Source organism: Kribbella sp. NPDC050820, assembly GCF_040653975.1.
Lineage (GTDB): Bacteria > Actinomycetota > Actinomycetes > Propionibacteriales > Kribbellaceae > Kribbella.
On sequence record NZ_JBFAHB010000019.1, the window covers coordinates 1 to 111598 of the forward strand.

Consider the following 111598-nt stretch of genomic DNA (forward strand, 5'->3'; position numbering starts at 1 on the left):
GTGAGCGTGAGCCCACGCGGACGGCCCGCGTTGTGATGGCCTGGCGGTCCGCCCGTCAGCTCCCGGACACGGTCACCTTCGCGAACAACGGCCGCCCACTCGGCGGCATCTGGAAGTTCTGGACTCGGGGGCGGACGGCGGAGTTGGAGGCCAGGTCGGCGGGGAAGATGCCGACCGCGTCGGTCCAGAGGATCTGGGCGGCTTGTTCGTACAGCTTGGGGCGGTCGGACTGGTTGACCGACGAGCGGGCGTCGAGGAGGAGTTTGTCGAGAGCGGGGTTGCAGTAGCCGTTGCGCTTCGCGGCGCAGACGTAGAGGCGGGCGAGGGTGTAGTCCGCGTCGCCGGTGCCGGTGACGTTGGTCTGCAGGTTCATGTCCCAGTTGAGCTTGCCGAAGTCCTCCAGCCACTGGGCGCGTTCCTTCTCCAGCGGCTTCACGGTGACGCCGATCTTGGCCCAGTCCGAGATCATCGCCTGCGCCAGCGCCCGGATGTTCGGGCCACCTTCCAGCGGCCACTGCATAGACGTGCTGAACCCGTTCGGGTACCCCGCCTCGGTCAGCAACTGCTTCGCCTTCGCCGGGTCATACGGGTACGGCGTCAGCTTCGGCGCACCGATCACACCCTGCGCGAGCGGAGCCTGCGCGACCGAGGCCAGGTCGCCGAACAGATCTTTGATCGTGCCGTCCAGGTTCAGCGCGTGCCACATCGCCTGCCGGACCCGCTTGTCGTCGAACGGCTTCCTGTTCGCGTTGAACCAGTCGAAGTAGTACGTCCAGCTCGGCGTGGTCGAGTAGCTGATCCCGTCACCGCCCTTGACCGACCCGACCTGGTCCGGCGGGATCTGAGTCAGGACGTCGACCTCGCCGTTCTCCAGCGCCGTGATCCGCCCGGCCACCTCCGGGATGTTCACGAACTCCAGCTTGCTCAGCTGCGGAGCCCCGTCCCAGTACGACGCGTTCGCGGCCAGCTCGAGCTTCTCGTCGGGCTGGAACGACGTCACCTGGAACGGCCCGGTCCCGATCGGCTTGCCGAAGAACCCGTCCGCGTTGAGCTTGTCCGCCGGCCCGATGAACAGCAGCGTCAGCGAGCTGAGCAACGTGCCGAGCGGCTTGCTCGTCTTCACCGTCACGGTCTGGTCGTCGCTCGCGGCGAACGACGTCACCGTCGCGTAGAGCGGGACCAGCGGCCCGTCGAGCTTCTTGTGCCGTTCGTACGACGCCACCACGTCCTTCGCGGTGAACGGCGTACCGTCGGAGAACTTCACGCCGGAGCGCAGCTTGAACACCCACGTGGTCGGGTCCGGGTTCTCCCAGGAGGTGGCGAGCACCGGGACGATCTTGCCGTCGTCGACCCGGACCAGCGGCTCCATGATCTGCTGGATCGCGGTCTGCACGGCCTCCTCGCCGGCGAACTTGTGGGTGTCGAGCGACACCGGGAACATCGCCGGCGCGTACCGCAGGACCTGTTCCCCACTGCTCGGTTCACTGGCCGGCGAGCAGGCGCTCAGCCCGGCCGCCACCGTGGTCAGGACGGCCAGCGCCCCGACGATTCGCTTCCTCAACACAGGGGTTCTCCTTAACAGGGCAGTGCTCAGCTGAAGGTGTAGGTGGCGACGACGGGGTGGTGGTCGGAAGGCGCCCGGCCGTCGTGGAAGAAGTCGACGACCTCGCTGGTCCGCGCGGCGAGCGGGCCGCGGGCGAAGATCCAGTCGATCGCCTTCGGTGGCGAGGCGAGCGGCGACAGCCGGGTCCCGATCGGGCCGGTCGCCACCGTCGGCACCACCGGATGGGTCACCGGTGAGTGCCGGCCGAGTGCGGTGAAACTGTCCAGGAACCCGGCGTTGCCGAGCTCCCACTGCGGTGGGCCGATGTCGTTGATGTCGACGGTGAACAGGCACGGACCGTCGCCGGCCAGCCGTTCCAGCGCCTCCCCGATCACCCGCGCCTGACCGACGCGACGGTTGCCGAGGTCCGCTCGCTCGTCCGGATGCCCGGGCCAGGTCAGGTGCGCCGTACTGAAGACAAGCTCGTGCCCGTCAGCTGAACGCAAACGGACCCAGAAGAGCCGGGCGTCGGGAGACAGGATGCCGACGTCCTCGGCCCCCGACTCGATCGCGGTGAACAGGTCGCGCCGCCACCACAGGTTGCTCTGCGTCTCCCACCCGGCCGTACCGTCGACCCGATCGTGATCAGGCAGTACGTCGTCCAGCAGCTTGCGGGTCGCCGGACGCAACTCCTGTACGGCGAGAATGTCCGGCGGACGGGTCGTGAACAGCGCCGTCAGGGCCTCCCGCCGCTCGTCCAGGTGGAAGTCGGCCCACAGGTTGTAGGTCATCGCCACGAACGTGAGGCTGCTCATTGGTCACCGGTCCAGGTCGGGACGTTGTAGGAGGCGAGCGTGGTCACCGCGAGCAGGTCGTCGACCCGTACCGTGGTCAGCGAGCAGTTCGCGGGCGGGTCCAGCGTCACTTCGCCACCCGGCGAGAGCCGCAGCGTCGACGCGGTCGCGACCCGGATCGGTCCGCCGTGCGTCACCACCAGCACTCGGTCGGCGCCGGAGATCGCGATGTCGCGGATCGCGTCCCAGACCCGTTCTCTCAACTGGGCAAAGGTTTCGCCGCCACCCCGCGCGATGTCCTCGCCGCGGGCGAAAGCGTCGACGACTTCCGGCTCCTCGTCGTACACCTCGGCGAAGGTCCGGCCGCCCCAGGCGCCGACGTCGATCTCCCGCCAGCGTTTGTCGATCCGGACCGTCGGGTGGTCGCAGGTGTCGAGGTACGGCTGGAGGGTCTCCGCGACGCGCTGCAGGTCGCTCGCGACGATCTGGTCGAAGGGTCGATCCTGCAGCAACAAGGCCGCCTGTTTCGCTTGTTGGTGACCGAGCGGGCTCAGACCGGTGCCTTGCTGGCCTTGGTACCTTTCCTCGGCGTTCCACAGCGATTCGCCGTGCCGAAGGAGGACGAGTTCGGTCATCGGCTCGCCCCCGCCAGCTCGGCGGCGAAGTGACAAGCGGCGGGGTGCAGGTCCAAGCGCGTGTCGAGCACCGGCTCTTCCCGGGCGCAGATGTCCTCAACCTTCCAGCAGCGGGTTCGGAAGCGGCATCCCGACGGCGGGTCGGCCGGTGAGGGTACGTCGCCGCCGATGATGATCGGCTCCCGCGCCGGCTTGTCCCACGGCTTCGGGTCCGGTACGGCGGACAGCAACGCCTGCGTGTACGGGTGCAACGGCCGGTTGAACAGCTCGTCCTGGGTCGCCGTCTCCACCACGCGACCGAGGTACATCACCGCGACCTGATCGGAGATGTGGCGTACGACGGACAGGTCGTGGGCGATGAACAGGTACGCGAGGCCGAGGTCGCGGCGCAGGTCGGCGAGCAGGTTCAGCACCTGCGCCTGCACCGACACGTCGAGCGCGGAGACGGCCTCGTCGCAGATCACCAGCTTCGGGCGCAGCGCCAGCGCGCGGGCGATGCCGATCCGTTGGCGTTGGCCGCCGGAGAACTGGTGCGGGTAGCGCTGGGCGTGGTCCGGGTTGAGGCCGACGCGTTCGAGGAGCTCGCGGACCTCGGCGCGGAAACGGTTGCGGGGTACGACGTCCGGGTGGATCTCCCACGCTTCGGTGATGATCTGCTCGACGGTCGCGCGCGGGTTCAGGGACGCGTACGGGTCCTGGAAGATCATCTGCAGCTGGCGGCGGACCCGGCGCATGGATGCCCGGGGCAACGAGGTGAGCTCCTCGCCGTCGAACACGATGCTGCCGGACCGTGCCTTCTCCAGCCCGATGATCGTCCGCGCCACGGTCGACTTCCCCGACCCGGACTCCCCCACCAGCCCCAACGTCCCACCCACCGGAATCTCGAACGAAACCCCAGCCACCGCCTGCAACTGCCCCACGGTCCGCCGCAAAACCGCCGACCGCAACGGAAAGGAGGTCTGCAGATCCCGCACCGACAGCAATGGCGCCGGCCGGCCGTCGGCCGGCTGCACGGTCGTGCTGGGGGTGGCGGCCGGCGCCGAATCAGCGGGCATTGGTCAGGACTCCTTCGGCGTGGTGGCAGGCCGAGCTGTGGGTCGCTCGGCCGGTCAGGTCTCGCAGGGCGGGCTCCTGCTCTGCGCACAGTGCGTCGGCGTAGCGGCAGCGCGGGCGGAAGGAACAACCGGTGGGAAGGGCCAGCAAGTCGGGGGGTGCGCCCTGGATTGGGGTCAGGCGCTCGCGTGGGCCGTCCAACGTGGGGACCGAGTTCATCAGGCCGGTGGTGTAGGGGTGGGCGCTGTGTTCGTAGACCTCGCGGATCGGGCCGGTCTCGACGACTCGGCCGGCGTACATGAGGACTACGCGGTCGGCAACGTCGGCGACGACGCCCAGGTCGTGGGTGATCAGGACCAGGGACATGCCCTCCTCGGACTGCAGGCGGGCGAGGAGGTCCATGATCTGCGCCTGCACGGTGACGTCGAGTGCAGTGGTCGGCTCGTCCGCGATCAGCAGCCGCGGGGACAACGCCAGCGCCATCGCGATCATCACCCGCTGCCGCATCCCGCCGGAGAACTGGTGCGGGTAGTCGTCCAGCCGCTTCGACGCCGCCGGGATCCCGACCCGCTTCATCAGGTCCAGGGCGGCCGCCCGGGCCTCGCGCCGCGACGCACCCCGGTGCCGCCGGAACATCTCCCCGATCTGCGACCCGACCCGGAACACCGGGTTCAGCGAGCTCAACGGATCCTGGAACACCATCGCGATCTCGCGCCCCCGCAGGCCCTTCGCCGTACCAGGCTCGAGGAGATCGCGGCCGTCGTACGTGACACTCCCGCCGACCACCCGGCCCGCGGGGCGCGGCACGATCCCCATCACGGCCTGCGCGGTGACGCTCTTCCCACTCCCGGATTCACCCAGCAGCGCAACGGTTTCTCCCGCGGCGACCTCGAAGGACGCGCCGTCGACGGCCTTCACCACCCCACCGGACGTGGCGAACTCGACCCGCAGGTCGCGAACACTCAGCAGGCTCATCACAGACTCCTCAGCCGCGGGTCGTAGCGGTCGCGCAGCGCGTCACCGAGGACGCCGAGCGAGACCACGAGGAAGGCGAGCGCGATGCCGGGAATGGTCGAGATCCACCACGCGTCGGCCAGGTAGTTGCGCCCGTTCGCGATCGTCACGCCCCAGCTCGGCGTGCTCGCCGGTGTGCCCAGCCCTAGGAAGCTCAACGACGCCTCGGCCAGGATCACGTGGCCGATCTCGACCGTCGCGACCACCAGCACCGGCGCGATGCAGGCGGGCAGCACGCACCGCGACATCAAACGCCAGGTCCCGGCCCCGAGCGTCCGCGACGCGTCGACGAACTCCCGCCGCCGGGTCGCCAGCGCCTGCCCCCGCGCCACCCGGGCGAATGTGACCCAGTTCGACACCGCGAGCACGATCACCACGTTCACGACCGAGGGACCGAGCAGCGCGGCGATGAAGATCGCCAGCAGGATCGAGGGGAACGCGAGCTGGATGTCCGCCAGCCGCATCAGCACCCCGTCCAGCCGGCCGCCGAAGTATCCGGCCGCCAGCCCGACCGTGACGCCGATGGCGCCGGCCAGCACCAGCGTCGCCAGCCCGACCGCGATCGAGATCCTTGCCCCCTGCAACATCTGGGCGAGCAGGTCCTGGCCGACCTGGTCGGTGCCGAAGATCGCGAACGACCCGTCGGACAGCCGGCTGAACGGCGGCCGCAGCCGGTCCGCGGTGCGGGTGTCGACCGGGTCGTACCGGACCAGCCACGGTCCGGCGACCGCGGCCACGACGTACACCGCGATCACCGCCAGGCCGAACCGGATCCGCGCCGAACCGGCCCGGGTACGGCGCCGGCTGCGCACGACCGGGAGCGTCGCTGTCGTCACGTCGACCGCCACTTCAGTCACCCGCCAGACGGACCCGCGGGTCCAGGAAGCCGTAGAGCAGGTCCACGAGCAGATTGATCACCACGAAGATGGTTGCCACCAGCAAGATCGAGGCCTGGACGACGCCGTAGTCGCGGCGCCCGATCGAGTCGATCAGCAGCCGCCCGACACCGGGCCAGGCGAACACGGTCTCGACGATCACGGTTCCGCCGAGCAAGGCGCCGAACTGCAGGCCGACCACGGTGACGATCGGGATCAGCGCGTTCCGCAGGGCGTGGACGAGGATCACGATCCCCTCACCGAGCCCCTTGGCCCGCGCGGTCTGCACGTAGCCCTCGTGGACGACCTCGAGCAGGCCGCTGCGGGTGAGCCGCACCAGGATCGCCAGGAACGGCAGTGCCAGCGTGATCGTCGGCAGGACGAGGTGCGACCACGTCCCCGAGCCCGCGCTCGGGAACATGTGCAGGCCACGTGCGAACACCAGGATCAGCACGATCCCGAGCCAGAACGACGGCGTCGACTGACCCATCAGCGAGAAGACGGAGATCGTTCGATCCACCCAACTGTGGGCCCGCAGCGCCGCGATCACACCGAGCGGCAGCCCGATCAGCAGCGACAGCAGCAGCGCGGTGGTGGCCAGCTGGATCGTGGCCGGAACCCGTTGCAGGACAAGGCTCATCGAGTCCGCGTTCAGCCGGAACGACTGCCCGAAGTCCAGGTGCACGACGTTCGCCAGGTACGTCGCGTACTGCTGGATCAGCGAGTGGTCGAGCCCGAGCTGTGCCCGCAGCGCGTCCACCTGGGCCTGGTCCGCGTCCGGCCCGAGCATGATGTACGCCGGGTCGCCGGGGACCAGCCGCAGGACGACGAAGATGATCGTCACCGCGCCCCACAGCACGAACAGCGAGAAGAACAACCGCCGGACGACGTACGCCCCCATCAGACGCCGCTCCGCAGTACCGACACCACGCGCCGTACCTCCTCGATCGAACCGGTCTGGATCAGCTCCGCGCCCAGCGCACCCGCGCACCGCCCGGCGTTGTCCAGCACGGGTACGGCGACCATCCGCGGCAGCGACGCCACCGGTCGGGCGTTGTGCGCGAAGCCGCTGACCCGGACCCGCTGCAACGTGTCGAGCAGGTCCGGCGTTCCGGTCACCTCGCCCGCCGGCAGGGCGGACAGGTAGGCACGGCCAAGCGCGCTGCGGCGGAGCGAGACCGCATGCCCTGGTTGAACCGAACCACCGCCGGCCACCGCAGCTACCTGAAGAACAGGCCCAGCGGTCTTCGGCAGCGGCTTCGCAAGGACGACGAGCCGCCCGAGCCGATCACCCAGATCGGCCAGCGACTGCGACGGCCCGGCTCGGCGTTCCGCCGTACGGCGGAGTGCGGCCAGCCCGTCGAGCGCGGTGTACCGGTGGTCGTCGACCCGGTCGGCCAGGCCGTGCTCGCAGAACGTCGCGAGGATCCGGTGCACGGTGCTCTTGTGCAGGCCCACGGTGACGGCCAACTCGGTCACGCCGTACGCCCGGTCCTCGCGGTTCAGCTCGGCCAGCACGGTCAAGGCGCGGCTCAGCGACTGCATGGCGACCTCGTTTCAGGCGGAAAGCAAGGAGCCACCGTGAACGTTAACGGTAGCGTTAATGCACGGTAGAAGCGTGATATTTGAGTGTCAATAGACCAGCGTTGCAGTCCGCGAAACGGCTCGTTGACGGTCAATTCCCGTGAACGTTAACTTCACATCACATCCACCTGACCCCGCCTTGGAGGCACTGCGTGACGACATCCGACGTCCGCGCCGCGCTGCTGGCCGCCGATCCCCGTCTGTCCAAGTTCTCGCCGCTGCCGCGCATCCTGGCGTTCGACGAGTTCGACAGCGGGACGCACGGCTGGTGCGAGTTGCTCGGCAACTACAACGGCCGCGGCGACCTCAGCACGGTCGACGACCACATGCGCGACTTCCGGCCGCCACAGCTGTCGGCCTGCAACTTCTTCGACATCGGCACCCACGGCGCGCTCAGCGGCACCTACGCCCTGAAGCTCGCGACCCGGCCGCACAAGGGCCACACCGCGGTCGCGATCCGCCGGCTCACCATGAGCGGCCGCGGCATGGTGCAGCTGGAGACGTACTTCGCCTTCAAGTCCGAGGCGACCCTCGGCGGCGGCGCCGAGCTCGACAGCTTCGGCGACGTGCAGTGGGACGGCAACACGCACCCGTCCGAGGCGCAGTTCGGCGCGTTCACCGTCGCGACCGACCTGTGCGGCGACGGCGGCCTGCGCTACCACACCGTCGCGCGGTACCAGAACACCGACATGGACAACCACTTCACCCGGCAGTGGGTGGCGCCGATGGTCCCGGAGCCGACGCCGCGCGAGCACTTCGAGGGCAAGGTGAAGCTCGAGTACGCCGCCGACTTCACCGCGCCGAACGCGGAGGACTGGAAGCCGTTCGGCGAGCCGCAGGAGCTCTGCTACAACGAGGTCCCGACCAAGGTGAACTGGCACTACCTGCGCTGGCTGGTCGACACCGACAAGCGCCGCAACGTGGAGCTGCAGGTCAACGACCGGGTGATGGACATGCGCGACGTGCCGGTGCCGCCGTACGAGGAGCGCTACGAGACGCTGGAGAACCTGCTGAACTTCTACTTCTCGGTGCGCACCCACTCCCAGGTCCGGAACTTCCTGTTCCTCGACTCCGTCCTCATCTCGGTTGATTGGTAGGCCCCATGCGACAGTCCATGACGGCGGTGCTGGAACGCGACACCACCTTCGAGAACCGGTTCGCCACCGAGCCGTACGAGGTCGCCTGGGCCGGCGAGGCCCGCTGGTTCGTCCAGCACGTCGGCGGCGAGGGTACGGCGACCTACATCACCCAGGTCTCACCGGACGGCATCACCTGGTGCGACCTCGACGACCTCGAGCACGTGGTCGAGCCCGGCAACCTGATCAGCTGGCCGGTCACCGGCTTCGGCCACTGGCTGCGGCTGAGCGCTAGGGTCGAGGGCTCCGTCCAGGTGCGCATCCACCTGGCCGTGAAGGCTTAAGCTGCTCGAGGGGGTAGTCGATGACTGAGGCGCGGCGGGCGACGTTGCGGGACATTGCGACGGCTCTCGGGCTGTCGGTGAACACGGTGTCGCGCGCGCTCGGCGACAAGGACAGCGTCAGCGCGAAGACGCGTGCGGCCGTGCAGGCCGAGGCGGCCCGGATCGGCTACGTGCCGAACACGCTGGCCCGGTCGCTCGTGCTCGGCTCGGCCATGACGCTCGGCCTCGTCATCACCAACCCCTCCAACCCGTTCTACGCGCAGCTCATCAGCAGCATCGAGCTCCGGGTCCGCGCTCAGGGGTACTCGCTGCTGCTGCTCGTCACCGACGAGTCCGCCGAGAACGAGCAGCGCGCCACCGAGGCGTTGCTGCGGTCCGCGGTCGACGGCGCCGTGGTCGTGCCGGTGCAAGCCGAGTGGGACCACTGGCGCCGGGTCCGCGACACCGGCATCCCGCTGGTGTTCGTCAACCGGGACGTGCCTGAGCTCGACTGCGACATGGTCGGAGTCGACAACGAGCGGGGCGCCTACGAGGCGACCAGCCACCTGATCGCGGGCGGCGCCCGCCGGCTGCTGGTGCTGGAGGAAGACCTGCCGATCACCACCACCGCCGACCGGGTGGCCGGGTTCCGCCGCGCGATGGCCGACGCCGGCCTGAAGGTCGCCGACGACCTGATCCGCGCCGTCCCGACCAAGCGCTACGACTCGCTCGCCCTCCCCTGGCAACCCGAAGAGGCCTACCGCTTCGCCCAGACCCTGCTCGACGACGGTCATCCGGACGCGATCGTGACCGGCAACGACTACTTCGCCCTCGGCCTCCTCCGCCTGCTGGCCGAGCACGGTCTCGCCGTCCCCGACGACGTCGCGATCACCGGGTACGGCGACCACCCGTACGCGGCCTACCTGCAAACACCCCTCACCACAGTCCGCCTGCCCGCCGCGGAGGTCGGCACCACAGCCGTCGATCTGCTCATGCAGCGGCTCAAGAGCAGTGGCTCCGAGCGGCCGCGGAAGACGCTGATCCGGCCGGAGCTCGTCGTACGGGCGTCTTCTAGTCTGACTCCAGCCAGGCTCTGACCGACTCGTTGTGCTCGCCCAGTCGCGGCGGCGGCAGGTTGGTCTCCCGGGCACCGGCGTACGGCTGGTCGTCGAAACGGAGCGGCGGGCCGGGCAGCCGGATCTTGCCGAGCGTCGGGTGCTCGACGTCGATCAGCAGGCCCTGGGACAGCGTCTGCTCCCACTCGTAGACCTGCTGGAAATCGCGGACCTTCCCGGCCGGAATCCCCTTGTCCGCAAGCCGTTCCAGCCACACGTCCGCCGGCTCGGTGGCGAAGGCAGCCTCGATCGCGGCCGTGAGCTCCGGCCGATGCGCGACTCTGGCAGCGTTGACCGCGAACCGCTCGTCCGCCGGGTCGAGCCCGACGATCGGCGCGAACGTCCGCCACTGGCCTTCGCTCCCGACCGCGACCTGGACGATGTCGTCCTTGGTCCGGTACAGCCCGTACGGCGCGATCTGGGCATGGTGGTTGCCGACCCGTTCGGGCAGCTCGCCCGCGACCGTCCACTTCGTCCCGTGGAACGCGTGCACCCCGACCACCGAGGCCAGCAGGCTGGTCCGGACGACGCGGCCCTTGCCCGTGATGGATCGCTCGTGCAACGCGGCCAGCGCACCGTAGGCGCCGTACATCCCGGCCAGCAGGTCCGCGATCGGGACACCGACCTTCGTCGGTTCGACCGCGCCGGTGATGCTCATCAGGCCGCCCTCGCCCTGCGCGATCTGGTCGTACCCGGCCCGGCCGCCGTCCGGCCCGTCGTGGCCGAACCCGGTGATCGACAGGATCACCAGGCCCGGGTTGAGCTCGTGCAGCCGCTCGGTCGAGAACCCGAGCCGGTCGAGCACGCCGGGCCGGAAGTTCTCGATCAGCACGTCGGCCCGCCGGACCAGCCTGGTCAGGAAGTCCTTGCCGTCGTCCGACTTCAGGTCGGCGGTCACCGACTCCTTGTTCCGGTTGGCCGACAGGTAGTACGTCGACTCGCCCTCGACGAACGGCGGTCCCCAGCCCCGGCTGTCGTCTCCGCCCTCCGGTGTCTCCACCTTGATCACCCGCGCGCCGAGATCACCCAGCATCATCGCGGCATGCGGCCCGGCCAGCGCCCGGGTCAGATCGACGACCACCACATCAGACAGCAGATTCTGCACCCCGTCACCCTAGGCGAGACGCCGGATTCCAGCCGTGACGCGCTTCTCACGACGATGAACCGTTCCGGGACTTCGTACGTGTAACGAAGTGAGGATCCACCTCACCGCCAGGAGGGGCACCATGTCAGCACGCACCGGTATCACCGCAGCCGCCGTCATGCTCGCGGCCGCCGCGTTCGGCCTATCGACCGCGACCGCGACGCCCGCGATCCCGCTGAACGGCGAGCAGGAAGCAGCCGCCGCCGATCCGGACGGTCACGGGTTCTTCACCTACACGCTCGAGGGCACCACCTTCTGCTGGACCCTCAGCTGGGAGAACATCGAGACCCCGACCGCCGCCCACGTCCACCTCGCCCCGCGCCACATCGCCGGCCCGGTCGTGATCCCGCTCACCGTGGCCACGAACCCATCATCCGGCTGCACCACAATCAGCACCGACCTCGCCACCGGCATCACCACCGACCCGAAGGCCTACTACGTCAACGTACACAACGCGCCCTTCCCAGGCGGCGCCATCCGAGGCCAGCTGAAGTAGGCCCACGGTCAGCGTCCCCGCCGGCGGGTGCCCTTGATGGTCAGGTCGTAGGTCGCCTGGACAGAGAAGCTGCCCTGGCGTCCTTTCAGTACCAATCGCTGCTGACCTGGCTCGAACGGCCCGGCGGTGAACCAGATCCCACAGCCGAACACCGTGTTCCGGCCCGCCGGGAACCCGGCTGGGTTCCCGGCGGCGGCGACGAACTCGAATCGCGTGGCGTCGACCGCCGTCACCTCTGGCGCCGGGTCGATCGACACCGTTCCGTCGGCCGAACTGACGAATCCGTCGCAGTCGTCCGCGTCGGTCGCGGCCAGGTTCACCAGCGGACCTGCGATCGGTACGCCCGCCGGGACGGTGCACCGCCGATGAACGGTCCCGCCGAAGCTCCCGGCCACCAGCCACACACCTCCGGCCTGCCCTCTCGCGCAGTGGGCGCCGGTCGAGTCTGTCACCGGATTGATCTCTTCCGGCAACGTCGCCCACGTCCACCACTTGGCTTGGAACTCCGGCGATCGAACATCGACAGCCTGACCTGAGGTGGAAGGCTTGGGCGTTGTCGAAGCCATCGATGGCGGCGGCGGTTCACTGCTGGTCGACTCACCACTCGTTGCCCGCCCCTGGGCGGCGCAGGCCGGCAGTGTCAGGACGAGGGCCAGTGTGACGATGGTCGTTCGCTTGAGCACAGCGCAGCGTAACCTGCGCCGAGTTGACTTCAGGCTCTGACCTTGCGGGCCAGGGAGGCGAGGCGGTGGGTCACGTCGCGGGGGCGTTCCTGCATGAGCATGTGGCCGGCGCCCGGGTACATCCAGAGGCGGGCGGTCGGGAGCTCGGCGGCCATCCGGTTGGCGTGGCGGGGTGGCAGGAGGCGGTCGCGGGTGCCGTGCATGATCTCGACCGGGAGCTGGTCGAGCACCTTCAGCGCGTGACCGCGATCGTGCTGCAGGATCGACTCGAAGAAGCCGCCGTACGACGGTCCCGGCACGACGGCGAGGTCCGCCAGGAAGAGGTCCACCTCGGCCGGGTCCACCTTCTTGCCGAACACCATCTGACGCAGCGCCGGACGCTGCAACCGCGCGGCGGTCAGCTCGACCGCCCGCCGGCCACGCGCCGCGGTGACCTGAGCCGCGCGGAGCGCCTTGCGCTCGACCCGCGCACCCACGAGATTCACCGCCCGTGGCGCGAAGGCCACCGCGGCCGTGTCGAACCGCTTCGGGATGCCCAACGCGCCCGAGCTGGCCTGGCCGGACGTCGTACTGACCAGCGCCGCGGCCTTGATCCGGGAGCCGAACACCTCGGGGCGCCGGTCCGCGAGCTCCATCAAGGTCATTCCGCCCATCGAGTGACCGGCGTACACGACCGGGCCGTCACCGACCACCGTGTCCAGCACGGTCATCAGGTCGTCGGCCAGCTGCTCGATCCGCGTCGACCCGGCCGGCGCCGCGTCCGACCGCCCGTGACCGCGGTGGTCGTAAGTGACAACACGTACGGCGTCCTGGCCCAGGACCTCTGGAAGCGCCTCGACCTGGTTGTGCCAGGACCGCGTCGAGCAGGTCCAGCCGTGGACGAGCAGGACCGTCACCGGCGCGTCGTGCGGTCCGGTCGTCTCCACGTTCAGTCTGAGCCCGTCGGTCGTGGTCACGTCCGACCGGTTCGCCTGGATCGTCACGCAGTCTCCCGTTCCCGAACGCCCGCCGCCAGGTGGGCGGCACGCAGGCGACCACCTCGGGCGCCGCGTCCGACCAGCCAGGCGATCCCGGCGATCTCCAGCAGGCCGACCACGCCGAGCAGGGCGTAGCCGCCGTTCCACATCCATCGTGGCACGTCCGTCCGTTCCTCGCGCCGCAACACCTGCTGCTCGTCGATGAACTCGACGGTCCGGCCGTCCGAGACCTGCACGGCCGGCTTCTCGATCGCGGCGTCCTCCGGCGCGTACACCCACATCGACACCAGGTCGCGCTGCCCCTGGTGCAGCCGGATCATCGACTTCCACTTGCCGAACATCGGCAACGCGTCCGCCGACTGGTAGGTGCCATCGGCAACCTTCTCCATCCGGTGCGTGACGAACCCGGCACCCTGCCACGCCATCGCCTGGAACCAGCGCGCGCCCTGGGCGGCGCCGGCCGGCTCCAGCTTGACCGTGACGTACGCCGTCGGCTCGGCCCCCGTGGCCACCCGCTCCAACGACACGGTCGCGGACACGCCCGGATCGGCCGAGCGCGGCACGCAGAAGAACACGGTCCCGAGGACGACGGCCAGCCCGACGGCGCCGAGTTGATGAGTACGGCGGACCACGGCCGGGCGCGCGTTCCGGATCCCCGTCGCGCGCTCCTCTCCGGCCACCTCGGCGTACCGGATGGCGAGCCAGGCTCCGACCATCCCGGCTCCGATGCCGGCCAGGACGCCGTACCCGATGGCGGACGGGAGCATCGACGACGGCCACGGGATCGGCATCCAGACGTGGCTCCAGGCGTACTCCGCGACCACGCCGACGGAACCGATCAGGGCGCCGGCGACGATGCCCAGGCGGAAGCGGTTCTTGTTGCCCAGGGCAAGCGCGACGGCCTCGACCAGGATCGCCTCGACGATCAGCAACGGGAAGTGGCCGAGGATCCCGCCGAGCGGCTGGTCGACGGCCCAGGCGATGCCGCCGCGGATGACCAGGTAGACCGCCAGCGCGGCGAACGTCGTACCGGGGCCGCGCCGGGCGCGTAGCACGGTGAAGGCGAGTGCGGCGCCGAACGCGATCAGGATCGGGTGCAGGACCAGCGGAAACTGCGGCACGCCGTAGTTGAACTCGGTGCTGAACAGGTCCCACGCGATCAGCAGCGCGCCGACCGAGACGAGCTCCTGGAACAGGCGGCGCTTGTTCGGGCCCATCAGCTGTTCGACCTCCGCGATCGCCAGCAGGCGGGCGAAGATCGAGAGCACGACGCCGCCGATCATCAGCAGGTGGGTCGGGCCCCACAGCGTGACGTCCTCGCCGAACAGCCGGTGCCAGACGTCGTCCATCGGGAAGCCGACGAGAGCGAACGTGCCGCACACGGCGACCAGCGCTGCGCTGCACGGGATCCGCCAGCCCTTGGTCAGCTTCAGCGTGCGAGCCGGCAGCGGCTTGCGGGCGAGCGCGATCGGGAGCACGCCGGACACGATCACGCCGAGGATGCCGAAGAAGATCGGGTAGTGCGCCGGCGTGCCGAACGGGCCGGTGTCCCGGCCGCGGGCGATGTGCACCGCGATGTCCCACCAGACCCCGAAGGCACAGGCGAGCAGCGAGATCGCGTGCAGGTACGGCGTCAGCGCGGCCCATCGGGGGACTCCGTCCAGCCTCCCGATGGTGTCCGCAAACCGTCCTACCAGCGTGACGCGTCCGGTCCGTTCCCGCCACAGGAGGACGGCGAGTGCGACGTACAGCAACGAGACGAGGCCGGTGACGATCGCGATCTGGTCGAACGTCGCCGTACCGGTGGTCGCCAGCGGGATCGCCATCAGGGGTGCTCCTTCACCTTGGCTCTACACCATCTATGCACCATGCGGAATGTTACATCATCTATGTAACGTGGAGTCTGGAACACTGTCAAGCGTGGAGACACGAGACGAGGAGCTCACCGTCGACCAGCTCGCCGCCAAGGTGGGCATGACGGTCCGCAACGTGCGGGCGTACGCCGGACGCGGCCTGATCCCGCCGCCCCGGCTGGTCGGCCGGACCGGGTACTACGGCGCCGACCACGTCGCGCGGTTGACGCTCGTCCGCGAGCTGCTCGGCAAGGGCTACACGCTGGCCGCCGTCGAGCGGATGATGAGCGAACTCCCGGACGGCGCGCTCGCGCTGGGCGTGTTCGAGACCCTCGTGAACCCGTGGACCCCGGCGGAGCCGGAAGTGCTGGACGAGCTCCAGCTGGCCGAGCGGGCCGGCGTACCGCACGACCCCGCGGTGATCGCGCGGCTGGTTGAGCTGGGGATCGCCGAGCGCCAGGAGGACGGCCGGCTCCGGATCCCGAACCCGGACCTGCTCCGCACCGGGCTCGAGGTGATCAAGCTCGGCGTCCCGATGCAGGCGATCTTCGACATGCTGCCGAAGCTGTTCACCCAGGCCGACGCGGTCGCCAAGATCTACGTCGAGCTATTCCGCAGCACCGTCTGGCGCGAGTTCGCCGACGCCGGTCTGCCGGCCGAGGGCTGGCCGGAGATCCAGCGCACCCTGGAGAACATCATCCCGCTGGCCGGCCAGGCCCTGGTCGCCGCCTTCCGCGAGGCGATGGCCCGCGAGATCGAGGTCGTCGCCTACGAAGAACTGGGCCTCGACCCCAAAACGGCCCTCCCCTCCACCGGGTAGCGCGAGTACGCTCGAAGTGCTTGAGGGGTGTGCGGTATGGGGGAACTTCGGGTAGCGGAGATCATGAATCGGGCCGTCGCAGCGGTGCGGCGCGAGACCGTGTTCAAGGACGTTGCCTGTGCGTTGCTGGCCAGTGACGCTGGGGCAGTGCCGGTGGTGGACGACGGCCGCCCTGTCGGTCTGGTGACCGGCGAGGCTCTGGTCGCCAAGCTCGAGTTCCACGGCGGCAACGACGCGCGGCCGATCCTGGGCGGCGCCAAGGCACGGGCCCGTTGGCATCAGGCGGCGGCCCGCACCGCAGGCGACCTGATGTCACCGCCCGCTCCGACGGTGTACGGCGACACGCCGATCGGCCGGGCAGCAGCGCAGTTGGCCGCATCCGGGCAGCCGTTGCTGTGTGTCGTCGAGAAGGACATGCGGCTGATCGGCGTACTGACCTCACGCGAGCTGCTCAGCGTCTACCAGCGATCCGACCAGAGCCTGGCGGCGGAGATCCAGGCGCTCCTCACCCCGCACGCCCAACGCCCCGCCCGGTCCCCCGCCCCGGTCAGCGTCCAGGTCGACCACGGCGTCGTCATCCTGGACGGCTCCCTAACCTTCCGCAGCCGCGCCGAACACGCCGGCTACACCGTCGCCCACATCCCCGGCGTAGTCGCCGTCCACAACAACCTCACCTACGACCTGGACGACCTAGCCATAACCGGCTTCTAACGCCACCACCTCCGCCACGAAAACGGACACCGCCTCCGGCGGCGCCAGTTCCCCTGAGCCGCAACCGCGCGACAAGCCCACGCAATCACCGCGGAACCAACCCGGCAGGTGCGTGAGAGCCCGGCCGCGGCACGCAAACGCCCAGGTCCGAGTCGCACCAGCCGACGCAAGGCGGTCGGATGGCCGGACCGGACACTGGCACTCTCGCCGGAGGCGTGTTCGGGCCGGTGGCGCGGACAGCGAGACAACCCCGCTCGAACTCTCCGTAGCTCCAGTGGATAACCACGCGTGTTGTGGGTTCTCTGCTCGTATGCGAGCCGAGAACCCACCATTCGAGTGGATAACCCCTCGAACGTCGGACGGCCGGACGAGCCACTGGCGCTCTGGCCGGAGGCGGAGTCGGGCCAGGGGCGCTAGGAGCGTACAAGCGGTGGGATGGTGGTGACGGCACCGTAACGGGGTGGACGACGTGAGCGACCCGGTCAGGTTCGAGACGAAGATTGCTCTGTACTGCGGGGGATTTGGCTGGGTTCCTTCGGGCGTCGGGAGCACCTCCCGGCGCCGATCACCGCCGACCGCAACCCGGCCCGGCGCGACGCCGAAGACGCCCATAGCACGACCACGGCCGAAGGCCTTGTCCCTCGCCGGGAGCACCTGCCCGCCGCCGATCGCTTCCGAGTACACCTTGGCTCGGCGCGCCGTCGATGGTTGCCGGCGTCAGCCTTCGGGAGCAGTGAGCGCTGATGCGAGATCGGTGTGGATGAAGTCCTTTCCCTTGAACAGCAACGGTTCGCCCGCCTCTTTGGCCAACGCGTACGCGAAGCAATCGCCGAAGTTGAGTCCAGCCGGATGACCGCTGCCCTTGCCGAAGTCGCGGTATGCCTCGCGCGCTGTACGGGCCTGCGCCTCGGTGACCGGCTCGACCAGAATCTCTGCGGCGGCGACGAGCTCGTCGAAGCGACGGCTCACCACCGGGTCGCAAGCGCTGTCCATCACCACTGCCGCTTCCAGGAAGTTGGCCGCCGAAATCCGCCGCGAGGGAGCAGCTTCGATCGCTTCGGCGAAGTCAGCCGCATCCGGCTCCGCCCGCAGGATCGCGATCAGTGCGGAAGTGTCGATGATCACCGAGGCAACCCGCTCTCGTCGTACAACAGGTCTCCATGCTCCGCGGTACGCAAGGAGTCGGGCAGGCGGTGGGCTGTGTCTGCACCGATCGCCAGCAACCGATCGGCGAGGCCGGCGCCACGAAGACGCCGCACCCGCGCAAGACGTTCCCGAACCGCGGTGTCCACCGCAGCCGTCTGGGATTGCCCCGTCAAGCGCGCCAGCTCACGCACCAGCTGATGCGTGTCCTCGTTCTTGATGTTCAGGCTCATTCATCCACCTTTCTACCCAGACAGACTACCATTCTACCCAATGAACAGGTTTCCGTGACCACCTCCCCGTCGCGGAGCACCTCCGACGACAACCCGGCTCGGCGCGCCGCCGAAGGCGGCCAGGGACAGCCGACCGAAGGGCCGTGTCCGTCCCCGGGACCACAGCCCCGTCGCCGAGCACCTCCGTCCACGACCAGGCTCGGCGCGCCGCCGAAGGCGGTCAATAGAACAGCCGCGGCCGCAGCCCGTGTCCTTTCCGGCCGTGCTCTTGATCGCCGTGCCCCGCCTGACCGCAAACGATTGCATTAGGATGGTTGTATGATTGCTGCCGCGTTGACGACGCCGTTTGGCCGGGCTGATCAGGTGGATCTCGGGGGTGTGCGGGCGCTGGTCGAGCATGCGGTCGGGGGTGGGGTGCCGGCGGTGTTCGTGGCGGGGACGAATGGCGAGTTTCCGGCGCTGGATGATGGTGAGCGGCTCGATGTGATCTCGGCTGCGCTGGAGGTGGCTGGTCCGGCGCGCGTGATCGCTCATGTCGGGGCGGCGACGACATGGCAGGCGGTTCGGTTGACGGCTGAGGCGCGGCGGCGGGGAGTCGAGCGGCTGGCGGTCATCACGCCGTACTTCGTTCCGGCTGGGCCAGAGCGGGTCGTCGAGCACTTCGAGCGTTGCGCCGCGGCGGCGGACAGGGCGGACGTTTATGTCTACGTGTTCACGGCGCTCGCCGGCACCGTCGTACCACCCTCGTTGCTGACCAGGATCGCCTCGATCGACGGCGTCGTCGGGGTGAAGGTCAGCGGCGCCGGGACGGATGTCGTACGGGCGTACTCGCAAGCGACCCCGCCCGGCTTCGAGGTCTGGTCCGGCAACGACGCCGAACTCCCCGAGGTCATAGTTGCCGGCGGCACCGGAATCGTCTCCGGCAACGCCGGTGCGCTCCCCGCCTTGTTCGCCCAGTTGCTCACCGGGTACGCCGCCCAGCCGGCCGTCCACTCAGCGGTGAAGACGGTCGACGGCAGCATCGCCAACATCAAGCACCTGCTGGATCTCCAGGGCCTTCCCGGCGGCCGCTGCCGGATGGCGATCGACCCACCAAACGCCGACCGCCGAGCGGCGCTGGCTCGGCTACTTGCGTGACACGTCCTGTGACTCGCGACGGTTGCGGAACAAGAAGAAGGTTCCGCCGGCGACGATCACCACGATGATCGCCGCGCCGATCACGACCCAGGTCGTGCCGGTGTAGTCGTCCGGGTCCGCGTCCTGGGCGCCCGGCGGGTTCGGGTTCGGCGACTCGGTCGAGCCGAGCGTGGGACTCGGCGTCGGGTCGGCGACCGGCTGAGCCGCCGCCGCGCTCACCGGCATCACCATCAGCAGGAGCCCCAGCAGAACCGTACTCAGCACTTTGGCTCTCATGCCCGCCCGGTGCCCATCGGCAAACCACTTCATGTAGTAAAATCATGCTGTCGGCCTTCGGATCACGCAGCGATCTGCGTGCGTTCGGAGGCTTTTTTCATGCCTTCCTACCGCTCATTGCTCCGCCATCGCGAGTTCACCGGGCTCTACCTCAGCTTCACGCTGCTGGTTGCCGCCAGCACGCTCTCGGGGTTCGCCCTGGCCACGCTGATCAACGCTCAGACCGGATCGCCGTTCCTGACCGCCATCAGCATGTACGGCGCGACGTTCGCGACCGTGATCGGCGCGCTCACCCTGATGTCGGTCGCCGACGGGCGCCGGCCGCGGCGGACCCTCGTCGTATTGCAAGGCGTATCTCTCCTGGGCGTCGCCGCACAGGCGCTTCCCGGGCTGCCGTTGACCGCGAGGTTCCTGCTGCTGCTCGTCGTCGGGTTCTTCCAGTCGCTCGGAACCGGCACGCGGCTGGGCTTACTCGCCGAGGTGGTCCCGGCCGAGTCCTATGCGCTGGCGCGTTCGCTAATGAACATCACGTCAGGCGGCATGGCGATCCTCGGGTACGCCGTCGGCGCCGTACTCCTGCAGTTGTTGGACCCGACCGGCGTGCTACTCGTCGCCACAGCGCTGACCGGGATCGGACTGCTCGTCGTAGCTGCGACCGTTCGCGAACACTCGATCCGGTTGACCCCGAGGCCCGGTCTGCGGCAGACGTGGTCGACGAACGTCGTACTGCTCTCGTCGCCCGGTCGCCGAGCGGTGCTGCTGAATCTGTGGGTGCCGAACGGGCTCATCGTCGGCTGCGTCGCGCTCTTCGTGTCCTACATCCCGGAACAGGCTGGAATCCTGCTGGCCGCGGGATCGGCCGGGATGCTTCTCGGCGACCTGACCGTCGGGCGCCTGCTCACCGGCGAGCAGCGGCGGCGCAGCGCGTTTGCACTGCGGCTGCTGCTGGCGGCGCCGTACCTGTTGTTCGTCCTCGAGCCGCCGATCGCGGTGACGGCGGCGGCCGTGTTCATCGCCAGCGCCGGGTACGCCGCCACGCTGCCGCTGCAGGAACAGTTGCTCGAGCTCACGCCCGACGCCGTCCGCGGACAGGTGCAGGGCGTCGAGTCGGCCGGGCGCATGACCTGGCAGGGCATCGGGGCCGCGATCGCCGGCGGTCTCGCACAGCAGTTGCCGACCGCGGTGACGATCACAGTGCTGGCCGCGATCTCGCTCGGGATCACGGTTCTCTCGCGGCCGTTCGTCGTTCGAGCTCGAGGAGGCGGTCAGCTCGTGCGCTGATGTCGGCCGCGGTGGTCAGGCCGTCGAGGTGGCGGCCGTACCAGTGCACCAAGCTCGTTGCCTCGCGCAACAGTTGGAGCTCGGGTACGGCGCGCCGCTCGGCCTCGGTCAGCGGGAGCCGGGCGAGGTAACCGCGCCGGAACGCATCGGCCGGGTCGAACGCCGCCATACCAACGGAGAGGTCCAACGCACGGTACATGGGTCCGGCGACCTCGAAGTCGAGGATCGCCGTGACCCGCGATCCGTCCATCAGCACGTTCGTCGGGAAGAAGTCCGCGTGGATGATGCTCCGCGGCAGGTCGGGCTGCTGTTGCACGGCTGCGAAGATCCACCGCACCTGCTCCCGCCGTACGGCGCCCTCCAGGCTCGCAATCAACTCCCCCGGATCGGGCACCCGCCGGTGCACCTTGGTGAGATCGCCGTCCCACTCGTCCCGCGGCGGGAGCGTCTGAGGGTCGAGGCGGGCGAGGGCCTCATCCAATTCCGCCAACGCCGCGCCACAAGCCTCAGCCTGTACGACGTCACCGCGCCGCGGATGCTCTCCCGGGATCCGCCGGCTCAGGCTGGCCGTGACCAGGTCGCCGTCGACCTCACGCCGTACGACGGTCGACCCGTCGTCAGCGGGGACCGGTACCGGCACCGCGAAGGACAGCCCGTCGAGCGCCCGCAGTACGGCGTGCTCGTAGTCCGGGACGGTCGTGTTGCGGTGGATCCGCAGGACGAACTCGTCCCCGACGAAGAAGGTCGTGTTGTTGGTCCCCTCCCCTGCCGCCCGGACATCGGACGCGCGGACGCCCCAGGCCTTCAGCAACTCCTCCACCGACCCATCCTCACCCCGATCTGCATAGCGGCGGGTACCGGGGTGCGGGACGGAACTGGGGGTTCCGAGGTCGCGGAGGGCAAGAGAGGACCTCGTCCGATGGCGGAGCTGGACACGTCCACACTGACACCGGAGCAACTGGCTCCGATGCTGCGCTGCTGGGCGGCCGGGATGGAGAACGTCGAGGCCGGGGTCGAGTTGCTGATCACCCACCGCTACTGGCTGGAGCGGGCGGACTTCCGGGCGACCTGCATCACCGCCGCCGACGACGGCTGGGGTCCGGACGGCACGATCTGCTCGATTGCCACGATCGACTGGGACGCGGTCACCGCGACGGCCAAGGACACCGACGCGCCGCCGGCCGCGGGCAGCGTGCTCCGGCTCGCGTGCGCGCTGGCGGACGGCGTCAAGCACGCCGTTGCGCTCGGTAAGGAGCTCCAGAACCTCGAGCCGGACGACGTACCGCTGATGCTCGAAGCCGTCGCTCACAGTACGGGGTGGCACCACACGGAGGGCGAACTCCGAGTCACCGGTCGTTTCGAGCAGTAGCCGCAGCGCCGCCGCTCTGTGCGGCGATTCTTTCCTCGCGGGACCGATCCGACGTACGTCCCTCTCCGAACCCTCAGTGAGCCCCGAGCGATGGCTAAGGGGTGGATAGGTACCGATATCGGTAATTTTCCGCATGTGCTCGAACCAAGGACTTGGGATGTTGGTCTAACCAGCCACAGAGTCCCCTCACAGTCAGGACCGGAACGATGAGCCGACAGATCCAGCTCCGCCGCAGACCACTGCGAACGCGCCGCACCACGAAGACGATCGACCTTCGTACGCCGTCAGGCCGGCCGCTTCCGTTCTGACTCCACCCGACCAGTCGCCCGAGAAACCCGTCCGATCATGAACCTCCGACTGCACGTCCACCGCACCTTCACCGGCGGCTGGTGCGCCGACATCGACGACGACAACGACCGCCAGCCCGACGACCCGTACTGGTGCGTCGACCAGTGGCCCACGCTGCACGCCGCGATCGCCGCCGGCTGCACCCAGCTGGCCGAGCTTGCCACCGGCACGCCGACCCGCGTCAGCGAGCAGTTCGTCCTGCAGGCCGCCTGACCTCCTGCTGTTCCTCCGCGGCGGCCTGCAGGTCGCCCAGGTCCGCGTCCCAGTCCTCGTACTCGTCGTCCGGCAACGTCGCCTCGTTGCGGCGGGCGATCCTGACGAACGCAAGGATCAGCAGGATCGGGCCCAGCACCATCGCGGTCTCGGGGATCCCTCCCATGTGCAGCGCGATCATGAGGCCGTCACCAACGCGATCCCGCCGGCGGTGAACGCGACCATCGCGGCCAGCATCGGGTACTGCGCCCGCCGCAGCTGCCGGCGCCGGAACAGTTCGGCAGCGCGATCATGCGCGGACACGACCCCAAGTATGTGTCCGAGCACGATCGCACCGATTTGGACCCCCGCAATCACCCCGGTCGACAGGAACGCGTAGTCGATCCGCGTCCCGCTCGTCCCGAGCAGGTCCCACCCGCGCCCGAACGGATCGGTCGCCAGCAGCACTCCCTCCTGCCCCTGGAACATCGCGAACGAGAAGTAGTGCGCGACCGCATACCCGATCGCGATCGGCACCAGCGAGTGCACGAACGCACCCGGCAGCCCCGCCCGTCCCACAGCACCGGGCCGGACGCGGACCGCCCCGGTCGTCCGCGCGGCCAGCACGAAGAGCACCGACACGATCGCCACCGAGACGATCAAACCCAGCGTGTGTACGGCGATGTGCTGCGGCCGGCCGAGATCGCCGGCCAGCTGGGTCCAGGCGGACCAACGAGAGATGCCGTCGAAGGCTGTCGATCCGAGCAGCAGGCACGACAGCCCGACGATGCCCGGTTGCTGCGGCATCGTGGCCAGGCCGGCCAGCGGGTTCCGTAGGGCGAGGCGGCCGTCTGCGCCGCGCCCGAGTGGGCTCAGTCGCGCCAGCACTTCGCCGTACACCTCGAAGGTGTCGCCGATGCGGAACCAGGCCGGTCCGTAGACGATGCCTGCGGCAACATTCAGGACGGCGTAGCCGGTGACGAAGATCGCGACGACGAGGGGGTTGGAGCCTTCCGGGCAGGCGAGCTCCAGCCAGAGGAAGCCGGCCAGCCCGGCGACCGCGGGCCAGTAGGCGATCCCTTCGGGAAGTCGCCAGTACGACGTACGCCGTACCAGGCCCGCGATCGTGCGGAACGGGTTCGCGAGTCGCCAGATCGGGCCGCAGACGAGGGAGAGCGGGATGATGCCGACCCAGCTCCAGACGTAGAGCCAGGTCGGCGCCGGATTGAGCGCCGGCGAACTGCTGCCGAACCACGCCGCCCCGAGCAGCAGTGCGAACGCGACCAGTCCGGCCAGCTTGAGCACGGCGCGGGTCTGTCGATTGTCGACAATCCGCGTCAGCGCGTTGAGCGGCCGACCGCCGGCGGTGTCGAACTTCGGCCGCGACCAGAAGGCCGCGAGGGCGAAGAAGGAGACGGCCACGGCCGCGCCGGCGGAGTAGACCGCCAGCCACAGCGGCACCGGCAGATCGCCGCGACCACCGATCCCGTGCATCGGAACCAGCAGTTCCACCACGGCACCGCCTCCGATCAGCCGGCTATCTGACTGATCGAATGTAACACGATCAATGTCACATAGTGAGAGTCTGATACTCGTTCGCGTCGAAGTGGCTCGTCAGCTGCCGGAACCGGAACGTGAACGACGGCCAGAGCGTGGTGTTGCGGCCCTCGGAGTCGAGATACCAGCTCGTGCAGCCGCCGAGGGTCCAGATCGTGTTGCGCATCGACGATCGAACGCCGTCGACGAACGCCCGCTGGACCTCTGGCCGGACGTCGACCTCGCGCAGTCCGTCGGCGTCCATCGTCTTCAGCGCGTCCAGGATGTAGGCGATCTGGGACTCGATCATGAACACCATCGAGCTGTGGCCGAGGCCGGTGTTCGGGCCGATCAGCATGAAGAAGTTCGGGAAGCCGGCGACCGCCGTACCGAGGTGGGCCGCCATGCCGTCGGACCAGGCCTTGCGCAGGGAGACGCCGTCGCGGCCGTGGACCATGTCCATCACCGGCAGGTCGGTGACCCGGAACCCGGTGCCGTAGATGATCGTGTCGACCTCGTGCTTCACGCCGTCCGCGGTGACGATCCCGGTCGGCGTCACCTCGGCGATGTGGTCGTTGACCACCTCGACGTTGGGCTGCGCGATCGCCGGGTAGTAGTCGTCGGAGATCAGGATCCGCTTGCAGCCGAGGGTGAAGTCCGGCGTCAGCTTGGCCCGCAGCAGCGGGTCGCGGATCTGGTGCTCGAGGTGCTTCTCGGCGACCTTCTGCGCCTGCCTCATGATCGCCGGCAGCTTGGCGAACCCGAGCACCAGCGACTCCCGGCCCCAGTAGGTACCGACCCGGATCGCCTTCTGGACAAGGGGAAACCGGCGGAACACCGCCTTCTCGGCCGCGGTGATCCTGCGATCCGGCCGCGGCATCACCCACGGCGGGGTGCGCTGGAACAGGTGCAGCTCCTCGACCTCGGGCTGGATCGCCGGCACGAACTGGATCGCCGACGCGCCGGTCCCGATCACCGCCACCTTGCGACCGCTGAGGTCCAGGTCGTGGTCCCACCGCGCCGAGTGGAAGACCGCACCCTCGAAGGACTCGATCCCCGGCAGCTTCGGGTACGACGGCTCAGCGAGCGAGCCCATCCCCGACAGCAGGAGCTGAGCGGTGAACTCGCCCTGGCTGGTGCGGATCCGCCACTGACCGTCCTCCCAGTGCGCCGACTCGACCGCATGGCCGAACCGGATGTGCGGACGGACGCCGAACCGGTCGGTGACGTCGCGGAGGTAGTCCTCGATCTCGGGTTGCGGGGAGAACGTCGACGACCACTCGGGATTCGGGGCGAAGGAGAACGAGTACAGGTGCGACGGGACGTCACACCGGCAGCCCGGGTAGGTGTTGTCCCGCCAGGTCCCGCCGACGTCGTCGGCCCGCTCCAGTACGACGAAATCGTCGTACCCGGCCTGCTTGAGGCGCACCGCCGTCCCGATCCCGGCGAATCCGGTCCCGACCACGACGATCCGGTGGTGAGAGCTCGCCTGCGCCATCGGGAACCTCCAGCCTGCGGAAAGAACTTACTCGGAGTAAGTTACTCGGAGTCAGTTAGACTGCGCAAGTGACCTCGACCACGCCCTCCACCCAGACCGACGAGCCGGCGGGTGGGGTGGTCAAGCGGCGGCGGGACCGGGCCGCGCGGGAGCGGGAGATCCTCGAGGCGGCCGAGCGGATCTTCGGCGAACGCGGCTACCAGGGCACGTCGATGGACGACGTCGCCGCCCAGGTCGGGGTGTCGAAGCCGCTGATCTACCAGTATTACGGCTCCAAGGACGGCCTGTTCCTCGCCTGCCTGGCGCGGTTGCGGACCCAGCTGCTGGACACCGTGTCCGACGCGGTGCTGGCGGCGCCCGATGCCGAGGACGCGCTGTACGCCGGGTTCGTCGCCTGGTTCGAATTCCTCGACGACCACCCGCAGGCATGGTCGGTGCTGATCGACGAGGGCATGCTCGGCATGAGCCCGGCCGCCGGCCCTGCCGCCCAAGCCACCGACGAGGTCCGCGCCGCCTTCATCGACCTGATCGCCACCATGGTCCGGATGAACCTCCCACCCGGCCGCACCCCCGACGAGGACGAGATCCAGATCGTCGCCCAGAGCATCTCCGGCGCCACCGAACGCCTGGCCATCTGGCGCAGCCGCACCCCCACCCCACCCAGCCCCCAAAAAGTAGCCCGAACCCTCCAAACCCTCCTCTGGCAAGGCCTAAACCCCCTCCGCACCCCCACCACGTAGAAGTCACGCAAAACGGACACCGCTCCGCGGCGACCGTCCTGTCAGCCGCCTCCGGCGGCACGCGCGAACTGCAATCACCGGCAACCCCATTGGCGCCGCGTGCCGTGGCGTGTCACAAGCGACCGCAGTCCAGCCAGCACGGTCCCAACCGACCGGGCGAGTCACACAAAGCGTCGGCGGCAGGATCTCCAGGCCGGCGCGGAGGCGATCATCGTCGGCGAAGTGGTCGAGCAACTGCAGTGCGCGGTCGTGGACGGGATGTCCACCAGCTGAGGCTGCCCGCTGGATCCCGGCGGCAGCGAAGCCGGTGAAGGTCGAGCGCAGGAAAGCGTCGTCGACCCGCGGAAGATCCGACGAGAGCTCGGCGACTGCTCCCAAGTGGCGCTGGTGCAGGCGAGCGAGGGCTGTGTAGACCGCAGGTGGTGGTTCGGCGGATCAGTCGAGCGGCGGGCCGGGATAGTACGGCGTGACGACCCACGGGCCGACCTCATCGTTGCCGGAGTCAAGCAACCGCGGGAACACCGGTTCGACCACAGTGCCCGCCACCGCGGCCCCGTCCGCCGTGTCCAGCAGCCGCATTGCCGCCAACTCCCCCGGCGTCGCACGCTTGGCGACCACGTCGACCGTCGTACCCGGGGTGATGAGCGTGAGGCGATCGACCGCCGGCGAGACGACGCCACCGGCCAGCGGCGTACGCCGTCGTACCCCGAGGATCCTGGGACCGAGCCGACTCTGGATCCGATCGAGGCGAAGCGGCACCGACCTGGTCACCCGATCGAGCATAGGTTCAGCGGAAGTGGTCGCCGGCGGACGGTAGTGAGAGCAGGACGATCACCGCGACCGAGCCGAGGGTCGCGACCAGCAATCGGCCCAGTTGCACCGCGCGGGTCCACGCGGGGAACTCGGTCCTGGCCGCCGCAACCACAGCGCGGCCGTCGAGCGACTGGACCGCGGGATCGGCCGACTTGCGGAAGGCCGCCTGGACCACCTGCTCGGCGAACACCTGACTCGTCATCACCAGTCCGCCGCCGACGATCGCCAGTCCAGCAAGCACGTACGACGCGATGCGGGCCGGGGCGTAGCCGACCAGCAGGAGTACGGCGACCAGGGTCAGGCATGCCGCGATTCCGTACGGAAACAAGGCTTCCCGGGCACTCTCCTTGAACTGAACGCGATGCGCGGCGAGCACGCCGACGGACTGCCCCTGCCGTACCACCTCCGCCTCGGCCGCCCGCTCGGCCGCGTCCCCGTCCCGGCGCGCCACCCAGGTCAGCACGACAAACCCGATCGCCAGCAGCACCTGCACCCCCGCCGCCACAACCACCGAAGCCGCTATCATGCTCACTCCCCAGATTGAACTAAGTTCAAGAACGGTACCAACCCACTTGAACAAAGTGCAAGAGAAGGCCTCGCGTTGGAAGGGACGGGTGACTCGAACGTCCCGGTGACGGCCGCTCCGCGCGGCGCCGGGCGGAGCCGGTGTGCTCAGAACCGCAGCGTGCACGCCACTGCGCGGTGGTCGGAGGGCGTGATGCCGTCGACGGCATCGCCTACCGTCGAGCAGTCGGCGACCGACACCGGACGGTTGAACATGCCCGGCCGGAAGAAGATGTGGTCGATCCGCTGACCGAGCAGCCCGGGCCCGGCCTCGGCAGGAGCTGTCACGGCTGCTGGATCGCCATCACCAGCCACCCAAGCGTCGGTGAGAAGGTCGGTCAGCGGACGCAGTAGCGGGCTCGACGGCGGCGCGTTCAGGTCGCCGGCGACCACGACCGGCAATGGGCCGTCCAGCGACGGATCGGTGGCCAAGGACGCCAGCAGGCCGGCCTGCGCCATTCGGTCGTCGTTGTACGCCGCGTCGTACTCCAGGCACCCCACCACGACGTGCAGCGGCGCGACAGGATGCGCAACCGTGGCGACCGCCGCCACCGGATCGAACGCCCGATGGCGGGCCGGCATCCGTACCACCCGCCAGCGCGTGATCTCCCATCGGCTCAGCAGCCCGATCCCCACCTCCACGCCGGCATCCCGCGGGTCGCGGGCCACGTCGGAGGCGGGCGGGTACGACGGTCCGCCGTACGCCGCGAACATCCCCAGCTCGGCGCCCAGCGCCACCACCTGGTTGGTTGCCCTGGTCCCCCAAACCTCCTGCAGCGCAACGACATCCGGCCCGTCCGCCCGCAGCGTCTGCGCGATCACCTCATGCCGCGCAACCCACACCGGCCCGAACCGCCACCACACGTTCCAGGTCAGCACTCGCACCTCACCCATACCCCCGCCGTGCCCACCTGCCGCGCCCCGCAACCCCAGAGCCCCCTCGGCCTTTAAAACCCGGCCGACGAATGTCACAGGCCGGTCTTGATCGCTCGTCGTGCCTGGGTCTCATCCTCGCCTCGTCCAGACCCGCCGGCTCCGGACCTACCGCTGGCTGCGGCTCGGCGGACCGTCGAGTTGCCGCCGAACGCCTGACCATCTGGCGCGGCAGCTGTCCGTTCAAGCCGCCCCTGGCGGCACACGCAATCCGAGCGCAGTTCACGGGTGTCATCCCGTCCTGGCGTCGGGGGCATGAACAGGAACCAGTCGGTGCGGACAGCAAATAACGGCTCTTGTGACGGATGTGTGGGCGAGGGCTGAGCGGGGCGCACACCGTTGGGTGGTCGGGTTTGTGAGCGGCGAGGGCGGACCGCCGGGCCATCACAATCGGCTGGCGTCGGCGGTGCCAGGCGGGGTGCCGGGTTGGAGGTGGTGATTGTGATGGCCTGGCGGTCCGTGGCATCGGGATCCCGTTCGCGGGTGGTCCGGGTGTCATGGGCGCGGCGCACTCGACCGCCCTGGGTGGCGAACTAGGGCACCAAGCTGACGCACACATCAGTCAGAAGAGCCCAAATAGCCTGTTCACGGCCCCCAGTCGGCGTGACCAGCCCCGTGAGTCGGCCGGAACCCCGGCCCAGACCGCCGCAAACTGACGCGATACCGACCCGATCCCACCGACTCACACACGCCACACCACTCCCCAGTCCTCACCTCACGAAGACCGACGGTAAACCAGCCCGTCCGCCCCATCCAGACCCACCCGGCGCCGACCACCTCGGCCCGCGACACCGGGACGCGCACCCCGCCGAAGGCGGCAAGAGGACAGCCGACGCGGAGCGTTGTCCTTTGTGGGTTGTCCTCTGGGCGTTGTTGGACTGACGGATGTCATGGGTGGGGCGTGACGGGCGGGCCAGGGGTGGAGCGGCGTACGCGGCGAAGGTTCTTGGTATGACGACAGAGACTGCGGTCAGCCTGAGGGGTGTGACCAAGAGGTATGGGGCGGTGCAGGCGGTCGCCGGGGTGGATCTGAGCATCCGGACCGGTGAGGTGGTGGCGTTGCTGGGTCCGAACGGGGCCGGGAAGTCGACCACGATCGAGATGTTGATCGGGCTGGTCCGGCCCGACCAGGGCAGCGTGCAGGTGTACGGCGGGACGCCGGTCGACGCGATCGCGCAGGGGCAGGTCGGGGTGATGTTGCAGAGCGGCGGGATCATCGAGGACGCGAAGGTCGGCGAACTGGTGAACCTGGTGGCGGGTCTGCACCGGGACCCGATGCCGGTCGGTGAGGCGCTCGACCGGGCCGGGATCGGCGATCTGGCCGGCCGGAAGATGAAGGGCCTGTCGGGAGGCCAGAAGCAGCGGGTGCGGTTCGCGATGGCGATCATCCCGCAGCCGGACCTGATCGTGCTGGACGAGCCGACGACCGGGATGGATGTCGAGGCCCGGCGGGACTTCTGGGCGTCGATGCACGCCGAGACCGCACGCGGCCGGACGGTGCTGTTCGCCACCCACTACCTGGAGGAGGCCGACGCGTACGCCGATCGCGTCGTGCTGATGCGCAACGGCAAGATCGTTGCCGACGGCACCGCTGCACAGATCAAGGCGAGCGTGTCCGGCCGGCGGATCCGGGCGACCGTGCCGGGCGCGGACCTCGCGGCGCTCGCGTCGCTGCCGGGCGTGCGCAACGTGGAGACGCGCGGCGACGTGGTCCTGATGCAGTGCGCCGACTCCGACGACACCTTGCGCTACCTGCTCGCGAACACGCGGGCCCACGACATCGAGGTGACCTCCGCCGACCTCGAGGACGCGGTCCTCGCCATCGGCGCCGAACAGGAGAGCCTGGCATGAACCGCGACTACCTGATCTTCGACATCCGCCGCACCCTCCGGAATCGCCGGGTGCTGATCTTCGCGATCCTGATGCCGCTGGTGCTGTTCGTCATCTTCGGCGTGACGCTGCCGAAGGATGCCAGCGAGGGCGGGATCTCCGCGGTCGCGTACGTGATGGTGAGTATGGCGATGTTCGGCTCGATGTCCGCCGCGATGAGCAGCGGCGGCGTGATCGCGGCCGAACGCGACGGCGGCTGGAACCGCACCCTGCGACTGACCCCGCTGAAGCCACAGGCTTATGTGGCCAGCAAGGTGATCCTGTCGCTGCTGCTGGCGCTGCCCCCGCTGCTCGTGGTGTTCCTGTCCGGGATGATCTTCGGCCACGTCCACCTGGACGCCGGCCAGTGGGCGACGGTCGCCCTGGTGTCCTGGCTCGGCGCGCTCCCGTTCGCCGCTCTCGGCCTGGTCATCGGGTACGTCGCCAAGCCGGACAGCGTGCAACCGATCACCGGACTGGCGACGATGCTGATCGCGGCCTTCGGCGGACTGTGGTTGCCGGTGGACCAGATGCCGTCGCTGATGAAGCACATCGCCCAGCTGACTCCGGCGTACTGGACCGGGCAGACCTCGCGGAGCGCGTTGACGCAGAGCGGTCTGGACACACACGCGCTGCTCGTCGTGCTGGCGTGGACCGTCGTACTGGGATTCGTCGGGCTGCGCCGGTTCCGGGCCGACACCGCACGTGCCTGAGGCTCGTGCATTAGCGTGACTGATGTGACGCGGACCCCAACCCTGGTCGAGGCCCTGGCCGAGCGTGGCAACACCCGGCCAGGACGCTGGGGCTGGATCGCTGCCGGGGTCTGGCTGTTCTACCTGTCCAGCCCGTTGAACGCGATCCTGGACCAGCAGGGCGCGACCCGGGTGTTCGGTCTGGTCACGCTGGGTCTGTTCGCCCTCTCGTACCTGGGCTTCTTCGGCTGGGTCCGCCGGATCGGTCTGACGGGCGGGCTGGCGACGTGGCAACGGTTCGCGTACCTGGGCGCGATGCTCGCGCTGACCTTGGCGCTGATCCCGTCGGCCGGCCAGAAGGCGCTGACCTGCTGCGTGTACATCGCCGCGGTCGCGATGATGGCGCTGGAGGTGCGGACCGGCGTCGCCGTCGTGCTCGTGCTCCTCGTCGGGGCCGAGCTGTCGATGCGGGTCGTGCCGGACTGGACCACGGACAACAGCTACGGGTTCGCGATCTTCCTCGGGGCGCTGGCCGTCTTCGGGATGCGGCGAGCGATCCAGCGCAGCATGGAGCTTGCCAAGACCCGGCAGGACATGGCCGAGCTCGCGGTCCAGGAGGAGCGGAACCGGTTCGCCCGCGATCTGCACGACATCCTCGGGCACTCGCTGACCGTCATCACGGTCAAGGCCGAGCTGGCGGGCCGGCTGATCGCGGCCAATCCCGAACGCGCGAGCGCCGAGGTCGCCGAGGTGGAAAGCCTCGCGCGGGCGGCGCTGGCCGACGTACGAGCGGCTGTCGCGGGGTACCGCGAGCTGAGCCTCGCCGGTGAGCTGGTGTCCGCGCGAGCGGCGTTGCGGGCGGCGGAGATCCGGGCCGAACTGCCGACCACGGTCGACGAGGTCCCGGAGGAGAACCGTGAGCTGTTCGCCTGGGTGGTGCGTGAGGGCGTGACGAACGTCGTACGGCACTCGGGCGCCAGGCGCTGCACGATCCGGCTGAATGCCAATCAGATCGAGGTTCTGGACGACGGTAAGGGGCCGACGCCTGGTGGTGGCGCGTCCGGTCACGGGTTGATCGGACTGCGGGAGCGAGCCGACCAGGCCGGCGCGAGCCTCCAGGTCGGCCAGGCGCCGGGCGGCGGCTTCCGGCTGGCTGTCAGGGTGGGCCCGTGACCATCCGACTGCTGATCGCGGACGACCAGGCCCTGGTTCGCGGAGCGCTGGCCGCGCTGCTGGATCTCGAAACCGATCTCGAGGTGGTGTCCGAGGTCGGGCGCGGCGACGAGGTGATCGAGGCCGCGCGGGCGACCAAGCCGGACGTCGCGCTCCTCGACGTCGAGATGCCCGGGCTGGACGGGATCGAGGCGGCCGCCGCGCTGCGGAGCGCCGTACCCGGGGTGCGGATCCTGATGGTCACGACCTTCGGGCGGCCCGGGTACCTGCGGCGGGCGATGGAGGCCGGTGCGGCCGGGTTCGTCGTCAAGGACACGCCTGCGGCCCAATTGGCCGACGCAGTACGGCGGGTGCACCTAGGCCTCCGCGTGGTCGACCCTTCGCTGGCCGCGGAGACGCTCGTCGCGGGCACGAGCCCGCTGACGGCAAGGGAGTCCGACGTACTGCGGGCCGCCCTGGAGGGTGGGACGGTCGCCGATATCGCCAAGGAGCTCCACCTGTCCGAGGGCACCGTCCGGAACCACCTCTCGGCGGCGATCGGCAAGACCGGCGCCCGCACCCGCGCGGAGGCGGCACGGATCGCGGTCGACAACGGCTGGCTCTGAACCTTCCGCCCAGCATAGGGTTGGGCAAGGGGAGGGGATCACGATGTCGATCGAGCAATTCAGCGTGCGGGGGCGGTTGGCGGACACCGGCGAGGGGATCACCGCGGACGAGCTGCAACTGGCGGCTCGGAATCACGGCATGCCACTCGAGGGCCTGCGGTACGACGTGACACCACCCGGACTGCACTACGTCCTGGTGCACTACGACATCCCGGCGACGAACGCGAGCACCTGGTCGCTCAGCATCGACGGATGCGTCGAGCAACCGTTGTCGTTGGGGCTGACCGCGCTGCGGGCGATGGGCCGCCGGACCGTGCGGGTCACTTTGGAGTGCGCGGGCAACGGGCGCGCGGCGCTGCAGCCGCGGCCGATCAGCCAGCCCTGGCTGAACGAAGCCGTCGGTACGGCGGAATGGACTGGCGTGCTGCTGTCCGACCTGTTGCGACTGGCCGGGATCCGCGAGGACGCCGTGGACGTCGTGTTCACCGGCGCGGACCACGGGGTCGAGCGCGGTGTCGAGCAGGACTACCAGCGCGGCCTGTCGGTCACCGAGGCGATCGACTCGGGCGCCCTCGTCGCCTGGGAGATGAACGGTCAGCCGTTGCCGCCGCAGCACGGTTACCCACTGCGCCTCGTCGTACCCGGGTGGTACGGGATGGCCAGCGTCAAGTGGTTGCGGTCGATCGAGCTGATCGACCACGAGTTCGACGGATTCCAGAACGCGGTGGCCTACCGGATCCGGCAGAGCGCCGACGACCCCGGTGAGCCGGTGACCCGGATCCAGCCGCGCGCCTTGCTGGTCCCGCCCGGCTTCCCGGACTTCATGAGCCGCCACCGTTTCGTTGCCGCTGGCACCGTTACGCTGCACGGCCGGGCCTGGTCGGGCTGGGCGCCGATCGAGCGGGTCGAGATCAGCGTGGACGCCGGGGTCAGCTGGGAGGCCGCGAAGTTGGATGCCGTCGGCAACGACGAGCTGGCCTGGCGCGGTTTCAGCCACGACTGGGAGGCCACTCCCGGCGAGCATGTCGTCACCGTCCGCGCCATCGACGCCAGCGGCCGCGAGCAACCGATCGAGGCGGACTGGAACCGCGGCGGCTTCGCCAACAACACCGCCCAGCGGATCACGGTTCTGGTCACCTGAAACGCGTGTCGTTCGGCGGTTCCGGGGCCGCGCAGTCACATCCTGGAGAGGTACACGGTCTCACTCTCGTAGGAGTGTTGCGGTGAACGATCTGGGTGTTGAGGTGCACTTGCACGCACGGGTGTTCCGTACGGCGGGCGAGTGGTACGCCGACGTCGACGACGAGCTCGACCCACAGCCGGACGACCCGTTCTGGTGTGGTTCCTACCAGTCCCAGCGCGCCGCGATCGACGCGGCCTGCGCGCGGATCGCGGCGATGCAACTGGCGAACACGACACGGCTCAGCCAACAGGCCTCCTGATCACTCCGGCTCGTTCTGCGCCGGGCCGCCGATCCGGTACGGCGTACTCACGCCTTCGTACATGAGGTGCGTCATCAGGCCCTCCGACGCGTGCGGAAGGTTGTGGCAGTGGTCCATCCAGACGCCCGGGTTGTCGGCCAGGAAGGCGATCTCGTACGTCTCGTCGTCACCGACCTCGAGCGTGTCCACCCACCACGGTGAACCGGTCGCCGCGACGCCGTTGCGCGACAGCACGACCGCGTGGTGCCCGTGGAGATGCATCGGATGCGCCTGGCCGCTGGTGTTCGAGATCGTCATCCGTACGACGTCACCCTCGGCCACCATGAACATCGGCACGTCCGGAAACTTGTGCCCGTTGATCGTCCACCACAACCCCGGCATCCCGTCGAGGAACCCGGGCCGCCGGCCGATCCGGTACTCGAACTTCCGGTCCGCCTTCGCCGGGTCGAGCCCCAGCGGCGCCGGCGTGCCGTAGGTCAGCAGGTCCACGGTCTCCCCCGGCAGCTCACCGGTCGGCGCATTGGCGCCGATCCCCAACGACAGCGTCGAGGATCCCGCCACCAACCGCATGCCCCCGGCAGGCACCACGGCCTCGAGATCCACTCGGGCCCCGGCCGCCAACGGGAAGGCAGCCGTGACCGGAGTCGGCCCGTGCACGTCCCGTCCGTCGACCGCGACCACCTTGTACGGCGTCCCGAGCAGCCCGACCCGCAGGATCGCGTTGTCGGTGTTGATCACCCGTACCCGAGCCTTCGTACCGGCGGGGAGGTCGACCTGCTGAGTCCCTGTCCGGCCGTTGATCGTCCGCTTCCCGTCGTACGTGTGAATCGCCGCGATCACCTCACCGGGCTGCTCGGGCGCGATCACGATCGTGCCGAACAGACCGCCCTTGACCTCCTCGCTGGACACCTGGTGCGAGTGGTACCAGTACGTCCCCGCCTCCTCGGCCGTGAAGCGGTACACATGCTTCTGCCCGATCGGTACGGCGTCCTGCGTCACGCCGGCCACGCCGTCCTCGGCGTTCGGTACGTCGATCCCGTGCCAGTGCAGTGTGGCGCCGTCCGCGATGTTGTCGTTCACCAGCGTCACCTGGACCAGGTCGCCGACCTTCGCCCGGATCAGCGGGCCGGGTGACGTCCCGTTGAGCGTGTAGCCGTCCATGGCTTCACCACTGGCCAGCTGGTACTTCGTCTTCCGGGCGGTCAGCGTGACGTCGACATCCGGGGTGCCTGTCTTCGGTCCGGTGAGGTCGACGACGCTCGTCCCGCCGTGGTGGTGCTCGTGTCCGCTCGACGCGGGTCCGCCGCCGTAGTCGGCGTACCCCATGTCCATGGCCGAGTAGTCGTTGGGGACCAGGCTGGTCGCCCAGAGGTACCCCAGCGGTGCGAGCACCGCCAGGGTCACTCCCAGGGCGATCAGCTGCCGTCTCCGGTTAGACATTGGCCGGCTGCTGCGCGGAGACCTCGGTCGAGCGACGGGCCGCCGCACCTGCGACACCGGCGATGGCCAGGCCGTTGATGCCGTGCAGGACGCCGAGCGCCGGGATGCCGAACGACACCACCGCGAGGACGAACTGCACCGCGACCAGAGCGACGATGATGCCGGCCAGCGACCGGCCGCGCGGGACGTCGGTCAGGAAGGACACGATCAGCAGCAGCAGCGCGACCAGGCCGATCGCCGTACCGGCGATGCTGTGGTAGCTCTGGCCGAAGTTGCTGTAGTCCGCCCCGATCACGACGCCGTCGCCGGCGTCCTTCGACACCGTGAATCCGGCCAGCGCGATGGCCGCGACCTGCAGGACGACGGCGATCGCGATGGCCAGGCTGAGGACCCGGTAGACCGTTCTCATGCCCGACGCTCCTGCCGGCGCTTCCGCACGATGACGACCGCAGCCACGATCGCCAGCAGCGGCAGAAGCGGCGGGTGCCCGCCACCCACCACGCAACCGATCGACGCGATCAACGCCAGCGCACCCAGCGCGATCAGCAACGGCAACGGGATCTTCCCGAGCGGGCCCCGAGCCGCCCAGGGCGGGCGACGTCCCGGCCCGGCGTTCGGTGCAGCACCCTCAGGTGCGGTCCACGGCGGCTTGGTCCAGCCCCACGGGCCGCCCCAGGCCTCGCCGCTCTCGGCACCAGCCCGGTGTTCGCCTGGAAGATCCGAGAAGAGGGCTGCCAGGTCGGCGTCCGTCTTGGCCTCGAGGGCCTGGCCGATGCGTTCGGTGTGCTCCTCGGCGGTCAGCCGGCCGGCTTCGTAGTGCTCGCCCAGACGCTTGACCGCGTCCTCGCGCTCCTTGTCGCCGATGCGGATCGGTCCGCCCGGCCTCTCGTCGTTCATCTCAGACTCTCCTCGGTGCTCGCAGTTGTTTCGACTGCACCAAGGTTGTCCTCGACAGCACCCTCACCGCGTCGCCTCGGCGGCGACACCTCACCTACCCCCGGAGGAGCACACTGCGCCCTCGGACGCAGTACGACGTACTCCCCCGGGCGTAGGCCCGACCCGGGAAAACCCTCAGGCGTTCGCGGAGAGGATCTTGTTCACCTCGTCGTTGGCCTTCGTGAGCGAGCTGGGTTCTGCCTCGAACGACATCACCGCGTCCATCGCCGGGGTCATCACCGCGGTGACGTCCGCCGCGTTCGGGTTGGCCGGGTACGGGAACACGTCGCCGGCCTCGACCGGCTCCAGGAACGGCGTCACGTCCCAGCCGTTCTTCGCGAACGCGTCCTTCGCGGCCGGCATACTCGCCGCCACCGCCGGGAACACCACGCCCGCCTTCGCGACGATGTCCTGCGCGGTCTTGGAGCCGAGGAACTTCACCCAGGCCCAGGACGCGTCCCGCCGGGTGGTCCCGGCCCAGATGGTGTCCGCGAGCCCGTTCATCATCGACATCCGCTTGCCGACCGGCCCGATCGGCAGCCGGGCCAGCTTGGTCTTGACCTGCTTCAGGCCGGCGTAGGTGGCGAGCATCCAGGACCCGTTCGGCGTCATCCCGTACTTCCCCGCACCGAAGCTCGTGGTGACATCGACCCCGGACTTCGCCTGCGCGTACGTCGGCATGTACCCCTTGGTGATGAGGCCGCGCCACCACCCGATCGTGTCGGTGAACTTCGGGTCGCCGTAGAAGAACTTCGTCCCCCACGGCTCGCCCTCGGAGTACTTCCACCCGTTGATCGCGGCGTACCAGCTCCAGCTGGTCTGCCCGTCGCCGCCACCGGCGTCGGCGTACCCGAGCCCGTAGACCTTGACGTCGTTCTTGTCGAACCCGGGCTGGTCGCCGCGGCGGCCCTTCGAGTCGACCGTCAGCCGGCGCACGATCTCCTCGAACGTGCCGCCGTCCTGCGGGTTCCAGGTCATCGAGTTCAGCTGCTCGGCACTGATCCCGGCCTGCTCGGTGAACGTGCTGTTGTAGAAGTAGACCTCGGTGTCCCAGTCCTTCGGCAGTCCGTACCGCTTGCCGTCGGCGCCGATCCAGCGGTCCGCCAGGCCCTTCTGGTAGATGCTCAGGTCCACGTTGTCCCGGGCGACGTAGTCGTCGATCGCCAGCACCTGGCCCTTGTCGGCGAACAGCGGGTACTTCGACGAGTGCCCGGTGAACACGTCCGGCGCGGTGTCGGAGATGAACCCGGTCACCAGCTTGGACCAGTAGTCGTTCCAGCCGTACTGCTCGATCTTCACTGAGTACTGCGGGTTCTGCTCGTGGAACACCTTCGCGCACTCGGTGTACATCGGCAGCTGAGCCGAGTCCCACAGCCAGTAGATGACCTCGCCCTCACCCCGGGCGGCGGCGCCGTTGTTGCACGCGGCAACCGCCGGGGCGACGAGGCCGGCCAGTCCGGCCTTCAGCAATGTCCGTCTCGACAGATTCATCGGTAGCCTCACTTGATCCCGGAGAAGCCGATGGAGTTGGTGATCTTCTTGGCGAACGCACAGAACAGCACGATCATCGGCAGCGCCGCGATCAGCGCGGCGGCCATCAGCCCGGCCCAGTCCGGCCCGCCCTGCGGGGTCTGCGACCGGAACACGCCGAGCGCGACCGTCAGCACCCGGACGTTCTCCTGCTGCCCGACCAGCAACGGCCAGAAGTAGTCGTTCCAGGAGTTGATGTAGGTCAGGATCGCCAGCGTGGCGATCGGCGCCCCACTCATCGGGATGATCAGGCTGAAGAAGATCCTGCGGTGCCCGGCGCCGTCGATCATCGCCGACTCCTCCAGCTCCCGGTTGATGCCGAGGAAGAACTGGCGCAGGAAGAAGATCGCGAACGGTGTCATGAACGCCCCGGGCAGGATGATGCCGGCGAAGCTGTTCAGCAGCCCGAGGCTCTTGATCAGCGCGAAGTTCGGCAGCGTGGTGAAGATCGGCGGCACCATCAGCGCGGCCAGGAACAGCGCGAACACCTTGTCCCGGCCGGGCCAGCGCAGCCGGGCGAACGCGTACGCCGCCATCGCGCTGAAGAACACCTGGCAGATCGTGGTGACCGTTGCCACGATCACCGAGTTGCGCAGGTACAGCCAGAAGTTCACCGAGGCGCCGGAACCGCCCTGCGCCTGGGCCTCCTCCAGCGTGGACAGCCCGAGCACCCGCTTGAAGGCGCCGAGCGTGGTCTCGACCGGGAGCAGCGAGTTCGGGTGCCCGGCGAGCTGGGTGTTGTCGGACAGCGCCGTACGCAGCATCCAGTAGAACGGGAAGAGCGTCACCAGCGTCAGCACGATCAGGCAGGCCCAGGCGACCGTGCGGCCGACGTTCAGTTGCTTGGTCATGCCAGGTCACTCTCCTTCGCCCGCAGCAGCCGCAACTGGACCAGCGAGATCACCGCGAGGATGGCGAACAGCACCATCGCCATCGCGGAGGCGTATCCGAAGTCGAACCGGGTGAACGCCCGCTCGTAGATGTAGTAGTAGATGACCCGGGTCGCGTTGATCGGGCCACCGGCCGTCGTCACCGCGACGGTGTCGAAGATCTGGAACGAGCCGATCATGGTGACCACCAGGACCATCACCAGGACCGGCCGCAGCAGCGGCAGCGTGATCCGCCAGAACGTCCGCCACTCGGTCGAGCCGTCCACCTCGGCGGCCTCGTAGACGTACTTCGGGATCATCTGCAGCCCGGCGAACACCAGCAGCGCGGTGTAGCCCATGTGCCGCCAGATGTTGATCCCGGCGATGGTCGGGATCGCCCACTGGGACTCGCCGAAGAAGGCGACCGGGTCGACGCCGATCCAGGTCAGGCCGCGGTTCACGATGCCGACCTGGAAGTCGAGCATCCAGTACCAGGCCAGCGCGACGACGACGTTCGCGACCAGGTACGGCAGCAGCACCACCGCCCGGACCGTGATCGACTGGGTCAGCCGGTACATCAGCATCGCGATCCCGACGGCCAGCACGGTCTGGATGCCGATGTTGAGCACGACGTACTCGACCGTGACCACCAGCGCGTTCCAGAACAGGCTGTCCTGCACCATCCGCTCGTAGTTGGCCAGGCCGTTGAAGTCCGGCGCGGACAGCAGGCTGTACTCGGTGAAGCTCAGGTACGCGCCGCGCAGCGTCGGCCAGATGTAGAAGACGACGAAGCCCAGCGATGCCGGGGCCAGGAAGATCATCGCGACCTTCAGGTCCCCCAGGCTGCGCCGTCTGGGCGGCGCAGCCTGCTCCCCGTGACTTCGTCTGCTGGTTCTCGGTGGTGCGTTGGTAGTCGCGGTCACGGGGATCTCCTTCTCGATCGGCGATCGCCTAGGCCCTGGACGGCTAGTCGATCGCAGTCACATCCAGCAACATCGCGTTCTCGGGCCACTGCGCCGGGATCTGCACCCCGACCGCGGCCAGTGCTGCACCGGTCAGCTCCACCGGTCCACCGTCGGTCCACCACGAGACCTGGCGCGGCTCCGGTCCGGGTGTCGCCGTCTTGCTCACGCGGTACGTCCGGTTCGGGTCGAGCCCGGGCAGCCGGACCCGTCCGACGGCCGAGGTGACCGATTGGGTCAGCTGTACGGCGGCGTAGACGGCCCGCGAGCCGTCCTGCGCCACCACTCCGTGCAGCAGGCAGTCGTCCGGACCGCGGTCGGCGCGGACCACGCGTCCGGTGTGCAGCAGCGGCCGCAGCTCCTTGTGGAGGGCGACCCAGCCGGCCAGTTCCTTGCGCTCCTCGGCGCTCGCGGAGGCGATGTCCCACTCGATGCCGAAGTGGCCGAACAGTGCGGTGATCGCGCGGAACGACAGCACCTGGGTGCGGCCGGTGGTGTGCGCCCGCGGCGGGCCGACGTGGCAGCCGATCAGCTCCGGCGGCAGCAGCAGCTGCGTGTAGCGCTGGATCTTCTGCCGCTCCAGCGCGTCGTTGCTGTCACTGCCCCAGACCCGGTCGGTGCGCTCGAGGATGCCGAGGTCGACGCGGGCGCCGCCGGACGAGCACGACTCGATCTCCAGGCCCGGGTGCCGCCGCTTCAGCTCGTCGATCAGCCGGTACACCGCGAGCGTCTGCGCGTGGATGCCGGCGGTGCCGGTCAGCTGGTTGCCGCCGTCGACGAAGTCCCGGTTGTGGTCCCACTTCAGGTACGCGATGTCGTACTCGGTCAGCAGCGCGTCGAGCCGCTCGAGGATGTAGTCGTAGGCCGCCGGCACGCCGAGGTTCAGGCCCTGCTGGTGCCGCGCGGTCGGCGGCATCCGGTTGCCGGTGGCAAGGATCCAGTCCGGGTGCTCACGGGCCAGGTCGGAGTCCGGGTTCACCATCTCCGGCTCGACCCAGAGCCCGAACTGCAGCCCGAGCCCCCGCACGTGGTCGACCAGCGGGTGCAGGCCCTTCGGCCAGATCCCCTCGTCGACGTACCAGTCGCCGAGCCCGGCGTGGTCGTCGCGCCGGCCGCGGAACCAGCCGTCGTCGAGCACGAACCGCTCGGCGCCGACCTCGGCGGCCGCGTCCGCGAGGGCCTTCAGCTTGTCCAGGTCGAGGTCGAAGTAGACCGCTTCCCAGGTGTTCAGTACGACGGGACGCTCGGTCTTCGGGTGGTTGTCCCGGGCCCGGAGGAACTCGTGGAAGCGCGCCGACAGCCGGTCGAGGCCGATGCCGTACGAGCCGTAGATCCACGGCGAGCTGTAGGTGCCCTCGGATTCCAGACGGCCCTCGCCGGGCAGCAGGAGCTCGCCGCCGCCGATGACGCCGTACCCACTCATTCCACGCTCGGCGTAGGACCGGTGGTTGCCGCTCCACGCGGTGTGGACGGACCAGATCTCGCCGGTGCCGAAGTCGAAGCCGGGGGTGCCGGCGATCAGCAGCAGGGTGGCGTCGGCGCCGGTGCGGCCGCGGCGGTTGTCGCGGATGTGCGCGCCCTGGGTGAACGCGTGCCGCTGCGGGTGCCGCTCGCCGATGTGCCGGCCGGTCATGTCGAGCAGCTCGGTCGCCTCGGTCGGGGCCGGCAGCGCGAGCACCAGCCCGTCCACCGTGTACGGCGTCGCACCGGTGTTGGTGAGATCCGCCTTCGCCCGGACCAGGCCGGAGTCGGTCAGCTCGATGGTCAGACGGATCGCCAGGCCGGCCTCGTCGTCCACGGCGTCGGCCTGCACGGTGTTGCCGGTCTGGGCGACGCTGGTCAGGCGGAAGGCTGCGGAGAAGTTCCGGCCGTCCCGGTGGCCGCTCAGGCCCGGCAGGCCGAACCAGCCGGTGGCGTACTCGGGCACGATCGCGACGGGCTGGTTGTCGTCCAGGCCGTTGCCGTCCTGGGCCGCGCCGGCCCCACGCCGCAGATCCAGCAGAGCCTGCCCGGTCAGCTCACCCAGGTCCGCGCCCCAGTGCAGGACGGACGGAAGGGCGGGACCAGAGCAGTCCAGCACCAGACTGACCCCGGCAGCCCGGAGCTGCAGTACCTCGATGTTCGACACTGTTGATTCACTCTGCTTTCTGATTGATTTCAGGACGGAACTATTTACCCCGCCAGCCCGGATGTCAATGCTTCACGAAGTTAAGTAAATAGCTTAGATGTGTCAGCGTTGTCAGCCCAGTGGCTGAGCAACCGCTATCCGGCCGGGAGTCAGGCTTCGGTCGCGCCCGACGCTCAGGCGGACAGGCGTACGCGCACCAGGAAGTCGTGTAGCGCGGGCTCGGCCGACGGGCGGTCCGGCAGTTGGCTGGCGGCCTCGGCCTCGTCGAGGGCCGCGTGCAGCCGGCTGACATCCTCGGCCAACCGCTCCCCCGGGATCCCTTCCAGCGATCCGTGCTCGGCCTCGGCCTTGGCGGCCATCAACTCCGGCAGGTACGCCGGAGCCTCGCTCAGCTCGGCCAGTTCGCGCAGATCCGCCTGGACGACTCCGGTCCGCATCAGATTGATGCCGGTGAGCAGCACCCGAAAGGTGTAGAGCAGCGGCTTGAGCTCACCCTTCTTCTCGAAGAAGTCCCACTGCGTGTTCGCGAACCCGCGGTAGTGGTGAGCGTGCCACTTCGTCACGCAGTCGGCAGCGAGCGCCTTGAGCTCGTCGTACTCGGGTGTGTTCACGACGACGAGTGGGGAGAGCACCTGCTCGAGCACGTAACCGGTGCGGCGCAGCATCAGCCGGGCGAACTTCGCCAGGTCGTGGGTGACGAGATCGACCTCGGCCTCGTTCTCGAACCAGGTCCGGTCGAGGGTCTCCGGGCCGGTCCGCAGCCCGACCACCTCCGCGGCCGGGAGGACGTGGACGCCGCGCAGGTCGACGTCGGAGTCGCGCGACGGGAAGCCGTACAGGTGTGCGCCGGAGACCGTTGCGAACAGCAAGCGGTACGGCTGCTCGCCCATGATGGTCCGCAGCTCGGCGTAGTCGAGCTGCCGCATGTCACGCGTCACCGAGACTCCTCTTCCGGACCGACCGCAGCCAGGCGTCCACTCGTACGACATCGGGTGTCGCCGGCAGAACTGTTCGCTGCAAGGCGTTGTCGAGCTCCTCGTGCAGCCCGAGCCGCCAGCGCTCGACCTCGTCCCAGGACAGTTCACCACGCTTGACCGCGAGCAGTCGCTCCCGGTCCGGGCCGACGTCCACGACCAGCTTTGCCTCCAGCAACAGAGCGCGGGCCGCGAGCAACAACCGGAGGAGGTGCATCACGTGCTTCCACTTCGGCGCACCGTCGCGGCGGAAGTCCGCCTCCAGCTTCTTGAACTGGCTGAGCACGTAGCCGGAGTACGTCTGGTAGGCCAGCTGCGAGAGGAAGGCCTCGCGCAGCTCGATCAGCTCTGCGCCGAGTGGCGTCTGCCGGACCACGAGCGGCGAGTGCAGCACCTCGAGCAGGTTCGGGTTGGCCTTCAGCGCGAGCTCACAGAACCGCTCGACCTCCCACGAGAACCACTCCGGCTCCGGGCCGTCGACATGGGTCGGCGGCTTGGCGAGCGACCAGAAGGACTCGGTTGGGGCGACATACACGCCGCGGGTGTCCGTGTCCGACGCGTCGGTGTCCAGACCGAACGCCCGGGACCCGACGACCGCCGCGTAGATGGTGTGGTCGAGCACCAACCGGTCGCCGTCGGGCTGGTCCAACTCGATCGCTTCGGCCTGGTACGCCGTACGCAGGCTGAGCTGGTCGCGACGGGCAACGGTCTCCCGGCCGTCGGCGAGCCGCACGGTGTAGCGGCCGTCGGGGGTGACTCCGGCGACCCGCCCGGTCGCTCCGCGTTGCGCCGTTCCGCCGTGGTAGTCGGGTGCGGCGACCCGGATCACCACCTGAGTCCCCACCGGCAACTGCGGTCCCACCAACGCCATGCCCGCATGCTGTCACGCCGGACGTCCAGGCCATCACAATCGCACCGCCCGGTTCGCGCTGAGCGTGCCCGCGCCGGCGAGCCGTATTTGTGATGGGCTGGCGGTCCGCCATTGACAAATTTTCCTGTCAAGTGGAATCTGGAGGCGTGCTGGGATACGTGGAGGAGCCGGAGAAGGTCCGGTTGGCGTTGTCGCCGATCCGGCGGCAGCTGCTCGACCTGCTCCGCGAGCCGGCGTCGGCGACCCAGCTCGCGGGCGCGCTCGACCTGCCCCGGCAGCGGGTCAACTACCACCTGCGCGAGCTGGAGAAGGCCGGCCTGGTCGAGCTCGTCGAGGAGCGCCGGCGGCGCGGGTTCACCGAGCGGATCCTGCGGGCGTCCGCGACCCTGGTCGTCGACCCGGGGGTGATGGGCCGCGCGTTCAGCACCATCCAGGACCAGTACGCCGCCGAGCACCTGGTGGAAGTCGCCGCCGGCGCCGTGCGGGACGTGGCCAAGATGCAGAGCGCGGCCGATGCCGAGGGCAAGCGACTGCTGACGTTCACGCTCGAGACCGAGGTGCGGTTCGCGGCGCCCGGCGACGTGCACCGTTTCACCGACGCGCTGACCGAGGCGATCCGGCGGACGGTCGAGGAGTTCGACAGCGAGGGCGGTCGCCCGTACCGGCTGATCGCGGGCGGCCATCCGGCGTCCCGTCGTACCGAAGGAGAGAAGGCATGAGTGAGGAACGACCCCGGATCGTCGTGACCGTGGCCGCGCCGGTCGAGGCGGTGTGGGACGCGCTGCGGGACAAGGAGAAGATCCGGCACTGGCACGGCTGGGAGTACGAGGGGCCCCAGGGCGGGCTCGAGGAGGAGATCGACCTGATCTACTTCACCCAGGAAACGGCCGACCCGGCGAATGCGGTCCTGACGCTCGGCAGCGGCGACGAGTTCGTGGTCGAGCCGGTGGAGGGCGGGTCGCGGATCACCCTGACCAGGGCGGCGCACGGCGACAACCCCGAGTGGGAGGCGTACTACGACGACGTCACCGAGGGCTGGATCACCTTCCTGAACCAGCTGCGGTTCGCGGTCGAGAGCCACCCGGGCGAGCCGCGGCGGACGCTGTTCTACTCCGGCGCCGGCGCTCGGTCGCCGATCGCTGAGCTGGGGATCGACGTGCAGCCGGGCGGCACGCCGTACGAGCTGGACCTGGTCGGCGAGCAGGCCAAGGGGCAGGTGTGGTTCACCTCCGAGCACCAGGTCGGCCTGACCGTCGACGGTTGGGGCAACGGGTTGCTGGTCCTCAGCCACATCCCGCCCGGCTCGGCGAAGCCGGACGGCGCATCGATGGCGGTCCTCAGCTTGTACGGCGACGTGGACCGCGACGCGCTCGACGCCCGCTGGAAGGCGTGGTGGGAGGAGCGCTACCCGGTGCCGCTCGACCTGGGTGGGTGACGATCGCGCGAGAGTGCTGACACCGCCGTGACAGTGCGCAAAGGTGCCAGCACTCTCGGTCTTCTTTTCGGGGTTACCCGGGAGTACATTCTCGCCACGGTGGCCGGCACGGGGGTCCGGGCGGTCACCGACCTCCGGCGAGAGAGGCCCTCCGGTGAAGATTCCGCCCCGCTCTTTTTCGGTGCCCGCAGTTCTCGTGCTCTCCATGGCCGGCCTTGGCCTGGTCGCAACCCCCGCGCAGGCCGACGGCCCCGGGTCCGGCACGCCGTACGTCGTGACCGTCGGCGACTCGTACATCTCGGGTGAGGCCGGCCGCTGGGCCGGCAGCTCGAACAACTCCGAAGCACCCGCGGATGCCCTCGGCACGCACGCGTACCACGACAACGCGAGCGGCACCGCCGAGGTGATCCCCCGCTGCCACCGCAGCCGGTCGGCCGAGGCGTACATCGGCGGCGGGGTCGGCGGGCTGAACCTCGCGTGCTCCGGCGCCCGCACGACCACCAGCACCGGCGACTACTTCAAACCAGGGCTCGACTTCTACGACAACGGTGCCGGGCGCCTCGGCCAGGCGAAAATGCTCCAGCAGTTCGCCGCGACCCACAACGTGAAGCAGGTGGTCGTGTCGATCGGCGGCAACGACTTCAACTTCGCGTCGATCGTGACCCAGTGCGTGACGGACTTCCTGCTGTCGCCGTCCTGGAACCCGGACTACTGCAAGGACGACTCCTCGGTGGTCGCGAACTTCACGTCTGCCAACGTGACCGCCGTACGCGGTCGGATCGCCGGCGCGTTCCAGAACGTCCGGACCGCGATGCGGAATGCCGGGTACGCCGACAACGGGTGGACGTTGCTCGTGCAGACGTACCCGTCGCCGATTCCGGCCGGGAGCGGGTTCCGGTACGTGCAGAGCGGCTACACGCGGCAGAGCGTGGGCGGCTGCGGCTTCTGGAACGCGGACGCGGACTGGGCGAACAGCACCGCCCTCGTCACCATCAACGGCACGGTCCGTGCGGCGATCAGCCAGTCGGGGTTGAGCAACACCCGACTGCTCGAACTGCAGTCGGCGTTCAACGGGCGGCGGCTGTGCGAGAAGACGGTCGGACTGTACGAGGAGGTCGGCCTGAACTCGTGGACCCAGGCGACCGCCGTCGACAAGACCGAGTGGATCAACCAGATCCGCACCGTCACGACGGTCGGCTCCAACTACTACCTCCAGGAATCCCTCCACCCCAACTACTGGGCCCAACTGGCGACCCGCTCCTGCGTCCGCCAGGCCTACAACCAGAACCGCGGCGGCACCTGCACGATCTCCGGCACCGGGCTGGTCAACGGCGAGCCGCGGATGGTGCTCAACTGACAGACGCTTCGGTACGGCGGCCTCGCGGGGCCGCCGTACCGGCGTGACCTGCGCGTGACCTTTGCCGTGAGTTCGGCGTGAGTTCAGCGTGAGTTCGGGCTGATCCAGGTGTGACGAGACTCATGCGGGCGGGGCGGTCTGGACCTGGTGCGGGTCGGGCAGGCACAATCGCGCAGACGGGTTGGCTGCCGGGTGGGGTGTTAGTGGAAACCGAATTCGCGCTGTCGCTCGGTTCGCAGCGGTGGACGCTGCCGGCCGATGGCGACACGATCACCATCGGCCGCGGTTCGAATGCCGATATCCGGCTGCCGTCGGACGACCAGATCTCCCGCATCCACGCGCGCCTGGACCGCTCCGGCACCACGTGGACGCTGGTCGACGAGTCCCGCAACGGCACCGCTCTCAACGGCCGCCGCCTGGGCGCCCCCACCGCACTCACCAACAACGACCGAATCCACATCGGCCGCTCGGTCCTGACCTTCCACGAACCCGCCACGCGCCCCTCCACCACCCCGCCCCCGTCACCGACCTCCGCACCGACTCCGTCACCGACCTCCGCACCGACTCCGGCACCGGCAGTCCCACCAACCGCGGGCGTGTCGCCGGTGCCGCCCATCGCGGTCGCACCAAGTGCGCCACCGGTGCCACCACCGGCAGCTCCCCCGGCCCAAACCGCGCCGGCCGCGGACGGCAGCTCGCCAGCTCCGACCACCACGCCCCGGCCGGACGCCACCACCCCCGCGCCCGCCGGTGGCCTGGCTGCGGGCGACGCCCCGGCGTCCTCGCCCCAGGCTCCTCCCGCCCAGACCGGGCAGGGCGGCGCCAACCCGAGCACCCCGCCGCAGGGCGGGGTGGTGGACCCGTCGGCGCGGTCGGCTGGTGCTGTTGGCAACAGCCCGTCGTACGACGGCTCGGGCGGTGCGGGGCCGGCGTTTTGGGATGACTTGGCCGGGGAGGCCGGCCCGCGGGACGAGTGGGTGGATGAGGCCCCGGTGGGTTGGGTGGATGTTGAGGCGAGCGGGCCGGGTGGTGATGCGGCCTGGGCGGCTTATCCTTCGGCGGACAACCCGGAGCCGGCGCGGTCGCCTTGGTCGGAGGGGAAGCGGCCGGCGTTGGTGCGGCCTGAGGGTGGGCCGGACAACTGGTCCGAGTCGTCCGGATGGCCGGATTCGGCTTTCGACCAGCAGCAGCCGGCACCGACCCCCACACCCCGCCAGCCGGAGCAGCCGGTACGGCGTGGCCCGGCAGCAGCGACTGAGGATTCGGCAGTCGGCCGCGTGCGGCTCGGCCGGACGCTCCTGGTCGCGGCCGCCGTGCTCGGGCTCGGTCTGATCATCAACGTGGTCGCGACGTTCTTCGCCGACGGCGCCGGCGGCAGTCTGCGCTGGCTGGTCCCACCCACGATCGCACTGGTTGCGGCCATGATCGTCGCCTTGCTCGACGCGATCGCCTCCGAGGACCGCCCGCGCTCCGGCCGGCTCGACGTACCCGTGCTGGTCGCGATCGGCGCCGTACTGGTTGCCGTCGGCATCGGCGGGTTCGCGCTGACCGCAGGGGTCGAGTACGCCGCCGCGTACGTGACCGGCAAGGAGTCGGGCGAGGACCGCTTGATCAAACCGGTCGCCCGGACCGGCGCCGGCGTCACCGTCACGGTCGAGAACGTCACGTACACAAGCCACTTCACCCGGGTCAAGGTTTCCGTCAGCAACGGGAGCGATCAGCCGCTGAGGCTCCCGCTCGACGGACAGGTCGCCTTCACCGGCGCGGACGGGAACTCCTTGAAGGCCGACGGCTCCCGCAGCCAGTGGACGGACTCGGTCGCCCCCGGCGCCGTCGAGCGCGGCACGATCACCTTCACGGGCCACCTCCCTGAAGGCGAGACCGTTGCCACACTGACCCTCCGCTCCGGCAACCCCGCCATCGCCGTCCCCGGCCTCGCCCTCAGCAACTGAGCCGGCAACCCACCCACTGCCCTACCCCCAGCTCTCAGATTGCATCGAAAATTGATATACACGCTGGCGAGGAGCGGGCCGCTGCGGCTGACGGATCTTCTGAAGACCGAGCAGCTCAAGCAGCCCGCGCTGACCAGCCTGGTCGGGAAGCTCGAGCAGGACGGGCTGTGCTCGCGGGCTCGATGCAGGTCCTGACCCGCTTGACCGAGATCGCCAATCAGGATGCCTGAGGCAACCATGAAGAACCTGGAACAGACCCCGATCCACGTGCCCGACGAGGTGCTCGACGACCTGCGCGGCCGGCTGCGCGCGACCAAGTGGCCGCTCGACGTGGGCAACGAGGACGGCTTCTACGGCGTACGTCGTACCGACCTGCAAGCGCTCGTGGAGTACTGGGCCGACGGGTACGACTGGCGCGCGGCGGCGTCCCGGTGCACTTCATGCGCAAGGCCGGTGTCGGCCCGGATCCGACTCCGCTGATCCTGAGTCACGGCTGGCCGTGGACGTTCTGGCACTGGTCTAAGGTGATCGATCCGCTCGCCGACCCCGCGTCGTACGGCGGCGATCCGGCCGACGCGTTCGACGTGATCGTGCCGTCGCTGCCGGGGTTCGGGTTCTCCACCCCGCTCACCGGGCAGCCGGACATGAACTTCTGGAAGATCGCCGACGTCTGGCACGAACTGATGACCGAAGTCCTCGGCTACGACCGGTACGCCGCCGGCGGCTGTGACGTCGGCGCCCTCGTCACCGGACAGCTCGGGCACAAGTACGCCGACGAGCTCCACGGGATCCACATCGGTTCGGGCCTGAAACTGGAGTTCTTCAACGGCGACCGGGCCTGGGACTTCAGCGGCGGGCACCCGATCCCGCCGAACCTGCCGCCCGAGGTCCACGCGCGCATCGTCGAGCTGGACCGGAAGTTCGCCTCCCACCTGGCGACGCACGTTCTCGACCCGAGCACGCTCGGCTTCGGCCTGGCCGACTCACCGGCCGGCATGCTCGCCTGGCTGCTCGAGCGCTGGTCGAAGTGGTCGGAGGGCGAGCCGTTCAGCAAGGACGACCTGCTCACCCACGCCACGATCTACTGGGCCGGCAACGCGATCGACACCTCGATCCGCACCTACGCCAACAACAACCGCTACCCGTGGACCCCGTCCCACGACCGTACGCCGATCGTCGAGGCCCCGACCGGTATCACCTTCGTCGGCTACGAGGACCCGCCCGGAGTCACCACCCCCGAGGAACGCGTCCAGCATTTCCTCGCGAGCGACCGGGCTCCTTGGTACAACCACATCAATCTCACCGCCCATCCGAACGGCGGCCACTTCATCCCGTGGGAGGTCCCCACCGAGTGGGTCGACGACCTCCGTCGTACCTTCCGCTCAGCCAAGTCCTGACGGCAGGTCCCGGCCTGCGCGAGCCGTGGTCTCGGCCAGCGCCTTGGCCAGCGACTCGATCCGGTCGGCCGGGAACCGGACCGTCGGCGCGCTGATCGTGATCGCCGCGATCGCCACGCCGTCCGCGTCCCGGACCACCCGGCCGATCGCGCAGATCCCGGCCTCCGTGACCTCGAGGTTGAGCGCATACCCGGTCCGTCGGGTCTGCGCGACGTCACGCGTCAGGCGGCCGAAGTCCTCCTCGGACAGCACCGGCTCGGGCCCGCGCAGGTACAGCTCGGCAAGGTAGTCGTCGGGCAACTCCGCGAGCAGCGCCTTCCCGCCGGACGACTCGTGCGCCGGCAGCACCGTCCCCTGCCGATCGCCGACACGCAGCATCTGGCCTGTCTCCACGGTCGCCAGGAAGCGCGTGTGGGTCCCGACTCGCACCATCAGGTTCACCGACTCGTCGACCTGATGACAGAGCCGCTCCAGGTGTGGCATCAGCAGTCGCCGCAGCTCCTGGTTCCGCGTCTGCCCGTTGAGCGGCCCGGCCGACAGCGCCGCCCCGGGCAGGTAGGTCCGGTTCACTTCGTCCTGTACGGCGAAGTCGCGGTAGACGAGCATCGACAGCAGGCGGTGCGCCGTGGACCGGCCGACCCCGAGCTCGTCGGCGGCATCGCTCAGGCGCAGCTCACCCTCGTCGCGGAGCATGTGGATCAGCCGCAGCGCGTTGTCGACGGAGGCAAGTGGATACGGGCGGCTTGTTCTTCATAGCAGAAAACGATACCGCTCTGCAGAACAGGCTCCTACATTCGTGTCACCCGAACCAGGGAGGCAACGAGATGGACAACCAGTCCGAAGTAGTGGTCGTCGGTGGTGGTATCGGCGGCCTGGCCGTCGCGAACGGCCTGGCCCGCAACGGTTTCGGCGTCCGGCTGCTCGAGCGCGCCGACCATTTCGGCGAGGTCGGGGCCGGGCTCCAGCTGGCGCCCAACGCGACCCGCCTGCTGCAGGACTGGGGCCTGCTCGACGACATCGTCGACCGCGGCGTCCTGCCGGACCGGTTGGTCCTGCGGGACGCCGTGGACGGCCGGGAGCTGACCAGTCTGGACCTCGGCGACGAGTTCCGTCGCCGGTACCAGGCGCCGTACGTCGTCGTACATCGCAGCGACCTGCACGACGTCCTGCTGACCGCGTGCAAGGAGTCGGGCGTCGAGCTCCACACCGCGCACGAGGTGGCCGACGTACGACTGGACGCCGATCGCGCGGAGACCGTGTGTACCGACGGCAGCACGTTCGGCAGCGACGTCGTCCTGGGGCTCGACGGCGTGGACTCCGCGCTGCGGAAGGCGATCGTCGGTGACGAGAAGATCGGCTCCGGATTCGTCGCGTACCGGGGCACGATGCCGGCCGACGAGGCCCCAAAGTCCGTGGATCAGCACAGCGTGGTCGCTTGGCTGGGCCCCGACTGCCATCTGGTGCAGTACCCGCTGCGCCGCGGCGAGCTGATCAACCAGGTCGCCGTCTTCAAGACACCTGCTTCGCTGGACGAAGCGTTCGCGGGCTGCTGCGACGCGGTCCGCGCGGGCCTCGCGTCGCTGTGGCGGGACCGCTTTTGGCCGATGACCGATCGGTTGCCGACGGCAACCTGGTCGCGCGGCCGGCTCGGGCTGTTCGGCGACGCCGCGCACCCGATGCTGCAGTACCTGGCACAAGGCGCCTGCCAGGCGCTGGAGGACGCGCGAGTCCTCACCGACCAGGCCATGAAGTACGACGACTGGCCCGCCGTACTCGAGGCAACTCAGAAGATCCGCGCGCCCCGCACCGCGCGGATCCAGCGCACGGCCCGGACCTGGGGCGAGATCTGGCATGTCGACGGCACCGCCCGGCTGCTGCGCAACGAACTGCTGCGCACCCGCGATCGCTCCGACCACTCCCACACCGACTGGCTGTACGGCGTCTGACCGGAGGCATCCCATGAAAACATCGAGCCGCAAACCTCTTGTCGGCGCCCAAGTCGGCCTGTACGTCGACATGTTCGACGTCTACCTGCCGATCGTCGCGCTCGCCCCGGCCGCGGCCTACTTCGCGCCCGACGACATCTCCACCAGCGCCCAGCGGATCCTCACCGCGGTCGTGTTCGCGGCCACGCTGCTCGGCCGCCCGCTCGGCGCACTCGTCTTCGGCCGGCTCAGCGACAAGTCCGGCCGCAAGCGCACCACGCTCACGTCGTTGATCGGGTTCGGTCTGACCACCCTCGCGATCGCCGCGCTGCCGGGCTACCAGCAGGCCGGGCTGTTCGCGATCATCGCGCTGATTCTGCTGCGCTTCACCGACGGCATCTTCCTCGGCGGCCAGTACACCGCGGCCGCGCCGCTGGCGCTCGAGCATGCGCCCGCCCGCAAACGCGGCCTGTACGGCGCCATCATCATGACCGGTTTCCCGGCCGCGTACTGCTCGATCGCACTGATCACCGTCGTCCTGCTCAAACTGATCCCGGCCGGTGGACTCGGTACGCCGTACGTGACGTGGGGCTGGCGGATCCCGTTCGTGATCGGTGGGCTGCTGGCGCTCGCGTGGGCGCTCTGGTACCACCGGAACGTGGAGGAGTCGCCGGTGTGGAAGAACCGGAAGAACGAGGGGCACCACCCGCTCCGGGACCTGTTCCAGGGGCCGAACCTACGCGGGTTCCTGCAGGTCTTCACGCTGATGTCCGGGGTCTGGCTGGCGTTCAACATGGTCGGCGCGGTGCTTCCCGGCGTACTGCGAACGCGGCTGCCGGTCGGCACGGTGACGCTGATCCTGGTCGTCGCGTACGCCGTACTGATCGTCACGTACCTGCTTTCCGGACCGCTGGCGCAGCGGATCGGGCGCCGGCCGTTCTTCCTGCTGCAGGGTGCCACCACGACGGTGATCGCTCCGGTGCTGTTCTGGTCGATTGCCCGGGGCAAGGTTTCCGGCGCCGTCGCGATCGGCCTGGTGACCGTCGCGCTGGTGGTCGTGGTGGTGTCGACGTTCGCGGTCGTGACGACGTACATCATCGAGCGGTTCCACACCGGGATCCGGTCCAGCGGCTACGGCCTCGGGTACACCACGGCCGTGATCGTGCCGGCGTTCTACGCCTTCTACCAGGAGGGCCTGGCGACCGTGATGCCCTATGAACTGACGCCACTGGTCTTCCTCGCGGCCGGCGGTCTGCTGATCGGACTCGGCGCGTACGTCGGGCCGGAGACCCGGGACGTCGACCTCGGCGCACCGGCGGCGAAGGCGGACGCCGACCTGCTGTCCGGTTCCATGGTGGGCCTGCCGTTGTCCGGCCGCCCGCTCTCACTCGAAGGAGAAGCACGTGCCCGTGATCACTGACGACATGCGGATGATCGTCGAGCAGGCGATGCTCAGCTTCGTCGCGACGGTCTGCCCGGACGGCTCGCCGAACCTGTCGCCGAAGGGGTCGGTGCGGGTGTACGACGACGAGCACCTGATCTTCATGGACATCGCCTCACCGAACACGATGCGCAACCTGGCCGCCGACCCGCGGGTCGAGGTGAACACGATCGACGTGTTCCGCCGCCGCGGCTACCGGTTCAAGGGCACCGCGACGATCGTGCCGCCGGGCGAGCCGTCGTACGAGGAGCTGAACGCCTGGCTGCTGTCGGTGAACGGGCCCGACTACCCGGCGAACCAGGCGGTGCTGATCCGGGTCGAGCGGGCGTTGCCGATCCTCTCCCCCGCGTACACCTTCGGCGGCGCCGACGAGGCCGAGCTCACGAAGGCCTGGATCGCCCGGTACGACGCCGTGCAGCAGGCGTCGTCGTGACGGAGACCATGCGCGCCGCGTACATCACGTCGTACGGCTCGCCGGACGTCATCCAGTACGGCGAACTGCCGGTGCCGGCGCCGGGTCCGACCGACGTGCTCGTCCGGGTCGACGTCGTGGCCGTCAACCATGTCGACACGTTCGTCCGGGCAGGTGCCTATGCGACGAGTACGCCGTTCCCGTTCGTGATCGGGCGGGATCTGGTCGGGACGGTGGTCCGGTCGTCGGTGGCGGAGTTCGCGCCTGGGGATCGGGTGTGGTGCAACAGCCTCGGTCATGACGGGCGACAGGGGTCGTTTGCGGAGTTTGCCGTCGTACCGCGGGATCGGTTGTATCTGTTGCCGGAGGGGGTGGAGCCCGCCGAGGCGGTGGCGGTGCTGCATGCGGCGGCCACGGCGTACCTGGCGCTGTTCCGGACTGGAGGGCTGGCGCCCGGCGAGACGGTGCTCGTGCTGGGGGCCGGAGGTGGTGTCGGGAGTGCGTTGGTGCAGTTGGCGTCTGCCGCGGGCGCTCGGGTCGTTGCGTCGTGTTCTCCGGATGACTTCGACTGGGTCCAGAGTTGCGGGGCCGAGCAGGTCTTCGACTACCACTCCGAGGTGCCCGCGTCCGCGGTTGATGTTTGGATCGACAACTCGGGCCGGCATGATCTTGAGGCCGCCGTACCCCTGCTGGCTCAGGGCGGACGCATCATCGCGCTGGCCGGGATGGCGGCCCGGCCTGTGCTGCCGATCGGTGCGCTGTACACGCGAGACGCGAGTATCCGCGGCTTCGTGATCAGCAATGCGTCGGCGGGTGACCTCGCGGACGCGGCGAAGCTGATCAACGGTCAGCTGGCGGCGAAGCGCCTGCGGGCCCGGACGCGCCCTGCGTTGCCGTTGTCAGCGGCGGCCGATGCTCACCGTCAAATGGAGTCCGGAGTGCGGGGGCGGATCCTGCTCAACGTGTCGGGGACGTAAAGCTGCCTGTCGTGGACGTGAGGCAGCGGTCCTGGACGTGAAGCCGCTCAAGCGCCGAGGGCTTCCTGCCAGTTGTCGGCCCAGCTTTGGAGGGGGCCGAGTGCCTTGATCAGGTCGCGGCCGAGGGGGGTCAGGTAGTAGCCGTCGTCGTCGAGGGTGACGAGCTCGGCTTCCGTCAGGGTGGCGAGGCGGGTGGTCAGGACACTCGACGACATCTGTCCACAGCGACGCTGGAGCTCGCGGAACCCGAGCGCGTCCTCCCGCAACTCCCAGATCACCCGCAACGTCCACCGCTGCCCGAGCAGGTCGAGCGCCGCCATGATCGGCCGCCCGGTCGTCGATCCCCGGACCGGCCGGCCGGGGCGTGGGGTCTCAGCCATCGCCGCCTCCCTTGTGCTTCTGTTTTCGAAGCATCATAGTGGTTCGAAAACAGAAGCACTCCCTGAGGTGACCATGCCACGCATCGAACCGCTGACCCCGCCGTACGCCCCGGACGTCGAACAGGCCCTCCGCAAGTGGATGCCACCCGGCGTCGCCCACGAGCCGCTGGCCCTGTTCCGCCTCCTCCAGCACCACCCCGACCTCGCGTCCCGAATGCGCGTCCTGGGCGCCGGTCTCCTGGCCCACGGCGAGCTTCCGGCTCTCGACCGCGAGCTCATCATCGCCCGCGTCTGCGCCCTGAACGACTGCCAGTACGAGTGGACCGTCCACGCCACAGTGTTCGCCGACCAGGTCGGCCTGACCCCATCGATGCTCCAGGCAACCATCAACGGCAGCGCGGACTGGCCGCCACACCACCGCGCCCTGCTCGACGCGATCGACGAGCTCCACACCACCGCCCACCTGACGGACGCAGCCTGGAACGCCCTCGCCGACCACTACACCACGCCCCAACTGCTCGAGATCGTCGTACTGGCCGGCTGGTACCGCACAATCAGCTACATCGCCAACGCCGTACACCTAGCCCCCGAGCCCTGGACAACGCCGTACCCCACCACTTAGGTCCAAACCACAGGGTTCGCGGTCTCCACCGAGCCCCGAAAAACGCTGACCAGCGCCGCAACGCTCCCCTCGAACTCGCTCGAGTCATAACCGCCCACCCGAACCAGCAGCGGACTCGCTCCCTCGGCGATGCTGGTGGTCACCCAGGTCTCGCCACGCTCCGGGTGATCGAGGTCGGTCAGCCAGGCGCCGCCCTCGCCGGCTCGCTGCCCCACACGGTGCGCCCGAAAGACCAGCTGCTTGGCCCCGTCCAGCACGAACAACCCGTCCGCTGTGTATCCGATCACCCCTGAAAACGTAGGCGATCCGGCACTCAGAGTGCTCACGCGCCGGTGTCGTGACTCCGTTTCGGTGGACTGTTGCATGTACGTGCAGAAGTCACCAAAAGGCCCCTTGGCCGGGCTACAGTGACCTGCTGCCTCGGGTAGCCCGAGGCAGCTTTCTCTTGTCCTGGAGGGGGACTCCTTGATGAAACTGCAGCGCCTTGCGCTCGCCATGGCGGGCGTGGGCATGCTCGCCGCGACCGCCGCATCCGGTCCGGCCATCGCCGGCACGCAGGCAGACCCGAAGCCGTCCTGGACGGTGAAGTCCGCCGAGTCCAAGCAGCGCCTGTCGGTGCAGGCCGCGGCCGCCGCCTGCATCAGCTGGGTCGGCTGGCCGACCGGCGCCAACACCGTGGAGTCGGTCGACGTCACCGCCGCCAAGCCGCCGCGTGCGGCGGCGTACGAGCCGTTCAACTTCACCAGCACCCGCGCCAACGCGACCTGGTACCTGGCGCAGAACGCCACCGGCACCCAGGTCTACTTCTACGGCCTGTTCCTGCAGGGCGACGCCCTGTACCGGCACACGACCTACCTGTACGAGACGGGTCTGCCGCGGCCGACGTACAAGCGGATCGGCGGCGGCTGGACCAGCTTCAAGTCCATCGCCACGTCCAACTACAGCGTCGCGCAGCCCCGGCACGCGTACCTGTACGGCCTCAACACCAACGGCAACCTGTACCGCTACGCGCAGGTCAACGGCGGCTTCAAGTCACTCGGCTCGTTCGCCGGCTTCCGCGGCTTCAAGACGATGACCGTGATCAGCGAGACCGCGACGTACGACACCCTGCTGATGACCACGACCGCCGGCGCCCTCTACACGATCCGCATCCCGGTCACCGGGACCGCGAAGCCGGTCGTCAAGCTGATCCGCAGCGCCGGCTGGTCGTCCTTCGAGTCCCTGGTCACCCACAGCTGCGGCACCCGCGGCGGCACCCTGGTCGTCGGCGTCGACCACAACACCGATTCCGGCTACCAGTACGCCTTCAGCCACGCCACCGGCTCGACAACCGCCATCACCTCCTACGGCAAGATCCCCGCCGTCTTCAACGGCATCAACCACGTAGCCTTCACCACCCACTACGACCAACTCTTCGGCGAGTAACCACCCGCCACCTCACGCAACCCAGGACCGGGGGCACCGCACACCGCGGCGTCCCCGGTTTGTTCTTGGCTACAGGTTGGCAGCGGACCTTCATGCTCGGTGTCGGACACCGATGTTATGGTCGTTACAATCTGAGCCATGAGCCCGTCGTTGCTGTGCCGTCCCGCGACGCGGCGTCAGTGGTGAGAAAGGCTGGTCGAAGCTTGGCGGGCAGTGGAACCGGGGCCGGTGCGCCACGACTCCCGAATATGAGCGACGTCGCCGCGCACGCGGGCGTATCGGTGATGACCGTGTCGAATGTCGTCAACCGTCCGGAGATCGTGTCCGCGAAGACCAAGGCCAAGGTTCACGCGTCGATGCGCACGCTCCGCTATCGCAACAACATCATGGCCAGGAGCCTCCGGCTGGCACGCCCCACCCAGATCGGCTATGCGTTGCCGCCCCGCCCTCGATACGGCGACGGCTACATGGACGAGTTCCTGCACGCGCTGGCGTCGGCGAGCCAAGAGCAAGGCATGAACCTCACGCTCGTCGCCGAGACCGGCGAGGAAGACTGGCTCAGCGCCTGCGAATCGGTGTACTACGGCGGCTCGGCCGCCGGCATCGTCCTCACGGGCCTTGAAGCCGACGACGAACGTCCGGCGCAGCTTCAATCACACGACATCCCGTTTGCCGGCTACGGTCAGACGAAGGAGGGAACGGCGGTCTCGTGGAGCTGGGTAGACACTGACGGGGCGCGAGGGATCGAGCTGGCTGTTGATCATGTCGTCGAGCGCGGCCATCGGAGTCTTGCCTTCATCGGCCACGATCTCGAGCCCCGGTGGAGCGCGGCGCGCCTGGAAGGCTTCATGTCCACTGCTCGCAAGCACGGACTGTCGGACGCCGTTGTGACTGAACCGATTCCTTTGACACCCGGAGCCGACGGTTCGGGTGAGGCTGTCACTGCAGCACTGCTTCGCTCTGGCTCACCGCCGTCGGCCATCATCTGCGCGTCGGACTATCTCGCCGTGGGCGCAGTCCTGGCGATCCGTGCGCTCGGCCTTGCCCCCGGCGTGGATGTCGCAGTCACGGGGTTCGATGACTCGACCATGGCCTCGTTCGAGACGATCGGCCTGACGTCTGTGAAGCAGCCGATGGCACAGGTCGCGAGAGAGCTCGCGCGCATTGTGGTCGAGCCTCCTCAGGAAGCAGTGCACCTGCTCCTCGAACCGAGCCTCACGGTGCGCACCAGCACAACCGGCTGATCCGGAACCTGCCGGAATTCTGCGCGGTCCGCAACCGGCCTCGATCCACCCGCTTCCGGTCGCGGTCGCCGTCCGGTGTCCGCCCGGGAGTTGGATCGACCGACCCAATTGTAACGTCCTAGATCTGGCTATTGTAACGTCATTAAAATTGCCCTAGGGTCAGCTCCTGTCGCCCACCGACGGTGAGCGAAGTCCCGCTTCACCCGCAGCGCGCAAGGCGCCTGCGGCAGCTGCGACGACGCGCTCCACCCGTGGGGCGCCCTGGTAGTCCACATCGCATGAAAGAGGCATTGCCAATGGAGCTGAGAACTTTCACTCGACTCGCCGCCGCTCTCACGGCCGGTGTCGTCGCCGCAGCCGCGCTTGCCGGGTGCGCCGGCACAGGTGGATCGTCCTCCGCTGACGGAGACCAGACCCTCACCATCTGGACGTGGCCGTCCGCCGGCGAGTTGCTCGCCCCCACCATCACGGCGTTCGAGAAGGACAACCCCGGCGCGAAGGTCGACGTGGTCGACGTCGGCAACCCGGCCATCTGGGAGAAGATCACGACGAGCCTCGCCGCTGGTGGTGAGGGACTACCCGACATCATGACCGTCGGGATCGACTACCTCCCCGGCTACACCGACAAGTTCAAGAACGCCTTCGCGGATCTCTCCACGCTGGGTGCTGATGACCTCAAAGCAGACTTCGCGCCCAGCGCGTGGGGCGGCGGCCTGGGCTCCGACGGACAGATCTGGGGTATTCCCTTCGAGGTCAACACCTCCGGCTTCGTCTACAACAAGTCTCTGTTCGACAAGGCCGGCATCGACGTGTCGACGATCAAGACCTGGGACGAGCTGATCGAGGCCGGCGTGACGCTGAAGAAGAAGACCGGCGCGAGCCTCTTCGAGCTGGACAAGGCCGCGGCGAAGTCGGCCTCCGCTGACATCTGGCAGACCCTCACGCAGCAGCAGGACTCGTTCTACTTCAACGCCGACGGTGAGATCACGATGAACAACGCCGCGGGCGTGAAGTCGCTCGAGCTGCTGAAGAAGGCCAACGACCTGGGCGTCCTCGCGGACGCGGCCTCCTTCACCGCCGGCGGAGCCAGCCAGTACGCGGATGGCTCGGTCGCGACCAACATCGATGCCTCCTGGTGGGCCGGCTACTTCGAGGACGCTCAACCGGCTCAGGCGGGAAAGTGGGCCGTGGCCCTGCGCCCGGCCGTGGAGGAGGGCGGCACGACGGCTGCCCTGGCGGGCTCGACGTACCTCTCGATCGCGGGCAACAGCGAGCACAAGGAGCTGGCGTGGAAGTTCATCAACTTCGCGCTGGGCTCGCTGGACGGGCAGAAAGCGATGCAGACGGCACACCCCTTCACTCCTGGGTTGACAGCCATGTACTCGACGGACGGCTTCACCGACGGCAGCGGCTTCTACGTCGGTAAGTCGCCCAGCCAGGTCTTCGTCGACTCGATCACGCAGCCGAACCTGGCGGTGCCGAACTTCACCAGCGACTACGCGCGGGCGATCAAGATCTACACCGACGCCCAGACCAAGGTGCTGCTCACGGGCGCGGACCCGCAGGAAGCGCTCGACAAGGCAGCGCAGCTGCTCGCCGACGCCACCGGGCGAAAGATCGCCGAGTAGGCGGCCTGCACCCGCGCACCTCCCCCGATCCGAGCGTGGGGCTCCGCCAGGCTGCCCGCGGAGCCCCACGCTCAGAAGGAAGAACGGTCATGATCGACCTCGAAGCGCAATCCCCGCCAGGGCTCCAACTCAGACCGCCTACCCCGCCGCCCCGATCCTCTCGGCGGTCGTGGCTGACTCCACGGACCATCCCGTACGTCCTTCTGGCGCCGGTGATCTTCCTCTTCGCCGCGTTCAAGGTCTATCCGATCCTCTACGCCGCGTACTTGAGCTTCACCACCAACGACGGCGGCACGCAGCGCATCGTCGGGATCGCCAACTACGAGCGAATCTTCAACGATCCGCTGTTCTACCGCGCTCTCTCCAACACCTTGATCATCCTGGTCATCCAGGTGCCGATCATGCTCATCCTGGCTGTTCTGCTCGCGGTCGCCTTCCACTCGACACTGTTGAGGTTCCGCCACATCTTCCGGCTCGGCTACTTCCTGCCGGTGGTGATGGGTCTGGTCGCGTACGGCGTGATCTTCAGCATCATGCTGGCGACCGACAACGGCATCGTCAACGTGATGCTCCAGTCCATCGGGTTGCCGAAGGTGGCATGGCTGCAGGATCCGGTGTGGGCGAAGGTGTCGCTGATGATCGCGATGACGTGGCACTACACCGGAATCAACACGGTCATCTATCTCGCCCAGCGTCAGACGATCCCCGAGGAGCTCTACGAGGCCGCGGCGGTGGACGGCGCCGGCCGGGTGCAGCAGTTCTTCAGCGTCACTCTCCCGGGGCTGCGCCCCGCAGTACTGCTGACAGTGGTCACGTCGACGATCGGGACGCTGCAACTCTTCGACGAGCCGTACATCCTCACCAACGGCGGGCCTGACAACGCGACCCTCACGATCGGCATGTACATCTACGAGAACGCCTTCGGGTACTTCGACTTCGGCTACGCCTCGGCCATCGGCTTCGTCCTGGTCGGATTGGTCGTCATCGTGTCGGTGGCTCAGTTCCGGCTTTTCCAGGAGGAACGATGAGCACCGCCGTACGCCGTACCCGCCGGCGCAACCGGCTGTCGAGCCTGGTGCTCACGCTGGTGATCTTCGTCGGGTTCATCCTGATGGCCGCCCCGTTCTACTGGCTGATCATCGGATCGACCCTGACCGCGTCGGAGGTGTTCGCCAACCCGCCCCACCTCCTGCCTGGGGACCAGTTGCTCACCAACTGGGCCAACCTGTTCGGCGAGCGCGGTTACCTCCGTCCCGTGGTCAACTCGATCGCGATCTCGATCATCTACGTGATCGCGGGAATGCTGATCTGCCTCTGCGGTGGGTACGCGTTCGCCAAGTTCCAGTTCCGCGGCAAGGCGTTCTTGTTCGGGTTCGTCATCGCCACGCTCGCCATCCCGAACCAGGTGACGTTGGTTCCGCTGTTCCAGACGATGGTCAAGCTTGGCTGGCTGAACTCCTACCAGGCGCTCATCCTCCCTGGCCTGGCGTACCCGTTCGGTCTGTTCCTCATGCGGCAGGCGATGCAGTCGGTGCCTGACGAGCTGATCCAAGCCGCCCGGATCGACGGGGCGGGAGAATTCCGGATCCTGTTCCGGATCGTCAGCCCGACGGTGCGTCCGGCGCTGGCCGCACTGGGGATCTTCCTGTTCCTGGCGATCTGGAACGACTTCATCTGGCCGCTCGTGGTCCTCCGCTCCGAGGACGCCTACACGATTCCGGTGGCGCTGGCCTCTTTCACCGACGCCCGAGCCACCGACTACGGCGAGTTGATTCTGGCCACCACCATCTCTGTCATCCCCGTCGCCCTGCTGTTCATCTTCATGCAGCGCTACTTCGTGTCCGGTCTTCTAGGTGGAGCAGTCAAACAATGACCTTCTCTTCAACCGCCATCCCCACATCCGTCGTGTCTGTCACCGTGGGTGGCATCCAGGCCGCCGCGGCGGGAAGTGACGGGGCTCTTTGGGACATCGAGAACCCGCAGGCTCGAATGCGTTTGGCCATCGCCGCGCCCGTCTTCGAGATCGACGGGCGCGCGGTGAGCTGTCGAGTCGCGGACTTCGGAGCACCGCTCGAGCAGCGCACACTTCTCAACGGGGTACTCGAGTCGACGTTCGTCGGTGACGTCGACAACGAACCCGGACTGCAATTGACACTGGTCATCCGGCAGTCCCCGGAGAGCCCCGTGGTTCGCTTCCGGTACGGGCTGCACAGTGCGAATCCGCGACGGCTCACGAAGGCAGCAGGCGGCACGGGCATCACCTACGCGGAACTGCTGCGCCGCCCAGGCCCGGTCACCGAGGTGCGCATTTCGGACTTCGTCGAGCTGGGCCACTCCTTCATGCCGAACGAGATCGCCCTCGCGGCCGAGGCGGCCGAGGCGCTGTCGCCCCTGATCGGCCCGATCCTCGTCGGCGTCGAACGGGGGTCCTCCTGGCTGCTCGCGTACGAGCACGGCACGTCCGGCGGGGATCTGTTCTGCGGCTTCTGGGTTGATCGGTCCCGCGGCGTCCGGGTGGGCGCGGTGAAGGGCGCCTACCTCGACGGGCAGCGCCTGGACGTCGCCGGTTTCCACACCCCGTGGCTGCTCGCCGCCGCCGTCGACGGGGAGCTGGATGACGTTGCCGCGGTGTTCCGCAGTTTCCTGCTGCGGTACCAGTCAGAGCACGACCACTCGCGTCGACCGCAGATCTTCTACAACACCTGGAACTTCCAGGAGCGGGAACGCTACTGGCACGACCGGCCTTACATCGCCGGGCTGACCGAGCAGCGGGTTCTCGCCGAGCTCGAAGTCGCCGCCCGCATGGGAATCGACACGTACGTGATCGATACCGGCTGGTTCGTTTCGACGGGCGACTGGGAGGTGAGCCGGGTCAGATTCCCGGCCGGGCTGCACGACATCAAGGAACGTGCCGACGAACTCGGGTTGCGACTGGGCATCTGGTTCGACCCCACGATGGCCGCACTGTCCAGCCGGGCGCTGGCCGCGCATGCCGGCGACATCAAGACGTGGCGGGGTGAACCGGTCGAGCCACGGGAGATCTGGGAAACCGAGACGAGCAGGCCGATGTGCCTGGTCAGCGACTGGTTCGAGACTCTCCTTGGCCACTTGATCCGCGTCAATCGTGAACTGGGCATCACGTACTTCAAGCTGGACGCTGTCGGCCAGTACGGCTGCGACAGTCCGCATCACCAGCACGGCGACGAGAGCAACAGCGCCGGCGAACGAGCAGACCGGTTCGCGTTCATGATGAGCGAGCGGATGACGGAGCTCGCGGAGCGCGTCGCGGTCGCGGTGCCCGGGTCGATCGTCGACTTCGATGTCACGGAAAACCACCGCTCGTTCGGGTTGAGCTTCCTGTCCGCCGGAAAGTACTTCCTCGTCAACAACGGCCCGTACTACTCCGACTACGAGCTGCCCGAGGACCTCAACGGCATCAACGCCAACATGTTCTTCCACCCGGGACGTGCTCGAGGATGGGTCTGCCGGGAGACCTACGCTTTCGACAAGTGGATCCCCTCCGTCCTCACGCTGGTCCACTACTACCCCGACGACCCGCGCGCGCACCAGCAGGAGAGCCTAGCGGCCCTGGTCCTCGGCCATCACGGCATCTGGGGTGACCTGCTCGCCATCTCCGATGAGGGCGTCGACGTCATCCGCACCACTGTGGACCGGTATCGGCAGGTCGCCGACGATGCGACCGCGGCCGGGATGATCACGACCGGACTTGGCGCCGGCGCGGCCGAGGTGCGGGAGAAGATCCGGCCCGAAACGGGCCGTGGTGTGGTGTCGCTGTTTCCCGCGCAGGGACAGCCGATACGGCACGTCACCGCCTCCCGGGTCGACCCGAGGCACTGGGCAGCCGAGGGTATTCAGGTGTCCACCCTGCCCGACGGCCGAGCGGTGATCGATGCGACCCAGTCCGGAGCGGTGATCTTCGGTTAACCCGAACCGAGAGCGAATCCAGAACTACCAGGGCAGGTGAGTTCGTGAAGGTCATCATGAAAGTGATTCTCAGCACGGCGGTGCTGTTGCCGGCAGCCCTCGGACTGTCCAACCCTCCCACTCATGCAGCGGCCGCCGACACGTATGAACAACGTGTGGATCAACTACTCACAACATTCGCCGCGGGAACGTCACCAAACGGCACCAACAACGCCGAAACGTTCTTTTACGCGCAAGCGAGGCTGGCCAAGAATCAAGACGTCGGAACCGCGTTGGCCTGGGTGAGCAACTTGAACAACGGCAGTCACCCCGGGGCCATGTTCTACTACCTCAACAACATCGACACGTATTTGAAGTTCGGGCACTTGTACTCCGGTACGTTGCAAGCGAAGGTCAAGGCGGACCTGACGACGAACGCGGGCATCACCTACTCCGCGTCGAACGGGTCGACAGAGAACCACAGGCTGATGTACAAGACGGCGGGATATCTGGTCGCTCAAACGTGGCCCGACTGGGCGAACGCCGCCACCGAGCGTGCAGCCAACAAGCAGCAACTGGAAGAGATCATGAACCAGTACGTCCACAAAGGGCTTGCTGAGTACGATTCTCCCGTCTACAACGCGATTACGGTCAACTGCCTGCTGTCACTGGTCGATTTCGCCCAGGATCCGGCCCTTCGGCAAAAGGCGAAAATGACGCTCGAGTGGATGCTGGCGAACATCGGAGCCGAATGGATCAACGGTTACTACGTATCTGCGACACTCCGTGCGATCGCCGTCAGCACGACGCCTCAGGAAGGCGCGGCGGGCACGATCCAGCAATGGCTGCTCTGGGGAGGAAGAACGCCGAGTTTCCCGACGTCCTCAAGTGATCACGCCACCGAGGCGTGGTATTCCGTGGCAACCGCCACGAGCACCTACAGGATGCCGGCGATCCTGGAACGGATCGGACACGACCGAAGCGAACCCTTCGTCCAGCGAGAGAACGGCAACTGGAATACGCGGACGAGCAAGTACAGTTACATTGCGGACAGGTTCGGATTAGCCAGCCAGGTGGAGATCGGGAATCTCGGATGGTCTGACCAGTCGAGACGATGGTTGACCCGCTGGGACTCCGAGCAGCCGGGCAGCACGTTCTTCATGACGCACCCTCGGCGAGCCGGCGACTACAAAGGAGCCACGGCCTACGAGCAGGTCATGCAGCACAACGGCGCCCTGATCGGCATCTACAAAATCCCCACCAGCGGAACGATCGACGGAACGAACCCGATTCTGCAGTATATCGAGGGTCCGATATCCACCTCCGCAGCGCAGCGAATCGTGGAAGACTCGGGATGGGTGTTCATCCATGGGGGCAGCACGATGATCGCGGTCAAGCCGGTCAAGGGGTATGCCTGGGCACCGGACCGCACGATCAACAACCAGACGTTCAAGACGCTGCGAAGCTCCGGCAACAGGAACGGCGTCATCGTGGAGGTCGTTGCCGCGGCCGATTATGCGCTACCCGGCCAGGCGTCGACTCCGGACGCGCAGCGGCTGATCACCGAGCTGTCCTCGTTCGCGAGTGACATCAAAGAAAACACGGTCATCGACACCACTCATCTGGACGAGACCGATCCGAGGCTAATCTATACGTCGCTGTCCGGTGACGTCATGGACATCACGTATCAATACAGCGGCTCCTACAACGGCAACCGCAAACTGAACGGTGTGGCCGTACCCTACGACAATTGGCCCCTCGTGGACAGTCCGTTCATGCACCAGGATTACGGCGGCGACATACTGACGTTGGATCATGGGGGTGAGAGTTCCGTCTACGATTTCGGCGCCTGGACGATCGACGGCGACGACGGGGGCGCCAACACCGCTTCGATCCACTGGAAGTTCGACGAAGTGTCCGGCATGACGGCGGCCGACGCCAGCAGTAACGGTCATTCGGGCACCTTGCTGAACGGTCTGTCGTTCGACACCGGCTCTGTCGTGGGCACCTCCGGCAGTGCCCTGCAATTCGACGGGGTCGACGATGCCGTCCGCACTGAGATCAGCGAGATCGCCGACTATCCTTACACGTTGTCGGCCTGGATGAAGACGACGTCGACTTCCAATTCGACGGTCGCCTTTCTCGGTGACGGCTCAGCCGGCGACAAGTACACCCGGATCGGCATGAACGCCCAAGGCAGAGCCTTTCTCGACGTACGGAACGGAAGCGCGGCCACCGTCTACTCGTCCGGGGTGGTCAACAACAACGAGTGGCACCTGGTGACGGGGGTGTTCGAGAGCCCGACGACTTCGAAGCTGTACCTGGACGGGGTTCTACAAGCCACTCTTGCCAACGCTCCTACGCTTCCCGAGTTGAACCGGTTCGCTGCCGGCGCACTGGACCGCTCGACGCCCGCAGACCACTTCGCAGGCTCCTTGGATGAAGTCCGGCTGTATCCGGCGGCGTTGACAGCCACGGAGGTGACGACCTTGTACGGATCAGGGTGAGTTGGTCGGAGTGGCGCTGGCGGCGCGAAGGTAGCCGGAGACGCCTCGCGGGTGCGAATCCGGGCGGGGACAACGACGTTCTCCACGTCGCGAGATGGCGACGGCGGTGTGGGGAAGGACGTCGTACGGCCCGACGTCGTCCATGCCGGCGAGGTCGACCTGGCCGGAGATCTCCACACCCAGCTGGAGCAGGTCCTTCGCCGCGGTCGCCAGGACGTGGCCGTTCGGGCGCAGGAAGACCATCGGCGGCGTGGCGCTGTCCAGCAACCGCGCGAGTAGCCCTGCGGGTGGCATCGGGCCTCGCTCCACACAGTCCCGATCCCGCCGGTGACCGCGCTCGACCAACTACTCGGTCAGCTGGCAACCGACGCCGAAGTTGTCGGCGACCACGGCGTCAGTGACGAGATCGGTGCGATACCGGTCCACCAGCACGGGCGGCAGCCGGCGTCGCGGATCTGCTCGACCAGGTCGCGTCGGCCTCACCCTCTACGGGGTGGGGCACGATGACGGTCGCGTTCGTGTCGATCGCCTTACGCATCGCCCGCCGACCCGGAATCACGCTCGGGCAACTGTCTTCGCGACCGCACTCGAGAGCGGCGAGGGCACGTGCTCTGCCGCGGGACGCGGCATGAAGTGGTCGCTGCGTAGTCGCGGACAGCAGAACGCGCAGGTCGGATGAGCTCTGACCTGCGCGTTCTCCAGGGGTGGAGGTGGCGGGAATCGAACCCGCGTCCTTCAGCGTTGCTTCAAGGCTTCTCCGGGCGCAGTCTGTTAGGCGTTTTTCTCAGCCTCAGCGCTCTCACAGACAAGTCGCTGACAGGCTCAGTCACTGTAAATGTCCCGTGCTAGCCCCGTGACCGGGCTAACAAAGCAAGCTTCCTAGCTGAGGCCAGGAACCGGGTCGGAAGCATCCCCGGGCTGACCGCTTCTTTAGGTGCTCAGGCCGTCAGGCGGCGAGAGCGAAGCTACTGCGCTTAGCGTTGGCAGTTATTGGTTTCCAGAGATCGTTAACGAGATAACCCTGGATCCTCGGCCCGCTTCCCTTGGAACTAACGTCCAAAGTCGAAACCGTTCACCCCCTGTTGAGTTGTCAAACTCCCACCGGCGCCGGAGCCCCGGTAGAAGATCCACACTATCAAGTCCAACAACCCACCCGCACCCCGGATTCCCGCGCGGCGGCGGACGGCCCACATCGCGCGGCGAGATCACCCAGCGTCACTTGATCATACGCAGCGTGAACGGGTAGCGGAAGTTGGCGCCGACTGCGGTCGCCAGACCGCCGATCCCGGTCAGGATGAACCAGAGCATGCCGAGCAGCGGGAACAGGAACGCGGTGAACCCCTCCGTCACCCCGGTCATGATGCCCACCAGCGCGAACGCGCCGAACGCGCTCAGCTGGAAGTTCAGCGCCTCGACGGCGTGCTTGCGTACGGCGGGGTTCTTCTGGCCGGCGGTCGCGACCATGATGGCCGGGCCGACGAAGAACGTCGGATACCCGAGCCAGTGCGCGACCGTGCCCAGCCCGCGGCCGTCGCTGTTGTACCGCTGCAATTGGGCCGGCCGGGTGAAGGCGGCGGGTGCGTACGTCGGGACGGGCCGGGAGACGAGGCCGTTGAACGTGCTGTTCAGCTCGGCCCGGGTGCGCGCCTTGAGCGCCAGCTCGAGCCGGGTGTCGAACTCGCCGTGGTCCAGCCGGCCGTCGGCGTACATTTCTTTCAGAATCTCGACGGCGCGGTCCCGTTGGGCCGGCGTCACCAGCAGGTCTGAAGTGGACATGCATCCACTCTGCGCTCCAGGCGCCCCGCACCCCATCGGGTGCAGCCCCCACCCACCCCTGACCGGACCCCAGCCCCCTGCCCGGGCCCAGGCTCACCTCGGCATCCCCACGCCAGAAGCCCAACGAGTCAGGTACGCCGAAAACACCCGCAGCTCCCAAGGACACCGGGACACCGGGAATGGGCCGGGCGGAATGCGACCGCCCACACTGGCACCCGGAGCGGCGGCCGACCGGAGGAGGTAGACGCAGGCGGGTGGCTGACGGGCGGTTCAACCGGAGGTGGTCCGCGAGTTGTGGATTTCTGTTGTCGATTCGCTCGCTGAAGCACCGAAATCGACGACTCGGCAAACGCCCGGATGGTCCGATGGCTTGGCGGTCGCCGCCGCGATTGAGGTCGAGGAGCGCGCAGTGCGGCCTTGGCGGCGTGGTGTGGCTGGTTGATCCGGGCCGGGTCTGGTCGCAGCGCAGGTGGTGACCAGCTCGCGAGTCGAACTGGTCGCGGAGTGGTCTCAATCCGGCGCACGCAGTCGGCACGGTGGCTGATGGCGCTGCGGCGAGCCACGCACAGGTTGCGTAGCGCTTCCACGGATCCGCTGCGGTCCTTCGCGTGCCTGTCCGGTTACCGGCCGCGACGGCCCGGGCGGCGGCCTCGGCGTCGATCGAGGCGGACTTGCCGGCAGATCGGCGGGTCTTGCGGTCGGACCGGTCCCCTTCGCCAGGGCCACGGCGGCACGCACCAGCCGAGGCGAGCGGACAAAGCAGTGATGGGTGCCTGCTGGCACGGCTCGTATGAAGTCACAACCCCCGGCCCGGTGAGTGCAAACACGCTCCGCAGCCGCAGACCGACAGATCCCGACTAAGACCCGAAGTCAGTTAGAGGGCGAGTCAGGACGACCACCGCGGGGCCCACTCACATCATCCTCACTATCAGCGCGGGGCGCGGCGACGGTCCGAGAGGGCGCGCTGGGCCTCGCGGTTCGCCTGCCGTTCGGCCAGCGCGTGCCGCTTGTCGTAGTCCTTCTTGCCCCGCCCGGTGCCGAGCTCGACCTTGGCGTAGCCGTCCTTGAAGTACAGCGAGAGCGGGATCAGCGACACGCCCTGCTGCTCGACGGCGCGGATCAGCTTCTGGAGCTCGTCCTTGTGCAGGAGCAGCTTGCGGGTACGGCGCGGCTCGTGGTTGGTCCAGGTGCCGTGCTTGTACTCGGGGATGTGCATCCCCTGCAGCCACAGCTCGTTGCCCCGGACCGCCGCGAACGCGTCGACCAGGGAGGCCCGGCCCTGCCGCAGGGACTTCACCTCGGTCCCGGTCAGCACGAGCCCGGCCTCCACCACGTCCTCGATGTGGTAGTCGTGTCGCGCCTTACGGTTCTGCGCGATCGGTTTCCGGCCGGTCTCTTTCACCATCCGACCAGTATCTCAGACGACTCAGAGCCACTTCATGGGATTAACCACGCGCCCGTCGTCGTAGACCATGAAGTGCAGGTGGCAGCCCGTGGAGTAGCCGGTGGTGCCGACGTACCCGATGATCTCGCCGCGGGAGACGCGCTCGCCGACGCGGGCCTTGTAGCGGGACAGGTGGTTGTAGACGGTGGTGATGGAGGAGCCGTCGATCACCCCGTGCGAGATGAACAGCCGGTTCCCGTAACCGCCGTTGTAGTACCGGTCCGTGACGACCCCGCTGGCCGCCGCGCGGATCGGCGTACCGCAGCCGCCGCCGAAGTCGGTGCCGTCGTGCAGCTTCCAGTAGTGCAGGACCGGGTGGAACCGCATCCCGAACGGCGACGTGATGTAGCTGCGGATCGGGTAGCTGAGCCGCCCGTTGTCGTTCGGCTCGTCCGGGACGTCCCGCGGCGGGCGGCCCTCCTTGCGCGCCTTCTCCCGCTCGGCCTTCTCCCGGGCCGCCTTCCGGCGGGCCGCGGCGGCCTTCTCGGCGCGGGCGCGAGCGATCAGGATCTGCTCGACCCGGTTCCGCTCCCGGACCAGGGCGTTGTACTGCGCCTGCTCGGAGTTCTTCTCCTTTTCGGCGGCCTTGAACGCGACCAGCTTGATCTGCGCGACCGCGGCGGCCTCGGCCTTGTCAGCGGCGACCTGCTTGGTCAGCGCGGTCACCTGCCGCACGGTGCGCGCCGCCTCGGCGCGCGCCTCCTCGGCTGCCTTCTCCGCGGCGGCGACCTTGACCCGCCGGCTGGCGAGCTGGGCCTGCGCGTTGTTCAGGTTGGTGATCGCGTTGCCCTGGATGCCGAACACGTTGCGCTGGACCTGCATCCCGGTGGCGATGTCGGCCGGCGACGCGCCGCGGAGCGCGATCGACAGCCCGACCAGGCTGTTCTGCTGCTGGTACGCCGACCGTACGGCGCGACCCGCCACCGCCCGCTTCTCGGCGATCAGCCGCTCGCCTCTCTCGACGGCGGCGACCGCCGACCGGAGCGTCTGCTCGGCGACCCGGAGCTTGCCCGCGGCCACCGCATCGGCGGCTTTCGCGGCCGCGAGTTTGCCCTGGGCAACGGCGTACCGGGCCTGGACGGCCTTGTACCGCGCGTCCGCCTGGTTGTAGGCGACGACGGACTTGCCGAGCTGGTCGGAGGCGTGCGCGAGATCGGCCTTGGACTGGTCGATCTGCGAGTCGAGCTGCTTCTTCTTGGCGGCCGGGTCGGGTGGGTCCGCCTGGGCAGACGGAACCACCGCCAGGGCGCCGGCGGACAGGGACAGGACAAGGCAGCAAGCGGCGACGACCGTCGGCCGGCCTGGCGCCCTCGTGCGGAGGCGCAGGCGTGGCTTCGCGGGGGTGCCGCTGCTGTCGTCTCGCTTGATGCTCCCCCGCTCACGCGGGTTCGCACCGGGGAAGTGCGGGACCACAGTCGACCCCTTGCTCTGGGTTGAGTTGTCGTGCTACCGAAGCACGATAAGTCACCCGGGTCAGACTTTGAGGTATTTCCGCGTTGTCAGGAATGTCGGGACCACGGCGAGCACCAGTCCGACCACGACCATGATGAGCGTGGCGCGGAAGGTTTCGGTGGCTCCGACCCACTGCCAGACCCGGAACGTCTCCTGGGCCCGCTGCATGACCACGAAGTACACCCCGACCCACAAGGTGCCGCAGGCAAGGATCGCGCCGATCAGCGCGGCCAGTACCGCTTCTAACAAGAACGGTAGCTGGATATAGAAGTTCGAGGCGCCCACCAGGCGCATGATGCCTATCTCACGTCTACGGGCGTACGCCGCCAGCCGGATGGTGTTCGAGATCTGCATCAGCGCGGCGACCAGCAGCAGTGCCGCGGCCACCAGCGCGCCGACTTGCAAGCCGTTCAGCGCCTTGAACAACGGATCCAGGTACTGCCTCAGGTCCTGGACTGTGTCGACTCCGGGCAGGCCCGCGACCGCGCTGACCAGGTTCTGGTAGCGCTGCGGATCCTTCAGCTTGACCCGGAAGGACTCCTGCATCTGGTCCTCGGTGACCGTGCTGACGATCGGCGAGTCCTTGTAGAGCTTCTTGAACTGCTCGAACGCTTCCTTCTTCGACTCGCCGAAGACGCCGTCAGGGGCAGTGTCCGGGTTCGACTCGATCACCTGCCGGATCCGGTTCTTCTGCTCCTGGGTCACCTCGGCGCCCGAGCAGCCGCGGCCGCCGGAGTCCTTGGTGCAGAGGAAGACCGAGATCTGGATCTTGTCGTACCAGTTCCCCTTCATCAGCTCGACCTGCTCGCGGGCCAGCAGCGCGCTGCCGAACAGCGACAGCGAGACCCAGATGGTGACGACGACCGCAATCGTCATCGACAGGTTCCGCTTCAGGCCGATGCCGAGGTCGGAGAGGATGTAGTTCAAGCGCATCAGTCAGTAGTCCCTGCTTCTCAGTGCTGGTAGCCGTAGACGCCGCGCGACTCGTCGCGGACGACATGACCGTTCTCCAGCTCGATCACGCGCTTGCGCATCTGGTCGACGATGGACACGTCGTGGGTGGCCATCACGACCGTCGTCCCGGTGCGGTTGATCCGGTCCAGCAGCTTCATGATGCCGACCGATGTGCCGGGGTCGAGGTTTCCGGTGGGCTCGTCGGCGATCAGGATCATCGGCCGGTTCACGAACGCCCGGGCGATCGCGACCCGCTGCTGCTCGCCGCCGGACAGCTCGTCGGGGAGGCGGTCCTCCTTGCCGTCCAGGCCGACCAGCTCGAGGACCTCGGGGACCGTCTTGCGGATGTGCGAGCGCGGCTTGCCGATCACCTGCAGCGCGAACGCCACGTTCTCGGCGACGGTCTTGTTCGGCAGCAGCCGGAAGTCCTGGAAGACGGTGCCGATCTGGCGGCGCATCTGCGGGATCCGCCAGCTGGCCAGCCGGTTCAGGTCCTTGCCGGCCACCATGATGTGGCCCTTGGACGACCGGTGCTCACGCAGGACCAGGCGCAGGAACGTCGACTTGCCGGACCCGGAGGTGCCGACGAGGAAGACGAACTCGCCCTTCTCGATCTCGACGTTGACGTTCAGCAGAGCGGCCTTGGACTGGCCCTCGTACGTCTTTGACACATTCTCGAAGCGGATCACGGGATCATCCGGCCGTGGTCGGGAACAGGGAGCGGCGCATCGGTAACCACCAGGAGACCGTACGCCACCGGAGCGGCCGCAGGTCAGTCTAGGTGGTCCCGGGCGTGCCGCCGACCAGGCATGCCGCACCGTACGGCGCCGTCCGATACCCGGTGCACTACCAGGGCGTTACGAACGGCTACCGGCTGCTTCGGCGCCGATGCTGCCCGCCCCTGTTCTTCCTGCTTGAGCCTATCCGTTTCCACCGGTTCGACGGTGGAGTTATCCACAGGTCAGGCGGGGGCTGGGGCGGTGTCGTTGCCGTTGTCGGGGCGGGCGTCGGCGATGCGGGCCAGGCCGGGCTCGGGTTTGCGGCCGGCTCTGCGGGCTGCCTCGACGTGCAGCCGGGCCAACTCGACGGCCTGGCGCGAGACCTTGACGGTCTTCTTCTCAGCCATTGGCACTGACTCCCTCGACGACCTCGGTGTCGGACTCCGCAATATCAGCGTACGCGGCCTGACCGACGCGGTCGATCGCAACGGACGCGGTCAGCGCGGCGACCAGGTCGTAGTCCTCCGGCTGTAACAGCTCCGACCGCATCAGTGAGCGGAGCGTGACGACGCCGGCGTCCGTCCCGGAGTCGGTCCCTTCGAGAATCTGCTCGACCGCCCACCGGACCATCCGCATCGTCTCCTCGCGGTGCCGCCAGACGTCCAGCTCGCGGTCGGACTTGCGGATCAGGTACGCGCCGAGCATGACGCCACCGAGAGCCAGGAACGGGCTCAGCACGGTCACCACCACGCCGACCACCGAGATCCAGGTAGGTATCACGGACACACCCAGCCGCTCATGCGCGACCTCCCAATCCCATGGAGTTGACCGGCCGAAGATGTTACGAAAGGAAGCATTCCACCCGCGACCGACAAGAACCGCCAAAGTCTGACAAGGAGCAGTGTCACTGAGATGGACGAGCCGGACCGCTACGACGTGTTCGTGCAGGGGACCGTGTTCCTCGACATCGTGCTGACCGGTCTGGAGTCCGCCCCGGCCACCGGGACCGAGATCTTCGCCGAGGGGATGGGTTCCTGCCCCGGCGGCGTCGCGAATTTCGCCATCGCCGCCAGCCGGCTGGGCCTGAAGACCGGCCTGGCGTCGGTGTTCGGCGACGACGTGTACGCCGACTTCTGCTGGCGGACCCTGGCCGACCAGGAGGGCGTGGACCTGTCCCACTCCCGCCGGATCGGGCACTGGCACTCCCCCGTCACCGTCTCGATGTCGCTCGACCGGGACCGCGCGATGGTGACCCACGCGCACGAGGCGCCCGGCGACCCGAGCAAGCTGGTCGGCCCGGGCCTGAACACCCGCTCGGCGATCGTCCCGGTCGAGGACGAACTGCCGGGCTGGACGATCGACGCGATGCGGTCCGGCGCGCTGCTGTTCGGCGACGTCGGCTGGGACCCGACCGACCAGTGGTCCCCCGCCGTACTCGATGTCCTCGAGGGCTTCCACGCGTTCACGCCGAACGCGAGCGAGGCGATGGCGTACACCCGGACCGACACGCCGAAGGCCGCGCTGCACAAGCTCGCCGAGCGGGTACCGCTGGCGGTGGTGACGAACGGCGCGGACGGTGTGCTGGCGATCGACGCGACCACCGGCGAGGAGGAGCAGGTGCCGGCGCTGCCGGTCCGCTCCTACGACCCGACCGGCGCCGGCGACGTCTTCCTCGCCTCACTCGTCCTCGGCACGCTCCGCGGCTGGCCGCTTGCGCATCGGCTCGCGTTCGGCAACCTGTGCGCCGGCCTCTCGGTCCAGCACTTCGGCGGCTCGCTCGCCGCCCCGGGCTGGGGCGACATCATCGACTGGGTCCGCGACCACAGCCGGCACCGCCCCGGCGGCGTCGCCCCCGAAGTGCTTGCCCACTACAACTTCATCGGTGACGTCCTCCCCGAAGGCCCGGTCCCGATCGTCCGCCGAGCCTCCGCCACCATCGCCCGTCTGTCGGACGCCTGACCACCAGACCGTCACGGCGACCAGGGCAAGGAGGACTCCGCCGCCCAGGAAGCCGTGGGACGGCGCCGTCCGGTCGAGCGTCAGCCCCGCGAGCGCCGAGCCGACCGAGCTGCCGAGGTTGTTGGCGGTGTTGATCCAGGTGCTGGCTTCGGTGCGCTGGTACGACGGTGTGACCGTGTCGGCAGCCAGGTACGACACCACGAAGAGCGGCGCCACAGCGACGCCCGTGGCCGCCATCACCAGCCCGAGCAGGACCAGGTTGCTCGCGAGCGAGGCCGTCAACAGTCCGGCAGCCAGTACGGCGATCAGCCCGCCGAGCTGAGCGGACCACGGCCGGGTGTGCAGGCGACGGCCCCAGAGGAGCCCGCCGACGACGCTCCCGGCTGCGATCGCGGCTTCGACGTACCCGGCCGCGCCCGGACTACCGCTGCGCTGAGCGGCTCCGGCCACGCACACGTACGCGACGCTGATCCCGGCGGCCGTGGCCGCGATGACCAGCAGGATCCTTCGCAGCCCCGGGATGACGAGCGGGCCCAGGAGTTGGCGCGTTGCAGGAGGCGCTGCGGTGTGCACGGTGACTGGACTGGTCACCATGGCGAGCGTGCCGACGACCATCAGGCCGGCAGAGCAGCCGAGCGCAGCGGGTGCGGAGACGACGTTGATCAGTACGCCGACCAGCAGCGGACCGCCGAGGAACAGCGACTCCTCGCAGACCGCGTCCAACGCGTAGGCCCTCTCCTTGAGGGCCGATCCTTCGGTCAGCAACCTCCAGTTCGACCGCATCGACGGCCCGAGCGGAGGTGCGAGGAGACCAGCCAGAGCGACCAGCGCCAGGTTGGTCGTCGTACTGGCGACGAGCACCAGCGCGACGGCGCAACCGATGGCGAGGACCGGGAGCACTCGGCGCTGGCTGAAGCGGTCGACGAGCCGTGCCTTGTAGGGCATGGACAACGAGGTGAGTCCGAACAGCGCGACCGCCGCGCCGGCCGCGCCGAACGAGTCGGTGGACTCTTGGACAGTGAAAAGCAGAGACAACGGGAGCAGACCGTACGACAGCCGCCCGAGCAGCGCCGGCACGAAGGTGCGCAACGCCGACGGCAAGGACAGCACTTCGCGGTAGCTCCCGGCACGAGCTGTGCCGGACAAGAGAACGCTCCTAAGAGACAGGGAGGAGGTGGGCTCGACCGCGTGAACGCGGGAGCCGTCTCTAGTCACGGGGAGCGAACATGCCGGAGAGCATACCCCGGCCGAGGAGCCCTCGGAGTCGTAGTGTCTTCGGAGCGCGGGCTGTGGGACCGCGCGGAGACGGAGGTACGGCGGGATGGTGGGTGCTGGGGTCACCAGGCGACGGCTGTTGGCGATGGGCGGCGCACTGGCGGCGATGGCGGTCGACGGATGCGGGTCGAACACCGGGCGCGAGTCGTCAGGTAGCGCGTCCGGGGGTAAGCCGGCGTTGGCGCAGTGGTACCACCAGTACGGCGAGGCCGGCACGCAGCAGGCTGTCGACCGGTACGCGAAGGAGTACCCGGACGCGACCGTGACCGTGCAGTGGTCACCCGGCGACTACGACAAGAAGACCGCGGCCACGCTGCTGACCGACCAGGGCCCGGACGTGTTCGAGTACGTCAACGGCCCGACCATCGACATGATCAAGGGCAACCAGGTGGTCGACCTGACCGATCTGCTCGACGACGCCACCAAGGCGGACTTCACGCCGTCGCTGCTCGCCCGCTGCACGTATCAGGGCAAGCTGTACGCGATCCCGCAGGTCACCGACATGCAGCTGCTCGTCTACCGCAAGAGCTTGCTCAGCGCGGCCGGCGTCCAGCCGCCGCAGACCGTAGACGAGCTGCTCGCGGCCGCGAAGACGCTCACCAACGACAAGGTGAAGGGCCTGTTCGTCGGCAACGACGGTGGCGTCAGCATCCTCGGCGGACCGGCGCTGTGGTCGGCCGGGCTGGACTACCTGACCGAGGACAACCAGTTCGGGTTCGACGACCCGGCCGCCGTCGAGTCGCTCCGTAAGCTGCGCGAGCTGTTCACCTCGAAGAGCCTGTTGCTCGGGGCACCGACCGACTGGTCCGACCCGTCCGCGTTCACCCAGGGCCTGACCGCGATGCAGTTCACCGGCCTGTGGACGCTGCCGGCGATCCAGAAGGCGTTCGGCGACGACTTCGGCGTACTCCCCTGGCCGAAGCTGAGCGCGACCACCGGCGCTCCGAGCGTCCCGGTCGGCGCGTTCAGCTCGGTGGTCAACGCGAAGTCGAAGGACGTTGACGCAGCGAAGAAGTTCGTCAGGTGGCTGTGGGTCGACCAGACCGACAAGCAGCTCGACTTCGCCCAGTCGTACGGCTTCCACATCCCGGCCCGCAAGAGCCTGGCCGTTAGGGCGGAGAAGCTGCAGGAGGGCCCGGCCGCCGACGCGGTCAGGTTCGTCAACGAGAATGGGCACGCGCAGACGCCGCTGCTGTGGTCGCCGAAATCTGGTACGGCGTACTCCGACGCCCTCAACCGGATCATCCGCAGCGGATCGGATCCGGCCACCGAGCTCAAGGCGGTCAAGTCCGTCGTGGAGTCCGAGCTCAAACGCATCACCGGATGAGTCGAAAGGTCGGTATCAGCGAATGATCGTGCAGGCATTGACCGACACGGACCGCGAGCTGATCGAGCTCGCCCGCCGTACCGTCGACGCGAACACCGACGGGCCGGACGGGGTCTACACGATGGGCGCCGCCGTACGAGGCGTGGACGGGCGGATGTACGCCGGGATCAACCTGTACCACTTCACCGGCGGCCCCTGCGCGGAGCTCGTCGCCCTCGGCCGCGCCCGAGCCGAAGGCGCCCGCGAACTCACCACGATCGTGGCTGTCGGCAACGAAGGCCGCGGCGTCTGCGCCCCCTGCGGCCGGGATCGCCAGGTCCTGCTCGACTACCACCCGACAATCCGCGTCATCCTGCCCACCGCGGAAGGCGTCGGCTCGGTCCTGATCACCGACCTACTCCCCGAGTCCTACCGCTGGACCCCGACCACCTGAATCTCGCCCTCGCGGAACCACCAGGTCAGAGGTTCTGCGGTGAGGATTCCGGCTTGTACGGCGGGGTCGGTGGCGGCGTGTTGGCGGGCCTCGTCGAGGTTGGTGCGGTAGACGCAGAGGCCGCGCAGGGAGACGTCGTCGTGGTCTCGGAAGGGGCCGGCGGCGCCCATCACGCCGGCGGCGCGGAGGTCGTCCAGGAAGTCGAGGTGGGCCTGCTGGATCCGCTCCATCTCGTCGTCGGTCAGGTCGGGCGGGTTCGGTGGGCGCCGGAGCAGGATGAGCGACAGGCTCTCCATCCCCGGCCGTGGCGGCGTGCTCACGTCACCCGCTCGGACAGCATGAACGTGTTCCCGTCCGGGTCGTAGAAGGTGGCCAGCCGGACCTCGTCGGCGACCAGCCGGGTCTCGCCGTCGAAGCGGGTGCCGAGCGACTCGAGGTGCCGCCGGGCGGCGTCGATGTCGCGCACCCCGAAGGTGATCACCGTTCCGCCCTCGGTCTGCGGCTGCTCGACCTGGCCGATGCCGATGTTGATACCGGGCAGCGGCGTTGTCAGCTCGGCCCAGCCCCAGCTGTCGAGCCGGTGCACCACCTCGAACCCGAGGGCCTCCCGGTACCACTTCAGTGAGCGCTCCAGGTCGGAGACGTCCAGCGCGCAGACGGCCCTGCCGTCGTACTCGATCGCAGTCGACACCTCTGGCGATCCACTCATAGTCCTGTTTTTATACTAAGCTTACTTTCGTGTCAACGCTCGCCCGCCTGGTCCACCTCCGGTGGAACGTCCCGGTGATCGCCGAGCTGCACCGCGGCCGCGGCGGCCGCTTCGTGAACCTGGTCCACGGCCTCGGGGTCAGTCGCGAGTCGCTCCGACGCACGATCGCGTTCCTGGAGGCCGACGGCCTGATCCAGCGCAACCCCGGCTACGGCCACCCGCTGCGGCCGGAGTATCTGCTCACCGACGCGGGCGCACGCCTAGGCGAACCTGCCGCCGCCCTGACCGACCTTCTCCGCGAGTTGGACGCCACGGACGTCGGCCTCCGCAAGTGGTCGCTGCCGATCCTCACCGCCCTCGGCGACCGGCCCCGCCGCTTCTCCGAGCTCGGCAACAGCCTCCCGGGTACGACGAACCGCGCCCTCACCCTCGCCCTCAAGGACCTGGAGGCAGCCGGCCTGGTTACCCGAACGGTCACGACCGACTACCCACCGGCAACCCTGTACGGCGCAACGCGGCCGGCGACCCGCATGGCGCAGGCGGCCGAGCGACTCAGAACGCCGGAATGATGTCCTTGCCGTACGCCGCCAGCGTCTCTTCCTTCGCGTCGTGCTGGAGGTAGACCGCGAACTGGTCCACCCCGAGCGACTTGAGCTCCGACAGCCGCGCCAGGTGGTTGTCCACCGGCCCGAGGATGCAGAACCGGTCCACGACCTCGTCCGGGACGAAGTCCGTGTGGGTGTTGCCCGCCCGGCCGTGCTGGGCGTAGTCGTAGCCCTTGCGGCCCTCGATGTAGTCGGTCAGCGCCTTCGGCACAGCGCCCGACGTCCCGTAGCGCGCGACGATGTCGGCCACGTGGTTGCCGACCATCCCGCCGAACCACCGGGTCTGCTCGCGCTGGTGCTCGAGGTCCTCCCCGACGTACGCCGGGGCCGCGACGCAGAACTTGATCGCCGCCGGATCCCGGCCGGCTTCCTCGGCGGAACGCCGTACCGCTGCGATCATCCACTCGGCGATGTCCGGGTCGGCGAGCTGCAGGATGTAGCCGTCGCCGACCTGGCCGGTCGCGGCCAGCGCCTTCGGACCGTACGCCGCCACCCAGACGTCCAGGGCGCCGTTCTCGACCCAGGCGAACTTGAGTTGCTGGCCGCGGTACTCGACCGTCTCACCGCGGGCCAGCGCGCGGACCACGTCCACGCACTGCTTCATCTCGTCGACGGTGCCCGGCTTGGCGCCGAGCGTGCGCAGCGCGGAGTCGCCGCGGCCGATCCCGCAGATCGTCCGGTTCCCGAACATCTCGTTCAGCGTGGCGAACTGGGACGCGATCACGGTCCAGTCCCGGGTCCCCGGGTTGGTCACCATCGGCCCGACGATCACCCGTTCGGTGGTGGCCAGGATCTGGCTGTAGATGACGAACGGCTCCTGCCAGAGCAGGTGCGAGTCGAACGTCCAGACGTAGCCGAACCCCGCCTCCTCGGCCTTGCGTGCCAGGTCCACGACCGCGGACGCCGGCGGATCACACTGGAACACCACTCCGAAGTCCACGGCGCTCCCCCCTTTACATCAAGTACGACGACAGGCCGCGTTGGAGGTACTTCCCCCGGCCCTTGTGGCCATGGTAGTTGCCGTCGGCCACGATCACCTCGCCGCGCGAGATCACCGTGCCCACCCGGCCCTTGATCTCGACCCCTTCGTACGCCGAGTAGTCCATGTTCATGTGGTGGGTGTCGACGCTGATCCGGGTGGTCGCGTTCGGGTCGTAGACGACCAGGTCCGCGTCCGAGCCCGGGGCGACGATCCCCTTCTGCGGGTACAGCCCGAACATCCGGGCCGGCGTGGTCGCGATCGTCTCCACCCAGCGCTCCAGCGACAGCTGGCCGTCCACCACGCCTTGGTAGATCAGGTCGACCCGGTGCTCGACGCCGCCGATTCCGTTCGGGATCTTGGAGAAGTCGCCGAGGCCGAGCTCCTTCTGGTCCTTCATGCAGAACGGGCAGTGGTCGGTCGACACGATCGCCAGGTCGTTGCTCCGTAGGCCTTTCCACAGGTCCTTCGCGTGCGACTCGTGCTTGCTCCGCAGCGGGGTCGAGCAGACCCACTTCGCCCCCTCGAAGCCGGGCGCGCCGAGCTGGTCCTCGAGGGTGAGGTACAGGTACTGCGGGCAGGTCTCGGCGAACACGTTCCGCCCCGCGTCCCGCGCCTCGGCGACGTGTTCCAGCGCCTGGCTGGCGGACAGGTGGACGATGTAGAGCGGGCAGTCCCGGGCGACCTCGGCGAGCGCGATCGCGCGGTTCGTCGCCTCCGCCTCGAGCGCGGACGGCCGGGTGATGCCGTGGTAGATCGGGTCGGTCTCGCCGCGGGCGATCGCCTGTTGCACGAGCACGTCGATCGCGATGCCGTTCTCGGCATGCATCATGATCATCGCGCCGTTGTCCCGGGCGGTCTGCATCGCCCGCAGGATCTGGCCGTCGTCGGAGTAGAAGACGCCCGGGTAGGCCATGAACAGCTTGAAACTGGTCACGCCCTCGTCCGTGACCAGCTGGTCCATCGCCTTCAGCGAGTCGTCGTCGACGCCGCCGAGGATCATGTGGAACGCGTAGTCGATGTGGCAGTTGCCGTCGGCCTTCGCGTGCCAGGCTGCCAGCCCGTCCTGGACCACCTCGCCGGTCCGCTGGACGGCGAAGTCGATGATGGTCGTGGTCCCGCCCCAGGCCGCGGCCCGGGTGCCGGTGTCGAAGGTGTCACTCGCCGCGGTGCCGCCGAACGGCAGCTCCATGTGCGTGTGCGCGTCGATTCCGCCCGGGATCACGTACTTGCCGGTGGCATCGACCACCTCGTCCGGCGTGATCGTCTGGCTGAACGCCGGGTCCAGCAACGCGACGATCTTCTCGCCCTCGACCAGCACGTCGGCGACCTGCGTCCCGGTCGGCCCGACGACGGTCCCACCCTTGACCAGCAACATCTCCGTACTCCCCTTCGAGACGGCCTGTGCAGATTTACGGCTTGGTCAGGTCGCCGTACGCGTCCGGGCGGCGGTCGCGGTAGAACTGCCAGCGGTCCCGGACCGTGTCCAGCAGGCCGAGGTCCAGGTCCCGGACGACCAGCTCCGGGTCGTGGTCGTGCCCGGTCTCGCCGACGAACTTGCCCTCGGGATCGACGAAGTACGACGTGCCGTAGAAGTCGTTCTCGCCGAAGTCGGACTCGATCCCGACCCGGTTGATCGCGCCGATGAAGTACTCGTTGGCCACCGCCGAGGCGGGTTGCTCCAGCTTCCACAGGTACGACGACAGCCCGCGGTGGGTCGCGGACGGGTTGAACACGATCTTCGCCCCGGCCAGCCCGAGCGCCCGCCAGCCCTCCGGGAAGTGCCGGTCGTAGCAGATGTAGACCCCGATCCGGCCGACCGCGGTGTCGAACACCGGGTAGCCGAGGTTGCCAGGGCGGAAGTAGAACTTCTCCCAGAACCCCTTCACCTGCGGGATGTGGTTCTTCCGGTACTTGCCCAGGTACTTGCCGTCAGCATCGATCACGGCCGCCGTGTTGTAGAGCACGCCCGGCTGCTCCTGCTCGTAGACCGGGAGCACCATGACCATGCCGAGCTCCTTGGCCAGCGCGGCGAACCGCTCGGTCGTCGGGCCTGGCACCGCCTCGGCGCACTCGTAGAACTTGGCATCCTGCAACTGGCAGAAATAGGGGCCGTAGAACAGCTCCTGGAAGCAGATCACCCGCGCACCCTGCGCGGCGGCCTGCCGCGCGTACTCCTCGTGGGCCTTGATCATGGACTCCTTGTCCCCGGTCCACGACGTCTGCACCAACGCAGCCCGCACAACCTCCGACATCAGCCCTCCCACCACTAGCCGAGCACCCATGCTCCATCCGTCAACCCACGACAGTCAACGGATGTCGGAGCGGTTGTGGAAAACCCGTCAGATCGTGATGCTGCGGGACTCGGCAGGCAGCACCCGACCCCGCGCGTACGCCGCGATCAACTGCTACTGGGTCGCGACCACCGACGGTGGCGTGAACCGGCGGCTGCCAGGTGGTGTGCAGGTGCGAGCCGGCGCCTTGGACGACCAGCAGATCCCGAGATAGTTGAGCGGTCAGCTGAGTCACGGCGGACCCGGTGGCCTCATCCTCGACGACACCTATGGCGGGCGTCGGCACGGACGGAGACGAGGTGGCCATCGCGCGTGACCGGGATGTCACCGGCGGCCACGCGCTGCCGGTCGCCAGGCTGGACGGCGGCGCCGTCGACGATGCCCAAGGGGTTGCCGAAGCGGCCATCGGGGTCGGTGAAGACCCGGACGACCTCGACGTGGAGCTGGGTCAAGTCAGAGGGTCAAGTCAGAGGACGGTGATTGCGGCGATGACGGCGATCAGGACCACGGCGGCGCCGACGAAGGCCAGCGCCCGGCCGTTGAGTTTCGGCTCGGTGGTCGCCTCGGCCTGGCCCTCGTTGACGAAGGCCCGGAACATCTGGGTGTTCGCGCCCGGGTCCTGCTCGTTCTCGACGTTCTGCGGGACGTTCTGGTCAGCCATGGCCCCAGACCCTACCGGCAGGCCCGACCACGGCCTTCCAGCGGCCCGCCCGATATCCCTGCACCGTCAACTTCCCGAGGGTGTACCATTTGGTACATGCGCTTCGATCATTCCAGCACGATCCAGGCCCCGCCCGAGCGGGTGTGGCAGGTGTTCAGCGACGTCGAGCGGTGGCCTGAGTGGACTCCGACGGTCGAGTCGGTCGAGCGGCTCGACGAGGGCCGCATCCACGTCGGGTCCAAGACCCGGATCCGGCAGCCGAAGCTCCCGGTCGCGGTCTGGGAGGTGACCGAGCTCAAGGAGGGCGAGTACTTCGAGTGGGTCTCGAAGGCTCCCGGGATCAAGACCACCGGCGGTCACCGGGTGATCAGCACCCCGGAGGGCACGGTCGCGACGGCCACGATCATCCAGGAGGGCCCGCTCGGCTGGCTCTTCGGCAAGCTGTACGCCGGCCTGACCCGCCGCTACATCGCCACCGAGACCGAGAAACTGAAGCAGGTCAGTGAACGAGCGTAGCGAGTTCACCGGAAGGCACAGCGTCGCAGACGACTCAGCCGCGCCCGCAGCGAAGCGAGGACGCGGGTGAGTCGTCACAGCCTGCTCGTCGATGCCGTCGAGCATTTTGCGAAGAACGGCATCGGCGACGCGAGCCTACGGAGTATCGCGACCTCGATCGGCACCAGCCACCGGATGCTGATCTACCACTTCGGCTCCCGCGAGGGGTTGCTGGCCGAGGTGGTTCGCACCGTGGAGCACCAGCAACGCGACCTGCTGGCCGAGGTGATGGCGCTCGACCTGCCGCTGGAGGAGCAGGCCGACCTGTTCTGGCGTCGCGTCACCGAGGCGACGCTGATCTATGGACCGCTGTTCTTCGAGCTGAGCGCGCACGCCATGCAGGACCGGCCGCATACCGCCGCGCTCAAGGCGGATCTGATCAACGTCTGGCTGCCACCGGTCATCGAGCTGTGTGTGCGGGCGGGCATTCCGCCCGAGCAAGCACCGTCGTACGCGCGGCTGGGCCTGGCCGCCTCCCGCGGTCTGCTGTTCGACCTGCTGCTGACCGGCGACCGGGGCGCGGTCGACGAGGCGTCCGCGCTGCTCAACCGGCTGTTCAGTCTCCCGGCTCGGTAGGCGTCTCGACCCAGCCGGCCACGATCGGCAGCCGCGACTCCCGCAGTACGGCGACGAACCCGAACGGCCGGTCCAGCGTCACCTCGAGCCGGCGAGCCTGGTTCGTCGGCATCGCGGTCCGCATCAAGCCCACGGCCGTCACCGCCGCGGCCTCGAACCCGGTCGCGAAGAACCGCGCCAGCACCTTCTGCTTCGCCTGCCCGACCGCGAGCGGCGTCGGGCTGATCGCGCTGAAGTGACCGTGCGCACCGGGATCCGTCGTCACTGCGCCCAGCCCGAACAGCTCGCTCAACTCCAGCAGGTCGTGCTCGGCCTCGACGTTGAACGACGGCAGCGACAGCTTCAGATCCGGCCTCGGCGCGGTCGTCTCCCCGACCGTCGCGCCAGGCGCGACGTCAGATCCCGGCTCCCCCTGCGAGATCAGCTGGGAGCCCGGCACGCCGTCCGTGGGCTGGGCAGCTGTTTCGATCAACGCAGCCAGCACGTCGGCCTGCGGCACCTGCGGCTGCCCGATGCCCAGGAGCACGTCGACATCCGCGTCGCCAGGAACCGTGACCACCGTCAACCACGCCGCACCCGGGTGCTCATACCGCCGTACGGCGTCCAGGTCGCCGTCGACGCGCTCCAGCCAGCGCCAGGAACCGCCGGACCAGGGACCGTCGTAGAAGCGCCGGACCATCTCCTTGAACGGTGCGGCCCAGGTGGTCTTGAGCGACAGCGCCGACGCGAGGACCAGCATCAGGTCGGGGGTGACCTGGATCGGCATCTCGCGGATCAGGTTGTCGGTGTGCTCGGCGGCCCAGGCGTCGAGCTTCGGCTTGTCGACGGACGCGTTGCCGGTGAGGGCGCCGACCAGCGGCGCCGGCATCACGGTGTCGAACGACTCGGCGAGCTTCAGTTGCTCGCTCACCCAGACGCCGAGCGCCGCGTGCAGGTCGTCGGAGCCGTCGATCGCCTGGACCAGCTCGAGCGCCTGCTGGGAGCCTGCCGAAGCGTCCACCCCGGCGGCCGCGGCCAGCTCGGCGCGGCCTGGTTCGTCGGCGGCGGTCGCGAGGATCGCGAGCAGCGGCCACAGGCCGAGACCCGACGCCACGGTGTTGCCCTGGGGGAACTCGCGAGCCCAGCGGGCGGTGAGGTCGTTGACTGCGCGCACCACGTCGGCGTCCATATGCCCACCCTGCCACGCGGACGCCAGGGCCATCACAATTCCCGGATCGCCGGCCCGCTCCGCGGGCGGCTGCGCGAGCGCGGCGATTGTGATGGCCTGGAGGTCCGCAAGTATTTGCCGGAATGACGCTGATTTTCATTTCGCAGGTGCGGTGAGTCCTCGTTCAGACGCACTGCGTGTGTCAGTATGCCGCCCATGACGGCCAATCCGACCGCCCCGCCCCCCGTCGACTCGCCGCCGCCTGACGCGGAAAACAAGGAGTCCACCGGCTCCTCGATCGCGTTCACCGCAACGCTGGTCCTGCTGGTCGTGCTGGCCCTCTTCGGGCGGAAGATCTTCGCCGGCTGGTTCACCGACGACGGGATCCGGACCTGGGCGACGATGTTCGTCGGGGTCACCGTCCAGGCGATGCCGTTCCTGGTCCTCGGCGTGCTGCTGTCGGCCGCGCTGACCGCGTTCATCCCGGCGTCGTTCTTCGCGAAGGCACTGCCCAAGCACCCGGCCCTCGCCGTACCGGTCGCCAGCGCGTCGGGCGTCGTACTGCCGGGCTGTGAGTGTGCGTCGGTGCCGGTGTCGGCGGCGTTGATGAGCCGCGGGGTGACACCGGCGGCGGCGCTCGCGTTCCTGCTGTCCGCGCCGGCGATCAATCCGGTGGTCCTCGCGTCGACCGCGGTCGCGTTCCCGGGGCAGCCGAAGGTGGTGGTCGCTCGCGCGGTGACGTCGCTCGGGGTGTCGATGATCCTCGGCTGGCTGTTCCTGGCGACCGGCAAGGGCGCGTCGTGGCTGCGGATGCCGAAGAACCGGCACGCGGAGGGCACCGGCAAGTTCGACGTGTTCCGGTCCGCGATGCTGCACGATTTCCTGCACGCGGGCGGGTTCCTGGTCATCGGCGCGGCCGCGGCGGCCACGCTGAACGTCGTCGTACCGCGGAGCTGGCTCGACCACGTGGCCGGCAACCTGCTGCTGTCCGTGGTCGTGCTCGGGCTGCTCGCCGTACTGCTGGCGATCTGCTCCGAGGCGGACGCGTTCGTGGCGGCCAGCCTGACGCAGTTCTCGCTGACCGCGCGGCTCGCCTTCATGGTGGTCGGGCCGATCGTCGACGTGAAGCTGATCGCCCTGCAGACCGGAACCTTCGGCCCGAGGTTCGCCGCCCGGTTCGCCCCGGCCACCTTCGTGGTCGCAATCCTGGCCAGTCTCCTCGTGGGGTGGTGGTTGCTGTGAAGCGCAACGTTGCCGGTCTGGTGATCGTGTTCGTCGGGGCCGCGGTGGTGCAACTGGCGACGTCGAACACCTATCTGCGGTACGTGAAGCCGGGGATGCGCTGGATGTTGCTGGCGGCCGGGCTGATCCTGATCGCGCTCGCGGTGTTCGACGTACTCGCGGACACGCGGAAGAAGAAGCCGGTGGACGACGGGCATGGCCATCACGGTCTGCCTCGGGCGGCCTGGCTGCTGCTGATCCCGATCTTCGCGTTGCTCGTCGTCGACCCGCCGGCGCTCGGCGCGGACGCGGCGCAGCGGCAGTCTCCGGTCGCGGCCAAACCGGCTGATCCGAAGAGCAACTCGTGGCTGTCGAACAACTCCCAGGGCAACGCCCCGGTGGCGCTCGCGGTCCGCGACTACGCGGTCTGGGCGGTGTGGGAGAAGGAGAGCATGAAGGGCCGCGCGTTCCAGCTGACCGGCTTCGTCACCCCGGCGAAGAACGGCACCTGGTACGTGACCCGCATCGGCCTGACCTGCTGCGTCGCCGACGGTACGGCGTTCATGGTCGAGGCGCGCGGCCAGGCCGCCCCACCGAAGAACCAGTGGGTGACCGTCACCGGCCAGTGGGCCGAGCCGACCAAACGCGCCGACGGCGACGTCGCCGCCCTCACGGTCGAGACGGTCAGCCCGGTGACCGCACCGGCTAACCCCTACGAGTAGGTCGTACGGCCTCCCGGTAGGCGTCGGCCGCCACCCACCCGGCGACCACCGGAATGCCCGTCGGGCGGTGGACTGCGATGAAGCCGAAGGGCCGGTCGAGCTGCACGAACAACGCCCGGCCGACCAATGCCTTTCGGGACAGTGCCATCGCGACCGCGGTGACGGCGGCCGCCTTGAAGCCGCGCGCCGAGAACTCCGCCATGACTGCTTGCTTCGCGTCCGACACGCTCAACGGCACCGGGCTCAGACCGGGGAAGTGTCCCCTCCTACCGTCCGTTGCGGTCGCCAGTCCGAACGTCTCCGCTTGCTCCAGCAGATTGTGCGTTGCGGTGATCTCGAAGTACGGCAGGGAGAGCTGCACGGTCGGTTCGGGCGTGGTCGTCTCGATGATCTGCACCGCGGGAGACTCCGCCCCGCGCAGCAGCTCCGCAGCCCCGACGCCCTCGCCAGTCACCTGAAGAGCGGCAGTCAGTACTGCGGCACGCGGTCGATCGGGTTGGCCGACGGACAGCCGGACGTCGAACTCCCCGGTGCCGCGCACGGTCACGATGGTCAGCGGACCGGCGGCGGTGTCGAACCGGCCGATCGTGTCCAGGTCGGGATCCGAGCGGCTCAACCAGCGCCTCTGCGTACCGCCCACCGGGTGCGAGCGGCCCAGGAACGGGCGGACCCACGCCATCTCCAGGGCGAGCGCGGACGCGAGGAGCAGCAGCAGGTCCGACGTCAGCTCGATCGGCATGCGCTGGAGCAGACCGCCGGTCTGTTCGGCCACCCAGTCGTCCAAAGCGGCCTGGTCGGTCAGGGTACGACGGACCTCCGGCGGGATCAGGTGGTCGAGATCCGGCTGGAGCGGGAGTCCCGCGCGGGTCCAGAGCCCCAGGGCCATCCGGAGTTCGGGTGTCTGCAGCAGGCCGTCGTACGGGCCGCCGGCGGCCTCGGCGAGCTCGGTGCGGGCGGGCTCGTTGGCGACCTCGGCGAGGATCGCGAGCAGGGGCCAGACACCGAGACCGGAGACGACCGTGCTGTCTTCCCCGGGCAGTTTCTCGATCCAGCGTGCGGTCAGCCGACCGACTTGGTGAGCGTCCACGGTTCCATGGTCGCGCCTAGGAGTAGTTCACCCACCCCGCGACGACCGGGATCCCGGTCGGGCGGTGGACGGCGATGAAGCCGAAGGGCTGGTCCAGGGACACCTTCAGGGCCTTGCCGCCCGGCATCGGCGCGGACCCGGCGGCCATCGCCATCGCGGTGACCGCGGCCGCCTCGAAGCCGGTCGCGGAGAATCGCGCCATCACGGCCTGCTTGGCCTGACTGACCGCGAGCGGGAACGGACTCAGCCCGGGGAAGTGCCCGGTCGACGTGTCCATCGCCGACGTCAGGCCGAACACCTCGGGGTGCTCGAGCAGGTCGTGCTCGGCGTCGATCTCGAAGTACGGCATCGACAGCACCACGGTCGGCACCGGCGACATCGAGTCGATCACCTCGACCGCCGGCGCCGGCCGCTCCCGCGAGAACAGGCGCTTCCACCGCGAGGACGGCGCATCGGCCAGCAACTCGGCCCCGCTCACCCCGTCACCGGTGAGTTCAAGCGCAGCAGCCAGTACGGCGCCCCGCCCGCTACCGGGCTCGCCTGCGACGAGTCGTACGTCGAACTCGCCGGTCCCGACGACCGTGATCACGGTCAGCGGGCCGGTCGGGCCGTCGTACACCTGGAGGCTGTCGAGGTCCTGGTCGGCGCGGCTGAGCCAGCGCCGGTCACCCCGCGGGTACTCGTTGAACGGCAGCGCCCACTTGGTCTGCAACGCGAGCGCGGAGGCGAGCACGAGCAGTACATCGTCGCTGAGCTGGATCGGCATCCGCTTCAACAGACCACCGGTCTGTTCGACCACCCAGGCGTCGAGGGCCTCCTGATCCGTCAGCTGTCCGCGGACCTCCGGCGGCAGCAGCCGGTCCACACCGGGCTGCAACGGGATCTCCGGCCGGGTCCACAGGCCCAGGGCCATCCGGAGCTCGGGAGTCTGCAGCAGACCGCCGTACGGCCCGCCGGCCGCTTCGATCAGTTCGTCGCGGGCCGGGCCGTCGGCCAGCTCGGCGAGGATCGCGAGCAGCGGCCGGACGCCGAGCCCGGAGATGACAGTGCTGTCCTCGCCGGAGAGCGTCTCGATCCAGCGAGCGGTCAGGCGACTGACTTGGCGTGCGTCCACTCACACATCCTGGCCCATCGACGTTCCATCTTCGTGAAGCGCACTGTTGAACCCAAGGTCCTCTACTTCGGCACACCGGTCGTCCTGATCAGCTCCAGCAACCCGGACGGAACCACGAACCTCGGCCCGATGTCGTCCGCCTGGTGGCTCGGGTACACCGCGATGCTCGGCATGGCCACCAGCTCCCAGACGGTCAAGAACCTCACCGAGCGCCCGGAATGCATCCTCAACCTGGTCGACCCGGCCATGGTCGCGGCACTCGACCGCATCGCGCTGCTGACCGGGTCGCAGCAGATGTCCGACGCCAAGCGGGCTCGCGGCTACCGCTACGAGCCGGACAAGTTCGCCGCCGCCGGACTGACCCCGGACCCGGGTTCGCTGGTCGACGTCGACGCCGTACAGGAGAGTCCGATCAACCTGGAGGGCCGGATCGAGGCGATCCACGACATCGGCGGACCGGACTCACACCTGGTCGCGCTGGAGATGAAGGTCGAGCGGGTGCAGGTTCGCGAGGACCTGCTGATGAGCAACGACCGCTACATCGACCCGCTGCGCTGGGACCCGCTGATCATGAAGTTCACGGAGTACTTCGCCGGCGGCGCACCGGCGTACGCGTCCTCGCTGGCGCGCGGCTGGCAGATGCCGCCGATGGCGCTACCGACTCACTAGCTCGAGTTCTTCGCCGGACTCCGCCGCCTTGCGCGGGGTCCGGCGGACGACCGTGCAGGCCATGCCGCCGATGACCAGGACCGTCGCGATCGCCTGCTGCACACCGACCTCCTCGCCGCGCAGCAACCACGCTGCGGCCATCGCGACGATGGGCACCAACAGTGAGAACGGCGCCACTGTGCTGGCGTCGTACTGGCGCAGCAGGTAGCCCCACACGCCGAAGCCGAACAGCGTCGCGACGTAGGCGAGGTAGCCGATGGCACCGATCCCGCTCAGGTCGATCGTTGCCAAGGCATGCAGGTCGGCCTCCACCCCTTCGGTGAGCAGCGACAGCACGAGCAGCGGTACGACGGCCACCGCGCTGACCCAGATCATGAAGCGCAACGTGTCCTGCGGCTTCGCGTAGCGCGTGATCGTGTTCGAGACACCCCAGGAGGCGCCGGCCACGATCACCAGGAACAGTGCGCCCAGCGGTGCGGACAGCCCGCGGTCCAGCATGATCAGCGCCATCCCGCCGCACGCGATCGTGATCCCGGCGATCTGCGCCGGCCGCGGCCGTTCCCGCAGTACGGCGATCGCGAACAGGACCGTGAAGATCACCTGGCATTGCAGCACCAGCGACGCCAGCCCGGCCGGGACGCCGTGGTCCATCGCGATGAACAGCAGGCCGAACTTGGCGACACCGAGGGCGAGCCCGACGCCGATGACGTAGCGCCACGGTACCGGCGGCCGGCCGAGCAGGAAGATCGCCGGGACCGCGGCGAAGAAGAACCGCAGCGCAGAGAAGAACAGCGGCGGGAAGCTTTCCAGGGCGACCTCGATGACGACGAAGTTCACACCCCAGACAAGGACGATGGCCAGGGCGAGGAGCAGGTCACGAGGTTTCACACGATCCAGTCTTGGTGGGACTACACTTGAGGACCAGCACCGATTCGTACGGGGTTCACTGTAGGAGTGCTACATGATCGATCTGGGCCGGCTCCGGGCGCTGCATGCCGTGTCGCAGTACGGGTCGGTCAACCGCGCGGCCGAGGTGCTCGGGTACACGCCGTCCGCGGTCTCGCAGCAGCTGGCGAAGCTGGAGCGGGAGACGCGGACCGTGCTGGTCGAGCGGCGTGGGCGCGGGATCGTGCTCACCGATGCCGCCGTCCAGCTGGCCGCGACCGCCGCGCGGATCCTCGAGTTGGTCGAGGACGCCGAGCTGACGCTGGAGGAGCAGCGCGGCCAGGCGATCGGGACGCTGCGGCTGGCGGCCTTTCCGACCGCCGCGCGCGGGCTGCTGCCGAACGCGTTGGCCCAGTTGGTGCACGAGCATCCGGGGCTGGACATCCGGGTCACGGAGACGGATCCGTTCGAAGCCGTTGCCGCGGTCAACCGTGGAGAGCTCGACATCGCGGTCGTGCACGACTGGCACAACACGCCGCTCAGCCTGCCCGAGGGGTTGTCGCGGGTGAAGCTCGGCTCCGACCCGGCGGACGTGCTGGTCCCGGCGACGCATCGGCTGGCCGGCAAGGAGTTCGTCCGGGCGGAGGACCTGGTCGGCGAGCGCTGGATCTGCCAGCCGGCCGGCTCGATCTGCCACGAGTGGCTGATGCGCACGATGCGCCGGGCCGATGTCGAGCCGGATGTCGCCTACTCGGTCGCCGAGTACCAGACCCAGCTCGCGATGCTTGCCCGCGGCATCGGCATCGGCCTGCTGCCCCGGCTCGGCCGGGGCGCGATCCCGGACGGCGTCGTCGTCATCCCGCTGCAACCCGCCCCGAGCCGCCGCCTGTACGCCGTCTGGCGCACCACCACCTCCCGCCGCCCGGCCATCACCGTCACGCTTGCCACCCTGAAATCCACCTGGCCGCACCGAACCACCGCTTGACCCGCGGGCGTGACCCGTGATCGGTTGTGATCACATCGCGCGACCGGTTGACAGCGCTCCGCGCCAGACGCTACGTTCCGGTGAACTAATAGGAAACCTTCCTAACCATCCTTGCTCCGTCCCCGCCCCGACGCAGTAGGAGGCAGTTCATGATCCGCTCCCTGGCGGCCGGCGTTCTGCTGGCCGCATCAGCCCTTCTCCCGACCACGCCGGCGTCCGCGGCCCCCGCCGTACCGAGGGCCGTCGTCCCCGTGGACGCCGTACCAGCCGCTGACACCCCGGTCTCGATCAACGGGCAGCTGCGTGTCTGCGGCACCAAGCTCTGCAACCAGCACGGCCAGCCGGTCCAGCTGCGTGGCATGAGCACGCACGGCATCCAGTGGTACTCCCAGTGCGTCAAGACCGCGTCCCTCGACGCGCTCGCCTACGACTGGAACGCCGACATCCTGCGCATCTCGCTGTACGTGCAGGAAGGCGGCTACGAGACCGACCCGCGCAGGTTCACCGACATGGTGCACAACTACATCGAGGAGGCGACCCGGCGCGGGATGTACGCGCTGGTCGACTGGCACCAGCTCGACCCGGGCGACCCGAACTACAACCTGTCCCGGGCCAGGACCTTCTTCACCGAGATCGCCGACCGGCACAAGAACAAGAACAACATCATCTACGACATCGCCAACGAGCCGAACAACGTCAGCTGGGCCGGGATCAAGTCGTACGCCGAGCAGATGGTGCCGGTGATCCGGGCCAAGGACCCCGACGGCGTGATCTTCGTCGGCACCCACGGCTGGGCCTCGCTCGGGGTCTCCGACGGCCGCAGCGAGACCGACATCGTCAACAACCCGGTGAATGCGTCGAACCTGATGTACACGTTCCACTTCTACGCGGCGTCGCACAAGCAGGAGTACTTCGACGCCCTGTCCCGGGCCGCGGACAAGATCCCGCTGTTCGTCACCGAGTTCGGCACCCAGACCTACACCGGTGACGGCGGCAACGACTTCACCTGGTCGCAGAAGTACCTCGACTTCCTGGCCAGCAAGAAGATCGGCTGGACCAACTGGAACTTCTCCGACGACTTCCGCTCCGGCGCGGTCTTCAAGCAGAACGTCTGCGCGGGCAACACCTTCACCGGTACGTCGGTCCTGAAGCCGGCCGGCGTCTGGGTCCGGGACCGGATCCGCACCCCGGACGCCTTCGAGAGCCCCGCGGGGACGATCGACGTGGACACGGCGGCCGAGCTGAAGTCCGCGCTGACCAGCGCCAAGCCCGGTGACACCATCAAGCTTGCCGACGGCACCTACATCGGCAACTTCAAGACCACGGTCGCCGGCACCTCGTCCGCGCCGATCACGCTCACCGGCTCGGCTCGCGCCGTACTGAAGGCCAACGGCGGCGGCTACGGCCTGCATCTCGACGGAGCGTCGTACTGGAACGTTCGAGGCGTCACCGTGACGGGCGGCCAGAAGGGCATCATGATCGACCGCGCGACCCGGGTCACCGTCGACGGCGTCACCGTGCACGGCCTCACCATGGAGGGCGTTCACTTCCGCAACAGCAGCACGTACGGCGTGATCCGCAACTCCCGCATCTACGACACCGGCAACGACGGCCGTGGGATGGGCGAAGGGGTGTACGTCGGCAGCGCGGGCGGAACCTCGGACAAGTCCGACTACGTGCAGATCCTGGACAACACGATCGGGCCGGACGTCGGCGGCGAGGCGATCGACCTCAAGGAGGGCACCCGCGGCGGCCGGGTCGCGGGGAACAGCTTCGACGGCCGCGGGCTGACCGGCGCGAACTACGACGACAGCTGGATCGATGTCAAGGGCAACAACTACGTGATCGAGAACAACACCGGGAAGAACACCACGAACAACGGTTTCGAGACCCACACCCAGCAGTCCGGCTGGGGCTGCGGCACGGTGTTCCGCGGCAACAGGTCGGACCTGACCGGCGCGACCGGCAGCGGCCGGTACGCGTTCAACATCACCAACTACAACGCCTCCACCTGCAAGGTGACCATCGACCGCAGCAACACGGTCACCGGGGGCCGCGCGCTCACCAACCCGGGCATCCCAGTCAGCTGACCGCCCCTCAACTGCTGGGACCGACGAGGGCACGGAGCTTGGGCTCCGTGTCCTCGTCCAGTCGTGCTCGCCCAAGTGGTCCGCGAGCGCGGCCCGGTAGCCGGAGAGTTCAGCACGACAGCCGGGTACGGCGAGACGGCGTCGAGCACCTTCTGGATCGCCCAGGGCAGTGCCCACGCACTCGCCGGGCGCCGGGCGCCGGGCCGAGCCTGACGCCGGCCAGCGTGTAGAGGTGGTTACGCTCCTGCCGGTCGAGGGTGCAAGCGTGCTCGAGACCGCCTCCAGCACCTGCGCCGACACGTTGATGTCGCGACCCTGCTCGAGCCAGGTGTACCAGGTGACGCCGACACCCGCGAGCAGCGCCACCGCCCTGACCATCACCGCGATCTCCCTCCTGATGACCCCAGTGACCGACCAACTGCGCACCACACGCGACTGACCGCCGGTCACGTAAGATCCGCCCATGCGGCGCGTGCTGTCCAGGGTCGGCTCTGCCGCAGTCAGCCTGATATATCTCGTGATGGCTGTGTTCCTCCTCGGCCTCGCAGTCGCCGACCTCCCTGACAGCCTGCGGGCAGCGCGCAACGAAGGCCTCCCCGGCACGTTCACCACGATCCGCAAAGAGTGCCGGCCGTGGTGGGCGAAGGGCGGTGGTTGTACCTACTTCGGCGACTTCACGAGCAGTGACGGCAAGGTTCGCCTGACCGACGTGCCGTTCGAAGGCGACTCCGGTGAGGTCGGCGAGAACGTGCCCGCCCAGTACGTCGGCACGGCAGACCGGCCGTCGATCCACGGGTCCGCCTCGAACGAGTGGGTGTTCGTTGCGGCGCTCGGCCTCGGAGCGGCCGGCTACCTCAGCTGGCGAGGTTGGCGTGGATGGCGAGCATGGCGTGGGTGGCGGCTCGTCCGGACACGCCGGCGGGCAGTCACCAGTGCGACGGGCGAGTGACTGCCGTCGGCAGCATGGTCGAGTGATTGCCGCGGGCGGCGTTGAGTTGGGACTGGGTGAGGAACAGCGCACCGGTGAGGTCGGCGCCTCGGAGGTCGGCGTCGCGGAGGTCGGCGCCGATCAGGTCGGCCTGGCGGAGGTCGGCGTCGCGGAGGTCGGCGCCGATCAGGTAGGCGCCGCGCAGGTTGGCCTTGCGCAGGTCGGCGCCGCGGAGGCGGGCGCCGATCAGGTCCGCGCCGCGGCGTTCCTTCTTCTTGCTCTGCTTCCCGCGGACGCGCTGGCTCGTCTTCAGCAGGATCTCGTTGACGGCTGCGCGTTCTGCGGCCACGTCGACCGTGGTGAGGTCCGCCGTACGACGGACCTCCTCGACGCGGGCGATCGCCGTACGCACGTCTGCTTCAAAGACCTTGTACTCAAGGGCTTCCGTGAGGTACCAGAGCAGCTCGTGGAGCTGGCGCAGGATGGGCAGGGCCGCGAACATCTCCTGCCCCGGCTGGTCCCGCCAGCTCTTGCCCGCGCGGCGGGAGATCTCCTGGCCCGCGCCGAAGCAGTCGTACACGGTGCAACCCGGGAAGCCCGCCGGCCGTAGCTTGCTGTGGATCGAGCAGCGGAAGTCCTCGCTGAGGTTCGGGCACGGGTCACCGGCGGGCTTGTCGATCGCGAAGTCCGCCGACTTGCTGAACGTCAGCGCGACGCAGCAGAGGCCGAAGCAGTTGCTGCAGTCGGCCCGAAGGTCAGTTCTGCTCAGCAACCGTCTGGCCGGTCCGGCGCCAGCGGATGCCGGCCTCGATGAACTCGTCGATCTCACCGTCGAAGACACCGGAGGTGTTGCCGGACTCGTACTGCGTCCGCAGGTCCTTCACCATCTGGTACGGGTGCAGCACGTACGACCGCATCTGGTCACCCCACGAGCCGGCCACGTCGCCGCGCAGCGCGTCCAGCTGGGCCCGCTCCTCGGCCTTCTTCAGCGCGAGCAGCTTCGCCTTCAGGATGACCATCGCGCTGGCCTTGTTCTGCAGCTGGGACTTCTCGTTCTGGCAGGACACCACGGTCCCGGTCGGGATGTGGGTGATCCGGACCGCGGAGTCGGTGGTGTTGACGCTCTGGCCACCCGGACCGGACGACCGGTACACGTCGATCCGCAGCTCTTCCTCGGGGACGTCGATCTCGTCGGTCTGCTCCAGCACCGGGACCACCTCGACCGCGGCGAACGAGGTCTGCCGGCGGCCCTGGTTGTCGAACGGCGAGATCCGGACCAGCCGGTGCGTGCCCGACTCCACACTCAGCGTGCCGTAGGCGTACGGCGCCTTGACCGCGAACGTGGTCGACTTGATCCCGGCCTCTTCGGCGTACGACGTGTCGTAGACCTCGGTGCCGTATCCGTGCCGCTCGGCCCAGCGCAGGTACATCCGCTGGAGCATCTCGGCGAAGTCCGCCGCGTCCACACCGCCCGCGCCGGAACGGATCGTGACCAGCGCCTCGCGCTCGTCGTACTCACCGGACAGCAGCGTGCGGACCTCCAGGGACTGGATCGCCTTGGCCAGCGAGCCGATCTCCTTCTCGGCCTCGGCCAGGCTGTCCGCGTCGTTCTCCTCGCGGCCCAGCTCGACCAGCACGTCGAGATCGTCGATCCGGCTGCGCAGCGCGGTCACCCGCTCCAGGTCGGCCTGCAGGCTGGACAGCCGCGAGGTCACCTTCTGCGCGTTCGCCTGGTCGTCCCACAGGTCGGGCGCGGCGACCTGCTCGCCGAGGTCGGCGATCTCTTTGCGCAGGGCGTCGAGATCGAGCACCTTCTCGATCGAGGTCAGCGTCGCGTCGAGCTGCTTGAGCTCAGCGTCAAAATCCAGTCCAGCCACAACCAAGCAGACTACCCGCTAGTCGCTGCTTGCCGTTAAAAGGCCGTCACGCGGGACTGCCACGGAGCGTACTCGGCCGACCACTCCGTCCGTCAGCGGAGGGGAACGACGGCGGAGGCCTCGGCGGCGATGTCGGCCGAGCCTTGCCAGTCGGGAGGCTCGAAGGGGAGGTCGACGGTCGAGGTGAGGCGGACGGTGACCGTGGTGCCGGTGACGTCGGCGGACCAGTCGAGGTCGTCGAATCTGTTGCCGGCGGCCACCTGGTCGAGGTACTCCGCGGTCAGCCGGCGCGCCTGGTCCGGGTCGAGCTCGGCGTTCCCGCCGGCCGCGGGCTGGGAGTAGATGGCGGCCAGGCCGTTCGCCGCCGCCAGTACTGCGCCGTCCGCGGTCGCGTCGAGGTCCCGCCGTACCAGGAAGACCTTCGAGATGTCGGTCACCACGACGATCATCAGCAGGATGACGGCCATGAAGCCGATGATCAGGACGGTCATCTGGCCCTGCTCGTCGCGCTTCATCCGTCGCCCTTGGCTTCGCGGTAGTCGCCGTACGGCTCGGTGTGGGAGGCGCTGATGTGTACTGCGGGAGGCTCGCCACCGAGCGCGTCGGGGATCAGGGGCAGTCGTACGGCGGTGTCGAGCGTGACCGTGACGGTCGAGCCGGGCTCCAGGCAGGCGGGACTGCAGCTGATGGACAGCTCGTCCGGGCTCAACTCCATGCCCTGGTCCTTCATCGCGAGCCGCGCCGCCTCGAACGCCCGCCCGCGCGCCTCGTCCTCCGACAGCCCGGCCGGCACGATGACGAACGCACGCCCCGCGGCCCGGGTCGCCGCGGTCGCCCCGTAGGACGCCCGCTGTACATCGAACACCGCCAGCATCACGTAGACCAGCGGCACCATCAGCAACAGCGCCAGCCACGAGAACTCCACGACGGCACTCCCGCGCTGATCCCGCGAGGCCACGGTCCGCCGGAGCGTCATTCGCCGGTCTCCTTGACCGCGTGGCCCTCGATGGTGAAGCTCATGCCGGGTCCCCACAGCCCGAGTGGTGGCATGTGTGCCTCCACCACGACCCGTACGCCCGGCTGCCCGTCGACGTCGACTTCCTCGGCCGTCACCGCGTCGATCAGCTGGTCGTTCACCACCCCGTCGACCAGCTCCCGCGTGCGCGCTTCACCGTCGGCCGGCTCCCGGTTCAGCACGGCGGCATAGTGCGCGCCCTCCGACGCCGCAGCCGCCACCGTGTTCCGCACGTACAAATACAGCCCGACCTGCAGTACGCCGAGGAACAGTGGCACCACGAGCATCGAGACCAGCACAAACTCCACCACCGCACTCCCCCGCTCGCCCCGCCGGCGAGGTTTGGAGGCGGTCACTTGTTCGTGACTGAGCTCAGGGCGTCTTGGAGCATCTTGGACAGCTGGGGACCGGCAACCGCCCAGATGGCGACGACGAGGCCGGCGGTCATCACGGTGATGAGGACCCAGCCGGGGACGTCGCCGCGTTCCTTGCGGGCGGGGCGCGGGGTCAGGACCAGCGCCACGAACAGTTTCGTCAGCAGTGACTGCATCAACTCTCCTCAGTTCATCCGGCGATCAGCCGGATTCCGACAGCGCCTGGGTAGAAGGCGAAAGCGATCGTCACCGGCAGCACCAGGAACACCACCGGGATCATCATGGCGACCTCGCGGCGGGCGCCGGACTCGATCAGCTCCCGTCGCCCGGCCTCACGGATGTCGCCCGCCTGGGCCCGCAGTACGTCGGCCAGCGGGGTACCGCGCTCGAGTGCGACGGCAAGCCCGTCCGCGAACCGCGACAACGCCAGCAGGCCGGTCCGGTCCGCGAGTCCGTCGAGCGCGCGGACGAGCGTCTCACCTGCACGGGTCTCGCCGAGGACACGTTTCAGCTCCTCGGCGAGCTCTCCACGGCAGGACCGCGCGACCCGGTCGAGCGCAGCCGCGGGTCCCTCACCCGCGGCCACCGACAACGCCAGCAACTCGGCCACGGTCGGCAGCTCCTCGAGCAGTCGCCGCTCGCGTCGCCGTACCTGCGTTGTCAGATAGGTGTCGCGGGCAAGCACTCCGATGACGCCGAGCAGGGCACAGAACAGAAGCATGCCGACCGGGTTCCCGGCGCCCACGGAGAGCGCGACGATCGAGACCACGAGCCCGGCGCCGAAGCAGGCGGTCCCCCACAGCAGTTGCTCGATCCGGAACTCCTCGACCGTCCGGTCGATCCCGGCACGCGACAGCCGACGGCGGATGGACGCTGCCCCACCGAGCAGTCGCTCCAGTCGCGTCGCGCCCGCCCGCAGGGTCGGTCCGAACAAGCGCAGGATCGCGTAGAACGGCGACCCGGAGTCGGCCACCCCGAGAAACACCTCGCCGCCGAGGTCCCGAAGGTAAGGCCCGACCCGCTCATCCACCGAAGGCTTCCGCAAGAACGGCAACCGCCGCGCGACCACCAGCAGCCCCAGCCCGAACACCCCACCGAGCACAGCCCCCAAGACCATCGGGCTCACGGCAACCACCGTCCACTGTTCATCGGAGGACCCTTTCGGGCGTGGGAAGGCGAGCGATGCGGAGCATCACGCGGTACGCGACGAGGCAGACCAGAGCGCCGGTGGCGATGATGAGGGCGCCGACCGGGGTGTTGTAGCGCTGGATGACGTCCCCCTGGAAAGACAGCAGGGCCAAGACCAGCCAGGGCGCAGCGACGGCAACGCGAGCGCCGTTGACGGACCAGGACTGTCGGGACTCCAGCTCGGACCTGGTACGAGCGTCGTCGCGCAGGAAGGTCGACAGCGAACGCAGCAACCGGCCGAGATCACCACCGCCTACCTCGCGGGCGATCCGCAGCGCCTCGACGACACGGTCGCCGACCGGATCCGCCAACCGCGCCTTCAACCGGTCCAGCGAGTCCGCGAACCGTCCAGTCGACGCGTAGTCCGCACCAAAACGCCGGAACGGTTCGCGCAACGGCAACGGCCCGCGCTCACCCACCTGGGCCAGCGCCTCCGCCAGCGACAACCCGGCACGCACCGCGGACGCGATGTTGTCCACCACGTCCGGCCACAGCTCACGGAACTCGGCAAGCCGCCTCCGCGCCCGGCTCCGCAACAGCGCGACCGGCAGCCAGCCCGCCATCAACCCGAACACCGCGCCGACCGGCCAAGCACCCGACACCACGAACATCAGCACGCCGCCGACCACCCCAGTGATCACGCACGCACCGATGAACGCACCAGGCGTGACACCCTCGACGCCGGCACTCGCAAGCAGCTCCCGGCTGCGCGAGATGAGCCGCCCTTCGCCGGCCGACTCCTCGTCCGCAGGCGCCACGAACGTCCAGATGATCAGCAACAGGCCGATCCCGAAGAACAACCCCAGCAGGAGCCCCATCAGCTCACCCCGCGCGGCAACTCGGTGAGCAACCCGGCCACGTTGTACCCGGCCTGCTGGAACCGCTCCGGATGCGGCAGATGCCCCTCGGCCCGCCGCAACGTCCCCTCGTACGTCCCGAACAACGTCTCCGTCTCGATCGCCTGCTCCTCGATCCGCCCGCTGACCGCCACGATCTCCCGCACCCGCCGCTGCCCGTCCGCCCCGATGCCCAGATGTACGACGAGATCCACGCACCCAGCCACGGTCGGCAGCACGAAGCGACTGCCGATGTTCTCGCCGGCCAGCAGCGGCAACGTGCACATCTTCGTGAGCGCCTCCCGCGCCGAGTTCGCGTGGATCGTGCACATCCCGGGCAGCCCGCTGTTCAGAGCGAGCAACAGATCCAGGCACTCCTCACCACGCACCTCGCCGACGATCACCCGGGACGGCCGCATCCGCAGCGACTCCTTGACCAGGTCGCGCAGGCGCACCTCACCGGTCCCCTCGAGACCGGCCTGCCGGGTCTGCATCGACACCCAGTCGGGAATCGGCAGCTTGATCTCGAAGACCTCTTCGCAGCTGATCACCCGCTCGCTGCCCGGGATCGACCCGGCCAACGCGTTCAGCATCGTCGTCTTGCCGGCCTGCGTCCCGCCCGAGACCAGGATGTTCAGCCCGACTGCGACCGCGGCGTCCAAAACGGCGGCCGCGTGCGGGGTCAGCGACCCGAGCGCGACCAGATCGCTCAACCGCGTCGCCCGGACCGTGAACTTCCGGATGTTGATCGCCGCATGTTTGTGGGTGATGCCGCCCAGCACGACGTGCACCCGGCTCCCGTCCGGCAACCGCGCATCCGTGAACGGCTGCGACACGTCGATCCGCCGCCCGGTCGACTTCAGCATCCGCTCGACCAGGTCGCTGACCTCCTCCTCGGTCAGCACGGTCGTGGTCAGCTCGTGCCGGCCGTCCCGGGCGATGAACACCCGCGACGGCTCGTTGATCCAGATCTCTTCGACGGCCGGGTCGTCCAAGTAGCGCTGCAGCGGGCCGAATCCGGCGACCCGGTCGTGCACCTCCCGGCTGACCGCCTCCAGGTCGCCGATCGGTGGGACCACACCGGTCAGGCTGCGTTCGTCGTACTCCCGGACCACTGTCGCGACGATGCGGTCGACCGCGGCCGGGTCACGAAGCGGATCGATGCCTTCGCGGCGTACGACGTCGCGCACCTGGGCGTCGATCACCTCGACGACGCCGTCCCAGCCCGACCGGCGCGTGGCGAGTCTGTCGGCTGTCATCGGTCTCCCCGTATGTCCCGTCTGGCAACCACTCGATCACCATGCGCGACCATACTTTCAATCGGGGAGCACCCCGCGCCACTCAGGAGCTACGGCCTGTGGATAACTTTCAGCGATGAACCAGCGTGTGCTCGAACGCGTAGCGGCTGGCGCGGAACAGGTGCGACCCGTACTCGACCGGCTGACCGTGGTCGTCGTACGTGATCCTGGTGGTCGCCAGCAACGGGACGCCCGGCTCCTCGCCCAGCAGCCGCGCCTGCTCGGGCGTGGCGGGCAGCGCGGAGATGGTCTGGTGCGCCACCTTCAGCCGCACGCCCTCCGCACGCAGCAGCGAGTACAGACCGCGCTCGGCCAGCGTGGCCGGGTCGGTCTCCAGGAGCTCCGGAGGCAGCCAGTTGCGCATCAGCGCGAGCGGCTCGCCATCCGCTCGCCGCAGGCGCTCCAGCCGCAGCACTCGATCGCCCTGCTCGATCTGCAGCGCTGTGGCGACCTCTGCGGTCGCGGGAGCGATACCGAACCGCAGTACGTCGGTCGCCGGCTTGCGATGGGCTGCGGCCAAGTCGTCGTACAGGCTGGTCAGCTCGAGGGAGCGCCGTACCTGACCCGAGTTCCCCACCACCTGCGTGCCGACGCCGCGCTTGCGCACGAGCAGCCCCTGGTCGACCAGTCGCGCGATCGCCTGCCGCACCGTCGGCCGGCTCAGCCCGTACGACTCTGCCAGGTCCACCTCGTTGCTCAGCCGCGATCCGACCGGCAACTCCCCACTCTGAATCGCCGCCTCCAGTTGCTGCGCCAGCTGCACGTGCAACGGCGTGCGACTACTCCGATCCACCTGGACCTGCACGGTACTCATGCGCACATCCTGAAGGCTTCCCTCTGATCCGTCGAGCTACCACCCTGATTTGATCAGATCTCTGCGTTTGTGAACGCGTCCCGGAAACGCCGCAGCGCGAGCTCGCTGTCCGCCGACGCGAACGCCTCCAATCCGACCGTGCCCTGATATCCGTGCTTTCGCAACGCCGCCGCGATCGCCGGATAGTTCATCTCGCCGGTTCCCGGTTCGCACCGTCCGGGAACGTCGGCGACCTGAATCTCGCCGAGGTACGGAAACGCCTTGCCGATCAGTTCGATCAGGTTTCCCTCGCCGATCTGCGCGTGGTACAGGTCGAGCATCAGCCGCAGCCGCGGATGGTCGACGGCTTTCACCAGGGCGAGCGTGTCCGCGGCTTTCCCGAACGGCACGCCGGGATGGTCGACCTCGGCGTTCAGATTCTCCAGCACGAACGTCACGTCGTACCGCTGCGCGAGGTCCGCCAGCCTTTCCAGCGTCCGCGCTGCCGTCAGCCACATCTCCCCGCTCACCTCGTACTGCGGCCGCACCGGCAGCCCGCGATCGTCGAGCTCGGTGCCGTGCAGATTGAGCCTGGGACACCCGAGCTCGAGCGCGACCCGGATGGACTGTTCCGCGGTTTCCAGCAGCCGGTCCTGATCGTGTGTGAGCGACCCGCCGACATATCCGGTCATCGACGAGAAACCCGCGCCGGTCTTCTGCAGCGCCGCGATGTCCTTGGTCGTCCAGTTCCAGAGCTCGACGTCGAACCCGGCCGCGTGAATGCGTTCCACCCGCTCCAGGAACGGCAGCTCGGTGAACACCATTTCGGCGCAGACGGCGAGCCTCATCCGATCTCCCCGACCCGCACCGGACGGTTTTCCTGGTACGACGCCATCGCTGCCAGCGCGACCCGCAACGCATTCCGCGCATCCGCGCCGGTCACCGGAGGTACGGCGTTCCCGCGGACGACCTCGGCGAATTCGGCGAGCTCCTGGACATACGCGTCCCGGAACATCTCCTCGTCACTGCGCAGCGTGGCCTGGTGCAATCCGCTCACGTCGTACTGCACCATCGGTGTGCTCGCGTGCCGGCCGGTCACCACCATGCCCTTGCTGCCGAACACCTCACCGCGGACGTCGTACCCGTACAGCGCGGAGAAGTTCGCCTCGGCCGTCGCGATCGCGCCGTTGTCGAACGTGATCACCACGACCGCGGTGTCGAGCAGCCCGTTCTCCTTGTACTGCGGGGCGACGAGCGCATCCGCCTTCGTGTAGACCTCGACCGGCTGCGCGCCCGGGTTGAGCCAGAGCAGCGTGTCGAAGTCGTGGATCAGCGTCTCGCGGAAGATCGTCCACGGCTTGATCCCGGCGGCCGCGTCACCCATACCTTCCGGCCGGCCCGGGTCGCGAGTGACCGACCGCATCAGCTGCGGTGTGCCGATCCCGCCGGCCTCGATCGTCGCGCGCGCCGCGGCGAAGTCGCGGGCGAAGCGCCGGTTGAAGCCGACCTGGAGGGCGACCCCGGCCTGCTCGGTCGCGGCGATCGCGCGGTCCATCTCCGCCAGCGTGAGCGAGGCCGGCTTCTCGCACCAGACCGGTTTGCCCGCCTCGGCCGCGCGCACGATCAGCTCCTCGTGCACGGCCGCGATCGAGGTGATCACGACACCGTCGATCTCGGGGTCCTTGATCAGCCCGTCGACGTCGCGGGCATCGGCGTCGTACCTGCCGGCCAGCCGCTGGGCCGCCTCCGGTCTGGTGTCGGCGACCGCGGTGAGCTCGGCTCCGGGGACGTGCCGGGCGATGTTCCCGGCATGCATCGTCCCGATCCGGCCGGCGCCGATCAGGCCGAGCCGCACCACCCGCAGCCCATGGTCGTTGCGCATGTTCCACCCCTTCAGCCGACGCTGATACTAGAGCGCTCTAGTCAGGACATAGCGAACACTGCTTTGATGGTCGGGGTCAAGTCCCCAGGAGAGCAGGTGAGATGAGCCCCCGACCGACGATGGAGGACGTCGCGGCCCGCGCCGGGGTGTCCCGCGCCCTCGTCTCGATCGTCTACCGGAACGTGCCGGGGGCGAGCGACGAGACCAGAGCCCGGGTGTTCGCAGCCGGCGACGAGCTCGGCTACCGCCCCGACCACCGGGCGCGACTGCTCGGCAGCAGGCAGCGCACCCGGCTCATCGGTGTGGCCTTCGACGTCCGCTATCCCTTCCACGGCGACCTGGTCGAGGCGTTGTACCCAGCGGCCGAGTCACTGGGCTACAGCCTCACGCTGAGCGCCGTCACCGGTAGCCGGGGCGAGAAGGCTGCGGTGCAGTCGCTGCTGGACTACCGCTGCGAGTCACTGGTCCTGCTCGGCCCTACCTCATCGCCTGCCGCACTGAGCGCGCTGGCTGAGGCGCAGCCGACTGTTGTACTCGCCCGCAAGGTGCGAGCCGCTGGAGTGCACGTCGTGCGAACCGACGACGCTGCGGGCTCACGTCTGGCAGTGGAGCATCTGCTGTCCCTCGGGCACACCCGCATTGCACATGTGGACGGCGCACGGGCGCCTGGCGCGGCGGAGCGCCGTACTGCCTATGTGCAGACCATGCGACGGGCCGGCCTGACCCCTGTAGTGATTCCTGGAGGGCTGACCGAGGCTGCTGGCGCTACCGCGGTCCAGGAGCTGCCGCAGGACGTCACTGCGGTTGCCGCGTTCAACGACGCGTGTGCGATCGGCCTCCTGCACGCACTGCGAGAGAGCGATCGCCAGGTTCCGGAGGACATTGCGCTGATCGGGTACGACGACTCCACGCCGTCCCGCCTCGACCACATCCAACTGTCGACCATCGCCCAGAACGCTGACCGGCTCGCAGCCGCTGCACTCGACCTCGCGACGCAAACAGACCGCGAGTCACCCCAGGAGGTCATCACCAGCCCCGACCTGCTCACGCGCAAGACGACCTAGGGGACGTTGTACGGCGTGATCGGCTGCAGGTTACTCGGCGTACTCGGGACGCTGGGCAGCAGCCGGTGCGCATGCAGGAGGTGCTGACACGCGCGGTGCAGGTCAGTGGGCAGGTCGTGATGCAGTACGACGGACAGCGCACCGGACCGGAGCAGCGCCAGGTTGTCGGCGTCGAGGTCGTGGGCAACGAAGCAGCGGTACGGTCGCTCGAGATCGGCGAACGCCTGGACGATGGCCCGGTTGCCGCCGCCGATGGAGTAGACCGCGTTGATGCTCGCGTCGGCGGTCAGCGCCGCCAGCGCCTGCCCGTGGATGGTGGTGTCGAGCCCGTCCGTCTCGGCCAGCTCGACGACCGCGCGCCCGGGCGCCAGTCGCCGAAGCGTGGAGCGGAAGCCCATCTCGCGCTCCTCCTCGCCGCGGAACGACCCACGGCTCAGCGTGACGAGCACACTCCCCGGACCGTCGCCCAGCCACTGGGTCAGGAAGTACGCCGCTGTCGCACCGGCGGCCCGGTTGTCGATGCCGACGTACGCGAGGCGGCGGCTGCTCGGCAGGTCGGTGACGAGCGTGACGACCGGAATGCCGGCGGCAACCAGCTTGTCGACGGCCTCGACCACCTCGGGGTCGTCCGGCGCCTTCAGGACCAGGCCCTGCGAACCCCGCTTGCGAACCTTCTCCAGTGACGCGATCAGGTCGGCGGCGGAGGCGGTCTCGCTGAGGTCGAACCGGGCGCGCAGGACGGCCGGACGGAGACCGGCCAGCGCGGCCTCGAGCGCCGTACGGACCGCGCCGGAGAACCGGCTGGGCGCCTGCATGACGAGGTCGATCACCAGCGTGCGGCCGCCGAGCCGGATCTGGGTGGCCTGCCGGTCCAGGTCGTGCATCGCCTGCTCGACCTGCCGGCGGGCGCGGGCGCTGACCCCGGCCCGGGCGTTCAGGACCCGGTCGACGGTCGTCTCGCTCAGCCCGGCCTGGACCGCGATGTCGCGGACCCGGTGCTCACGTGCCATCACGGTCCTCCGGCAGCCTGAAATGACGGGTTTTTGACGGATTCAGGGGATTCCGAACCCGTCAGGAAACCACCACGCTAGAACAACACCGGCGAGCAGGAGAAGGAGTCACCCCGATGAACTGGCTGAACCCCGACGACGTCCGGCTGGACGACCTGCTGACCGTCCTCAAGGAGCCGACCGACGCCGCCGACTACCCGCACGCGACCCGGATCGAGCACCAGGTTCCGGTGTACGACGCGGCCCGGATCCGGAGCGCGGAGCCGCGGGCCGTGCAGTCTGAGTTCGCGACCGCATTCGGTACCGGGCCCGGCATCGTCGTCCTGAAGGGTGCCTTTGGCAACGAGGTGGTCGACGCGACGACGGCCGAGTTCAACCGCCTGATCGACGAGCAGCACAGGTCGGGCGCCGCGGCCGGCGACCACTTCGCCAAGCCGGGCGCCAACGACCGGGTCTGGAACGCGCTGGAGAAGCTGGCCGTCGGTGCGCCCGAGGTGTTCGCCGCCTACTACGCCAACGACCTGCTTGCGCTGGTCGCGACGGCTTGGCTCGGACCGGCGTACCAGGTGACCTCGCAGGTGAACGTGGTGAACCCGGGCGGCGAGGGGCAGACCGTCCACCGCGACTACCACCTCGGATTCCAGTCCGACGAGGTGGCGGCGCAGTACCCGGCTCATGTGCATCGGCTGTCATCCGTGCTCACGCTGCAGGGCGCGGTGGCGCACTGCGACATGCCGGTGGAGTCCGGGCCGACGCTGTACCTGCCGCACTCGCAGAAGTACGAGCTCGGCTACCTGGCGTACCGGCGGCCCGAGTTCTCCGACTACTTCGTGGCGAACCACGTGCAACTGCCGTTGGAGAAGGGCGACGCCGTGTTCTTCAACCCCGCGCTCTTCCACGCGGCCGGCAGCAACCACTCGACAGACATCAAGCGGATGGCGAACCTGCTGCAGATCTCGTCCGCCTTCGGCCGCGCGATGGAGAGCATCGACCGGACCCAGATGGCGTCGGCGGTCTACCCCGCCCTACTTCGAATGGCGAAGCAGGATCCGGAGGGCGCCGGCAACGTCATCGCCGCGACCGCCGAGGGCTACGCCTTCCCGACCAACCTGGATCGCGACCAGCCGATCGGCGGCCTCGCTCCGGTGTCCCAGGCCGACGTACTGCGCCAGGCCGTGACCGAGGCGTGGACACCCGAGCGCCTGGACCAGGCCCTGGCCGACCACCACACCCGGAGGTCGACCACCTGACCGCTGTCGGATCGGTTGACCGACTGACCCGATATCAGATAGGTGAATGTTGGATGAACGCGGTCCGGATCACGGGCAGGTGCTGTCGCTGGCACGTGGTCGTCAGGCAGGATGGCGCGTTCGCCGGGCGTGCCGAAGGCTACCCTTACCGGCGGAACGCGCCACTCAGCCGACCTGCTGTACGCCGCCCGTACGGCCGCCCATCGAAGGAGAAGGCATGGAACCGCTGCGTATCGGGATTCTCGGGGCTGCCCGGATCGCCGGCCGGGCGATCGTCGAGCCGGCCCGGCTGACCGGCGCCCGGCTGGTCGCGGTGGCCGCCCGGGACGGCGACCGGGCCGAGGCGTTCGCGGCGGAACACCAGGTCGAACGGGTGCACGCGTCGTACCAGGACGTGCTGGACGACCCCGAGGTCGACGCGATCTACAACCCGCTCGCCAACGGCCTGCACGGACCGTGGAACCTGCGGGCGATTGCCGCGGGCAAACACGTGCTCACCGAGAAGCCGTCGGCCAGCAACGCGGCCGAGGCGGTCCAGGTCCGGAACGCGGTCCGCGAGCACGGCGTCGTCTTCATGGAGGCGTTCCACTACGCCTACCACCCGGTGATGCGCCGGCTGCAGGAGCTGCTCGCCAAGGGTGAGCTCGGCGACCTGCAGCACGTCGAGGCGACCATGGTGATGCCCCCGCCGCCGGACGCCGACCCACGCTGGTCGCTGCCGCTCGCGGGTGGCGCGGTGATGGACGTCGGCTGCTACGCGATCCATGCGCAGCGGATGCTGGCGCCGTACGCCGGTGGTGCGCCGAAGCTGATCAGCGCCCGGGCCGGTGAGCGCAAGCGGCTGCCGGGGGTGGACGAGTGGCTCAACGCCGACCTGGAGTTCCCGAGCGGGGCGACCGGAGCGGTCCGGACCAGCATGGCGGCGGAGAACCTCGACTTCAGCCTCAAGGTGGTCGGCAGTCGTGGTGAGGCGTTCGCGCCGTTCTTCGTGCTGCCGCAGAACGACGACCGGGTGATCGTGACGACCAAGGAAGACACCTGGGTCGAGCACCTCGGCACGCGTACGTCGTACACGTACCAGTTGGAGGCGTTCGCGGGGGCGATCCGCAATGGGGCGCCTGTGCTGACCGACGCGGACGACGCGCTGGCGACGATGGAGCTGATCGACGCCTGCTACCGCGACGCCGGGATGCTGCCGCGGCCTGTCTCGGAGATCTGACCGCGGTCGGACAGTTGAGCTCGCTTGGCGGCGGCATGGGCGAACGCCTGGATGAACGGGTGCGGTCGTGTGCCGTCGCCGGACAGCTCCGGCTGGAACAGTGTCACCAGGAAGAACGGGTGCTGAGGTAGCTCGGCAATCCGCGGCGCGCCGTCGACGTCGTACGCGCTGAAGACGAGCCCGTGCTCCTCGAGCAGGCTCTGCCGGGACGGATCGAGCCCGTACGAGCAGTGGTAGCGCTCGATGGACCGCTCCGCGCCCAGGAGCCGACCGGCCAACGTGCCGGGCCGGACCTCGACCGTGGCCTCGTGGCCGTCGAGCGAGCAGGCCAGCGGGACGATCAGCAGGTCGTCGGCATCCGGCTCGTTCTCAGCGTGCTGTACGGCGGTCGCGCCGCAGACGTTGCGCGCGTACTCGAGCATCGCGTGCTGGAAGCCGCCACAGGTCCCCAGGAACGGGATGTCCTGCACCCTGGCCGTCTGGATCGCGCTGACCGCGCCGGCCTCGCTGCGGTACGGGCTGCCTGGCAGGACCCAGATCCCGTCGAACGCCTCCATCGCGTCGACCTCGTCGGTGGGCACCCAGTACACGTCCAGGTCCAGCCCTTCCCGCTCGCGCAGCCGGTCGAGCACCACCGGCACGCGTTGATGAGAACGGACGTGCGGCGAGCGATCGCCGACCAGGGCGATCCGGGCTGAGTATGCGTGCGTCATGGCTTCATCCTGCTCCGGTGACCCCGATCAGCACCAACGATGATCTCTGCACGGTCGATAAGCGATACTGATCTCGTGGATCCGCATCTGCTCCGCACGTTCATCGCGGTGGCGACGAGCGGCTCCTTCTCGGCTGCGGCGGCCGAGCTCGGCTACACCCAGTCGGCCGTCTCGCAGCACATCGCGGCGCTGGAGAACTCGGTCGGCGCCGCGCTCCTGACGCGCCGCCCGGTGGCACCTACCCCCGCAGGTGAGCGGCTGCTCGAACACGCCGGCGCGATCCTGCTCCGCATCGAGGCCGCCCAGGCCGACGTACGGCGGGTGGTCGGTGAGCCGCCCGGATCGATCATGTTCGCCGCCACTCCCCTGGCCGGGACGACCCGGGTCGCGCGGGCGCTGACCCAGCTCAGGCAGGACCGACCCGGGATCGCAGTCACCTTCGAGGTGGCCCGCCGGGACGATGTTGCCCGCGGTGTGGCGTCCGGGACGTATCACCTCGGCCTGATCGACGGGATCGCCGCACCGAGCGACCCATTGCGCCTGCCAGACGTCGGTCTGCTCAGTACGTCGGCAGTCGCGCAAGAGAAGCTCGCCGTCGTGCTGCCGGCCGACCATCCGTTGGCCGGTCGCAAACGGCTTGGCTTGCCAGCGCTGGTCGACGCCCGTTGGATCGACGCTCCCGCGGTCAGCGCACCACTCGACGAACTGCGCGCCGCCGTCGAAACCGACAGCCTCCGGGCAGCCCTCACCTACACCGGCGCCGACCTACTCACCCTGCTCGAACTCGTCGCCGCCGGCCACGGCCTCGCCGTACTGCCCGCATCCGTCCCGGTGCCGGACGGCGTACGCGCCGTGCCTGTCGATGCCCCGCGCCTCGTGCACCGCGTCGAACTCCTCCACGGCCACCTCGGCTCCACAGCCGCGTCAGCCCTCGCCGAGTTGCTCGACGAGGGCTGACCCGCTCGATCTGGTCAGTCGTGGATCTCAGTCGTGGGTCGGGAAGCCCAGGTTCAGGCCGCCGTGCGACGGGTCGAGCCACCGCGAGGTGACGACCTTGCCGCGGGTGAAGAAGTGGACGCCTTCGGCGCCGTGGGCGTGGGTGTCGCCGAACAGCGAGTTCTTCCAGCCGCCGAACGAGTAGTAGGCCATCGGCACCGGGATCGGCACGTTCACGCCGACCATGCCGACCTCGACCTCGGTCTGGTACCGCCGGGCGGCGCCACCGTCGTTGGTGAAGATCGCGGTCCCGTTGCCGTACGGGTTCGAGTTCACCAGGTCGAGCGCGGCGTCGTACGACGGGACCCGAACGACCGACAGCACCGGGCCGAAGATCTCGTCGGTGTAGATCGACATGTCCGGGGTGACCTTGTCGAACAGCGTCGGGCCCAGCCAGAAGCCGTCGTCGGCGCCGTCGAACGGGCCTTCGCGACCATCCACCGTCAGCTCGGCACCGGCCTCGACCCCGGCCTCGACGTACCCGACGACCTTGGCGCGGTGCTCGCCGGTGACCAGCGGGCCCATGTCGCAGCCGCGCGTCCCATCGCCGGTGCGCAGCTGGGCCATCCGCTCCTTGATCTTGCCGATCAGGTCGTCGGCGACCGGCTCGACCGCGATCAGCGCGGAGATCGCCATGCAGC

122 protein-coding genes, 1 other RNA gene and 3 pseudogenes (1 of these 126 cut by a window edge) are annotated in these 111598 nt (G+C 68.7%); 55 read left to right on the plus strand and 71 right to left on the minus strand.

Features of this window, described 5'->3' with window-relative positions; translation table 11 throughout:
• Positions 1-55: 55 nt before the first annotated feature.
• Genes AB0H36_RS18520 through AB0H36_RS18555 form a run of 8 tightly spaced genes read right to left on the minus strand, consistent with a single transcriptional unit; the run spans position 56 to position 7459 of the window.
• The gene (locus AB0H36_RS18520) at positions 56-1564 is read right to left on the minus strand and encodes an ABC transporter substrate-binding protein (RefSeq protein WP_360524155.1); all 1509 of its coding nucleotides are present in this window, start codon (positions 1562-1564) and stop codon (positions 56-58) included.
• A 26-nt stretch (positions 1565-1590) separates the two neighbouring features.
• Complete coding sequence (locus AB0H36_RS18525) at positions 1591-2358, minus strand: endonuclease/exonuclease/phosphatase family protein (protein ID WP_360524158.1); 768 nt, start codon at positions 2356-2358, stop codon at positions 1591-1593.
• Positions 2355-2972: a histidine phosphatase family protein gene (locus AB0H36_RS18530; RefSeq protein WP_360524160.1), complete on the minus strand. Its 618-nt coding sequence runs from the start codon at positions 2970-2972 to the stop codon at positions 2355-2357. Before AB0H36_RS18530 ends, AB0H36_RS18525 begins: the two co-directional genes overlap by 4 nt.
• On the minus strand, positions 2969-4027 hold the full coding sequence (locus AB0H36_RS18535) for an oligopeptide/dipeptide ABC transporter ATP-binding protein (RefSeq protein WP_360524163.1): 1059 nt from the start codon (positions 4025-4027) through the stop codon (positions 2969-2971). Before AB0H36_RS18535 ends, AB0H36_RS18530 begins: the two co-directional genes overlap by 4 nt.
• Positions 4017-5000, minus strand: coding sequence for an ABC transporter ATP-binding protein (locus AB0H36_RS18540; RefSeq protein ID WP_360524167.1), 984 nt, complete (start codon positions 4998-5000; stop codon positions 4017-4019). The genes AB0H36_RS18535 and AB0H36_RS18540 overlap by 11 nt, the downstream gene beginning before the upstream one ends.
• Complete coding sequence (locus AB0H36_RS18545) at positions 5000-5896, minus strand: ABC transporter permease (RefSeq protein WP_360524170.1); 897 nt, start codon at positions 5894-5896, stop codon at positions 5000-5002. The genes AB0H36_RS18540 and AB0H36_RS18545 overlap by 1 nt, the downstream gene beginning before the upstream one ends.
• Positions 5889-6815, minus strand: a complete 927-nt coding sequence (nikB, locus tag AB0H36_RS18550; protein WP_360524173.1) for a nickel ABC transporter permease — start codon at positions 6813-6815, stop codon at positions 5889-5891. The genes AB0H36_RS18545 and nikB overlap by 8 nt, the downstream gene beginning before the upstream one ends.
• Entirely contained in the window at positions 6815-7459 is a 645-nt protein-coding gene (locus AB0H36_RS18555; RefSeq protein ID WP_360524176.1) for a helix-turn-helix domain-containing protein, read from the minus strand. The genes nikB and AB0H36_RS18555 overlap by 1 nt, the downstream gene beginning before the upstream one ends.
• A gap of 191 nt (positions 7460-7650) precedes the next feature.
• Between AB0H36_RS18555 and AB0H36_RS18560 the strand changes: the two genes are divergently transcribed.
• Genes AB0H36_RS18560 through AB0H36_RS18570 form a run of 3 tightly spaced genes read left to right on the plus strand, consistent with a single transcriptional unit; the run spans position 7651 to position 9994 of the window.
• On the plus strand, positions 7651-8595 hold the full coding sequence (locus tag AB0H36_RS18560; protein WP_360524179.1) for a DUF6772 family protein: 945 nt from the start codon (positions 7651-7653) through the stop codon (positions 8593-8595).
• 5 nt (positions 8596-8600) lie between these two features.
• A complete protein-coding gene (locus AB0H36_RS18565; RefSeq protein ID WP_360524182.1) occupies positions 8601-8918 on the plus strand; it encodes a hypothetical protein in 318 nt (105 codons plus the stop codon).
• A gap of 20 nt (positions 8919-8938) precedes the next feature.
• Entirely contained in the window at positions 8939-9994 is a 1056-nt protein-coding gene (locus AB0H36_RS18570; RefSeq protein ID WP_360524184.1) for a LacI family DNA-binding transcriptional regulator, read from the plus strand.
• On the opposite strand, the gene AB0H36_RS18575 is transcribed toward AB0H36_RS18570, so the two are convergent.
• A complete protein-coding gene (locus tag AB0H36_RS18575) occupies positions 9969-11117 on the minus strand; it encodes a CoA transferase (RefSeq protein ID WP_360524186.1) in 1149 nt (382 codons plus the stop codon). The genes AB0H36_RS18570 and AB0H36_RS18575 overlap by 26 nt on opposite strands.
• 121 nt (positions 11118-11238) lie before the next feature.
• Here AB0H36_RS18575 and AB0H36_RS18580 point away from each other — a divergent pair, with 121 nt between their 5' ends.
• Positions 11239-11652: a CHRD domain-containing protein gene (locus AB0H36_RS18580; RefSeq protein ID WP_360524189.1), complete on the plus strand. Its 414-nt coding sequence runs from the start codon at positions 11239-11241 to the stop codon at positions 11650-11652.
• 8 nt (positions 11653-11660) lie between these two features.
• Here the strand turns inward: AB0H36_RS18580 and AB0H36_RS18585 are convergent, their stop codons facing one another.
• The 3 genes from AB0H36_RS18585 to AB0H36_RS18595 form a co-directional block, all read right to left on the minus strand.
• Positions 11661-12047, minus strand: coding sequence for a hypothetical protein (locus tag AB0H36_RS18585; RefSeq protein ID WP_360524192.1), 387 nt, complete (start codon positions 12045-12047; stop codon positions 11661-11663).
• Positions 12048-12364: 317 nt separating this feature from the next.
• A complete protein-coding gene (locus tag AB0H36_RS18590) occupies positions 12365-13318 on the minus strand; it encodes an alpha/beta hydrolase (RefSeq protein WP_360524195.1) in 954 nt (317 codons plus the stop codon).
• Positions 13315-15138, minus strand: a complete 1824-nt coding sequence (locus AB0H36_RS18595; protein ID WP_360524198.1) for a hypothetical protein — start codon at positions 15136-15138, stop codon at positions 13315-13317. The genes AB0H36_RS18590 and AB0H36_RS18595 overlap by 4 nt, the downstream gene beginning before the upstream one ends.
• 94 nt (positions 15139-15232) lie before the next feature.
• Between AB0H36_RS18595 and AB0H36_RS18600 the strand changes: the two genes are divergently transcribed.
• Positions 15233-15985: a MerR family transcriptional regulator gene (locus tag AB0H36_RS18600; protein WP_360524201.1), complete on the plus strand. Its 753-nt coding sequence runs from the start codon at positions 15233-15235 to the stop codon at positions 15983-15985.
• Positions 15986-16021: 36 nt separating this feature from the next.
• Entirely contained in the window at positions 16022-16696 is a 675-nt protein-coding gene (locus tag AB0H36_RS18605; protein ID WP_360524204.1) for a CBS domain-containing protein, read from the plus strand.
• Between the two features lie 717 nt (positions 16697-17413).
• Here AB0H36_RS18605 and AB0H36_RS18610 read toward each other — a convergent pair.
• Entirely contained in the window at positions 17414-17821 is a 408-nt protein-coding gene (locus AB0H36_RS18610; RefSeq protein WP_360524207.1) for a type II toxin-antitoxin system VapC family toxin, read from the minus strand.
• The gene (locus AB0H36_RS18615; RefSeq protein WP_360524210.1) at positions 17818-18072 is read right to left on the minus strand and encodes a type II toxin-antitoxin system VapB family antitoxin; all 255 of its coding nucleotides are present in this window, start codon (positions 18070-18072) and stop codon (positions 17818-17820) included. Before AB0H36_RS18615 ends, AB0H36_RS18610 begins: the two co-directional genes overlap by 4 nt.
• Positions 18073-18390: 318 nt before the next feature.
• Between AB0H36_RS18615 and AB0H36_RS18620 the strand changes: the two genes are divergently transcribed.
• Complete coding sequence (locus AB0H36_RS18620) at positions 18391-19209, plus strand: dihydrodipicolinate synthase family protein (protein ID WP_360524213.1); 819 nt, start codon at positions 18391-18393, stop codon at positions 19207-19209.
• Here the strand turns inward: AB0H36_RS18620 and AB0H36_RS18625 are convergent.
• On the minus strand, positions 19198-19485 hold the full coding sequence (locus AB0H36_RS18625) for a hypothetical protein (protein ID WP_360524216.1): 288 nt from the start codon (positions 19483-19485) through the stop codon (positions 19198-19200). The two genes, AB0H36_RS18620 and AB0H36_RS18625, sit on opposite strands and share 12 nt — an antisense overlap.
• A gap of 99 nt (positions 19486-19584) precedes the next feature.
• Here AB0H36_RS18625 and AB0H36_RS18630 point away from each other — a divergent pair, with 99 nt between their 5' ends.
• Positions 19585-20766: an MFS transporter gene (locus tag AB0H36_RS18630; protein ID WP_360524224.1), complete on the plus strand. Its 1182-nt coding sequence runs from the start codon at positions 19585-19587 to the stop codon at positions 20764-20766.
• On the opposite strand, the gene AB0H36_RS18635 is transcribed toward AB0H36_RS18630, so the two are convergent.
• Positions 20705-21586 (minus strand): phosphotransferase, encoded by an 882-nt coding sequence (locus tag AB0H36_RS18635; RefSeq protein ID WP_360524227.1) that lies wholly within the window; start codon positions 21584-21586, stop codon positions 20705-20707. The genes AB0H36_RS18630 and AB0H36_RS18635 overlap by 62 nt on opposite strands.
• A 99-nt stretch (positions 21587-21685) precedes the next feature.
• Between AB0H36_RS18635 and AB0H36_RS18640 the strand changes: the two genes are divergently transcribed.
• Both AB0H36_RS18640 and AB0H36_RS18645 read left to right on the plus strand, forming a co-directional pair.
• Positions 21686-22135, plus strand: a complete 450-nt coding sequence (locus AB0H36_RS18640; protein ID WP_360524230.1) for a hypothetical protein — start codon at positions 21686-21688, stop codon at positions 22133-22135.
• Positions 22136-22480: 345 nt separating this feature from the next.
• Positions 22481-22696 (plus strand): hypothetical protein, encoded by a 216-nt coding sequence (locus tag AB0H36_RS18645; protein ID WP_360524233.1) that lies wholly within the window; start codon positions 22481-22483, stop codon positions 22694-22696.
• Here the strand turns inward: AB0H36_RS18645 and AB0H36_RS18650 are convergent.
• From AB0H36_RS18650 to AB0H36_RS18660, 3 genes are read right to left on the minus strand one after another with little or no spacing between them, the layout of a single operon-like run.
• On the minus strand, positions 22665-22877 hold the full coding sequence (locus AB0H36_RS18650) for a hypothetical protein (RefSeq protein ID WP_360524235.1): 213 nt from the start codon (positions 22875-22877) through the stop codon (positions 22665-22667). The two genes, AB0H36_RS18645 and AB0H36_RS18650, sit on opposite strands and share 32 nt — an antisense overlap.
• Entirely contained in the window at positions 22874-24187 is a 1314-nt protein-coding gene (locus AB0H36_RS18655) for a hypothetical protein (RefSeq protein ID WP_360524238.1), read from the minus strand. The genes AB0H36_RS18650 and AB0H36_RS18655 overlap by 4 nt, the downstream gene beginning before the upstream one ends.
• A gap of 58 nt (positions 24188-24245) precedes the next feature.
• Positions 24246-25709, minus strand: a complete 1464-nt coding sequence (locus tag AB0H36_RS18660; protein ID WP_360524241.1) for an NAD(P)/FAD-dependent oxidoreductase — start codon at positions 25707-25709, stop codon at positions 24246-24248.
• A gap of 68 nt (positions 25710-25777) precedes the next feature.
• Between AB0H36_RS18660 and AB0H36_RS18665 the strand changes: the two genes are divergently transcribed.
• Positions 25778-26449: a TetR/AcrR family transcriptional regulator gene (locus AB0H36_RS18665; protein WP_360524244.1), complete on the plus strand. Its 672-nt coding sequence runs from the start codon at positions 25778-25780 to the stop codon at positions 26447-26449.
• Between the two features lie 435 nt (positions 26450-26884).
• On the opposite strand, the gene AB0H36_RS18670 is transcribed toward AB0H36_RS18665, so the two are convergent.
• The 3 genes from AB0H36_RS18670 to AB0H36_RS18680 form a co-directional block, all read right to left on the minus strand.
• Positions 26885-27220 (minus strand): hypothetical protein, encoded by a 336-nt coding sequence (locus AB0H36_RS18670; protein ID WP_360524247.1) that lies wholly within the window; start codon positions 27218-27220, stop codon positions 26885-26887.
• 16 nt (positions 27221-27236) lie between these two features.
• Positions 27237-27788: a hypothetical protein gene (locus AB0H36_RS18675; protein ID WP_360524250.1), complete on the minus strand. Its 552-nt coding sequence runs from the start codon at positions 27786-27788 to the stop codon at positions 27237-27239.
• 146 nt (positions 27789-27934) lie between these two features.
• Positions 27935-28720, minus strand: a complete 786-nt coding sequence (locus AB0H36_RS18680) for an endonuclease/exonuclease/phosphatase family protein (protein WP_360524253.1) — start codon at positions 28718-28720, stop codon at positions 27935-27937.
• Positions 28721-29710: 990 nt separating this feature from the next.
• Between AB0H36_RS18680 and AB0H36_RS18685 the strand changes: the two genes are divergently transcribed.
• From AB0H36_RS18685 to AB0H36_RS18710, 6 genes are all read left to right on the plus strand, one after another.
• The gene (locus AB0H36_RS18685; RefSeq protein WP_360524256.1) at positions 29711-30610 is read left to right on the plus strand and encodes an ABC transporter ATP-binding protein; all 900 of its coding nucleotides are present in this window, start codon (positions 29711-29713) and stop codon (positions 30608-30610) included.
• The gene (locus tag AB0H36_RS18690; protein ID WP_360524259.1) at positions 30607-31341 is read left to right on the plus strand and encodes an ABC transporter permease; all 735 of its coding nucleotides are present in this window, start codon (positions 30607-30609) and stop codon (positions 31339-31341) included. The genes AB0H36_RS18685 and AB0H36_RS18690 overlap by 4 nt, the downstream gene beginning before the upstream one ends.
• Before the next feature lie 24 nt (positions 31342-31365).
• Complete coding sequence (locus tag AB0H36_RS18695) at positions 31366-32493, plus strand: sensor histidine kinase (protein WP_360524262.1); 1128 nt, start codon at positions 31366-31368, stop codon at positions 32491-32493.
• A complete protein-coding gene (locus AB0H36_RS18700; protein ID WP_360524265.1) occupies positions 32490-33098 on the plus strand; it encodes a response regulator transcription factor in 609 nt (202 codons plus the stop codon). The genes AB0H36_RS18695 and AB0H36_RS18700 overlap by 4 nt, the downstream gene beginning before the upstream one ends.
• A 43-nt stretch (positions 33099-33141) precedes the next feature.
• Entirely contained in the window at positions 33142-34239 is a 1098-nt protein-coding gene (locus tag AB0H36_RS18705; RefSeq protein WP_360524268.1) for a sulfite oxidase, read from the plus strand.
• Positions 34240-34321: 82 nt separating this feature from the next.
• Positions 34322-34540: a hypothetical protein gene (locus AB0H36_RS18710; protein WP_360524271.1), complete on the plus strand. Its 219-nt coding sequence runs from the start codon at positions 34322-34324 to the stop codon at positions 34538-34540.
• Here the strand turns inward: AB0H36_RS18710 and AB0H36_RS18715 are convergent, their stop codons facing one another.
• The 9 genes from AB0H36_RS18715 to AB0H36_RS18755 all read right to left on the minus strand — a co-directional run bounded on the left by AB0H36_RS18715 (position 34541) and on the right by AB0H36_RS18755 (position 44250).
• Positions 34541-35980: a multicopper oxidase family protein gene (locus AB0H36_RS18715; RefSeq protein ID WP_360524274.1), complete on the minus strand. Its 1440-nt coding sequence runs from the start codon at positions 35978-35980 to the stop codon at positions 34541-34543. It abuts the gene before it with no gap.
• A complete protein-coding gene (locus tag AB0H36_RS18720; RefSeq protein ID WP_360524277.1) occupies positions 35973-36389 on the minus strand; it encodes a hypothetical protein in 417 nt (138 codons plus the stop codon). The genes AB0H36_RS18715 and AB0H36_RS18720 overlap by 8 nt, the downstream gene beginning before the upstream one ends.
• Positions 36386-36877, minus strand: a complete 492-nt coding sequence (locus AB0H36_RS18725; RefSeq protein ID WP_360524280.1) for a DUF1707 domain-containing protein — start codon at positions 36875-36877, stop codon at positions 36386-36388. The genes AB0H36_RS18720 and AB0H36_RS18725 overlap by 4 nt, the downstream gene beginning before the upstream one ends.
• Before the next feature lie 174 nt (positions 36878-37051).
• On the minus strand, positions 37052-38407 hold the full coding sequence (locus tag AB0H36_RS18730) for a sugar ABC transporter substrate-binding protein (protein WP_360524283.1): 1356 nt from the start codon (positions 38405-38407) through the stop codon (positions 37052-37054).
• Between the two features lie 8 nt (positions 38408-38415).
• Positions 38416-39297 carry a carbohydrate ABC transporter permease gene (locus AB0H36_RS18735; protein WP_360524286.1) on the minus strand — a complete coding sequence of 294 codons (882 nt, stop codon included), beginning with the start codon at positions 39295-39297 and terminating at the stop codon, positions 38416-38418.
• On the minus strand, positions 39294-40238 hold the full coding sequence (locus tag AB0H36_RS18740; protein WP_360524289.1) for a sugar ABC transporter permease: 945 nt from the start codon (positions 40236-40238) through the stop codon (positions 39294-39296). Before AB0H36_RS18740 ends, AB0H36_RS18735 begins: the two co-directional genes overlap by 4 nt.
• 43 nt (positions 40239-40281) lie before the next feature.
• A complete protein-coding gene (locus tag AB0H36_RS18745) occupies positions 40282-42405 on the minus strand; it encodes an alpha-galactosidase (protein WP_360524292.1) in 2124 nt (707 codons plus the stop codon).
• Between the two features lie 173 nt (positions 42406-42578).
• Positions 42579-43343 carry a nucleotidyltransferase domain-containing protein gene (locus tag AB0H36_RS18750; protein ID WP_360524295.1) on the minus strand — a complete coding sequence of 255 codons (765 nt, stop codon included), beginning with the start codon at positions 43341-43343 and terminating at the stop codon, positions 42579-42581.
• Positions 43333-44250, minus strand: a complete 918-nt coding sequence (locus tag AB0H36_RS18755) for a nucleotidyltransferase domain-containing protein (protein WP_360524298.1) — start codon at positions 44248-44250, stop codon at positions 43333-43335. The genes AB0H36_RS18750 and AB0H36_RS18755 overlap by 11 nt, the downstream gene beginning before the upstream one ends.
• 146 nt (positions 44251-44396) lie before the next feature.
• Here AB0H36_RS18755 and AB0H36_RS18760 point away from each other — a divergent pair, with 146 nt between their 5' ends.
• The 7 genes and pseudogenes from AB0H36_RS18760 (at position 44397) to AB0H36_RS18790 (ending at position 50391) form a co-directional block, all read left to right on the plus strand.
• Positions 44397-44969: a helix-turn-helix domain-containing protein gene (locus tag AB0H36_RS18760; RefSeq protein WP_360524301.1), complete on the plus strand. Its 573-nt coding sequence runs from the start codon at positions 44397-44399 to the stop codon at positions 44967-44969.
• Positions 44966-45685: an SRPBCC domain-containing protein gene (locus AB0H36_RS18765; protein ID WP_360524304.1), complete on the plus strand. Its 720-nt coding sequence runs from the start codon at positions 44966-44968 to the stop codon at positions 45683-45685. The genes AB0H36_RS18760 and AB0H36_RS18765 overlap by 4 nt, the downstream gene beginning before the upstream one ends.
• A 205-nt stretch (positions 45686-45890) precedes the next feature.
• The gene (locus AB0H36_RS18770; protein ID WP_360524307.1) at positions 45891-47042 is read left to right on the plus strand and encodes a hypothetical protein; all 1152 of its coding nucleotides are present in this window, start codon (positions 45891-45893) and stop codon (positions 47040-47042) included.
• 203 nt (positions 47043-47245) lie between these two features.
• Positions 47246-48994, plus strand: a complete 1749-nt coding sequence (locus AB0H36_RS18775) for an FHA domain-containing protein (protein WP_360524310.1) — start codon at positions 47246-47248, stop codon at positions 48992-48994.
• 51 nt (positions 48995-49045) lie between these two features.
• Positions 49046-49189, plus strand: a complete 144-nt coding sequence (locus AB0H36_RS18780; RefSeq protein WP_360524313.1) for a MarR family transcriptional regulator — start codon at positions 49046-49048, stop codon at positions 49187-49189.
• Positions 49190-49231: 42 nt separating this feature from the next.
• Positions 49232-49449 (plus strand): annotated as a pseudogene (locus AB0H36_RS18785) (epoxide hydrolase N-terminal domain-containing protein); the annotation flags it as partial.
• Entirely contained in the window at positions 49435-50391 is a 957-nt protein-coding gene (locus tag AB0H36_RS18790; RefSeq protein WP_360524542.1) for an alpha/beta hydrolase, read from the plus strand. The pseudogene AB0H36_RS18785 and the gene AB0H36_RS18790, both read left to right, overlap by 15 nt.
• Here AB0H36_RS18790 and AB0H36_RS18795 read toward each other — a convergent pair.
• The gene (locus tag AB0H36_RS18795; RefSeq protein WP_360524545.1) at positions 50377-50997 is read right to left on the minus strand and encodes an IclR family transcriptional regulator; all 621 of its coding nucleotides are present in this window, start codon (positions 50995-50997) and stop codon (positions 50377-50379) included. The genes AB0H36_RS18790 and AB0H36_RS18795 overlap by 15 nt on opposite strands.
• Positions 50974-51102 (minus strand): annotated as a pseudogene (locus AB0H36_RS18800) (helix-turn-helix domain-containing protein); the annotation flags it as partial. The pseudogene AB0H36_RS18800 and the gene AB0H36_RS18795, both read right to left, overlap by 24 nt.
• Before the next feature lie 113 nt (positions 51103-51215).
• Here AB0H36_RS18800 and AB0H36_RS18805 point away from each other — a divergent pair.
• Genes AB0H36_RS18805 through AB0H36_RS18820 form a run of 4 tightly spaced genes read left to right on the plus strand, consistent with a single transcriptional unit; the run spans position 51216 to position 55146 of the window.
• The gene (locus AB0H36_RS18805; RefSeq protein WP_360524316.1) at positions 51216-52337 is read left to right on the plus strand and encodes an FAD-dependent monooxygenase; all 1122 of its coding nucleotides are present in this window, start codon (positions 51216-51218) and stop codon (positions 52335-52337) included.
• 13 nt (positions 52338-52350) lie between these two features.
• Positions 52351-53736: an MFS transporter gene (locus tag AB0H36_RS18810; RefSeq protein WP_360524319.1), complete on the plus strand. Its 1386-nt coding sequence runs from the start codon at positions 52351-52353 to the stop codon at positions 53734-53736.
• Positions 53720-54190 carry a pyridoxamine 5'-phosphate oxidase family protein gene (locus AB0H36_RS18815; protein ID WP_360524322.1) on the plus strand — a complete coding sequence of 157 codons (471 nt, stop codon included), beginning with the start codon at positions 53720-53722 and terminating at the stop codon, positions 54188-54190. Before AB0H36_RS18810 ends, AB0H36_RS18815 begins: the two co-directional genes overlap by 17 nt.
• Positions 54187-55146 (plus strand): NADPH:quinone reductase, encoded by a 960-nt coding sequence (locus tag AB0H36_RS18820; protein WP_360524325.1) that lies wholly within the window; start codon positions 54187-54189, stop codon positions 55144-55146. Before AB0H36_RS18815 ends, AB0H36_RS18820 begins: the two co-directional genes overlap by 4 nt.
• A 47-nt stretch (positions 55147-55193) precedes the next feature.
• Here AB0H36_RS18820 and AB0H36_RS18825 read toward each other — a convergent pair whose 3' ends face one another.
• The gene (locus AB0H36_RS18825) at positions 55194-55526 is read right to left on the minus strand and encodes a helix-turn-helix domain-containing protein (protein WP_360524328.1); all 333 of its coding nucleotides are present in this window, start codon (positions 55524-55526) and stop codon (positions 55194-55196) included.
• Between the two features lie 73 nt (positions 55527-55599).
• Between AB0H36_RS18825 and AB0H36_RS18830 the strand changes: the two genes are divergently transcribed.
• On the plus strand, positions 55600-56148 hold the full coding sequence (locus AB0H36_RS18830) for a carboxymuconolactone decarboxylase family protein (RefSeq protein ID WP_360524331.1): 549 nt from the start codon (positions 55600-55602) through the stop codon (positions 56146-56148).
• Here AB0H36_RS18830 and AB0H36_RS18835 read toward each other — a convergent pair.
• Positions 56145-56435: a hypothetical protein gene (locus tag AB0H36_RS18835; RefSeq protein ID WP_360524334.1), complete on the minus strand. Its 291-nt coding sequence runs from the start codon at positions 56433-56435 to the stop codon at positions 56145-56147. The two genes, AB0H36_RS18830 and AB0H36_RS18835, sit on opposite strands and share 4 nt — an antisense overlap.
• 181 nt (positions 56436-56616) lie before the next feature.
• Between AB0H36_RS18835 and AB0H36_RS18840 the strand changes: the two genes are divergently transcribed.
• The 7 genes from AB0H36_RS18840 to AB0H36_RS18870 all read left to right on the plus strand — a co-directional run bounded on the left by AB0H36_RS18840 (position 56617) and on the right by AB0H36_RS18870 (position 66876).
• Positions 56617-57573, plus strand: coding sequence for a hypothetical protein (locus tag AB0H36_RS18840; RefSeq protein ID WP_360524337.1), 957 nt, complete (start codon positions 56617-56619; stop codon positions 57571-57573).
• Positions 57574-57821: 248 nt separating this feature from the next.
• Complete coding sequence (locus AB0H36_RS18845; RefSeq protein ID WP_360524340.1) at positions 57822-58817, plus strand: LacI family DNA-binding transcriptional regulator; 996 nt, start codon at positions 57822-57824, stop codon at positions 58815-58817.
• 296 nt (positions 58818-59113) lie between these two features.
• Positions 59114-60445 carry a sugar ABC transporter substrate-binding protein gene (locus tag AB0H36_RS18850; protein ID WP_360524343.1) on the plus strand — a complete coding sequence of 444 codons (1332 nt, stop codon included), beginning with the start codon at positions 59114-59116 and terminating at the stop codon, positions 60443-60445.
• 212 nt (positions 60446-60657) lie between these two features.
• Positions 60658-61473: a sugar ABC transporter permease gene (locus tag AB0H36_RS18855; RefSeq protein WP_360524346.1), complete on the plus strand. Its 816-nt coding sequence runs from the start codon at positions 60658-60660 to the stop codon at positions 61471-61473.
• Positions 61470-62318 carry a carbohydrate ABC transporter permease gene (locus AB0H36_RS18860; protein ID WP_360524349.1) on the plus strand — a complete coding sequence of 283 codons (849 nt, stop codon included), beginning with the start codon at positions 61470-61472 and terminating at the stop codon, positions 62316-62318. The genes AB0H36_RS18855 and AB0H36_RS18860 overlap by 4 nt, the downstream gene beginning before the upstream one ends.
• A 116-nt stretch (positions 62319-62434) precedes the next feature.
• Entirely contained in the window at positions 62435-64390 is a 1956-nt protein-coding gene (locus AB0H36_RS18865) for an alpha-galactosidase (RefSeq protein WP_360524352.1), read from the plus strand.
• 44 nt (positions 64391-64434) lie between these two features.
• Entirely contained in the window at positions 64435-66876 is a 2442-nt protein-coding gene (locus AB0H36_RS18870) for a LamG domain-containing protein (RefSeq protein WP_360524355.1), read from the plus strand.
• Here the strand turns inward: AB0H36_RS18870 and AB0H36_RS18875 are convergent.
• The 9 genes from AB0H36_RS18875 to AB0H36_RS18915 all read right to left on the minus strand — a co-directional run bounded on the left by AB0H36_RS18875 (position 66868) and on the right by AB0H36_RS18915 (position 74007).
• Positions 66868-67170, minus strand: a complete 303-nt coding sequence (locus tag AB0H36_RS18875; RefSeq protein ID WP_360524358.1) for a hypothetical protein — start codon at positions 67168-67170, stop codon at positions 66868-66870. The two genes, AB0H36_RS18870 and AB0H36_RS18875, sit on opposite strands and share 9 nt — an antisense overlap.
• 408 nt (positions 67171-67578) lie before the next feature.
• Positions 67579-67956, minus strand: a transfer-messenger RNA (tmRNA) gene (gene ssrA, locus AB0H36_RS18880).
• Positions 67957-68091: 135 nt separating this feature from the next.
• Entirely contained in the window at positions 68092-68652 is a 561-nt protein-coding gene (locus AB0H36_RS18885) for a DUF1707 and DUF4870 domain-containing protein (RefSeq protein ID WP_360524361.1), read from the minus strand.
• Between the two features lie 928 nt (positions 68653-69580).
• Positions 69581-70057, minus strand: coding sequence for an SsrA-binding protein SmpB (gene smpB / locus AB0H36_RS18890; protein WP_360524364.1), 477 nt, complete (start codon positions 70055-70057; stop codon positions 69581-69583).
• A gap of 21 nt (positions 70058-70078) precedes the next feature.
• Positions 70079-71509 (minus strand): M23 family metallopeptidase, encoded by a 1431-nt coding sequence (locus AB0H36_RS18895; RefSeq protein ID WP_360524367.1) that lies wholly within the window; start codon positions 71507-71509, stop codon positions 70079-70081.
• A gap of 60 nt (positions 71510-71569) precedes the next feature.
• Positions 71570-72481 (minus strand): permease-like cell division protein FtsX, encoded by a 912-nt coding sequence (gene ftsX, locus AB0H36_RS18900; protein ID WP_360524370.1) that lies wholly within the window; start codon positions 72479-72481, stop codon positions 71570-71572.
• Between the two features lie 20 nt (positions 72482-72501).
• Complete coding sequence (gene ftsE, locus AB0H36_RS18905; RefSeq protein ID WP_132325159.1) at positions 72502-73191, minus strand: cell division ATP-binding protein FtsE; 690 nt, start codon at positions 73189-73191, stop codon at positions 72502-72504.
• 272 nt (positions 73192-73463) lie between these two features.
• Positions 73464-73628 carry a hypothetical protein gene (locus AB0H36_RS18910; RefSeq protein ID WP_360524374.1) on the minus strand — a complete coding sequence of 55 codons (165 nt, stop codon included), beginning with the start codon at positions 73626-73628 and terminating at the stop codon, positions 73464-73466.
• Positions 73621-74007: a hypothetical protein gene (locus AB0H36_RS18915; RefSeq protein ID WP_360524377.1), complete on the minus strand. Its 387-nt coding sequence runs from the start codon at positions 74005-74007 to the stop codon at positions 73621-73623. Before AB0H36_RS18915 ends, AB0H36_RS18910 begins: the two co-directional genes overlap by 8 nt.
• 126 nt (positions 74008-74133) lie before the next feature.
• On the opposite strand from AB0H36_RS18915, the gene AB0H36_RS18920 reads away from it, so the two are divergent.
• Entirely contained in the window at positions 74134-75180 is a 1047-nt protein-coding gene (locus AB0H36_RS18920; RefSeq protein WP_360524380.1) for a PfkB family carbohydrate kinase, read from the plus strand.
• Between the two features lie 18 nt (positions 75181-75198).
• Here the strand turns inward: AB0H36_RS18920 and AB0H36_RS18925 are convergent.
• Positions 75199-76125 (minus strand): annotated as a pseudogene (locus AB0H36_RS18925) (MFS transporter); the annotation flags it as partial.
• A 376-nt stretch (positions 76126-76501) separates the two neighbouring features.
• Between AB0H36_RS18925 and AB0H36_RS18930 the strand changes: the two are divergent.
• Positions 76502-77782, plus strand: a complete 1281-nt coding sequence (locus tag AB0H36_RS18930) for a sugar ABC transporter substrate-binding protein (protein ID WP_360524383.1) — start codon at positions 76502-76504, stop codon at positions 77780-77782.
• Positions 77783-77810: 28 nt separating this feature from the next.
• Positions 77811-78215, plus strand: coding sequence for a cytidine deaminase (locus AB0H36_RS18935; protein WP_360524548.1), 405 nt, complete (start codon positions 77811-77813; stop codon positions 78213-78215).
• Here AB0H36_RS18935 and AB0H36_RS18940 read toward each other — a convergent pair.
• Both AB0H36_RS18940 and AB0H36_RS18945 read right to left on the minus strand, forming a co-directional pair.
• Positions 78191-78535, minus strand: coding sequence for a YciI family protein (locus AB0H36_RS18940; RefSeq protein WP_360524386.1), 345 nt, complete (start codon positions 78533-78535; stop codon positions 78191-78193). The two genes, AB0H36_RS18935 and AB0H36_RS18940, sit on opposite strands and share 25 nt — an antisense overlap.
• A complete protein-coding gene (locus AB0H36_RS18945) occupies positions 78532-78924 on the minus strand; it encodes a VOC family protein (RefSeq protein ID WP_360524389.1) in 393 nt (130 codons plus the stop codon). Before AB0H36_RS18945 ends, AB0H36_RS18940 begins: the two co-directional genes overlap by 4 nt.
• A 29-nt stretch (positions 78925-78953) precedes the next feature.
• Here AB0H36_RS18945 and AB0H36_RS18950 point away from each other — a divergent pair, with 29 nt between their 5' ends.
• Positions 78954-79493 (plus strand): winged helix-turn-helix transcriptional regulator, encoded by a 540-nt coding sequence (locus AB0H36_RS18950; RefSeq protein ID WP_360524392.1) that lies wholly within the window; start codon positions 78954-78956, stop codon positions 79491-79493.
• Here the strand turns inward: AB0H36_RS18950 and AB0H36_RS18955 are convergent.
• From AB0H36_RS18955 to AB0H36_RS18965, 3 genes are read right to left on the minus strand one after another with little or no spacing between them, the layout of a single operon-like run.
• Positions 79477-80469 (minus strand): TIGR03842 family LLM class F420-dependent oxidoreductase, encoded by a 993-nt coding sequence (locus AB0H36_RS18955; protein ID WP_360524395.1) that lies wholly within the window; start codon positions 80467-80469, stop codon positions 79477-79479. The two genes, AB0H36_RS18950 and AB0H36_RS18955, sit on opposite strands and share 17 nt — an antisense overlap.
• A 13-nt stretch (positions 80470-80482) precedes the next feature.
• A complete protein-coding gene (gene hydA, locus AB0H36_RS18960) occupies positions 80483-81886 on the minus strand; it encodes a dihydropyrimidinase (protein WP_360524398.1) in 1404 nt (467 codons plus the stop codon).
• A 34-nt stretch (positions 81887-81920) separates the two neighbouring features.
• Positions 81921-82763 (minus strand): nitrilase-related carbon-nitrogen hydrolase, encoded by an 843-nt coding sequence (locus tag AB0H36_RS18965; protein ID WP_360524401.1) that lies wholly within the window; start codon positions 82761-82763, stop codon positions 81921-81923.
• A 61-nt stretch (positions 82764-82824) separates the two neighbouring features.
• On the opposite strand from AB0H36_RS18965, the gene AB0H36_RS18970 reads away from it, so the two are divergent.
• Positions 82825-83016, plus strand: a complete 192-nt coding sequence (locus tag AB0H36_RS18970; protein ID WP_360524404.1) for a hypothetical protein — start codon at positions 82825-82827, stop codon at positions 83014-83016.
• Positions 83017-83053: 37 nt separating this feature from the next.
• On the opposite strand, the gene AB0H36_RS18975 is transcribed toward AB0H36_RS18970, so the two are convergent.
• Complete coding sequence (locus tag AB0H36_RS18975; protein ID WP_360524407.1) at positions 83054-83254, minus strand: hypothetical protein; 201 nt, start codon at positions 83252-83254, stop codon at positions 83054-83056.
• A gap of 14 nt (positions 83255-83268) precedes the next feature.
• Positions 83269-83463, minus strand: a complete 195-nt coding sequence (locus AB0H36_RS18980; protein WP_360524410.1) for a hypothetical protein — start codon at positions 83461-83463, stop codon at positions 83269-83271.
• A gap of 96 nt (positions 83464-83559) precedes the next feature.
• Here AB0H36_RS18980 and AB0H36_RS18985 point away from each other — a divergent pair, with 96 nt between their 5' ends.
• Both AB0H36_RS18985 and AB0H36_RS18990 read left to right on the plus strand, forming a co-directional pair.
• Entirely contained in the window at positions 83560-83979 is a 420-nt protein-coding gene (locus AB0H36_RS18985) for an SRPBCC family protein (protein ID WP_360524413.1), read from the plus strand.
• 66 nt (positions 83980-84045) lie between these two features.
• Complete coding sequence (locus tag AB0H36_RS18990) at positions 84046-84594, plus strand: TetR family transcriptional regulator (protein WP_360524416.1); 549 nt, start codon at positions 84046-84048, stop codon at positions 84592-84594.
• Here the strand turns inward: AB0H36_RS18990 and AB0H36_RS18995 are convergent.
• The gene (locus AB0H36_RS18995; protein ID WP_360524419.1) at positions 84575-85762 is read right to left on the minus strand and encodes a serpin family protein; all 1188 of its coding nucleotides are present in this window, start codon (positions 85760-85762) and stop codon (positions 84575-84577) included. The two genes, AB0H36_RS18990 and AB0H36_RS18995, sit on opposite strands and share 20 nt — an antisense overlap.
• Before the next feature lie 195 nt (positions 85763-85957).
• On the opposite strand from AB0H36_RS18995, the gene AB0H36_RS19000 reads away from it, so the two are divergent.
• Complete coding sequence (locus tag AB0H36_RS19000; protein WP_360524422.1) at positions 85958-86983, plus strand: permease; 1026 nt, start codon at positions 85958-85960, stop codon at positions 86981-86983.
• Entirely contained in the window at positions 86980-87684 is a 705-nt protein-coding gene (locus tag AB0H36_RS19005; protein ID WP_360524425.1) for a TIGR03943 family protein, read from the plus strand. Before AB0H36_RS19000 ends, AB0H36_RS19005 begins: the two co-directional genes overlap by 4 nt.
• Here the strand turns inward: AB0H36_RS19005 and AB0H36_RS19010 are convergent.
• Together AB0H36_RS19010 and AB0H36_RS19015 are read right to left on the minus strand one after the other, a co-directional pair.
• On the minus strand, positions 87668-88771 hold the full coding sequence (locus tag AB0H36_RS19010) for a serpin family protein (RefSeq protein ID WP_360524428.1): 1104 nt from the start codon (positions 88769-88771) through the stop codon (positions 87668-87670). The genes AB0H36_RS19005 and AB0H36_RS19010 overlap by 17 nt on opposite strands.
• Positions 88772-88787: 16 nt before the next feature.
• Positions 88788-89885, minus strand: coding sequence for a serpin family protein (locus AB0H36_RS19015; RefSeq protein ID WP_360524431.1), 1098 nt, complete (start codon positions 89883-89885; stop codon positions 88788-88790).
• Positions 89886-89918: 33 nt separating this feature from the next.
• Here AB0H36_RS19015 and AB0H36_RS19020 point away from each other — a divergent pair, with 33 nt between their 5' ends.
• Positions 89919-90554 carry a flavin reductase family protein gene (locus AB0H36_RS19020; RefSeq protein ID WP_360524434.1) on the plus strand — a complete coding sequence of 212 codons (636 nt, stop codon included), beginning with the start codon at positions 89919-89921 and terminating at the stop codon, positions 90552-90554.
• On the opposite strand, the gene AB0H36_RS19025 is transcribed toward AB0H36_RS19020, so the two are convergent.
• Positions 90540-91442: an EamA family transporter gene (locus tag AB0H36_RS19025; protein ID WP_360524437.1), complete on the minus strand. Its 903-nt coding sequence runs from the start codon at positions 91440-91442 to the stop codon at positions 90540-90542. The genes AB0H36_RS19020 and AB0H36_RS19025 overlap by 15 nt on opposite strands.
• A 73-nt stretch (positions 91443-91515) precedes the next feature.
• Here AB0H36_RS19025 and AB0H36_RS19030 point away from each other — a divergent pair, with 73 nt between their 5' ends.
• The 5 genes from AB0H36_RS19030 to AB0H36_RS19050 all read left to right on the plus strand — a co-directional run bounded on the left by AB0H36_RS19030 (position 91516) and on the right by AB0H36_RS19050 (position 95463).
• Positions 91516-92424 (plus strand): LysR family transcriptional regulator, encoded by a 909-nt coding sequence (locus tag AB0H36_RS19030; protein WP_360524440.1) that lies wholly within the window; start codon positions 91516-91518, stop codon positions 92422-92424.
• A 149-nt stretch (positions 92425-92573) separates the two neighbouring features.
• Positions 92574-94514 carry a cellulase family glycosylhydrolase gene (locus AB0H36_RS19035; RefSeq protein WP_360524443.1) on the plus strand — a complete coding sequence of 647 codons (1941 nt, stop codon included), beginning with the start codon at positions 92574-92576 and terminating at the stop codon, positions 94512-94514.
• A 63-nt stretch (positions 94515-94577) separates the two neighbouring features.
• Positions 94578-94727 (plus strand): hypothetical protein, encoded by a 150-nt coding sequence (locus tag AB0H36_RS19040; RefSeq protein WP_360524446.1) that lies wholly within the window; start codon positions 94578-94580, stop codon positions 94725-94727.
• Between the two features lie 19 nt (positions 94728-94746).
• Positions 94747-94953, plus strand: coding sequence for a hypothetical protein (locus AB0H36_RS19045; RefSeq protein WP_360524449.1), 207 nt, complete (start codon positions 94747-94749; stop codon positions 94951-94953).
• Between the two features lie 24 nt (positions 94954-94977).
• A complete protein-coding gene (locus AB0H36_RS19050) occupies positions 94978-95463 on the plus strand; it encodes a hypothetical protein (protein ID WP_360524452.1) in 486 nt (161 codons plus the stop codon).
• On the opposite strand, the gene AB0H36_RS19055 is transcribed toward AB0H36_RS19050, so the two are convergent.
• The 12 genes from AB0H36_RS19055 to AB0H36_RS19110 all read right to left on the minus strand — a co-directional run bounded on the left by AB0H36_RS19055 (position 95441) and on the right by AB0H36_RS19110 (position 104705).
• Positions 95441-96214 carry a pentapeptide repeat-containing protein gene (locus AB0H36_RS19055; protein ID WP_360524455.1) on the minus strand — a complete coding sequence of 258 codons (774 nt, stop codon included), beginning with the start codon at positions 96212-96214 and terminating at the stop codon, positions 95441-95443. The two genes, AB0H36_RS19050 and AB0H36_RS19055, sit on opposite strands and share 23 nt — an antisense overlap.
• Positions 96198-97319 (minus strand): peptide chain release factor 2, encoded by a 1122-nt coding sequence (gene prfB, locus AB0H36_RS19060; protein WP_360524458.1) that lies wholly within the window; start codon positions 97317-97319, stop codon positions 96198-96200. The genes AB0H36_RS19055 and prfB overlap by 17 nt, the downstream gene beginning before the upstream one ends.
• 92 nt (positions 97320-97411) lie before the next feature.
• Positions 97412-97834, minus strand: coding sequence for a Tad domain-containing protein (locus tag AB0H36_RS19065; protein ID WP_360524461.1), 423 nt, complete (start codon positions 97832-97834; stop codon positions 97412-97414).
• The gene (locus AB0H36_RS19070) at positions 97831-98295 is read right to left on the minus strand and encodes a hypothetical protein (RefSeq protein WP_360524464.1); all 465 of its coding nucleotides are present in this window, start codon (positions 98293-98295) and stop codon (positions 97831-97833) included. Before AB0H36_RS19070 ends, AB0H36_RS19065 begins: the two co-directional genes overlap by 4 nt.
• A complete protein-coding gene (locus AB0H36_RS19075) occupies positions 98292-98642 on the minus strand; it encodes a TadE family protein (RefSeq protein ID WP_360524467.1) in 351 nt (116 codons plus the stop codon). The genes AB0H36_RS19070 and AB0H36_RS19075 overlap by 4 nt, the downstream gene beginning before the upstream one ends.
• A 44-nt stretch (positions 98643-98686) precedes the next feature.
• A complete protein-coding gene (locus AB0H36_RS19080; RefSeq protein ID WP_360524470.1) occupies positions 98687-98884 on the minus strand; it encodes a hypothetical protein in 198 nt (65 codons plus the stop codon).
• Positions 98885-98898: 14 nt separating this feature from the next.
• Positions 98899-99825, minus strand: coding sequence for a type II secretion system F family protein (locus AB0H36_RS19085; RefSeq protein ID WP_360524551.1), 927 nt, complete (start codon positions 99823-99825; stop codon positions 98899-98901).
• Positions 99826-99853: 28 nt separating this feature from the next.
• Positions 99854-100714: a type II secretion system F family protein gene (locus AB0H36_RS19090; RefSeq protein ID WP_360524473.1), complete on the minus strand. Its 861-nt coding sequence runs from the start codon at positions 100712-100714 to the stop codon at positions 99854-99856.
• Positions 100714-101991, minus strand: a complete 1278-nt coding sequence (locus tag AB0H36_RS19095) for an ATPase, T2SS/T4P/T4SS family (protein ID WP_360524476.1) — start codon at positions 101989-101991, stop codon at positions 100714-100716. Before AB0H36_RS19095 ends, AB0H36_RS19090 begins: the two co-directional genes overlap by 1 nt.
• Before the next feature lie 109 nt (positions 101992-102100).
• Positions 102101-102844: a GntR family transcriptional regulator gene (locus AB0H36_RS19100; protein WP_360524479.1), complete on the minus strand. Its 744-nt coding sequence runs from the start codon at positions 102842-102844 to the stop codon at positions 102101-102103.
• Positions 102845-102897: 53 nt separating this feature from the next.
• Entirely contained in the window at positions 102898-103671 is a 774-nt protein-coding gene (locus tag AB0H36_RS19105) for a TIM barrel protein (protein WP_360524482.1), read from the minus strand.
• Complete coding sequence (locus AB0H36_RS19110; protein WP_360524485.1) at positions 103668-104705, minus strand: Gfo/Idh/MocA family oxidoreductase; 1038 nt, start codon at positions 104703-104705, stop codon at positions 103668-103670. The genes AB0H36_RS19105 and AB0H36_RS19110 overlap by 4 nt, the downstream gene beginning before the upstream one ends.
• Positions 104706-104806: 101 nt before the next feature.
• On the opposite strand from AB0H36_RS19110, the gene AB0H36_RS19115 reads away from it, so the two are divergent.
• Positions 104807-105769: a LacI family DNA-binding transcriptional regulator gene (locus tag AB0H36_RS19115; protein ID WP_360524488.1), complete on the plus strand. Its 963-nt coding sequence runs from the start codon at positions 104807-104809 to the stop codon at positions 105767-105769.
• On the opposite strand, the gene AB0H36_RS19120 is transcribed toward AB0H36_RS19115, so the two are convergent.
• Positions 105766-106779 (minus strand): LacI family DNA-binding transcriptional regulator, encoded by a 1014-nt coding sequence (locus AB0H36_RS19120; protein ID WP_360524491.1) that lies wholly within the window; start codon positions 106777-106779, stop codon positions 105766-105768. The two genes, AB0H36_RS19115 and AB0H36_RS19120, sit on opposite strands and share 4 nt — an antisense overlap.
• A 116-nt stretch (positions 106780-106895) precedes the next feature.
• Between AB0H36_RS19120 and AB0H36_RS19125 the strand changes: the two genes are divergently transcribed.
• Positions 106896-108029 carry a phytanoyl-CoA dioxygenase family protein gene (locus AB0H36_RS19125; protein WP_360524494.1) on the plus strand — a complete coding sequence of 378 codons (1134 nt, stop codon included), beginning with the start codon at positions 106896-106898 and terminating at the stop codon, positions 108027-108029.
• Positions 108030-108246: 217 nt separating this feature from the next.
• Entirely contained in the window at positions 108247-109248 is a 1002-nt protein-coding gene (locus AB0H36_RS19130; protein WP_360524497.1) for a Gfo/Idh/MocA family oxidoreductase, read from the plus strand.
• On the opposite strand, the gene AB0H36_RS19135 is transcribed toward AB0H36_RS19130, so the two are convergent.
• Positions 109203-109961 carry a hypothetical protein gene (locus tag AB0H36_RS19135; protein WP_360524500.1) on the minus strand — a complete coding sequence of 253 codons (759 nt, stop codon included), beginning with the start codon at positions 109959-109961 and terminating at the stop codon, positions 109203-109205. The two genes, AB0H36_RS19130 and AB0H36_RS19135, sit on opposite strands and share 46 nt — an antisense overlap.
• Before the next feature lie 75 nt (positions 109962-110036).
• Between AB0H36_RS19135 and AB0H36_RS19140 the strand changes: the two genes are divergently transcribed.
• Positions 110037-110918 (plus strand): LysR family transcriptional regulator, encoded by an 882-nt coding sequence (locus tag AB0H36_RS19140; RefSeq protein WP_360524503.1) that lies wholly within the window; start codon positions 110037-110039, stop codon positions 110916-110918.
• A 27-nt stretch (positions 110919-110945) separates the two neighbouring features.
• Here the strand turns inward: AB0H36_RS19140 and AB0H36_RS19145 are convergent, their stop codons facing one another.
• Positions 110946-111598 carry the end of a CoA-acylating methylmalonate-semialdehyde dehydrogenase gene (locus tag AB0H36_RS19145; protein ID WP_360524506.1) on the minus strand. It continues 844 nt past the right edge of the window, so 653 of the gene's 1497 nt are visible here — the last part of the coding sequence; its start codon lies beyond the right edge, outside the window — the gene reads right to left on this strand; the stop codon is at positions 110946-110948.

Bases quoted from the DNA above. Each gene is read 5' to 3' on its own strand.
- AB0H36_RS18525 (WP_360524158.1), bottom strand. From the start codon at position 2,358: ATGAGCAGCCTCACGTTCGTGGCGATGACCTACAACCTGTGGGCCGAC.
- AB0H36_RS18530 (WP_360524160.1), bottom strand. From the start codon at position 2,972: ATGACCGAACTCGTCCTCCTTCGGCACGGCGAATCGCTGTGGAACGCC.
- AB0H36_RS18535 (WP_360524163.1), bottom strand. From the start codon at position 4,027: ATGCCCGCTGATTCGGCGCCGGCCGCCACCCCCAGCACGACCGTGCAG.
- AB0H36_RS18540 (WP_360524167.1), bottom strand. From the start codon at position 5,000: ATGAGCCTGCTGAGTGTTCGCGACCTGCGGGTCGAGTTCGCCACGTCC.
- nikB (WP_360524173.1), bottom strand. From the start codon at position 6,815: ATGGGGGCGTACGTCGTCCGGCGGTTGTTCTTCTCGCTGTTCGTGCTG.
- AB0H36_RS18555 (WP_360524176.1), bottom strand. From the start codon at position 7,459: ATGCAGTCGCTGAGCCGCGCCTTGACCGTGCTGGCCGAGCTGAACCGC.
- AB0H36_RS18565 (WP_360524182.1), top strand. From the start codon at position 8,601: ATGCGACAGTCCATGACGGCGGTGCTGGAACGCGACACCACCTTCGAG.
- AB0H36_RS18570 (WP_360524184.1), top strand. From the start codon at position 8,939: ATGACTGAGGCGCGGCGGGCGACGTTGCGGGACATTGCGACGGCTCTC.
- AB0H36_RS18580 (WP_360524189.1), top strand. From the start codon at position 11,239: ATGTCAGCACGCACCGGTATCACCGCAGCCGCCGTCATGCTCGCGGCC.
- AB0H36_RS18595 (WP_360524198.1), bottom strand. From the start codon at position 15,138: ATGGCGATCCCGCTGGCGACCACCGGTACGGCGACGTTCGACCAGATC.
- AB0H36_RS18605 (WP_360524204.1), top strand. From the start codon at position 16,022: ATGGGGGAACTTCGGGTAGCGGAGATCATGAATCGGGCCGTCGCAGCG.
- AB0H36_RS18615 (WP_360524210.1), bottom strand. From the start codon at position 18,072: ATGAGCCTGAACATCAAGAACGAGGACACGCATCAGCTGGTGCGTGAG.
- AB0H36_RS18620 (WP_360524213.1), top strand. From the start codon at position 18,391: ATGATTGCTGCCGCGTTGACGACGCCGTTTGGCCGGGCTGATCAGGTG.
- AB0H36_RS18625 (WP_360524216.1), bottom strand. From the start codon at position 19,485: ATGAGAGCCAAAGTGCTGAGTACGGTTCTGCTGGGGCTCCTGCTGATG.
- AB0H36_RS18630 (WP_360524224.1), top strand. From the start codon at position 19,585: ATGCCTTCCTACCGCTCATTGCTCCGCCATCGCGAGTTCACCGGGCTC.
- AB0H36_RS18640 (WP_360524230.1), top strand. From the start codon at position 21,686: ATGGCGGAGCTGGACACGTCCACACTGACACCGGAGCAACTGGCTCCG.
- AB0H36_RS18645 (WP_360524233.1), top strand. From the start codon at position 22,481: ATGAACCTCCGACTGCACGTCCACCGCACCTTCACCGGCGGCTGGTGC.
- AB0H36_RS18650 (WP_360524235.1), bottom strand. From the start codon at position 22,877: ATGATCGCGCTGCACATGGGAGGGATCCCCGAGACCGCGATGGTGCTG.
- AB0H36_RS18660 (WP_360524241.1), bottom strand. From the start codon at position 25,709: ATGGCGCAGGCGAGCTCTCACCACCGGATCGTCGTGGTCGGGACCGGA.
- AB0H36_RS18675 (WP_360524250.1), bottom strand. From the start codon at position 27,788: ATGATAGCGGCTTCGGTGGTTGTGGCGGCGGGGGTGCAGGTGCTGCTG.
- AB0H36_RS18680 (WP_360524253.1), bottom strand. From the start codon at position 28,720: ATGGGTGAGGTGCGAGTGCTGACCTGGAACGTGTGGTGGCGGTTCGGG.
- AB0H36_RS18685 (WP_360524256.1), top strand. From the start codon at position 29,711: ATGACGACAGAGACTGCGGTCAGCCTGAGGGGTGTGACCAAGAGGTAT.
- AB0H36_RS18690 (WP_360524259.1), top strand. From the start codon at position 30,607: ATGAACCGCGACTACCTGATCTTCGACATCCGCCGCACCCTCCGGAAT.
- AB0H36_RS18705 (WP_360524268.1), top strand. From the start codon at position 33,142: ATGTCGATCGAGCAATTCAGCGTGCGGGGGCGGTTGGCGGACACCGGC.
- AB0H36_RS18715 (WP_360524274.1), bottom strand. From the start codon at position 35,980: ATGTCTAACCGGAGACGGCAGCTGATCGCCCTGGGAGTGACCCTGGCG.
- AB0H36_RS18720 (WP_360524277.1), bottom strand. From the start codon at position 36,389: ATGAGAACGGTCTACCGGGTCCTCAGCCTGGCCATCGCGATCGCCGTC.
- AB0H36_RS18725 (WP_360524280.1), bottom strand. From the start codon at position 36,877: ATGAACGACGAGAGGCCGGGCGGACCGATCCGCATCGGCGACAAGGAG.
- AB0H36_RS18730 (WP_360524283.1), bottom strand. From the start codon at position 38,407: ATGAATCTGTCGAGACGGACATTGCTGAAGGCCGGACTGGCCGGCCTC.
- AB0H36_RS18735 (WP_360524286.1), bottom strand. From the start codon at position 39,297: ATGACCAAGCAACTGAACGTCGGCCGCACGGTCGCCTGGGCCTGCCTG.
- AB0H36_RS18755 (WP_360524298.1), bottom strand. From the start codon at position 44,250: ATGGCGTTGGTGGGACCGCAGTTGCCGGTGGGGACTCAGGTGGTGATC.
- AB0H36_RS18765 (WP_360524304.1), top strand. From the start codon at position 44,966: ATGAGTGAGGAACGACCCCGGATCGTCGTGACCGTGGCCGCGCCGGTC.
- AB0H36_RS18770 (WP_360524307.1), top strand. From the start codon at position 45,891: ATGGCCGGCCTTGGCCTGGTCGCAACCCCCGCGCAGGCCGACGGCCCC.
- AB0H36_RS18790 (WP_360524542.1), top strand. From the start codon at position 49,435: ATGCGCAAGGCCGGTGTCGGCCCGGATCCGACTCCGCTGATCCTGAGT.
- AB0H36_RS18795 (WP_360524545.1), bottom strand. From the start codon at position 50,997: ATGCTCGTCTACCGCGACTTCGCCGTACAGGACGAAGTGAACCGGACC.
- AB0H36_RS18805 (WP_360524316.1), top strand. From the start codon at position 51,216: ATGGACAACCAGTCCGAAGTAGTGGTCGTCGGTGGTGGTATCGGCGGC.
- AB0H36_RS18810 (WP_360524319.1), top strand. From the start codon at position 52,351: ATGAAAACATCGAGCCGCAAACCTCTTGTCGGCGCCCAAGTCGGCCTG.
- AB0H36_RS18825 (WP_360524328.1), bottom strand. From the start codon at position 55,526: ATGGCTGAGACCCCACGCCCCGGCCGGCCGGTCCGGGGATCGACGACC.
- AB0H36_RS18830 (WP_360524331.1), top strand. From the start codon at position 55,600: ATGCCACGCATCGAACCGCTGACCCCGCCGTACGCCCCGGACGTCGAA.
- AB0H36_RS18840 (WP_360524337.1), top strand. From the start codon at position 56,617: ATGAAACTGCAGCGCCTTGCGCTCGCCATGGCGGGCGTGGGCATGCTC.
- AB0H36_RS18845 (WP_360524340.1), top strand. From the start codon at position 57,822: ATGAGCGACGTCGCCGCGCACGCGGGCGTATCGGTGATGACCGTGTCG.
- AB0H36_RS18850 (WP_360524343.1), top strand. From the start codon at position 59,114: ATGGAGCTGAGAACTTTCACTCGACTCGCCGCCGCTCTCACGGCCGGT.
- AB0H36_RS18860 (WP_360524349.1), top strand. From the start codon at position 61,470: ATGAGCACCGCCGTACGCCGTACCCGCCGGCGCAACCGGCTGTCGAGC.
- AB0H36_RS18865 (WP_360524352.1), top strand. From the start codon at position 62,435: ATGCGTTTGGCCATCGCCGCGCCCGTCTTCGAGATCGACGGGCGCGCG.
- AB0H36_RS18875 (WP_360524358.1), bottom strand. From the start codon at position 67,170: ATGCCACCCGCAGGGCTACTCGCGCGGTTGCTGGACAGCGCCACGCCG.
- AB0H36_RS18885 (WP_360524361.1), bottom strand. From the start codon at position 68,652: ATGTCCACTTCAGACCTGCTGGTGACGCCGGCCCAACGGGACCGCGCC.
- smpB (WP_360524364.1), bottom strand. From the start codon at position 70,057: ATGGTGAAAGAGACCGGCCGGAAACCGATCGCGCAGAACCGTAAGGCG.
- ftsX (WP_360524370.1), bottom strand. From the start codon at position 72,481: ATGCGCTTGAACTACATCCTCTCCGACCTCGGCATCGGCCTGAAGCGG.
- AB0H36_RS18910 (WP_360524374.1), bottom strand. From the start codon at position 73,628: ATGGCTGAGAAGAAGACCGTCAAGGTCTCGCGCCAGGCCGTCGAGTTG.
- AB0H36_RS18920 (WP_360524380.1), top strand. From the start codon at position 74,134: ATGGACGAGCCGGACCGCTACGACGTGTTCGTGCAGGGGACCGTGTTC.
- AB0H36_RS18930 (WP_360524383.1), top strand. From the start codon at position 76,502: ATGGTGGGTGCTGGGGTCACCAGGCGACGGCTGTTGGCGATGGGCGGC.
- AB0H36_RS18945 (WP_360524389.1), bottom strand. From the start codon at position 78,924: ATGAGTGGATCGCCAGAGGTGTCGACTGCGATCGAGTACGACGGCAGG.
- hydA (WP_360524398.1), bottom strand. From the start codon at position 81,886: ATGTTGCTGGTCAAGGGTGGGACCGTCGTCGGGCCGACCGGGACGCAG.
- AB0H36_RS18965 (WP_360524401.1), bottom strand. From the start codon at position 82,763: ATGTCGGAGGTTGTGCGGGCTGCGTTGGTGCAGACGTCGTGGACCGGG.
- AB0H36_RS18970 (WP_360524404.1), top strand. From the start codon at position 82,825: ATGTCGGAGCGGTTGTGGAAAACCCGTCAGATCGTGATGCTGCGGGAC.
- AB0H36_RS18980 (WP_360524410.1), bottom strand. From the start codon at position 83,463: ATGGCTGACCAGAACGTCCCGCAGAACGTCGAGAACGAGCAGGACCCG.
- AB0H36_RS18985 (WP_360524413.1), top strand. From the start codon at position 83,560: ATGCGCTTCGATCATTCCAGCACGATCCAGGCCCCGCCCGAGCGGGTG.
- AB0H36_RS18995 (WP_360524419.1), bottom strand. From the start codon at position 85,762: ATGGACGCCGACGTGGTGCGCGCAGTCAACGACCTCACCGCCCGCTGG.
- AB0H36_RS19000 (WP_360524422.1), top strand. From the start codon at position 85,958: ATGACGGCCAATCCGACCGCCCCGCCCCCCGTCGACTCGCCGCCGCCT.
- AB0H36_RS19030 (WP_360524440.1), top strand. From the start codon at position 91,516: ATGATCGATCTGGGCCGGCTCCGGGCGCTGCATGCCGTGTCGCAGTAC.
- AB0H36_RS19035 (WP_360524443.1), top strand. From the start codon at position 92,574: ATGATCCGCTCCCTGGCGGCCGGCGTTCTGCTGGCCGCATCAGCCCTT.
- AB0H36_RS19050 (WP_360524452.1), top strand. From the start codon at position 94,978: ATGCGGCGCGTGCTGTCCAGGGTCGGCTCTGCCGCAGTCAGCCTGATA.
- AB0H36_RS19065 (WP_360524461.1), bottom strand. From the start codon at position 97,834: ATGAAGCGCGACGAGCAGGGCCAGATGACCGTCCTGATCATCGGCTTC.
- AB0H36_RS19070 (WP_360524464.1), bottom strand. From the start codon at position 98,295: ATGACGCTCCGGCGGACCGTGGCCTCGCGGGATCAGCGCGGGAGTGCC.
- AB0H36_RS19080 (WP_360524470.1), bottom strand. From the start codon at position 98,884: ATGCAGTCACTGCTGACGAAACTGTTCGTGGCGCTGGTCCTGACCCCG.
- AB0H36_RS19085 (WP_360524551.1), bottom strand. From the start codon at position 99,825: ATGGTCTTGGGGGCTGTGCTCGGTGGGGTGTTCGGGCTGGGGCTGCTG.
- AB0H36_RS19090 (WP_360524473.1), bottom strand. From the start codon at position 100,714: ATGGGGCTCCTGCTGGGGTTGTTCTTCGGGATCGGCCTGTTGCTGATC.
- AB0H36_RS19095 (WP_360524476.1), bottom strand. From the start codon at position 101,991: ATGACAGCCGACAGACTCGCCACGCGCCGGTCGGGCTGGGACGGCGTC.
- AB0H36_RS19100 (WP_360524479.1), bottom strand. From the start codon at position 102,844: ATGAGTACCGTGCAGGTCCAGGTGGATCGGAGTAGTCGCACGCCGTTG.
- AB0H36_RS19105 (WP_360524482.1), bottom strand. From the start codon at position 103,671: ATGAGGCTCGCCGTCTGCGCCGAAATGGTGTTCACCGAGCTGCCGTTC.
- AB0H36_RS19110 (WP_360524485.1), bottom strand. From the start codon at position 104,705: ATGCGCAACGACCATGGGCTGCGGGTGGTGCGGCTCGGCCTGATCGGC.
- AB0H36_RS19115 (WP_360524488.1), top strand. From the start codon at position 104,807: ATGAGCCCCCGACCGACGATGGAGGACGTCGCGGCCCGCGCCGGGGTG.
- AB0H36_RS19120 (WP_360524491.1), bottom strand. From the start codon at position 106,779: ATGGCACGTGAGCACCGGGTCCGCGACATCGCGGTCCAGGCCGGGCTG.
- AB0H36_RS19125 (WP_360524494.1), top strand. From the start codon at position 106,896: ATGAACTGGCTGAACCCCGACGACGTCCGGCTGGACGACCTGCTGACC.
- AB0H36_RS19130 (WP_360524497.1), top strand. From the start codon at position 108,247: ATGGAACCGCTGCGTATCGGGATTCTCGGGGCTGCCCGGATCGCCGGC.
- AB0H36_RS19135 (WP_360524500.1), bottom strand. From the start codon at position 109,961: ATGACGCACGCATACTCAGCCCGGATCGCCCTGGTCGGCGATCGCTCG.